Annotated in this window: 103 protein-coding genes (1 of these 103 cut by a window edge); 57 read left to right on the top strand and 46 right to left on the bottom strand. The window is 69.2% G+C overall.

Annotated elements, in window-relative coordinates; genetic code table 11:
- Positions 1–1,066: the 3' portion of a DNA polymerase domain-containing protein gene (locus ACIBL3_RS09265; protein ID WP_396352763.1), read on the top strand. Its footprint begins 23 nt before the window's first position; the window shows 1,066 of its 1,089 coding nt (coding positions 24–1,089); its start codon lies off the left edge, out of view; the stop codon is at positions 1,064–1,066.
- Positions 1,067–1,148: 82 nt separating this feature from the next.
- Here ACIBL3_RS09265 and ACIBL3_RS09270 read toward each other — a convergent pair whose 3' ends face one another.
- The 3 genes from ACIBL3_RS09270 to ACIBL3_RS09280 all read right to left on the bottom strand — a co-directional run bounded on the left by ACIBL3_RS09270 (position 1,149) and on the right by ACIBL3_RS09280 (position 4,573).
- Positions 1,149–1,904 carry an SDR family oxidoreductase gene (locus ACIBL3_RS09270; RefSeq protein WP_396352764.1) on the bottom strand — a complete coding sequence of 252 codons (756 nt, stop codon included), beginning with the start codon at positions 1,902–1,904 and terminating at the stop codon, positions 1,149–1,151.
- A gap of 76 nt (positions 1,905–1,980) precedes the next feature.
- Positions 1,981–3,711: a glycoside hydrolase family 15 protein gene (locus ACIBL3_RS09275; protein WP_396352871.1), complete on the bottom strand. Its 1,731-nt coding sequence runs from the start codon at positions 3,709–3,711 to the stop codon at positions 1,981–1,983.
- A 19-nt stretch (positions 3,712–3,730) separates the two neighbouring features.
- Entirely contained in the window at positions 3,731–4,573 is an 843-nt protein-coding gene (locus ACIBL3_RS09280) for an SURF1 family protein (RefSeq protein ID WP_396352765.1), read from the bottom strand.
- A 69-nt stretch (positions 4,574–4,642) separates the two neighbouring features.
- Between ACIBL3_RS09280 and moaA the strand changes: the two genes are divergently transcribed.
- The gene (gene moaA, locus ACIBL3_RS09285) at positions 4,643–5,662 is read left to right on the top strand and encodes a GTP 3',8-cyclase MoaA (RefSeq protein ID WP_396352766.1); all 1,020 of its coding nucleotides are present in this window, start codon (positions 4,643–4,645) and stop codon (positions 5,660–5,662) included.
- Between the two features lie 54 nt (positions 5,663–5,716).
- Here the strand turns inward: moaA and ACIBL3_RS09290 are convergent, their stop codons facing one another.
- Both ACIBL3_RS09290 and ACIBL3_RS09295 read right to left on the bottom strand, forming a co-directional pair.
- On the bottom strand, positions 5,717–5,920 hold the full coding sequence (locus ACIBL3_RS09290; protein ID WP_396352767.1) for a hypothetical protein: 204 nt from the start codon (positions 5,918–5,920) through the stop codon (positions 5,717–5,719).
- Between the two features lie 190 nt (positions 5,921–6,110).
- The gene (locus tag ACIBL3_RS09295) at positions 6,111–6,470 is read right to left on the bottom strand and encodes a DUF3099 domain-containing protein (RefSeq protein WP_396352768.1); all 360 of its coding nucleotides are present in this window, start codon (positions 6,468–6,470) and stop codon (positions 6,111–6,113) included.
- Between the two features lie 74 nt (positions 6,471–6,544).
- Here ACIBL3_RS09295 and ACIBL3_RS09300 point away from each other — a divergent pair, with 74 nt between their 5' ends.
- The 5 genes from ACIBL3_RS09300 to ACIBL3_RS09320 all read left to right on the top strand — a co-directional run bounded on the left by ACIBL3_RS09300 (position 6,545) and on the right by ACIBL3_RS09320 (position 11,000).
- Positions 6,545–6,757, top strand: a complete 213-nt coding sequence (locus ACIBL3_RS09300) for a dodecin (protein ID WP_360538310.1) — start codon at positions 6,545–6,547, stop codon at positions 6,755–6,757.
- 153 nt (positions 6,758–6,910) lie between these two features.
- Entirely contained in the window at positions 6,911–7,615 is a 705-nt protein-coding gene (gene fabG, locus ACIBL3_RS09305) for a 3-oxoacyl-[acyl-carrier-protein] reductase (RefSeq protein WP_396352769.1), read from the top strand.
- A 28-nt stretch (positions 7,616–7,643) separates the two neighbouring features.
- Positions 7,644–8,414, top strand: coding sequence for an enoyl-ACP reductase FabI (gene fabI / locus ACIBL3_RS09310; RefSeq protein ID WP_396352770.1), 771 nt, complete (start codon positions 7,644–7,646; stop codon positions 8,412–8,414).
- 3 nt (positions 8,415–8,417) lie between these two features.
- Positions 8,418–10,103, top strand: a complete 1,686-nt coding sequence (locus tag ACIBL3_RS09315) for a Mur ligase family protein (protein WP_396352771.1) — start codon at positions 8,418–8,420, stop codon at positions 10,101–10,103.
- Between the two features lie 39 nt (positions 10,104–10,142).
- Positions 10,143–11,000 (top strand): hypothetical protein, encoded by an 858-nt coding sequence (locus ACIBL3_RS09320; RefSeq protein ID WP_396352772.1) that lies wholly within the window; start codon positions 10,143–10,145, stop codon positions 10,998–11,000.
- A gap of 4 nt (positions 11,001–11,004) precedes the next feature.
- Here ACIBL3_RS09320 and ACIBL3_RS09325 read toward each other — a convergent pair whose 3' ends face one another.
- The 9 genes from ACIBL3_RS09325 to ACIBL3_RS09365 all read right to left on the bottom strand — a co-directional run bounded on the left by ACIBL3_RS09325 (position 11,005) and on the right by ACIBL3_RS09365 (position 21,964).
- Positions 11,005–11,817 carry a hypothetical protein gene (locus ACIBL3_RS09325; RefSeq protein WP_396352773.1) on the bottom strand — a complete coding sequence of 271 codons (813 nt, stop codon included), beginning with the start codon at positions 11,815–11,817 and terminating at the stop codon, positions 11,005–11,007.
- A complete protein-coding gene (locus tag ACIBL3_RS09330; RefSeq protein WP_396352774.1) occupies positions 11,814–12,338 on the bottom strand; it encodes a SigE family RNA polymerase sigma factor in 525 nt (174 codons plus the stop codon). Before ACIBL3_RS09330 ends, ACIBL3_RS09325 begins: the two co-directional genes overlap by 4 nt.
- 54 nt (positions 12,339–12,392) lie before the next feature.
- Positions 12,393–13,562, bottom strand: coding sequence for a Dyp-type peroxidase (locus ACIBL3_RS09335; RefSeq protein WP_396352775.1), 1,170 nt, complete (start codon positions 13,560–13,562; stop codon positions 12,393–12,395).
- A 107-nt stretch (positions 13,563–13,669) separates the two neighbouring features.
- Complete coding sequence (gene cphA, locus ACIBL3_RS09340) at positions 13,670–16,456, bottom strand: cyanophycin synthetase (protein ID WP_396352776.1); 2,787 nt, start codon at positions 16,454–16,456, stop codon at positions 13,670–13,672.
- Entirely contained in the window at positions 16,453–17,526 is a 1,074-nt protein-coding gene (locus tag ACIBL3_RS09345) for a cyanophycinase (RefSeq protein WP_396352777.1), read from the bottom strand. Before ACIBL3_RS09345 ends, cphA begins: the two co-directional genes overlap by 4 nt.
- Before the next feature lie 42 nt (positions 17,527–17,568).
- Positions 17,569–18,954, bottom strand: a complete 1,386-nt coding sequence (locus ACIBL3_RS09350; protein ID WP_396352778.1) for a glycoside hydrolase family 16 protein — start codon at positions 18,952–18,954, stop codon at positions 17,569–17,571.
- A gap of 74 nt (positions 18,955–19,028) precedes the next feature.
- The gene (locus ACIBL3_RS09355; RefSeq protein ID WP_396352779.1) at positions 19,029–19,922 is read right to left on the bottom strand and encodes a GNAT family N-acetyltransferase; all 894 of its coding nucleotides are present in this window, start codon (positions 19,920–19,922) and stop codon (positions 19,029–19,031) included.
- 36 nt (positions 19,923–19,958) lie between these two features.
- Positions 19,959–21,176: a phosphoserine phosphatase SerB gene (gene serB, locus ACIBL3_RS09360; RefSeq protein WP_396352780.1), complete on the bottom strand. Its 1,218-nt coding sequence runs from the start codon at positions 21,174–21,176 to the stop codon at positions 19,959–19,961.
- Positions 21,177–21,229: 53 nt separating this feature from the next.
- Positions 21,230–21,964 carry a hypothetical protein gene (locus tag ACIBL3_RS09365; RefSeq protein ID WP_396352781.1) on the bottom strand — a complete coding sequence of 245 codons (735 nt, stop codon included), beginning with the start codon at positions 21,962–21,964 and terminating at the stop codon, positions 21,230–21,232.
- A gap of 87 nt (positions 21,965–22,051) precedes the next feature.
- Here ACIBL3_RS09365 and ACIBL3_RS09370 point away from each other — a divergent pair, with 87 nt between their 5' ends.
- From ACIBL3_RS09370 to ACIBL3_RS09385, 4 genes are all read left to right on the top strand, one after another.
- The gene (locus tag ACIBL3_RS09370; protein WP_396352782.1) at positions 22,052–22,834 is read left to right on the top strand and encodes an ABC transporter ATP-binding protein; all 783 of its coding nucleotides are present in this window, start codon (positions 22,052–22,054) and stop codon (positions 22,832–22,834) included.
- A gap of 223 nt (positions 22,835–23,057) precedes the next feature.
- Positions 23,058–23,585, top strand: coding sequence for an NfeD family protein (locus ACIBL3_RS09375; RefSeq protein WP_396352783.1), 528 nt, complete (start codon positions 23,058–23,060; stop codon positions 23,583–23,585).
- A 168-nt stretch (positions 23,586–23,753) separates the two neighbouring features.
- Positions 23,754–24,917, top strand: coding sequence for an SPFH domain-containing protein (locus ACIBL3_RS09380; RefSeq protein ID WP_396352784.1), 1,164 nt, complete (start codon positions 23,754–23,756; stop codon positions 24,915–24,917).
- A gap of 128 nt (positions 24,918–25,045) precedes the next feature.
- Positions 25,046–25,792 (top strand): sulfite exporter TauE/SafE family protein, encoded by a 747-nt coding sequence (locus tag ACIBL3_RS09385; protein ID WP_396352785.1) that lies wholly within the window; start codon positions 25,046–25,048, stop codon positions 25,790–25,792.
- Here ACIBL3_RS09385 and ACIBL3_RS09390 read toward each other — a convergent pair.
- A complete protein-coding gene (locus ACIBL3_RS09390; protein WP_396352786.1) occupies positions 25,776–26,426 on the bottom strand; it encodes a TetR/AcrR family transcriptional regulator in 651 nt (216 codons plus the stop codon). The two genes, ACIBL3_RS09385 and ACIBL3_RS09390, sit on opposite strands and share 17 nt — an antisense overlap.
- A 50-nt stretch (positions 26,427–26,476) precedes the next feature.
- Here ACIBL3_RS09390 and ACIBL3_RS09395 point away from each other — a divergent pair, with 50 nt between their 5' ends.
- Both ACIBL3_RS09395 and ACIBL3_RS09400 read left to right on the top strand, forming a co-directional pair.
- Positions 26,477–27,430 (top strand): zinc-binding alcohol dehydrogenase family protein, encoded by a 954-nt coding sequence (locus ACIBL3_RS09395; protein ID WP_396352787.1) that lies wholly within the window; start codon positions 26,477–26,479, stop codon positions 27,428–27,430.
- A 19-nt stretch (positions 27,431–27,449) separates the two neighbouring features.
- Positions 27,450–27,881, top strand: coding sequence for an organic hydroperoxide resistance protein (locus ACIBL3_RS09400; protein WP_396352788.1), 432 nt, complete (start codon positions 27,450–27,452; stop codon positions 27,879–27,881).
- Between the two features lie 2 nt (positions 27,882–27,883).
- Here the strand turns inward: ACIBL3_RS09400 and ACIBL3_RS09405 are convergent, their stop codons facing one another.
- Complete coding sequence (locus tag ACIBL3_RS09405) at positions 27,884–28,708, bottom strand: helix-turn-helix domain-containing protein (protein ID WP_396352872.1); 825 nt, start codon at positions 28,706–28,708, stop codon at positions 27,884–27,886.
- Positions 28,709–28,873: 165 nt separating this feature from the next.
- Between ACIBL3_RS09405 and ACIBL3_RS09410 the strand changes: the two genes are divergently transcribed.
- Together ACIBL3_RS09410 and ACIBL3_RS09415 are read left to right on the top strand one after the other, a co-directional pair.
- Positions 28,874–29,173, top strand: a complete 300-nt coding sequence (locus ACIBL3_RS09410; protein ID WP_396352789.1) for a GNAT family N-acetyltransferase — start codon at positions 28,874–28,876, stop codon at positions 29,171–29,173.
- Positions 29,170–29,706: a YbaK/EbsC family protein gene (locus ACIBL3_RS09415; protein WP_396352790.1), complete on the top strand. Its 537-nt coding sequence runs from the start codon at positions 29,170–29,172 to the stop codon at positions 29,704–29,706. Before ACIBL3_RS09410 ends, ACIBL3_RS09415 begins: the two co-directional genes overlap by 4 nt.
- Before the next feature lie 21 nt (positions 29,707–29,727).
- Here the strand turns inward: ACIBL3_RS09415 and ACIBL3_RS09420 are convergent, their stop codons facing one another.
- Positions 29,728–30,702, bottom strand: a complete 975-nt coding sequence (locus tag ACIBL3_RS09420; RefSeq protein ID WP_396352791.1) for an alpha/beta hydrolase — start codon at positions 30,700–30,702, stop codon at positions 29,728–29,730.
- A gap of 109 nt (positions 30,703–30,811) precedes the next feature.
- Here ACIBL3_RS09420 and ACIBL3_RS09425 point away from each other — a divergent pair, with 109 nt between their 5' ends.
- The 8 genes from ACIBL3_RS09425 (at position 30,812) to ACIBL3_RS09460 (ending at position 38,364) form a co-directional block, all read left to right on the top strand.
- A complete protein-coding gene (locus ACIBL3_RS09425; RefSeq protein ID WP_396352792.1) occupies positions 30,812–31,813 on the top strand; it encodes a PucR family transcriptional regulator in 1,002 nt (333 codons plus the stop codon).
- 5 nt (positions 31,814–31,818) lie between these two features.
- Positions 31,819–33,279, top strand: a complete 1,461-nt coding sequence (locus tag ACIBL3_RS09430) for a cobyric acid synthase (RefSeq protein WP_396352793.1) — start codon at positions 31,819–31,821, stop codon at positions 33,277–33,279.
- A gap of 23 nt (positions 33,280–33,302) precedes the next feature.
- A complete protein-coding gene (locus ACIBL3_RS09435) occupies positions 33,303–33,860 on the top strand; it encodes a DinB family protein (RefSeq protein ID WP_396352794.1) in 558 nt (185 codons plus the stop codon).
- A 31-nt stretch (positions 33,861–33,891) separates the two neighbouring features.
- Positions 33,892–34,800, top strand: coding sequence for an RNA polymerase sigma-70 factor (locus tag ACIBL3_RS09440; RefSeq protein WP_396352795.1), 909 nt, complete (start codon positions 33,892–33,894; stop codon positions 34,798–34,800).
- 135 nt (positions 34,801–34,935) lie between these two features.
- Positions 34,936–35,658, top strand: coding sequence for an SDR family oxidoreductase (locus tag ACIBL3_RS09445; protein WP_396352796.1), 723 nt, complete (start codon positions 34,936–34,938; stop codon positions 35,656–35,658).
- 8 nt (positions 35,659–35,666) lie between these two features.
- Positions 35,667–36,053, top strand: a complete 387-nt coding sequence (locus ACIBL3_RS09450; protein ID WP_396352797.1) for a hypothetical protein — start codon at positions 35,667–35,669, stop codon at positions 36,051–36,053.
- A 34-nt stretch (positions 36,054–36,087) separates the two neighbouring features.
- Positions 36,088–37,209, top strand: coding sequence for a CaiB/BaiF CoA transferase family protein (locus ACIBL3_RS09455; protein ID WP_396352798.1), 1,122 nt, complete (start codon positions 36,088–36,090; stop codon positions 37,207–37,209).
- 12 nt (positions 37,210–37,221) lie between these two features.
- Positions 37,222–38,364: an acyl-CoA dehydrogenase family protein gene (locus tag ACIBL3_RS09460; RefSeq protein WP_396352799.1), complete on the top strand. Its 1,143-nt coding sequence runs from the start codon at positions 37,222–37,224 to the stop codon at positions 38,362–38,364.
- Positions 38,365–38,615: 251 nt separating this feature from the next.
- On the opposite strand, the gene ACIBL3_RS09465 is transcribed toward ACIBL3_RS09460, so the two are convergent.
- Positions 38,616–39,293 (bottom strand): GAF and ANTAR domain-containing protein, encoded by a 678-nt coding sequence (locus ACIBL3_RS09465; protein WP_396352873.1) that lies wholly within the window; start codon positions 39,291–39,293, stop codon positions 38,616–38,618.
- A 73-nt stretch (positions 39,294–39,366) separates the two neighbouring features.
- Positions 39,367–39,501, bottom strand: coding sequence for a hypothetical protein (locus tag ACIBL3_RS09470; RefSeq protein WP_396352800.1), 135 nt, complete (start codon positions 39,499–39,501; stop codon positions 39,367–39,369).
- Between the two features lie 185 nt (positions 39,502–39,686).
- Between ACIBL3_RS09470 and ACIBL3_RS09475 the strand changes: the two genes are divergently transcribed.
- The 4 genes from ACIBL3_RS09475 (at position 39,687) to ACIBL3_RS09490 (ending at position 41,614) form a co-directional block, all read left to right on the top strand.
- The gene (locus tag ACIBL3_RS09475) at positions 39,687–40,283 is read left to right on the top strand and encodes a sulfite oxidase-like oxidoreductase (RefSeq protein WP_396352801.1); all 597 of its coding nucleotides are present in this window, start codon (positions 39,687–39,689) and stop codon (positions 40,281–40,283) included.
- Positions 40,253–41,002, top strand: coding sequence for a ferredoxin reductase (locus tag ACIBL3_RS09480; RefSeq protein ID WP_396352802.1), 750 nt, complete (start codon positions 40,253–40,255; stop codon positions 41,000–41,002). The genes ACIBL3_RS09475 and ACIBL3_RS09480 overlap by 31 nt, the downstream gene beginning before the upstream one ends.
- A gap of 79 nt (positions 41,003–41,081) precedes the next feature.
- On the top strand, positions 41,082–41,348 hold the full coding sequence (locus ACIBL3_RS09485) for a DUF6510 family protein (RefSeq protein ID WP_396352803.1): 267 nt from the start codon (positions 41,082–41,084) through the stop codon (positions 41,346–41,348).
- Positions 41,345–41,614, top strand: coding sequence for an acylphosphatase (locus ACIBL3_RS09490; protein WP_396352804.1), 270 nt, complete (start codon positions 41,345–41,347; stop codon positions 41,612–41,614). The genes ACIBL3_RS09485 and ACIBL3_RS09490 overlap by 4 nt, the downstream gene beginning before the upstream one ends.
- Here the strand turns inward: ACIBL3_RS09490 and ACIBL3_RS09495 are convergent.
- Complete coding sequence (locus tag ACIBL3_RS09495) at positions 41,604–42,599, bottom strand: ArsR/SmtB family transcription factor (RefSeq protein WP_396352805.1); 996 nt, start codon at positions 42,597–42,599, stop codon at positions 41,604–41,606. The two genes, ACIBL3_RS09490 and ACIBL3_RS09495, sit on opposite strands and share 11 nt — an antisense overlap.
- An 85-nt stretch (positions 42,600–42,684) precedes the next feature.
- Complete coding sequence (locus ACIBL3_RS09500) at positions 42,685–43,425, bottom strand: MerR family transcriptional regulator (RefSeq protein WP_396352806.1); 741 nt, start codon at positions 43,423–43,425, stop codon at positions 42,685–42,687.
- Between the two features lie 62 nt (positions 43,426–43,487).
- Between ACIBL3_RS09500 and ACIBL3_RS09505 the strand changes: the two genes are divergently transcribed.
- From ACIBL3_RS09505 to ACIBL3_RS09535, 7 genes are all read left to right on the top strand, one after another.
- On the top strand, positions 43,488–44,708 hold the full coding sequence (locus ACIBL3_RS09505; protein ID WP_396352807.1) for an acetyl-CoA C-acetyltransferase: 1,221 nt from the start codon (positions 43,488–43,490) through the stop codon (positions 44,706–44,708).
- Positions 44,705–46,855, top strand: coding sequence for a 3-hydroxyacyl-CoA dehydrogenase NAD-binding domain-containing protein (locus tag ACIBL3_RS09510; protein ID WP_396352808.1), 2,151 nt, complete (start codon positions 44,705–44,707; stop codon positions 46,853–46,855). Before ACIBL3_RS09505 ends, ACIBL3_RS09510 begins: the two co-directional genes overlap by 4 nt.
- A gap of 270 nt (positions 46,856–47,125) precedes the next feature.
- A complete protein-coding gene (locus tag ACIBL3_RS09515) occupies positions 47,126–48,412 on the top strand; it encodes an ABC transporter substrate-binding protein (RefSeq protein ID WP_396352809.1) in 1,287 nt (428 codons plus the stop codon).
- Complete coding sequence (locus ACIBL3_RS09520; RefSeq protein WP_396352810.1) at positions 48,409–49,368, top strand: carbohydrate ABC transporter permease; 960 nt, start codon at positions 48,409–48,411, stop codon at positions 49,366–49,368. Before ACIBL3_RS09515 ends, ACIBL3_RS09520 begins: the two co-directional genes overlap by 4 nt.
- Positions 49,368–50,252, top strand: a complete 885-nt coding sequence (locus tag ACIBL3_RS09525; protein ID WP_396352811.1) for a carbohydrate ABC transporter permease — start codon at positions 49,368–49,370, stop codon at positions 50,250–50,252. Before ACIBL3_RS09520 ends, ACIBL3_RS09525 begins: the two co-directional genes overlap by 1 nt.
- Positions 50,253–50,443: 191 nt before the next feature.
- The gene (locus ACIBL3_RS09530; protein WP_396352812.1) at positions 50,444–50,734 is read left to right on the top strand and encodes a DUF1269 domain-containing protein; all 291 of its coding nucleotides are present in this window, start codon (positions 50,444–50,446) and stop codon (positions 50,732–50,734) included.
- Between the two features lie 80 nt (positions 50,735–50,814).
- Positions 50,815–51,555: a carbohydrate-binding protein gene (locus tag ACIBL3_RS09535; RefSeq protein WP_396352813.1), complete on the top strand. Its 741-nt coding sequence runs from the start codon at positions 50,815–50,817 to the stop codon at positions 51,553–51,555.
- Between the two features lie 23 nt (positions 51,556–51,578).
- On the opposite strand, the gene ACIBL3_RS09540 is transcribed toward ACIBL3_RS09535, so the two are convergent.
- The 6 genes from ACIBL3_RS09540 to ACIBL3_RS09565 form a co-directional block, all read right to left on the bottom strand.
- Entirely contained in the window at positions 51,579–52,208 is a 630-nt protein-coding gene (locus ACIBL3_RS09540; RefSeq protein ID WP_396352814.1) for a class I SAM-dependent methyltransferase, read from the bottom strand.
- A gap of 46 nt (positions 52,209–52,254) precedes the next feature.
- The gene (locus ACIBL3_RS09545; RefSeq protein ID WP_396352815.1) at positions 52,255–52,689 is read right to left on the bottom strand and encodes a YybH family protein; all 435 of its coding nucleotides are present in this window, start codon (positions 52,687–52,689) and stop codon (positions 52,255–52,257) included.
- Positions 52,690–52,724: 35 nt separating this feature from the next.
- A complete protein-coding gene (locus tag ACIBL3_RS09550) occupies positions 52,725–53,576 on the bottom strand; it encodes an ABC transporter permease (RefSeq protein WP_396352816.1) in 852 nt (283 codons plus the stop codon).
- Entirely contained in the window at positions 53,573–54,385 is an 813-nt protein-coding gene (locus ACIBL3_RS09555; RefSeq protein WP_396352817.1) for an ABC transporter permease, read from the bottom strand. Before ACIBL3_RS09555 ends, ACIBL3_RS09550 begins: the two co-directional genes overlap by 4 nt.
- Positions 54,382–55,398, bottom strand: coding sequence for an ATP-binding cassette domain-containing protein (locus ACIBL3_RS09560; protein WP_396352818.1), 1,017 nt, complete (start codon positions 55,396–55,398; stop codon positions 54,382–54,384). Before ACIBL3_RS09560 ends, ACIBL3_RS09555 begins: the two co-directional genes overlap by 4 nt.
- Before the next feature lie 124 nt (positions 55,399–55,522).
- Positions 55,523–56,053, bottom strand: coding sequence for a YbhB/YbcL family Raf kinase inhibitor-like protein (locus ACIBL3_RS09565; RefSeq protein ID WP_396352819.1), 531 nt, complete (start codon positions 56,051–56,053; stop codon positions 55,523–55,525).
- A gap of 127 nt (positions 56,054–56,180) precedes the next feature.
- Here ACIBL3_RS09565 and cobT point away from each other — a divergent pair, with 127 nt between their 5' ends.
- Genes cobT through ACIBL3_RS09590 form a run of 5 tightly spaced genes read left to right on the top strand, consistent with a single transcriptional unit; the run spans position 56,181 to position 60,344 of the window.
- Complete coding sequence (gene cobT / locus ACIBL3_RS09570) at positions 56,181–57,221, top strand: nicotinate-nucleotide--dimethylbenzimidazole phosphoribosyltransferase (protein WP_396352820.1); 1,041 nt, start codon at positions 56,181–56,183, stop codon at positions 57,219–57,221.
- Positions 57,218–58,429 (top strand): uroporphyrinogen-III C-methyltransferase, encoded by a 1,212-nt coding sequence (gene cobA / locus ACIBL3_RS09575; RefSeq protein WP_396352821.1) that lies wholly within the window; start codon positions 57,218–57,220, stop codon positions 58,427–58,429. The genes cobT and cobA overlap by 4 nt, the downstream gene beginning before the upstream one ends.
- Entirely contained in the window at positions 58,426–59,235 is an 810-nt protein-coding gene (locus ACIBL3_RS09580; RefSeq protein WP_396352822.1) for a TrmH family RNA methyltransferase, read from the top strand. The genes cobA and ACIBL3_RS09580 overlap by 4 nt, the downstream gene beginning before the upstream one ends.
- Before the next feature lie 8 nt (positions 59,236–59,243).
- Positions 59,244–59,780: a GNAT family N-acetyltransferase gene (locus ACIBL3_RS09585; protein WP_396352823.1), complete on the top strand. Its 537-nt coding sequence runs from the start codon at positions 59,244–59,246 to the stop codon at positions 59,778–59,780.
- A 12-nt stretch (positions 59,781–59,792) separates the two neighbouring features.
- Positions 59,793–60,344: a hypothetical protein gene (locus tag ACIBL3_RS09590; RefSeq protein WP_396352824.1), complete on the top strand. Its 552-nt coding sequence runs from the start codon at positions 59,793–59,795 to the stop codon at positions 60,342–60,344.
- Position 60,345: 1 nt separating this feature from the next.
- Here the strand turns inward: ACIBL3_RS09590 and def are convergent, their stop codons facing one another.
- Positions 60,346–60,951 (bottom strand): peptide deformylase, encoded by a 606-nt coding sequence (gene def / locus ACIBL3_RS09595; RefSeq protein ID WP_396352825.1) that lies wholly within the window; start codon positions 60,949–60,951, stop codon positions 60,346–60,348.
- Between the two features lie 66 nt (positions 60,952–61,017).
- On the bottom strand, positions 61,018–61,833 hold the full coding sequence (locus ACIBL3_RS09600) for an LLM class F420-dependent oxidoreductase (RefSeq protein WP_396352826.1): 816 nt from the start codon (positions 61,831–61,833) through the stop codon (positions 61,018–61,020).
- Here ACIBL3_RS09600 and ACIBL3_RS09605 point away from each other — a divergent pair.
- The gene (locus tag ACIBL3_RS09605; protein ID WP_396352827.1) at positions 61,832–63,328 is read left to right on the top strand and encodes an AAA family ATPase; all 1,497 of its coding nucleotides are present in this window, start codon (positions 61,832–61,834) and stop codon (positions 63,326–63,328) included. The two genes, ACIBL3_RS09600 and ACIBL3_RS09605, sit on opposite strands and share 2 nt — an antisense overlap.
- Positions 63,329–63,567: 239 nt before the next feature.
- On the top strand, positions 63,568–64,551 hold the full coding sequence (locus ACIBL3_RS09610) for an SMP-30/gluconolactonase/LRE family protein (protein WP_396352828.1): 984 nt from the start codon (positions 63,568–63,570) through the stop codon (positions 64,549–64,551).
- A gap of 391 nt (positions 64,552–64,942) precedes the next feature.
- Here the strand turns inward: ACIBL3_RS09610 and ACIBL3_RS09615 are convergent, their stop codons facing one another.
- A complete protein-coding gene (locus tag ACIBL3_RS09615; protein WP_396352829.1) occupies positions 64,943–65,365 on the bottom strand; it encodes a winged helix-turn-helix transcriptional regulator in 423 nt (140 codons plus the stop codon).
- A gap of 87 nt (positions 65,366–65,452) precedes the next feature.
- Here ACIBL3_RS09615 and ACIBL3_RS09620 point away from each other — a divergent pair, with 87 nt between their 5' ends.
- On the top strand, positions 65,453–66,268 hold the full coding sequence (locus ACIBL3_RS09620) for an NAD(P)H-binding protein (RefSeq protein ID WP_396352830.1): 816 nt from the start codon (positions 65,453–65,455) through the stop codon (positions 66,266–66,268).
- A 47-nt stretch (positions 66,269–66,315) separates the two neighbouring features.
- Here ACIBL3_RS09620 and ACIBL3_RS09625 read toward each other — a convergent pair whose 3' ends face one another.
- Both ACIBL3_RS09625 and ACIBL3_RS09630 read right to left on the bottom strand, forming a co-directional pair.
- Positions 66,316–67,350 (bottom strand): glycosyltransferase, encoded by a 1,035-nt coding sequence (locus tag ACIBL3_RS09625; protein ID WP_396352831.1) that lies wholly within the window; start codon positions 67,348–67,350, stop codon positions 66,316–66,318.
- Between the two features lie 127 nt (positions 67,351–67,477).
- Positions 67,478–69,250, bottom strand: a complete 1,773-nt coding sequence (locus ACIBL3_RS09630; RefSeq protein ID WP_396352832.1) for a BCCT family transporter — start codon at positions 69,248–69,250, stop codon at positions 67,478–67,480.
- 131 nt (positions 69,251–69,381) lie between these two features.
- Between ACIBL3_RS09630 and ACIBL3_RS09635 the strand changes: the two genes are divergently transcribed.
- The gene (locus ACIBL3_RS09635; protein WP_396352833.1) at positions 69,382–70,257 is read left to right on the top strand and encodes an LLM class flavin-dependent oxidoreductase; all 876 of its coding nucleotides are present in this window, start codon (positions 69,382–69,384) and stop codon (positions 70,255–70,257) included.
- On the opposite strand, the gene ACIBL3_RS09640 is transcribed toward ACIBL3_RS09635, so the two are convergent.
- Positions 70,217–70,705, bottom strand: a complete 489-nt coding sequence (locus ACIBL3_RS09640) for a DUF6328 family protein (RefSeq protein WP_396352834.1) — start codon at positions 70,703–70,705, stop codon at positions 70,217–70,219. The genes ACIBL3_RS09635 and ACIBL3_RS09640 overlap by 41 nt on opposite strands.
- A 98-nt stretch (positions 70,706–70,803) precedes the next feature.
- The gene (locus ACIBL3_RS09645; protein WP_360533635.1) at positions 70,804–71,007 is read right to left on the bottom strand and encodes a cold-shock protein; all 204 of its coding nucleotides are present in this window, start codon (positions 71,005–71,007) and stop codon (positions 70,804–70,806) included.
- Positions 71,008–71,442: 435 nt separating this feature from the next.
- Between ACIBL3_RS09645 and ACIBL3_RS09650 the strand changes: the two genes are divergently transcribed.
- Complete coding sequence (locus ACIBL3_RS09650; RefSeq protein WP_396352835.1) at positions 71,443–71,718, top strand: protealysin inhibitor emfourin; 276 nt, start codon at positions 71,443–71,445, stop codon at positions 71,716–71,718.
- Here ACIBL3_RS09650 and ACIBL3_RS09655 read toward each other — a convergent pair.
- The 3 genes from ACIBL3_RS09655 to ACIBL3_RS09665 are packed head-to-tail and all read right to left on the bottom strand — an operon-like array spanning position 71,715 to position 75,297.
- A complete protein-coding gene (locus ACIBL3_RS09655; protein WP_396352836.1) occupies positions 71,715–73,301 on the bottom strand; it encodes a beta-N-acetylhexosaminidase in 1,587 nt (528 codons plus the stop codon). The genes ACIBL3_RS09650 and ACIBL3_RS09655 overlap by 4 nt on opposite strands.
- 51 nt (positions 73,302–73,352) lie before the next feature.
- Complete coding sequence (locus tag ACIBL3_RS09660) at positions 73,353–74,117, bottom strand: fructosamine kinase family protein (protein WP_396352837.1); 765 nt, start codon at positions 74,115–74,117, stop codon at positions 73,353–73,355.
- Positions 74,086–75,297 carry an MFS transporter gene (locus ACIBL3_RS09665; protein WP_396352838.1) on the bottom strand — a complete coding sequence of 404 codons (1,212 nt, stop codon included), beginning with the start codon at positions 75,295–75,297 and terminating at the stop codon, positions 74,086–74,088. Before ACIBL3_RS09665 ends, ACIBL3_RS09660 begins: the two co-directional genes overlap by 32 nt.
- 51 nt (positions 75,298–75,348) lie before the next feature.
- On the opposite strand from ACIBL3_RS09665, the gene ACIBL3_RS09670 reads away from it, so the two are divergent.
- The 8 genes from ACIBL3_RS09670 to ACIBL3_RS09705 all read left to right on the top strand — a co-directional run bounded on the left by ACIBL3_RS09670 (position 75,349) and on the right by ACIBL3_RS09705 (position 82,905).
- Positions 75,349–75,981, top strand: a complete 633-nt coding sequence (locus ACIBL3_RS09670) for a CGNR zinc finger domain-containing protein (RefSeq protein WP_396352839.1) — start codon at positions 75,349–75,351, stop codon at positions 75,979–75,981.
- 178 nt (positions 75,982–76,159) lie between these two features.
- Positions 76,160–76,576, top strand: a complete 417-nt coding sequence (locus tag ACIBL3_RS09675) for a VOC family protein (protein ID WP_396352840.1) — start codon at positions 76,160–76,162, stop codon at positions 76,574–76,576.
- 93 nt (positions 76,577–76,669) lie between these two features.
- Entirely contained in the window at positions 76,670–76,819 is a 150-nt protein-coding gene (locus tag ACIBL3_RS09680; protein ID WP_396352841.1) for a helix-turn-helix domain-containing protein, read from the top strand.
- Positions 76,820–76,875: 56 nt separating this feature from the next.
- Positions 76,876–77,592 (top strand): ABC transporter ATP-binding protein, encoded by a 717-nt coding sequence (locus ACIBL3_RS09685; protein ID WP_396352842.1) that lies wholly within the window; start codon positions 76,876–76,878, stop codon positions 77,590–77,592.
- A complete protein-coding gene (locus tag ACIBL3_RS09690) occupies positions 77,589–78,311 on the top strand; it encodes an ABC transporter permease (protein ID WP_396352843.1) in 723 nt (240 codons plus the stop codon). Before ACIBL3_RS09685 ends, ACIBL3_RS09690 begins: the two co-directional genes overlap by 4 nt.
- On the top strand, positions 78,308–79,453 hold the full coding sequence (locus ACIBL3_RS09695) for a sensor histidine kinase (RefSeq protein ID WP_396352844.1): 1,146 nt from the start codon (positions 78,308–78,310) through the stop codon (positions 79,451–79,453). Before ACIBL3_RS09690 ends, ACIBL3_RS09695 begins: the two co-directional genes overlap by 4 nt.
- Positions 79,453–80,073, top strand: coding sequence for a response regulator (locus tag ACIBL3_RS09700; protein ID WP_396352845.1), 621 nt, complete (start codon positions 79,453–79,455; stop codon positions 80,071–80,073). The genes ACIBL3_RS09695 and ACIBL3_RS09700 overlap by 1 nt, the downstream gene beginning before the upstream one ends.
- Before the next feature lie 51 nt (positions 80,074–80,124).
- On the top strand, positions 80,125–82,905 hold the full coding sequence (locus ACIBL3_RS09705; protein ID WP_396352846.1) for a BTAD domain-containing putative transcriptional regulator: 2,781 nt from the start codon (positions 80,125–80,127) through the stop codon (positions 82,903–82,905).
- Here the strand turns inward: ACIBL3_RS09705 and ACIBL3_RS09710 are convergent.
- From ACIBL3_RS09710 to ACIBL3_RS09720, 3 genes are all read right to left on the bottom strand, one after another.
- On the bottom strand, positions 82,881–84,059 hold the full coding sequence (locus ACIBL3_RS09710; protein WP_396352847.1) for a PQQ-binding-like beta-propeller repeat protein: 1,179 nt from the start codon (positions 84,057–84,059) through the stop codon (positions 82,881–82,883). The two genes, ACIBL3_RS09705 and ACIBL3_RS09710, sit on opposite strands and share 25 nt — an antisense overlap.
- Positions 84,060–84,221: 162 nt before the next feature.
- Positions 84,222–88,268 carry an ATP-dependent RNA helicase HrpA gene (gene hrpA / locus ACIBL3_RS09715; protein WP_396352848.1) on the bottom strand — a complete coding sequence of 1,349 codons (4,047 nt, stop codon included), beginning with the start codon at positions 88,266–88,268 and terminating at the stop codon, positions 84,222–84,224.
- A 150-nt stretch (positions 88,269–88,418) separates the two neighbouring features.
- Complete coding sequence (locus ACIBL3_RS09720; RefSeq protein WP_396352849.1) at positions 88,419–88,820, bottom strand: universal stress protein; 402 nt, start codon at positions 88,818–88,820, stop codon at positions 88,419–88,421.
- Positions 88,821–89,027: 207 nt separating this feature from the next.
- On the opposite strand from ACIBL3_RS09720, the gene ACIBL3_RS09725 reads away from it, so the two are divergent.
- The 3 genes from ACIBL3_RS09725 to ACIBL3_RS09735 are packed head-to-tail and all read left to right on the top strand — an operon-like array spanning position 89,028 to position 91,799.
- Complete coding sequence (locus ACIBL3_RS09725; RefSeq protein ID WP_396352850.1) at positions 89,028–89,798, top strand: IclR family transcriptional regulator; 771 nt, start codon at positions 89,028–89,030, stop codon at positions 89,796–89,798.
- Entirely contained in the window at positions 89,788–91,011 is a 1,224-nt protein-coding gene (locus ACIBL3_RS09730) for a CaiB/BaiF CoA transferase family protein (protein WP_396352851.1), read from the top strand. The genes ACIBL3_RS09725 and ACIBL3_RS09730 overlap by 11 nt, the downstream gene beginning before the upstream one ends.
- Positions 91,008–91,799, top strand: coding sequence for a citryl-CoA lyase (locus ACIBL3_RS09735; protein ID WP_396352852.1), 792 nt, complete (start codon positions 91,008–91,010; stop codon positions 91,797–91,799). Before ACIBL3_RS09730 ends, ACIBL3_RS09735 begins: the two co-directional genes overlap by 4 nt.
- On the opposite strand, the gene ACIBL3_RS09740 is transcribed toward ACIBL3_RS09735, so the two are convergent.
- Positions 91,782–93,854 carry an alpha-galactosidase gene (locus tag ACIBL3_RS09740; protein WP_396352853.1) on the bottom strand — a complete coding sequence of 691 codons (2,073 nt, stop codon included), beginning with the start codon at positions 93,852–93,854 and terminating at the stop codon, positions 91,782–91,784. The two genes, ACIBL3_RS09735 and ACIBL3_RS09740, sit on opposite strands and share 18 nt — an antisense overlap.
- A gap of 129 nt (positions 93,855–93,983) precedes the next feature.
- Here ACIBL3_RS09740 and ACIBL3_RS09745 point away from each other — a divergent pair, with 129 nt between their 5' ends.
- Complete coding sequence (locus ACIBL3_RS09745) at positions 93,984–94,775, top strand: TIGR03619 family F420-dependent LLM class oxidoreductase (RefSeq protein ID WP_396352854.1); 792 nt, start codon at positions 93,984–93,986, stop codon at positions 94,773–94,775.
- Positions 94,772–95,503: an alpha/beta fold hydrolase gene (locus tag ACIBL3_RS09750; RefSeq protein WP_396352855.1), complete on the top strand. Its 732-nt coding sequence runs from the start codon at positions 94,772–94,774 to the stop codon at positions 95,501–95,503. Before ACIBL3_RS09745 ends, ACIBL3_RS09750 begins: the two co-directional genes overlap by 4 nt.
- Here ACIBL3_RS09750 and ACIBL3_RS09755 read toward each other — a convergent pair.
- The 5 genes from ACIBL3_RS09755 to ACIBL3_RS09775 form a co-directional block, all read right to left on the bottom strand.
- Complete coding sequence (locus ACIBL3_RS09755; RefSeq protein ID WP_396352856.1) at positions 95,487–97,172, bottom strand: beta-L-arabinofuranosidase domain-containing protein; 1,686 nt, start codon at positions 97,170–97,172, stop codon at positions 95,487–95,489. The two genes, ACIBL3_RS09750 and ACIBL3_RS09755, sit on opposite strands and share 17 nt — an antisense overlap.
- Positions 97,173–97,265: 93 nt before the next feature.
- Entirely contained in the window at positions 97,266–98,867 is a 1,602-nt protein-coding gene (locus tag ACIBL3_RS09760) for an AMP-binding protein (RefSeq protein ID WP_396352857.1), read from the bottom strand.
- Positions 98,864–99,766: an SDR family NAD(P)-dependent oxidoreductase gene (locus ACIBL3_RS09765; RefSeq protein ID WP_396352858.1), complete on the bottom strand. Its 903-nt coding sequence runs from the start codon at positions 99,764–99,766 to the stop codon at positions 98,864–98,866. The genes ACIBL3_RS09760 and ACIBL3_RS09765 overlap by 4 nt, the downstream gene beginning before the upstream one ends.
- 44 nt (positions 99,767–99,810) lie before the next feature.
- A complete protein-coding gene (locus ACIBL3_RS09770; protein WP_396352859.1) occupies positions 99,811–100,410 on the bottom strand; it encodes a TetR family transcriptional regulator in 600 nt (199 codons plus the stop codon).
- A gap of 28 nt (positions 100,411–100,438) precedes the next feature.
- Complete coding sequence (locus tag ACIBL3_RS09775; RefSeq protein ID WP_396352860.1) at positions 100,439–101,152, bottom strand: SDR family NAD(P)-dependent oxidoreductase; 714 nt, start codon at positions 101,150–101,152, stop codon at positions 100,439–100,441.
- Positions 101,153–101,750: the final 598 nt, after the last annotated feature.

Consider the following 101,750-nt stretch of genomic DNA (forward strand, 5'->3'; position numbering starts at 1 on the left):
GCTCCCCGTGGGGGACCGGGAAGTCCGCGTCTCCAGTCCGGAGCGGGTCGTCTACGAAGCGACCGAGTGGGCCCCGGAGGTCACCAAGCTCCAGGTCTGTGAGTACTTCGCCGGCGTCGGTGCCGCGTTCATGCACGCGTCGGGCGACCGTCCGGTCGCGTTGGAGCGCTGGCCCGGCGGCTGGCGCGAGGGGATGACGCTGTCCGTCGATGCGACCGGCCGGCAGACCGGCGACGGCTTCTACTCCAAGCGCCTGCCGAAGGGCGCCCCGGACTGGCTCGAGACCTGCCGGGTGCTGACGCCGAACGACCGCCCGATCGACGAGCTGTGCCTGACCGAGATCGGGGCCGCGGTGTGGGCGGCCCAGATGGGCACCTTGACCTTCCACCCGTGGGCCGTGCGCAAGAGCGACCTCGACCATCCGGACGAGCTCCGGATCGACCTTGATCCGCAGCCGGAGGCGACCTTCGCCGACGCCCGGCGGGTCGCCGGCGTCGCCCGTGAGTTGCTCGACGAGCTGGGGCTTCGCGGGTATCCGAAGACCAGCGGCAACCGGGGGATCCACATCTACGTGCGAATCCGGCCGGAGTGGTCGTTCGACGAGGTCCGGCACGCGGCGATCGGCCTCGGGCGGGAGCTGGAGCGCCGCGACGACACCGTCACCACCGCCTGGTGGAAGGAGGAGCGCAGCGACGCCGCGGTCTTCCTCGACTTCAACCAGAACCTGCGCGACCGCACGGTCGCCGGCGCGTGGTCGCTGCGGCCGCGGCCCGGTGCGCCGGTCAGTACGCCGATGACGTGGGAGCGGCTGGCCGAGGTCGACGATCCGCGGGCGTTCAACCTGCACACCGTCCCGGAGTACCTCTCCGACGGTGACCCGTGGGCGGACATGGACGAGACGGCGTACTCGCTGGATCCGCTGCTGCGCCTCTGGGAGGAGCTGCCAGGCGGCGAACTGAACTTCCCGCCGGACTACCCGAAGATGCCAGGCGAGCCCCCGCGCGTCCAGCCCAGCAAAAAGGTCGCCGACCACTGGGACGCCCAAGGCAACCGCATCACCCCGTAACAGCTGGATCGGTCGTCGAGGTGTCGATCGTGGTCGGGAAACCCGCGTGGTGTCGACCGAAATCGAGGCCTCGGCGCAGACGTCAGAAGCTGCGCAGCGCGCCGCCGTCGATGGGGATGATGGTGCCGGTGAGGTAGGAGGCGGCGGGGGAGAGGACGAAGGCGGCGACGCGGCCGAACTCGTCGGGGGTGCCGTAGCGGCGCAGCGGGATGGTCTTCTCGGAGGCGCGGCGGGCGGCCTCGGGGTCGCCGCCCTTGGCGTCGAGCTCCTTGAGCCGGTCGGTGGAGATCCGGCCGGGCATCAGCCCGTTGACCCGGATCCCGTTCGGGCCGAGCTCGTCGGCGAGCGTCTTCGCGACCATCGCGAGCCCGGGGCGGAGGCCGTTCGAGATCGCCAGGCCGGGGATCGGAGACTTCACCGACGACGACAGCACGAACGCGATCGACGTGCCCTCCGAGCCGGCCCGGGCGACCGAGCGGGCGATCCGCAGGCCGCCGAGGAACACGCTGTCGAAGGCGTTGCGCCAGTCCTCTTCGTCGGTGTCCAGCGCCGTCCCCGGGCGCGGGCCGCCGACGCTGATCAGCGCGCCGTGCAACTCGCCCCACTTGGCGATCGCGGTCGCGGCGAGCCGCTCCGCGCTCTCCGGGTCGGCGTTGTCGACCGGGATGCCGACCACGTTCTCGCCGAGCTCGGCCGCGGCCCGCGCGATCGACTCCTCGTTCCGGCTGGAGATGACGAGCCGGGCGCCTTCCGCGGCCAGCGCCTTCGCCGTGGCGAAGCCGAGGCCGGCGCTGGCGCCGGTGACGATGTACGTGCGATCGCGCAGTCCGAGGTCCACGGCACCATCCTGCCTCACGGGTGCGGATCTCGCACGCCGAGGCCAGTTGGTGGCCGACGGCAAGTTCTTGCGGGCGCTAGTACGCCGACCGGCGCAGCGGACTCTCGCTGTTGTTGAGGTGCCAGGCGGTGTTCACCAGCCCGAGGTGTGAGAACGCCTGCGGGAAGTTCCCCAGCATCCGGCCGCCGACCGGGTCGTACTCCTCCGCGAGCAGGCCCACATCGTTGCGCAGGGCAACGAGACGCTCGTACAGGTCGCGCGCCTCGCCGACCCGGCCGAGCAGCGCCAGCGCGTCGGCCAGCCAGAACGAGCAGATCAGGAAGGCGCCCTCGTCACCCGGTACGCCGTCGTCGGTGTGCTCGGTGTGGTAACGGCGTACGAAGCCGTCGTACCCGAGCTCCTTCTGCACCGCGTCGACCGTCCCGGCCACCCGCGGGTCCTCCGGCGGCAGGAACCCGACCTGCGGGATCAGGAGTACGGCGGCGTCCAGCGCCTTGCTGCCATAGGCCTGGGTGAACGTGCCCCGGTCGCCGTCGAACGCCTTCTCGCAGACCTCACGGTGGATCTGGTCCGCGGTCGCCCGCCACTGCTTGACCGGACCGCTCATGCCGAACCGCTCGACCGCCCGCCCTGCCCGGTCGAACGCGACCCACGCCATCACCTTCGAGTAGGTGAAGTGCTGCCGCTCGCCGCGCACCTCCCAGATCCCTTCGTCCGGCTGGTTCCAGATGCCGCTCAGGTGCCGCATCAGGCCGCGCTGCATCGCCCAGGCGTCGTCACTCGGCCCGATCCCGGTCTCCCGGGCAAGCGCGAGCACGTCCATCACCTCGCCGAACACGTCGAGCTGCAGCTGTTCCGCGGCCGCGTTCCCGATCCGCACCGGCTGCGCTCCACCGAACCCGGGCAGCCAGTCGGCCTCGAACTCGGTCAGCCGGCGTTCACCGGTGACGCCGTACATGATCTGCAGGTCGGCCGGGTCGCCGGCGATCGCCCGCAGCAGCCAGTCCCGCCACTCGGCCGCCTCCTCGGTGAACCCGGACCGCAGCATCGCCGCCAGCGTCATCGTGGCGTCGCGCAGCCAGCAGAACCGGTAGTCCCAGTTGCGCTGCCCGCCGAGCGACTCCGGCAGGGAAGTGGTCGGCGCCGCGACGATGCCGCCGGACGGCGCGTACGTCAGCGCCTTGAGCGTGAGGATCGACCGGGTGACCTCCTCGTCGAACCCGTCGGCGTCGGCGGTCCGGCCGATCCACTCGGTCCAGTAGGTCTCAGTCGGCTCGAGCGAGGCGATCGCGTCCGTCGGCTTCGGCACCGGGTGGTGCGACGGGTGCCAGGTGAGCACGAACCAGGCCTGGTCGCCGGCCGACACTTCGAAGTCCGCGTACGTCGCGAAGTCGCGGCCGTACTGGTGGACGTCCGATCGCAGCGACACCGCGTCCGGCCCGGCGATCGCGACCACCTGGCCGTCGACCCGCCGTACCCAGGGCACCACGTGGCCGTAGTCGAACCGCAGACGCAGCTCGGACCGCATCGACACCGTCCCGCTGATCCCTTGCACGATCCGTACGACGTCCGGCGCAGCATCCCGCGGTGGCATGAAGTCGATCACCCGCGCCGAGCCGCTCGGCGTGCTCCACTCGGTCTCCAGCACGAGCGTGTCACCGCGGTAGTGGCGGCTGCTGGTCGCGTCGGCGTCTCGGGGTGAGAGTCGCCAGTGCCCGTTGTCGTCGGTGCCGAGCAGTGCGGCGAAGCAGGCCGGTGAGTCGAACCGCGGGAAGCACAGCCAGTCGATCGAGCCCTGCTTCGACACCAGTGCGGCGGTCTGCAGGTCACCGATCAGCGCGTAGTCCTCGATCCGCCGCTCCGGCAGGGATCTCGGGCCGGTCCTGGCCTGCCGCGTCGCCTTCGGGCGCCCCGTCGGGCGCCCCGTCGGGCGCGCCGTCGGATTCGGCTGCTGCGGAGTCACTGCGGAGCTCCTGTCGGGAGAAGTAGACCAGCCCGCCCAGGGCCAGCAGGGCGAAGAAGAACCATTGCAGCCCGTAGAAGAAGTGTGGCCCGTCGTCGATCTCCGGACCCGGGAACGCGCCGAACGCGGCGTCGTTGGCGGGCTCCTGCGTGTCGATGGTCAGGTAGCCGTCGTACAGGTTCAGGCCGAGGGCCTTGGCGAAGTCCGGTCCGTTGATCAGGCGCGCCGTACCGTTGTCCGGCGTACCGCCGGTGGTGTTCCCGCCGCGCTCGCTACGCCGCAGCCGACCGGTGATGGTGACCTCGCCGGTCGGTACGGCGGGGACGTGGCCGGGCGCGAGCTCCGCGCCTTGACGGGCCAGGAAGCCGCGGTCGACCAGGACCGCCTTGCCGTCGGGGAGCACCAGCGGGGTGACGATCTCGAACCCAGGGCGGTCGTTCACGTTGCGGTAGCGCATGACGATCTGCTTGGAAGCGTCGTACCGGCCGGTGACCACCGCAGTCCGCCAGGCGTGCTGGTCGCCGACCACACCGTCCGCCCCGACGATCCGGTCGATCGGGGCCGGGGGAGCGGCCAGGTTGGCGCGGGTGACGTCGTTGCGCGCCTTGCGCTCGTCGAGCCGGTGGAACTGCCAGCGGCCGAGCTGGACACACACTCCGGCGAGCAGCACCACCGCGAGCGCGGTGGCGATCCAGCGCACATTCATCAGACGACCCACATCTCGAACTTAAGCCATGCCCTGAAACAGTCGGTGCTCGGCACGTAGGCTGGGGGCGTGACGGCTACTGAAGAGGTGACGCAGCTGGGCCTGGCGGACAGGTTCGGCCGGGTGGCCACGGATCTGCGGGTCTCGCTGACGGACCGTTGCAACCTGCGCTGCACGTACTGCATGCCCGAGGAAGGCCTCGAGTGGCTGCCCAAGCCGGAGCTGCTGACCGACGACGAGATCGTTCGGCTCGTCTCCGTCGCCGTTCGGCTACTCGGCGTACACGAGATCCGCTTTACCGGTGGTGAGCCGCTGCTGCGTCGCGGTCTGGTCGACATCGTCGCGCGTACGACGGAGCTGCTGCCACGTCCCCAGGTGTCGCTGACCACGAACGGGATCGGCCTGTCCCGGCAGGCTCAGGCCCTCAAGGACGCCGGCCTGGACCGGGTGAACGTGAGCCTCGACACAATCCGGCCGGACACCTTCCAGCAGCTCGCCCGCCGGGACCGGCTCAAGGATGTGCTGGCCGGGCTCGAAGCAGCACAGGCGGCCGGTCTGAGGCCGGTCAAGGTCAACGCGGTGCTGATGCGCGGGGTGAACGACAAGCAGGCGCCGGAGCTGCTGGAGTTCTGCCTGGAGCACGGCTACGAGCTGCGGTTCATCGAGCAGATGCCGCTGGACGCCCAGCACGGGTGGAACCGGGCCACCATGGTGACCGCGGACGAGATCCTCGACCAGTTGGCCGAGCCGTTCGGGCTCGAGCCGACCGACGCGGCGACCCGGGGGAGTGCGCCTGCTGAATCCTTCGTCGTCCGGGGTGGGCCGCAGACCGTCGGCATCATCGCCTCGGTCACCCGCCCGTTCTGCGGCGACTGTGACCGGGTCCGGCTGACGGCCGACGGCCAGGTCCGCGACTGCCTGTTCGCCCGGACCGAATCGGACCTGCGAACGGCACTGCGTTCCGGCGCCGACGACGACGAACTGGCCGACCGCTGGCGGCGCGCGATGCGGAACAAACTCCCGGGCCACGGGATCAACGATCCGAGCTTCTTGCAGCCGACTCGTCCGATGTCCGCGATCGGCGGCTGAACCCGGTTCTATCTGGACCAATCCGGAAATGCAGTTTTTCGGGTGTCCGCCGATTCACCCGGAGAAAGGCTCGACCTCGCGCAGGAATGACCGGCGGTCGAGGAAGTCGGACAGGCTGTCCTTGTGAACGTCGCACGCCAGCCAGGTCTTGCGCCGATCCGGGGTGTGGATCTTCGGGTTGTTCCAGAGCAGCGCCCACCGCGCCGGCGCGTCGCAACCCCTGGCAGAGCAGGTGGACGGCAGGACTTCTTCGGTCATCTGAGCCATTCCTGGGGGATTGTTGCTGACCACTCAATAATCAAAAGAGTGGGGAAAATGAAGCGACGTCGGACAGCCACGGGGGGAGCCGTCCGACGCCGCATCAAGTCCCTGAATTTCATCAGTGAACTTCAGAGCACGCGGGAGATTCTGACACGGATGGTGCCAAAGTTTCCAGTCCCGGCACGGATCACTTTTCGGTGTCGATCCGGCGGCCCTGATCGGGGTCGTCGGCGGGCTTGGTGATGACGACCGGATGCGATCCGATCGCAGGGCGCTCGGGGGCCACGAAGGGGTCCGCGGCGTCCAGTGTCGTGGTCCGGTGCGCGTTCGCCAGCACCACCGCGATGTAGGGCAGGAAGACCGCCGCGACGATGAACATCCAGCGCCACGGCGACGGGGTGAGCACGGCCAGCACGAAGCAGACGATCCGGATCGACATCATCCACGCGTAGCGCGCGATCCGGCTGTCCAGATCCTCCGACCGGCCCGGCTGTGCACTCGTCACCGAAATGACGGTCTCGCCGGCCCGCTCACGGCGTCTCGACATCTATCCTCCTCACCAAGAACAACGGTACGCCGCGTCGTTCGCCCGGGCGCAGCCAGGATGGAGAGGTTCGTCTCATGACCGATCGCACCTACCGCGTGACCGAGATCGTCGGCACCTCCAGGGAAGGGGTGAAGGAGGCGATCACCAACGGCATCACCCGGGCCGGGGAGACGCTGCGGCACCTCGACTGGTTCGAGGTGACCGAGATCCGCGGCCACATCGTCGACAACCAGATCGACCACTACCAGGTCGGCATGAAGGTCGGCTTCCGCCTCGAGGACTCCTGACCCCACCGCAGCGTTCGAGGGGATATCCCGTCGGGTGATGGCTTCTCCCCTCGTACACCGACAGAGAACCCACCGTTCAGGGGGATAACCCCTCGAACGGTGGTTCCGGGGGCCGCGATAGCGTTCGTCCGACTGGCGACGTGAGGAGGGCTTGTGAGCAGGTCTGTGTTGGTGACTGGTGGCAGCCGGGGCATCGGGCTGGCGATCGCGACCGCGTTCCGGGAGGCCGGCGACCAGGTGGCCGTCACGTACAACACCAGCCCGCCGCCGGAGGGCTTCCTCGGCGTCAAGTGCGACATCACCGACCAGGAGCAGGTCGACGCGGCGTTCGACACGATCCAGGAGCAGCACGGCCCGGTCGAGGTGCTGGTGGCCAACGCCGGCATCACCCGCGACACGCTGCTGCTGCGGATGGGCGACGACGACTGGTCCTCGGTGATCGACACCAACCTCACCGGCTCGTTCCGGGTCGCCCGGCGCGCGGCCAAGGGGATGCTGCGGCTGCGCAAAGGCCGGATCGTGTTCATCTCCTCGGTGGTCGGCCTGCTCGGCTCGCCCGGCCAGGTGAACTACGCGGCCAGCAAGTCCGGCCTGATCGGCATGGCCCGTTCGATCGCCCGTGAGCTCGGCAGCCGCGGGATCACCGCGAACGTGGTCGCGCCCGGTTTCGTCGAGACCGACATGACCGCGGTGCTGCCGGAGGAGACCCAGAAGCAGTACCTGAGCCAGATCCCGCTCGGCCGGTTCGGCCTGACCGAGGAGATCGCGAGCGCGGTCCGCTGGCTCGCCTCCGCGGAGGCCGGGTACATCACCGGTGCGGTGATCCCGGTCGACGGCGGCATCGGCATGGGCAACTAGCCAACACCAACTCTAGAAAGGGACGCCGGTGGGCATCCTCGACGGCAAGCGGATCCTGGTCGCCGGAGTCACGCTGGACTCCTCGATCGGCTTCGCCACGGCCAAGGTGGCGCAGGAACAGGGCGCCACCGTGCTGATCTCGAACTTCGGCCGCGCGCTGAGCATCACCAAACGGATCGCCAAACGCCTGCCTGTCGAACCTCCTGTCCTGGAGTTGGACGTCACCGATCCCGACCACCTGTCCGCGCTGCCGGACGCCGTCCGTGAGCACGTCGACGGTCTGGACGGCGTCGTGCACTCGATCGCGTACGGGAACCCGGAGACCATCCTCGGCGGCAAGTTCCTGGACGGGCCGTGGGAGGACGTGTCCCAGGCTGTCCACGTGTCGGCGTACTCGCTGAAGGCTCTTGCGGTCACCTGCGCGCCGTTGATGAGCCGCGGCGGCAGTGTCGTCGGGCTGACCTTCGACGCCACCGTAGCCTGGCCCGGGTACGACTGGATGGGTGTGGCCAAAGCGGCGCTGGAGTCGACGAACCGGTACCTGGCCCGCGACCTCGGTGCCCAGGGCATCCGCTGCAACCTGGTCTCGGCCGGCCCGCTGAAGACGCTGGCCGCGAAGGCGATCCCGGGCTTCGAGAAGTTCGAGGAGCCGTGGGTGGACAAGGCGCCGCTGGGCTGGGATCCGGCCGACCTCGAGCCGACCGGCCGGACCATCGTTGCCCTGCTCAGCGACTTCTTCCCCGCGACCACCGGCGAGATCGTGCACGTCGACGGCGGCTACCACGCGATGGGAGCGTAGGGGTTGGCCACATCGCTGGTTGAGCTCCGCGTCCTGGACGGAGCCAACCTCTACTTCAGCCGTGCCGCCGTCAAGCTCACGCTCGACGTGTCCGCACTCGTCGACGCCCCGGCCCCGGCCGCGAAGGCGTACGCCCAGGCCATCGGGCTCGGCGCCACCCGCCCGGGCCGGATCGGCTCCGGCTTCCGGCAGCGGTTCGCGATCCGGGTCGCCGGTCACGTCGTACGGCGGATCGCTCGTGAGGCCGGGATCGGCCGGATCGGCGTCCGGGTCCGCCCGGAGTCCGACGTACGGCGTCTCGTCGTCGCCTTCCCATGGGCCCACGAAGGCCGGGCCCGCGCACTCGGCGCGGCGATCGTCGAGGTCCTGGACGCCTTCGGCACCGACGACCTGGCCGACCTGATCGGGACCGTCGGGGACCGGGTGCGCAACGAGCCGCCGGGCAACTCGCCGCCGACGCTGCGGCCGAAGGTGCCCGTAGTCGCGGTGACCGGGACGAACGGCAAGACCACCACCTCGCGGATGATCGCGCACATCGGCCGCGCCGCCGGCCTGCACGTCGGCTGGTCCAGCACCGACGGCGTGTACTTCGACGGCGAGCTGGTCAAGTACGGCGACTTCTCCGGCCCGAGCGGAGCCGGTCAGGTGCTGTCCCAGCCGGGCATCCAGCTCGCGGTCACCGAGACCGCCCGCGGCGGCATCCTGCGTCGTGGCGTCGGCGTCACCTCGAACGACGTCTCCGTCGTCACCAACGTCACCGCGGACCACCTCGGCCTCGGCGGTATCGACACCGTCGACCAGTTGGCCGAGGTGAAGGCGGTGATCACGCAGATCACCCGGCCGCGGGGCTGGTGCGTGGTGAACGGCGACGACCCGCGCACGTTCGCGATGCGGCTCGGCTCGCCGGCCAAGTGCTGGGTGTTCTCCCGCGACCCCGACTCGCCGTCGATCCGGACCGTGCTGGACGAGGGCGGCCGGGCGACCACGGTGCTCGACGGGTTCATCACCGTGCTCGATCAGGCCAGCGACCCGGAGCCGTTGCTGAAGGTCGTCGACGTACCGATGACGCTGTCGGGGTTGTCGCACTTCAACGTGGAGAACGCGCTGGCCGCGGCGTCGGCGGCGCTCGGGCTCGGGCTGCCGCGCGCCGCGGTGATCGAGGGGCTGAGCTCGTTCGCGCCGAACGAGAACAACCCCGGCCGGATGAACATGTACTCGCTGCGCGACTTCACCGTCGTGATCGACCTCGCACACAACGAGGCCGGCCTGGAGGCGCTGCTCGAGATCATGCACGGCGTCCGGCCGCCGGACGGACGGTTGCTGCTCGCTCTCGGGTCGCCGGGCGACCGGGCCGACGACATGGTGCTGGCGCTCGGGGCGATGGGCGCCCGGGCGGCGGATCGGGTGATGATCGGCCACAAGAGCGACTACCTGCGCGGTCGGCCGCCGTCGGAGCTCGACGCGGTGTTCCGCGAGGGCGCCGCATCGGTCGGCGTGGACGACGTGCCGTCGTACCCGACCGAGCTGGCGGCGGCGCAGGCGCTGGTCGCCGAGGCGAAGCCCGGGGACGTGGTCGCGGTGATGTCTCTGCAGGATCGGGCGAGTCTTGACGCCTGGTTGCGGGCCGAGGGGGCTACCGTCGACACACCGGAGATCTTGAAGAGCAAGGTCGAACGAGCCCAGCACTAGCCCTGTCCGCCCGCGGTCGGGGCGGGAACGGGGTGAGAGATGCGCTACCTGTGGTCGGTGCCGTCCGCGGTTGCCGCCTGGTTCGTGGCGGGTTTCGCCGCCACCTACCTGAAGGGACTCCCGGACGGTACGACGCTGTTCGTGCCGTCGCGGCTGGACCTGCTCATCCTGGGTGGGTACGCCGGCGGGATCGCCGCCGGACTGTTCGTCCGGCGGATCCGGCTGACCCTGCCGCTCGTCCTGGTCGTTGCCGCCGGCATGTGGTGGCTGACCGGGAACTCTTTCGCCGCCACCGAGTTCCTGCTGACCTTGCTGGTGGCAAGTGCCGTCGGCGGGCTGTTCGGTGCCCTGGGCACCCGAAGCTCGGTGGTCGCGGCGTTCGCCCTGGCGATCCCGGTCGCCTGGCTGGCGCTGCGTCCGGCGAACCAGCTGCAGGAGTGGCGCTGGCTGTGGCAGCTGAACGGTTTGCTGGTCGCAGTCGGTCTGGCGCTGCTGCTGTACGTCGCCTGCTGGCGGCGGGGCTGGCGGTCGGCGTTCTTCTGGGTCCCACTGACCGGCTTCTACCTAGTGGCTTTCGGAGTCGTCGCCGGCGTCCGCGTGATCAGCCTCGCTCCTGCCGGCCGGTCGGCCGACCTCACGGCTGACGCCGCGACGGATGCGTTCTTCCAGTCCTTCGAGCCGGTCCTGCGCGAGTACTGGCCCTGGCTGGTCCTCGCCATACTCCTCGCCATCCCGATGACTGCCCTCAAACTCCGCGCCCTGCCGCCACCCCCGCCACCACCCGACCCGTACGCCGAGCGCTCGAACGACGCCGTACTCTCCGACGACCTCGACTGGATCGACCGCGACGAACCGCGCCGCCGCTGGCTGCCCCGCCGTCCGGAAGCACTCGGCTGACGGGCTACTTGGCTGGGGTTGCCGTGACGCAGGTGGCGCCCGGGTCGGTGTCGCATGGCATGTCCGTTGCGACGCCGGTCGGGGCGGCGGCGAGCTTGCCGGTTGCGTCGAGGGGGGCCACCGCGGTGATTCTGATGTCCTTGCGCGGGATGACGAGGGCGAAGAATCGCAGCTTGTTCGTCGCGGGTGTGCCGACCGCGTCGGCTGTGTAGATCTTTGTGCCGACGTTGACCTGGACCCTGCGCGCGTCGGGGGAGACGGCGCCGAAGACGAGCGTCTGGTCGATCTTCGCGGCGTTCTTCTCCTTGGCGTACCCCTGGACGACGTGGTGACTCGCCCGCTGGCCGGGCGCCCACTCGTTGAAGCAGACGTACGGACGGCCGAAGCTGACCGCCGGGCCCTCGTCGCCGACCATGCAGCCGGACTCCGAGAAGGCGAGCATCGCCCAGCTCTCGGTGGGGATGGTGCCCTTCGCGACGTAGTAGGCGCGCGGCTTGTAGGCATTCGCGTCCGGCAGCTTGGTGAACACCTCGTCCGACCACGGCGCCGGCATCACCGCCGGCGTTGGCGTGACGACTGGGATCGACGCCCCGAAGCCCGCGACTCCGGGCTCGTTGTCTGCCGACCGGATCGTGTTCAGCACCGGCCCGGTCGCGAGTACGGCTGCTGTGGCTGCCGCAGTCGCTACCACGATCGCCGTACCGCGACGACGCCGTTGGCGGCGCTTGATGCGAAGGCGGATCGGTGCGGCAGGATCGGCGGGCTCAGGACGGTCATCGGTCAGTACGGCGAGCTTCGTGCTCAGGTCGTCGGTCATGCGATCCCCCTCGGGGCCAGGGTGGCCAGTTCGTCGGGTGTGGTGAAGGTCTGGTCGTTGCGCAGGGCATCGAGGCCGCGGCGGGTGTGCTGCTTCACGGCGCCGACCGAGCAGCCGAGCAGGTCGGCCACGGTCTGCTCGGACAGGTCCTCGGCGTACCGGAGGTAGACGGCGGCCCGTTGCCTCGGGCTCAGCCGGGCCATCGCCGCGCGGAGGGCGAGCCGTTCGTCCACCTGTGCGATCGCCGAGCCGGTCGCGGTGTCGGGTGGTGAGTCGGTGGGGCGTTCGCCGAGCCAGCGGCGGCGCCGGCTGGACAGGAAGAGCGTGGTGACGATCTTGCGCAGGTACGCCTCTGGGCTCCCGTCGCGCACCTTGTGCCAGTGGAACCACAACTTCGTGAAGGCCTCCTGCGCGAGGTCCTCCGCCTTCTGGTGATCCAGGGTCAGCGCGTACGCGAGCCGCGCCGTCGCGGTCCACCGCGCCCGCACAAAGGCATCGAAGTCACTCGAGTCATCTCTCATCGGCATCCCTTCCTCACCCCTTGAACGCCATCAGCAGCGTTGCAGGGTGACAGGTCAGCCGAGAAGGTACTGGGCCAGCCAGCCGCCGGGCTGGAAGCCGGGTGGGAGGGCGAAGACGGCGGAGCCGATGGTGGTGGTCCACTCGTTCAGGGTGTCGGCCGCGTCGAGGCGGGCGAGCAGGGGCAGGAACTGGCCGGCGACGTCGGCCTGGTAGCTGAGGAAGATCAGGCCGGACTCGCGGTTCGGACCGGTGTCCTGGACGTAGTTGAGGCCCTTGCGGAAGATCCGGCGGCCGTCGTTCTCCGAGTGGTGGGACAGGCGGGCGTGCGAGTTCTCGGCGATCACGAGCCGTCCGCCGGCGTCCCGGGCTTGCAGGTCGAGTTCGTCGTGTTCGGCTGCGCCGGTCAGGGGTGCGCCGTTCGACAGTTTCCGGCCGACCGCGCGCTCCTGCTCCGACCGGGTGAGCTCGTCCCAGGTGTCCAGGTTCATCCGGATCCGCCGTACGACGAGCGTCGTACCACCGCGGAACCAGTCGGGACCGTCAGTCGACCACACCGTGCTGTCGAACTCCGGCGTCCCGACGGCCGGGTTGCCGGTGCCGTCGACCTGGCCGAACAGGTTCCGGCCGGTGACCGGCTGACCGTCGGAGCCGGTCCCGTTCCAGAACCCGGTCTGCCGCCACACCGGGGTGGCGAACGGCTTGGCGTCGGCGACGAGCCGCCGTACGGCGTGCACCACGCTGACCGCGTCGTCCGCGCCGACCATCACCAGCAGATCGCCACCCGACCACGCGGGGTCGAGCCGATCGTGCTTCATCACCGGCAAGTCGTCCAGCCCGGCCGGCTTCTGCCCGGTCAGCTCGAACACCCGCGCCCCAAACCCGACCGTGACCGTCAACGCAACATTGGCCACCGCCAGCCCCGGCGCCGGATCCCCAGGCGCCGCCCGCCCATCAGCCAACGCCACGATGTCATTACTCCACAACCGCATCAGTCGCCCAAGCCCCGCCTTGTCCGCCCCCGGCAAAAGCTTCAGCGCCACCAACTCAGCGTTCTTAGGCGAGGGAGCGGCAATCGCGGGCTGATGCTCCCCATACGGCCCAACCACCCGAGCAACCGGCTGTGCCTCCGGCGCATCGGTGCCAACAGCAACAGCACCACCAGCTGCGGCCGCACCGACGGCGGCCGCGCCGGCGTACCCGAAGAACTGTCGTCTGGTGGTCACTTCGTCGTCGGTGTGGGGTGGTAGTGCTCTTCGCCGCCAGGGGAGAGGTGGGTGTGCGCCTTCAGCTTCACGGACAAGCAACGAGGCTTGCCTCAGGCAAGTTCCCGTCAGTCGTCGGCCGGCTCCTCGTCAGGCTGGACGAAGTCCGGGTCGCCGCCCTCGTCACCCGACCGCGCCCCTGCCTGCGCGAGGTGCGAGACCGACTCGAGCTCCGCCAGCACCGTCTGGTGCTGATCGACGCACAGTACGACGAGATCGCCCGGATTCGACCGCCCCAGCGCATGCCGGATCGCGGTCAGCTCGTCCAGCACGATGTCGACCTGACGGCAGCGGGCCCCGTTCTCCATCGCGGCCCGAACACCCGCCTCGACCAGCGCTGCCGACTCGCCGCGCTTGCGTCCACGCAGCCGGGCGTCCTCGCGGACCACGACCACGTCGAAGTGCTGCGCCGCGACCTCGCCGAGCTCACGGATGTCGTCGTCGCGCCGGTCGCCCGCGGTCGCGACCACGCCGATCCGGGACGGCCGCCCGAGCTCCGAGGACGCGCTCAGGCTCTCACCGAGCCGGTCGACGAAGTCACCCAGCATCCGCATCGCCGGCGCGTTGTGGCAGTAGTCGACGATCACGGTCCGCCCGTCCACGTCGATCTCGTTCAACCGGCCCGGCGACAGGTAGTACGACGTACTGAACGTCCGAAGCCCCTGCCGGATGTCGTGCAGCGGCGCGCCGGCGGCGAACGCGGCCGCCGCGGCCGCCATCGCGTTCTGCACGTTCATCATCGCCCGCCCGCCGAACGTTGCCGGGAGCAAGTGAGTCCAGGCCAGCTGCATCGACCGGCGGCCGTGCTTGACCACGATCATGTCGCCCAGGTCCGACCGTTCCAGAACGACCGCGCGTCCGCCCCGGCGGCAGTGGCTGTCGATGTAGTCGCGGACCTCACTGCCCGCCTCGGCCATGCTGAACCACACCACCTGGCCCGAACACTTCCGCCGCATCTTGCGCACCAGCGGGTCGTCCGCGTTCAGTACGGCGTACCCCGACCGCGGCACCGCTTCGACGAGCACCGCCTTCACGTCGGCCAGCTGCTCGAGGGTCTCCACGCCGCGCAGACCGAGGTGGTCAGGCTGGATGTTCAGCACCACCGCGATGTCGTTGCGCTCGTAGCCGAGGCCCTCGCGCAGGATCCCGCCCCGGGCCACCTCGAAGACGGCGAAGTCGACCCGCGGGTTCTGCAGCACCATCCGGGCCGACTTCGGGCCGGACGCGTCCTGCCGGATCACCAGCCGCTCGTCGATCACGATGCCGTCGGTCGAGGTCATCCCGACCTTGCGGCCGAGGCCCTTGAAGACGTGGCTGATCATCCGCGACGTGGTGGTCTTGCCGTTCGTCCCGGTCACCGCGACGATCGGGATCCGGCTGGTCGCGCCGGGCGGGAACAGCATGTCGACGACCGGCTTGGCGATGTACTGCGGCTCGCCGATCGTCGGGTTGGTGTGCATCCGGAAGCCCGGCGCCGCGTTCACCTCGCAGATCGCGCCGCCGGTCTCGCGCACCGGCTGGGTGATGTCGGGGCAGATGAAGTCGATGCCGGCGATGTCCAGCCCGATCATCCGGGCCGCCTCCTCGGCGATCTCGACGTTCTCCGGATGCGCCTCGAAGGTCCGGTCGATCGAGATCCCGCCGGTCGACATGTTCCCGGTCAGCGTCAGCTTCACCATGGCGTCTTCCGGCGGTACGTCGTCCAGCTCGTACCCCTGGTTGCGCACCAGCTCCCGGGCGGCGTTGTTGATCGTGATCCGGGTCAGGATCTTCTCGTGCCCGACACCTCGCCGCGGGTCGGCGTTGGTGATCTCGACCAGCTCGGCCACCGTGTGGACGCCGTCGCCGACCACGTGGGCCGGGACGCGCTCGGCGATCGCCTCCATCCGGCCGTTGATGATCAGGCACCGGTAGTCCTTGCCGGTGACGAAGTTTTCCACGATCACCCACCCGCGCCGGGACTGCTCGGCCGCGATCGGAAAGGCTTCGCGGACGGCGTCGGCGTTCTGCAGGTTCAGGCACACGCCGCGGCCGTGGTTGCCGTCGAGCGGCTTGCAGACCACCGGGTACCCGATCTTGTGCGCGACCGCGACCGCTTCGTCGACCGTACGGACCGACTCCGACCGTGGCACCGGCAGGCCCGCGGACGCGAGCAGTCGGGTGGTCAGGTCCTTGTCGCTCGCGATGTCGACCGAGATCGAGCCGGTCTCCGACGTCATCGTGGCCCGGATCCGCTTCGCGTGCACGCCCTGGCCGAGCTGGACCAGGCTGGCCTTGTTCAGCCGGATCCACGGGATGTCGCGGGACACCGCCTCGTCCACGATCGCCTGCGTCGACGGCCCGAACGCGGTCCGCTCGGCCTGCTTGATGAACTTCTCCAGCTCGGTGGTGAAGTCGAAGCCCGGGTCCGGCTGGACCAGATGGTTGACGAACCGTACGGCGAGCTCGCCCGCGGCCAGCCCGACCGACTCGTCGGCGTACGCGTAGGTGATGTTGTAGCGGCCCGGGACACCCTTCACCTGGCGGGTCTTCCCGCGGCGCATGTCGTGACCGGCCTCCTGCTGCAGCTGGAGGGCGACGTGCTCGGCGATGTGGCCGAGCCAGGTGCCCTCGTGCAGCCGCTCGATGAAGCCGCCCTTGCGGCCGCGCGAGCAGTGGTGCTGGTCGAGCCGGGGCAGGTCCGCGAGCAGCTGCTCGGTGAAGCCGGGGATGGTGTTCGACGGGAAGCTCTCCAGCGAGCCCAGGTCGACGACGAGATGGATGGCCGGGTCGTAGCTCCAGACGTTCGGCCCGCGGTAGACGCGGGTCTCGATGATCTTGAGGTCGGGAGCCGGGGTGCCTTGCGTGTCGGTCATGTGGATCCGTTGTCTTGGGTTGCGGGCAGGTCGGGGTGGTCGAGTTCGGCGCCGGCCGTGATCGGCTCGGTCGCCTCCGGTCTGGACTCCCCGGCCGCCGCCGGCCGTTTCGACGTACGGCGTCCGGCCCGTCGCTTGCGGTCCGCGTAGTACTTCGGTGACACCCCCTCGGCGGCGATCTCCTTGGCCAGCTTCTGCAGGTCCCGCTCGGCGGCCTGCAGTTCGGCGATCTCCTCGGCCGGCGGCTGCGGTCCGTACGACAGCAGCACCCGCGCCTGCAGGTCGAACGTGGCCGTCGCGGGCAACACATGCAGTACGACGCCCGACGCCAGGATCGGCTCGGATCGCTTGGCATAGTGGGCGTTGGACGTGATCCGGCTGCCGTCGAAGATCGTCACCGCGCCACGGCCGACGACCTCCAGGTGAGAGCCGCGGACCACGGCCGCGGTGTCCTCGTCGACGCCGATGCCGAGCAGCCCGGGGGACTGGGCGACCAGCGACAGCAGCCGGCCGTACCGGTTCCGCTGGGCGAAGTGCTGGTCGACGATCGCGCCCTGGACCAGGCCGAGGCCGCCGGACAGCTGGCTCATCCGCTGCCGCGGGGTGGCGCCGGCCCGGCCGAACGCGATCATGTGCTCGGCCAGGATGCTCGCGCCGGCCGACGTACCGCCGACGGCCGCACCGCGGGCGTGGGCGGCGGTGACCGCGCGGCCGAACGCCGTACCGGTGACGACCCCGGCGAGCTTGAGCTGGTTGCCGCCGGTCATGAACACGCCGGTGGCGTCGTGCAGCGGTTCGATGAAGGCCGGGTCGTCGGCGTCCTCGCGGGTCTCCGGGCGGACCCCGACGACACTCTCGGCGCCGAGTGCGGCGAACAGCGCGTGGTAGACGTCGACGACATCCGGGCCGAGTGCCGACGCGGTCGGCACGACCACGATCCGGGCCTTCGACCCACCGGCGGCCTCGACGAACTCCTGCAGCACCGTGCGCTTCTTCAGCTTGTCCTCGGCGCCGCCGATGGCGAACAGGGCCCCCGGCCCGCTGCTCACCCCACCCTGCTGTTCAGACATAGCCGAAGGATAGGTGCTGACCCCCTCCGGAGCCGTATCCGGTCAGCGGCCGAAGGTCAGCCAGTTGAGGTTGACGTAGTCGGCGGGTTGGCCGCTGGTGAAGGTGATGTAGACGTCGTGAACGCCGGTCACACCGGAGATGTTGGCCGGGACCGTCCGCCAGGACTGCCACCCGCCGGTGTTGGCGATCGCGAAGCTGCCGATCGGTGGATTGGAACGACTGTCCAGACGGACTTCGACCAGTCCGCTGACTCCACCCGCTGCACCCGACGCGACTCGCGCGACGAACTGGGTCGCGGCGGTGCTGCCGAAGTCGAGTCCTCGGTAGAGCGCCCAGTCCCCGTTGCTGATCTGCATCAGGTTCTGGCCACCACCGGTGTCGGTCGTCGCCTCCACGCCCATGCCGGACTGCTGGCTGTTCGACTCCGCCTGAATCGTGCTGTAGGCGCTGCCACCACTCGGCGGCGGCGTGGTCGGGGGAGTCGTGCCGCCACCGCGCGACCACACCGCGACGTAGTCCACGACCATCGGGTGCCCCGGAACGGTCTCGGGTCGCGGCGTCGGTCCGTTGAGCGCATCCGGGAAAGCACCGCCGATGGCGACGTTCAGCAGGATGAAGTAGCCGGCGTGCGACGTCATGTTCGTCCACGTGTCCGCGGGCAGCTGGCCTTGACTGACCGCGTGGAACTGCTGTCCGTCGACGTACCAACGCAGCTGGTTCGGCGAGCTGCTGGTGTCCCACTCGAAGCGGTAGGTGTGGAATCCGGACTGGCAGGTCGAGCCCGGGCACGCGCGGCTGGCGCCGAGGCCGCTGGTCTCGTTGCACGGGCCGCCGGGGTTCACGCCGCAGTGCAGCACACCCCAGACCGAGTTGATCCCGTTGACGTTCTCCATGATGTCGAACTCGCCGATCCCCGGCCAGTTCCAGTAGTTCCCCCGGTACGGCGCTCCGAGCGCCCAGAACGCCGGCCAGTAGCCGAGTGCCGCGGTGCCGGTGACATTCGGCATCTGGATCCGGCTCTCGATCGCGAGCACGCCGCCGGCGGGTGGCTTGAAGTTGCTGCGCTGGGTCTCGATCCGGGCCGACGTCCAGTTGCCGGCCGCGTCCCGGCGCGGCGTGATCCGCAGGTTGCCGGCGCCGTCCAAGGCCAGGTTGTTGGTGCTGTTCGTGTAGTTCTGGATCTCGCCGGTGCCCCAGTTGCCGGGGCCGCCCGGGTAGCCGTGGCCGGTGTCGATGATCCAGTTGGCGCCCGACGGCAGGGTGCCGCTGGGACCGTCGAAGTCGTCGCTCCAGACGGTCGTCCAGCCGGACGCGGGCGGCGGCACGCTGGCGTCAGCGGAGCCTACAGCGCCGGTGACTGCGCCGGTTACTGCGCCGGCGACGAGTAGTGGGGTGAGCAATGCGGCGATCAAGGGGCGGGAACGCATAGCGACCTCCAGGGTTGGTGAGGTCAATGTGAGCGCTCTCATGGCAACGTGTCAACAGCTCGTCACGGTCCGGATCAGAGCCGGCGGCGGTAGACCGTCGTACTGCGGCGCACGCGCATGCCGAGGTTTTCGTACATGGCGAGCGCGCCGGTCCCCGAGTGCGTCCAGAGGATGCAGTCCCCCCGCCCGAGCCGGCCGAACTCGGCGCAGGTGGCGTCCAGCATGGCCCGGGCGATGCCCTTGCGGCGCTGGTCCGCGCGTACGGCGACCTGCTCGACGTACCCCTCGTTGGTCTCCGGTAGATCGAGCGCGACGATGGCGCCGACGAGCTCGGCACCGGCGTACGCCAGCGTCGAGGCGTTCGGCAGGAAGGTCTCCCGCTCCACGGTCAGCCGGGCCCACTCGTCGTACGACTTCCGCCTCGGCTGGAACTCGGAGAACGCGGCGTCGATCAGCTCATGCACCGCGTGGGACTGCGCCTCGTCGTAGGCGTGGACTGTGATGCCGTCCGGAGCCTGACGCGAGGCTGCGGTCGCGATCGGCCGCTCCAGCAGCCAATTGGTCGCGAGCACCTCGTAGCCGCGCGACCGCATCAGGTCGTTCCCCGCCTTGTCCGCGTCGTCGACCGTCTGCGCCATCCACTCGCTGCCCACCTCGCGCGACCGTGCCTCCGTCCACTCGACCAGCGTCGTACCGATGCCCAGTCCCCGGTACGACGGGTGCACGTCGACCTGACCGCGTTTGCCCAGATGCAGCCAAGCCCACGCGGCGAGGTCGCCGTTGGCGGCATGGACGACGAGTGTGTCGCGTTCAACGTCGAGCTCGGGCCGCTCGAAATCGGCGGCGACCGCGTCCGGGACCACCTCGGCGCGGCCGTGCCACTGGATCTCGCCGGTCGCGATCAGCCGGTAGATCGCCTCGGCGTCGCCGATCGTCGCGGGTCGGCTCGTGAACCCCGGTGGGAACATGACCCGATCATCGCGCAGTCCGCGCGGGAAGTCCGCTCAGGCCGGATGATCCGCGTCCGCGGCTTCCACTTCCTCGCGGCTGATGCCGAGCAGGTACAGGATCGTGTCCAGGTAGGGCACGCTCAGGTGCGTGTCGGCCGCCGCGCGGACGACCGGCTTGGCGTTGAACGCGACGCCGAGCCCGGCGGCAGCGAGCATGTCGAGGTCGTTGGCGCCGTCACCGATCGCGACCGTCTGGGACAGCGGCGTACCGGACTTCGCGGCGAACCGGCGCAGCGCGACGGCCTTCCCGGCGCGGTCGACGACGTCGCCGATCACCCGGCCGGTGAGTTTGCCGTCGACGATCTCCAGCTGGTTGGCCGCCGCGTAGTCGATGCCGAGGTCGGCGGCCAGCTTGTCGGTGATCTGGCTGAACCCGCCGCTGACGATCGCGAACTGGTACCCGAGCCGCTTCAGCGTCCGGACCAGCGTCCGTGCCCCGGGAGCCAGCTGGATCGCGTCGTACACCTCGTCCAGCGCGGACACCGGCAGGCCTTCCAGCGCCGCGACCCGATGGTGCAGGGACTCGGCGAACTCGAGCTCGCCGCGCATCGCCCGCTCGGTGACCGCGGCGACCTCGTCCAGCCGGCCCGCGTGCCCGGCGAGCATCTCGATGACCTCGCCCTGGATCAGCGTCGAGTCGACGTCCATCACGATCAGCCGCTTGGCCCGCCGGTACAACCCGCCGGCCTGGACGGCGACGTCGAGCTTCTGCCGGACCCCTTCCATCGCCAGCACAGTGCGCAGCGCCTCCGGATCGGCGCCGGAGACGGCGATCTCCATCGCGGTCACCGGGTAGCGCGCCATCCGGCTGATCCGGTCGATGTTCGCGCCGGTGTCGGCGATCCGGCCGGCGATCGCGGCCAGTCCGGCCGCGGTCAGCGGATGACCGATCACGGTCACCTGGCTGCGGCCTTCGCGCCGCGGCTCGTTGTCGCCGATGCCCTTCTTGACCGAGATGTCGACGTCGAGGATCGGCTCGAGCGCCTTCAGCTCTTCCTTGAGGGTCTTGTGATCGCGGGGTGCGGACACCAGCACACCGAGCACCAGCCGGCCGCGCAGCACGACCTGCTCGGCGTCGATCACCTCGACGCCGCGGGTGGCGAGCGTCGAGAGCACAGCGGAGGTCAGGCCCGGGCGGTCCGTGCCGGTCAAGGTGACCAGCAACGTCGGGCGGTCGGGCGGTGGCGTCTCGAGCTCAGCCTGTCCTGTCATCGCACCACGAACGCTACCCACATCAGCTGTCCGGCGGCCGTCCGGTCCATATCTCAGTCGTGAACGGGAGGGGCGCACGCGGCGACCAACGCGCGGCGGGCGGCGGCCGCGAGGTCCGTCAGCGCGCGGCGGCGTGCGTCAGCCTCGGCGCCGGTGACCGCGGCGCCGTCGTCCTCGAGAGCCGCGTCGGCGATGGCCAGGCAGCGGCGGGCAGTCGCCGCGGTCTTCACCGCGCGCGGCTGGTACCCGGGTGCGAGGTCGTCGTTGCGTCCGCTGCCGATCTTGCGGATGTCGATCAGCGCGTCGGCGATCTCCGGCTTCCACCGCGCCACGTCCAGCGCGGCCAGTGACTCGGCCGCGTCGATCAACGCCATCCGCAACCCGCGATCGGCCTCGCCGAAGTCGGCTGCCGGCGGGCTCGTCGCCGCCATCACGGTCCACTGCACGGCCGGACCGACGTACGCCGGAACCAGTCCGATCTCGGCGCCGGAGAGTACGACCGCCTCACCCGACTCCAGCGCGGCCTCGTTGAAAGCCGGGGGCCCGGCCAGTCCGATCGGATCGCCGGGAACCGGCAACGCGAGGTGCGCCTGAGTGGCTCCGGCAGCGCGCAGCAGGTTCAGCGCCACCGGCAACGTTGCAGGCGGGGGATGCGCGGCCAGGCCCGCGACGTGGTGCCCGACGTCGTCGCCGAGGATCTTCTGGGCGGCCGTGTCGGGGTCGCAGGCACCGGTCAGCATCGCGTTGGTCCAGACGGTGAACCGAACCGAGGCGGAGGTCGTCAGCACGCCCGCCAGTCTTGCACCACGCGGTCCGCCGGACGACATCAGCGGGCCGGGAGCGAGCGCGGGGGAGCGACCCCGTAGGTTTTGGGCATGACTGCAGTGGTGGAGCTGGCCGGTGTGTCGATAGTTCGTGGTGGGGCGCTGCTGCTCGACGGGATCGACTGGACCGTCGACGAGGCCGACCGGTGGGTGGTGATCGGCCCGAACGGCGCCGGCAAGACGACGCTGCTGCAGATCCTCGCCGCCCAGATCCACCCGACCGCCGGCGTCGCCGGTCTGCTCGGCGAGGTTCTCGGTACGGTCGACGTGTTCGAGCTCCGGCCGCGGATCGGACTGACCAGTGCCGCATTGGCCGACCGCGTGCCGCGTGGAGAGCGGGTGTCGGACGTCGTGGTCTCCGCGTCGTACGCCGTACTCGGTCGCTGGCGGGAGGAGTACGACGAGCTGGACCACCAGCGGGCCAAGGAGTTGCTGACCGAGCTCGGTATCGGCCACCTCGGCGACCGGACCTTCGGGACATTGTCCGAGGGCGAACGCAAGCGGGTTCAGATCGCCCGGGCGCTGATGACGGACCCCGAGCTGATGCTGATGGACGAGCCCGCGGCCGGCCTCGACCTCACCGGTCGCGAGCAGCTGGTGCGCTCGCTCAGCTCGATCGCGACCGCGGTCGGCGCACCGGCGATGGTCCTCGTCACCCACCACGTCGAGGAGATCCCGCCCGGCTTCACTCACGCCCTGCTGCTCAAGCAGGGCCGCATCGTCGCCGCCGGCCCGATGGACGAGGCCCTCACCTCCGAAACCATCAGCGAGACCTTCGACCTGGCCCTGTCCCTCAAACAAGAGGACAGCCGCTACACCGCCCGCGCCCTCTGACCGGCTCCCGACTTTGATGGGTTGACCCACCAGGTGGTGGGTTTGCCACCCTTGTTCCGGGTGGCAAACCCCCAACCTCGCTGGCGTGCCAGCGAAAAGCGGCAGGGGAGCGGGATGCGGCGCGCCAGCGAAGTGCCGCGGGCGGGATGGGGCGGGGGAGCGGGACGGAGGCGGCGCGCGTCCAACGACCGCTTGGTGCCCTCGAGGTGGATAGGCTTGGCAGATGATGGATTGGCTGCGGGACAACATCTGGGCGGCGTGGCTGACTGTTGCCGCCGTCCTCGGTCTGGCCGAGCTGGCGTCGCTCGACTTCACCTTGCTGATGCTGGCCGCCGGTGCGCTGACCGCCGCCGGCGTGAGCGCGGTGTTCCCGGGACTGTTGTGGCTGCAGATCGTGGTCGGGTTGATCACCGCGGCCGCGATGCTGGTCGCGATCCGTCCGCTGCTGGCCCGCAAGTTCCACCACGGCACCGAGCTGAAGACCGGCTCCGCGCACGTCATCGGCCGTACCGGCACGGTGGTCAAGGAGATCCACCCCGACGGCGGCGGCTCGATCCGGATCGGCGGCGACCTGTGGACGGCCCGCCCGTTCGACGAGATCTCCACCATCGCCCCCGGGACCCGGGTCGAGATCATGTCGATCGACGGCGCCACCGCCGTCGTGTACCCGGTCGGGGACTCGCTGCACCAGCTCCCGAATCCGCAGCCCACGCACCAGGATCCCAAGCCCACCGATCCGCCGCAGAGCTGAGCCGCGCCGTCCCGGTTGAGTGACCGGGAAGGCGAAGTACTGTCGACATCGAGGACGGCAGAACTAGCTGCGCGATCAGGCAGCCGACGCGCCGGGAACCGGTACGCCGGGTGGACCGTCGATAGGAAAGACTGTCCGTCCTGAGGGTTCTGTCGAGTGGAGGGTCTAGTGACCGCGTTCCTCGTAGTGCTGGCAGTGGTCGCCTTGCTGGTGATCGTCACACTGATCAAGTCCGTCCGGGTGGTGCAGCAGCAGACCGTCGGGATCGTCGAGCGGTTCGGCAAGTTCAAGACCGGGTTGCAGCCCGGCCTGAACCTGTTGACGCCGTTCGTCGACAAGGTCCGGTACACCATCGACATGCGCGAGCAGGTCGTCGCGTTCCCGCCCCAGGGCGTGATCACCGAGGACAACCTGATGGTGTCGATCGACTCGGTCATCTACTTCCAGGTGAACGACCCGGTCCGGGCGACGTACGAGATCTCCAACTACATCCAGGCGATCGAGCAGCTGACGATGACGACGCTGCGCAACATCATCGGTGGCATGGACCTGGAGCAGACGCTGACGTCTCGTGAGGAGATCAACGAGAAGCTCCGGTACGTGCTGGACGAGGCGACCGGCAAGTGGGGGATCCGGGTCAACCGGGTCGAGCTGCGCTCGATCGACCCGCCGCCGTCGATCCAGGACTCGATGGAGAAGCAGATGCGCGCGGACCGCGACAAGCGCGCCGCGATCCTGACCGCCGAGGGTATGCGGCAGTCCGCCGTTCTGTCGGCCGAGGGCCAGAAGCAGTCCGCGATCCTCACCGCCCAAGGTGACAAGGAGTCCCGGATCCTGCGGGCGCAGGCCGAGCGGGAGGCCCGGATCCTGAAGGCCCAGGGTGAGGCGCAGGCCATCACCACGGTGTTCAACGCGATCCACGCCGGCAAGCCGGACCAGGGTCTGCTCGCCTACCAGTACCTGCAGATGCTCCCGTCGATCGCTCAGGGCGACGCGAACAAGCTGTGGATCGTGCCGAGCGAGATCGGTGACGCGCTCAAGGGTCTCGGCAGCGCGGTCGGCCAGGTGGCCGGCATCCCGCAGAAGGCCGAAGGGTCGTGGGAGGCGCCGTCGCTGGCCAACGGTGAGGTCCCGGCGATCGACACCGGCGCCGAAGTGGTCAGTACGCCGGACGCCGCTGTGGCCGAGGCCGACCACGCCGTCGCGGAGGCGATCGCCGCCGCGCAGAACGCAGCCGTCAGCTCCCGGAGTCAGCAGCAGGTCCCGCCGTCGGTCGGCCAGACCCCGGAGCCCCCGGCTCCGCCGTCGGCCGAGCCGCCGCTGGAGCGCTGAGACAGCAGCACCCAAAGCCCTCCCGGGTCGCCCGGGAGGGCTTCGTGCTGTCCGGGCAGCTGGAACGATCGCTCAACGGATGGACCGATGAGCGGGCGAGCCTGTCAGGTGCGTAGAGTCTGGCAGCGATGACATGGTTCGAGGCGCTGTTCGTCCTGGTGGCGGGGATGGGCGCGGGCACGATCAACGCCGTGGTGGGGTCGGGCACGCTGCTCACCTTCCCCGCATTGCTTGCTGTCGGCATCCCGCCGGTAGTGGCGAACGTGAGCAACAGCGTCGGTCTCGCTCCCGGTACGGCGGCCGGCGCGATCGGGTACCGGCGTGAGCTGGAGGGCCAGCGCGGCCGGATGATCCGGCTGATCCCGGCCTCCTTGACCGGCGGCATCGTCGGCGCGGTGTTGCTGCTGACCTTGCCCGACTCGGCTTTCGACGCCGTCGTACCGGTGCTGATCCTGCTCGGCTGTGTGCTCGTGGCCTTTCAGCCCTGGCTGTCACGATGGATCAGCGTCCCGTCGCACCATCACCGGGGCGCTTGGTGGGTGATCCCCGCGGTGTTCGCGACCGGTGTCTACGGCGGGTACTTCGGCGCCGCGCAAGGCGTGCTGCTGATGGCGATCCTCGGCCTTGGGCTGGACTCGAACCTGCAACGGATGAACGGCCTCAAGAACGTGCTGGCGACCTTCGTGAACTCGGTCGCCGCGATCCTGTTCATCATCGTCGCCGACGTCGACTGGCTGGCCGCCGCGCTGATCGCCGTCGGCTCCACCATCGGTGGTTTCCTCGGCGCCCGCTACGGCCGCAAGCTCCCGCCGGCCGCCCTGCGCGCGCTGATCGTCTGCATCGGCATCGTCGCCATCGTCACGATGGTGTTCTGATCCGTAACCCTTCCAGCAACAAGTCCAGACCGTAGTCGAACTGCTCGTCACCACCCGTCGTCCGGGCCAGCTCAGGAGCGAGTTCGACCACCGACGGGAACTCGCGGGCGGACAGTGACTCCATCGTCATCCGCAACCGCCGCCAGGCTTCCGGGTCGCGGCGTTCGGCGGCCATCTGGATCTCCCAGGACGTTGCCCCGAGCACGTAGGTGAACAACGTGGTGTGCGTCCGCGCCGCCGTCTCCGGGTCGAATCCCGCGCTCCGCAGGACGCCGAGCAACCCTTCGGCGACCCGGGCCGTCTCGTGACCGCTCAGCGGCCGGCCGGATAGTAGTTGCGCAAGGCAAGGATGCTGCAACATCAGCAACCGCAGGCTCCGGCAGACGAACCGCACCTGGTCCGGCCAGTCCACCTCCTCCGGTACGGCGGGCAGCAAGCCCATCAGGTGGTCGCGGACAGCGTCGTACAGATCGTTCTTGTTGCGGAAGTACGTGTAGAGCGCCATCGGCCCGACCCCGAGCTCCGCGGCCACTCCGCGCAGGCTGAACCCGTCGGTGCCCTTGGACTCCATCAGCTCCAGGGCGGTCCGGACGATCAGCTCGGAACTGAGCGTGTTCCGCGGTGTCCTGGCCATGTGACGCAGCTCCCTTCGACATCCATAACGTACAGTGTATAGTACGGCGTATGCGAGCGATAGAGATCACCGAGTTCGGCGGACCCGAGGTGCTCAAGGTCAGCGACGTGGCGGAGCCGGTCGCCGGCGACGGGCAGGTCCTGATCACGGTCGACCGAGCCGGCATCAACTACGCGGACACCCACCAGGTCGAGAACTCCTACCTGTCCAAGACCGTGCTGCCGCTGATCCCGGGTGGCGAGGTCGTCGGCACGACCGGCGACGGTCGCCGGGTGGTCGCGCTGGTCGGGTCCGGCGGCTATGCGGAGCAGGCTGTCGCGCACGCGCCGTACGCGTGGGATGTTCCGGAGGGTGTCACCGATGGTCAGGCGCTCGCCCTGGTGCTGCAGGGGACCACGGCCTGGCACCTGCTGAAGACGTCGACGCATCTGCAGCCGGGGGAGTCCGTGCTGGTGCACGCCGGTGCCGGTGGTGTCGGGTCCCTCGCCGTACAGCTTGCGAAGCTGTGGGGCGCCGGTCGGGTGATCGCGACCGCGTCCAGCGAGGAGAAGCGCAAGCAGGTGCTGGAGCTTGGCGCGGACGCCGCGATCGACGGTGAGCCGGAAGGGCTGAAGGACCGCATCCTCGAGGCGAACGGCGGCAAGCCGGTCGACATCGTGCTGGAGATGGTCGGCGGACCGACGTTCGACGAGTCCTTCGCGGCACTCGCGCGGTTCGGCCGGCTGGTCACCTTCGGCGCCGCCTCCCGCCAAGCCGCGCAGCCGATCGACGCGAGCCGGTTGATGAAGGGCTCGAAGACGATCGCAGGCTTCTGGCTGGCGGACTGCTTCCGGGAGCCGGCGCTGCTCGGCGATCCGCTGGCCGAGCTGTTCGACCTGACCGCGAGCGGCAAGCTCCGCCCGATCGTCGGCGGCGAGTACGCGTTGTCCGACGCCGCCACTGCTCACGAAGACCTGCGAGCCCGCCGTACCGTCGGCAAGCTCGTGCTCGACCCCACCCGCTGAAACCCCAGGAGACACCGATATGACGATCGCAGTAGAGAAGGTTCTGTACACCGCGAAGGCCGCCGCCAACGGCGGCCGCGATGGGAAGGTGGCGACCAACGACGGCAAGCTGGACGTCGTCGTCGCGCCGCCGGTCGAGATGGGTGGCAACGGCAAGGGCACCAACCCGGAGCAGCTGTTCGCGGCCGGCTACGCAGCCTGCTTCCACAGCGCGCTCAAGCTGGTGGCCCGCAAGGCACGCCAGGACGCGGACGGCTCGACCGTCACCGCGGAGGTCGGCATCGGCCCGATCAACGGCGGCGCCGGCTACGGACTGGAGGTCGCGCTGGAGGTGAGCCTGCCGGGAGTTGAGCGCGTCGTCGCCGAGGAGCTGGTCGCGAAGGCCCACGAGGTCTGCCCGTACTCCAACGCCACCCGCGGCAACATCAAGGTCGACCTCGAGGTGGCCTGAGGTCAGTCCATCCGGGCCAAGGCGTCCTTGAGGAGGCTCTCGGTCTGGGAGACGGGTGCGGCCGCGATCGTGAGGGCTTCCATGATCGCGACGTACTCGTCGACCTCTTCGAGCTTGTCCAGGTAGAGCGCGCTGGCCGCGTGCTCGATGTAGACGATGTCCGGCAGGTCGCCCTCGGGGAAGCGCAGGATGCTGAACGCGCCGCCCGCGCCCGGGTAGCCGAGGCTGCTGAACGGCATGATCTGCAGGGTGATGTTCGGCTGCTGCGCCCACTTCATCAGGTGCTCGATCTGGGCCCGCATGATGTCCTCGCCGCCGACCGGGCGGCGCAGCACCGACTCGTCGATGACCACCCAGAGCCGGGCCGGATTGGCCCGGTTGAGGACCTGCTGCCGGGTCACCCGCAGCGCGACCCGCTGCTCGATCTCGTCGCCCGGCAGGTACGCCTTGCCCATCTGTACGACGGCCCGCGCGTACTCCTCGGTCTGCAGCAGCCCCGGGACGAACATCACCTCGTAGGTCCGGATCAGCGTCGCCGCGACCTCCAGGCCGACGTAGTTGGTGAACCAGGTCGGCATCACGTCGCCGTACCGGGACCACCAGCCGGGGTTGTTGGCGGCCCGGGCCAGCTCCATCAGCCGGAAGCGTTCTTCCTCGTCCTGCATGCCGTAGAGCTCGAGCAGGTCGCTGACGTCACGTTCCTTGAACCCGACCCGGCCGAGCTCCATCCGGCTGACCTTGGACTCGGAGGCGCGGATCTGCCAGCCGGCGTCGGCGCGACTGATCCCGGCCTGCTCCCGCATCCGCCGCAGCTGTCCGCCCAGCATGATCCGGAGAGCGGTCGGTCCACCCTCGCCACCCGCCACCGTCACTTGGTCACCCAACCCAGGACTCCACGCACCCATTTCAGCCCGCGATGCTACCGCCTGTCCACGGCAACAGGCCGCAACCCGTCCACAGACTTCCGTCGAGCACCTCTTACAGTGGCCAGCATGGACAACGAGATCAGCGTGGTGGACGCCAAGGAGCGCAGCCGGTATGAGGCAGTCGACTCCGCGGGGAACCTGATGGGATTCGTCGACTACAAGCTGTACCCCGAGGTCATCACCTTCCTGCATGCTGAGACGATTCCCGAGTTCCGCGGTCGCGGCGTGGCCGGCCGGATCGCCGTCAAGTCGCTGGAGGACGCCCGGGACGCCGGTCTGCGGGTGAAGCCCGCCTGCCCGTTCTACCAGGAGTTCCTCGCCGAGCATCCCGAGTACGAGGACCTGACGAAGCGGAAGTCCGAGTGACCGGGCCGGTGCTGGGCAAGCTCGACTGGCGGCCCGCCGCCGAGGTGCCGGAGTTGCTGGCCGAGCCGGTCCGGGACGCGCTCGGGTCGATCGACGGGTACGCGGCGGCGATCGACGCCGGCCTCGCGGACACGGCCGCCTTCTGCGCGGAGTACGACGTACCGATGGCCGCGTCGGCGAACTGCGTGATCGTGCACGGCAAGCGCGCCGGTGAGTCGACGTACGCCGCGGTGATGGTGCTCGCCACCCACCGCGCCGACGTGAACGGCGTGATCCGCAAGCACCTCGGGGTCCGGAAGATCTCGTTCGCCGCCCAGGACGACGCGGTCGGCTCGACCAGGATGGAGTACGGCGGCATCACGCCGATCGGACTGCCCGCGGACTGGCCGGTCCTGGTCGACGAGGCCGTCGTGAACGCCGGACCGGTCGTGATCGGCAGCGGCGTCCGCGCGTCCAAGCTGCTCGTCGACGGCGCCGACCTGGCCAAACTCCCCGCCGCCGAGGTGCTGCCACTCGCATCTCCCGCTGACTGACCGTCAGCGGGCCGCCCTCCGTCAGCCGAGCGCCCGGCGCAGGGCGGCCAGTTTGTCGGCCTCCATCCGCCGGGTGACGGCCGCGCCGCGGACCATCGACGAGCCGTGGAACGTGCCCGGGTAGTGGTGCAGTTCGGTGCTGACACCGGCCGCGAGCAGGCGCTGTGCGTAGATCAGGCCTTCGTCGCGGAGCGGGTCGAACTCGCAGGTCGACACGAACGCGGGCGGCAGCCCGGCGAGATCCTCGGCCCGCGCCGGAGCGGCGTACTGCAGGCCCAACTTCTCGGGATCACCGGACAAGTAGTACTTCCAGCTCAGTACGGCGGCCGGACGGTTCCACAGCGGGGTGTCGACGAAGGTCGTCATCGACTCGGTGTCGAGCCGGTCGTCGAGTTCGGGGATGTCGAGCAACTGGAAGCACAGCGCCGGCCCTTGGCGGTCCCGGGCGAGCAGCGCGACAGCGGCCGCCAGACCGCCACCGGCGCTCTCACCGCCAACGGCGATCCGGTCCCGATCGACGCCCAGCTCGTCGGCGTTCGCAGCAAGCCATTCGAGGGCGGCGTAGCAGTCCTCGAGCCCAGCCGGGAACGGGTGCTCCGGAGCGAGTCGGTAGTCCGGGGCAACGACTACCGCGCCGCAGGTCGCGGCGACGTCGACCGGCGCCTGCTCGAACGTGTCGAGGTCGCCGAGGACGAATCCGCCACCATGAATCTGGACGTACCCCGGCCGCAGCGAGTCGCTCGCCTCGGTGGGCGCGTAGATCCGGGCCTTGATGTCGGGTGCGCCGTCGCGACCCGGGATCGACACCTCGCGGATGCCGATGCCGTCCGGGACCTCGACCGGTGGCAGGTGGCTGATCAACTCGTCGGCCTGATCGCGACTGGCCACGATGTCGGCCAGGTCGATCTCGGGCAGCATCGCGAGCCAGGGCTGGAGCTCGGGGTCGAACGGGTAGTCGGTCATCGCGGTCTCCTTGCTCGAGGGTGAGTCGAGCATGCGGGTCCACCATGACACGCCACAGCCGCCGGATGGCGGTAGTCCGGACCCGGGATTCCGCCGTCTGGCGGAGGACTGCTTTCGTCGTCCGGGCCGGTAGCCTCGATTCATGAAGGGCCTGTTGCTGCGGCTGTCCGCGCTGGACGCGGATGCGGAGAGCGCCGTGCGTGTGATCGGGTTCTTCGACGCCCTGATGACCGGCAAGGCCGACCTGACCACGCTGCTGAAGAGTACGGCGGCACTCGCCGAGAGCCCGGTCGGGATCGAGGCCGCCGGTCGTGGCCTGGTGCTCCGGGCGGACCCGTCCGGCGCCGTCGACATCGCCGGACCGCCGGCTGCCGCGCAGGTCCGCGAGTACGGCGACGCGGTGTTCTGGCTGGCCCGGGACGGAGCCGCGCTGTCCCTCGACGAGATCGTGCTGGAGCGCTTCGCGTTGGCCGGCTCGGTGCTGCTCGACCGGACCGTGAGTGGTCTACCCGCGGTCGGTGATCCGGCCCTGGTCGAGCTGGTGGTCTCGGCCTCCGCAGGGATCGCGGAACGGTCTCGTGCCCTGCATCTGCTCGGCGTTGCGCCTACTGCGTCACTACGCGTCGCGGTGTCCACCGGTCCGCCCGCGATGCGTACGCTCTCGGCGGTTGTCGGCGACCGCGTGGTCACCTTGTGGCCGGGCGACGTACCGGTCGAGGCAGCGAGCGGAGTGCGGACCGGCGTCGGGCCGGCGCTGCCTGCGATTCGCGCAGCGGAGTCCTGGCGGGACGCGTGCACCGCGCTGCGGCTCGCCTCACCGGAGGAGCCGGTCGTCATGACTGACGATCTGGGCGGCCTGCTCGTCCTGGCCGAGCGACTGCGTCCCGAGGACATCGCAGCCTCGCCGGACGTGGCTGCACTCGACCGGATCGCGGCTGAGCCCGGCGGAGACGATCTGCTCGCGATCCTCCGTGCGTACTGCTTCACCGACTCGGTCCGGAAGGCGGCCGCGCTGGTGTACCGGCACCACAGCACGGTGGCCTACCGCCTCGAGCATGCGGAGAGCGTGTTGGGCTTCGAGCTGGGCAATCCGAACGGTCGCTTCCGCCTGTACCTGGCCCTGGTGATGCGCGCACTAAGGTAGGCCGGGTGGGTTCGCTGCTGATTGCCGGTACGACGTCCGACGCGGGCAAGACGACCGTGGTGACCGGGCTGTGCCGCTGGCTGGCGCGTCAGGGTGTCCGGGTGGCGCCGTACAAGGCACAGAACATGTCGAACAACTCGATGGTGTGTGCGGACGGCGCGGAGATCGGCCGGGCGCAGTGGATCCAGGCCGTTGCCGCCGGCGCCGAGCCGGAGGCCGCGATGAACCCGGTCCTGCTCAAGCCGGGCAGCGATCGCCGCAGCCATGTCGTCCTGATGGGGGAGCCGTGGGGTGAGCTGAGCGCGCGCGGCTTCCTGACCGAGCGGGCTGAGCTGGCGAAGGCGGCGTTCGCGGCGTACGACGATCTGGCGTCCAGGTACGACGTGGTGATCAGCGAGGGCGCGGGCAGCCCGACGGAGATCAACCTGCGGCAGTCCGACTACGTGAACATGGGACTCGCGCAGCACATCAAGGCGCCGGTCGTCGTGGTCGGCGACATCGACCGCGGGGGTGTGTTCGCGTCGATGTTCGGGACGGTCGCCCTGCTCGACGCCGCGGATCAGGCGCTGCTCAGCGGGTTCCTGGTGAACAAGTTCCGCGGGGACGTGTCGCTGCTGCAGCCGGGGATCGACATGCTCACGTCCGCGACCGGCCGGCCGACGTACGGCGTACTCCCGTGGTTGCCCGAGCTGTGGCTGGACTCGGAGGACGCGCTCGACATCCCGGTACGGCGGAGCGCGCCGGCCGACCTGCTCACGGTCGCGGTGGTCCGGTTCCCGCGGATCAGCAACTTCACCGACCTGGACGCGCTCGCGGTCGAGCCGACGAACAGCGTGTTCTTCACGACCAGCCCGGCCGAGATCCGGGACGCCGACCTGGTCGTGCTGCCGGGGTCGCGGGCGACCGTGGCGGATCTGCGCTGGCTGCGTGAGCACGGGCTGGCCGACGCAGTGGCGACCCGGGTCGCGGCTGGTCGACCGGTGCTCGGGATCTGTGGCGGGTATCAGCTGCTGGGTGGTGCGATCTCGGATCCGCACGGCGTCGAGGGCGGCGGGGAGCACACCGGCCTCGGGCTGTTGCCGGTGGCAACTGCGTTCGCGGCCGACAAAGTGCTGGCCCGGCCGGCGGCGACGGCGTACGAGATCCACCACGGCGTGGTGACGGTCACCGGGGAGGCAGAGGCGTTTCCGGGCGGGTGCAGGGTCGGGAACACCTGGGGCACGATCTGGCACGGGCTGCTCGACGACGATGCGGCCCGGCACGCGTTCCTGACCGAGGTCGCCGGGCTGACCGGCAAGCCGGCGCCGGACGGGACGATCTCGTTCGCCGCGCTGCGCGAGGCCCGGCTCGACCGGCTGGCCGACGCGATCGACTCCTACGTCGACACGGCTGCGCTGATGAAGCTGATCGAGCACGGACCGAGCGCCGTACCCTTCGTCCCGCCGGGTGCGCCGGAAACTGTCTGAGGCCTCGGTTAGCGTGCTCAGTCATGAAGGCTGAGCTGCAGAAGTACCTCCAGGCCACCCGTGCACTGATGCTCGCGAAGCTCGACGGTTTGAGCGAGTACGATCGCCGCCGCCCGCTGGTGCCGTCCGGGACGAACCTCCTCGGCCTGGTCAAGCACCTCACCGGGATCGAGTACGTCTACCTCGGTACGAGCGTCGGTCGCCCACCGGAGAAGCCGCTGCCCTGGGAGGAGGACGGCTCGGTCTGGGAAGGCGCGGACATGTGGGCGCTGCCGTCCGAGAGCACTGAGTACCTCACCGATCTCTACCGGACTGCCTGCGCGCACAGCGATCGCAGCATCGCCGACCTCTCACTCGACACCCCGGCGGAGGTCCCACACTGGGCGGAGGGGAAGCGCAGCACGACGTTCGGCGCCCTGCTGGTCCGGGTCGTTGACGAGACCGCCCACCACGCCGGCCACGCCGACATCGTCCGCGAGCTGATCGACGGCCAGGGCGGCGCCGACGCCGACATGATGGACCAAGCCGCCTGGACCGACTTCTACACCAAGATCCAACGCGCCGCGGAGACCTTCCGCTGACGCTTGAATTCGATGCGGAAGACTAGGCGTCGTGGATGACTTCGAGCGCCTGCGGGGACGGTTGTTCGGGATCGCCTACCGGATGATGGGTACGGCGGCGGACGCCGAGGAGATCGTCCAGGAGGCGTGGCTGCGCTGGCAGGGCGTCGATCAGGACGCGGTGAAGGACCCCGACGCCTACCTGGCGAAGATCGTCACCAACCTGTCGATCAAGCAGCTCACCTCGGCCCGGGTACGACGCGAGACGTACGTGGGGGAGTGGTTGCCCGAGCCGGTGCTCACCGGCGGGCGTTTCGAGGAGCTCGGTCCGCTGGACGTGGTCGCCGAGCGCGACTCGGTGTCGATGGCGTTGCTGGTCGTGCTCGAACGCCTCACTCCGGCCGAGCGGGCGGCGTACGTGCTGCGGGAAGCCTTCGCCTACAGCTATCGCGAGGTAGCCGAGCTGATCGGCACCTCGGAGGCCAATGCCCGGCAGTTGGTCTCCCGGGCGTCGAAGCGGGTGGCCGCCGAGCCGCGGCGCGAGCGCCGGGTCGACCGGTCCGAGTGGCACCGGCTGGTCGAACGGTTCATCGCGGCCGCCCAGCAGGGCGAGATCGAGGAGCTGGAGGCGCTGCTCGCCGAGGACGTGGTGTCGCGGGCCGACGGCGGCGGCAAGGTCTTCGCCGCGCGGAACGCGCTCACCGGCCGGGAGCGGGTCGCGCGCTACCTGGTCGGCGCCCTGCAGAAGTACGGCGAGGGGCTCGAGGTCCAGTTCGCTGAGGCCAACGGGCAGCCCACCTTCCTGGCCGTCAGCCCCCGCGGCGTCGAGGCGGTGTGCTTCGTCACGTTCGGCGACGACGACGGTGTGACCGACCTCCGGTTCGTGATGAATCCGGACAAACTCACCTTCGCGGCCGCGCAACTGTCACGAATCGGAGGGCTATCAGATCTTCATTGGTGACCGAAAGGACACCACAATGACTCTACTGATGCCACGCCTCCGGCGCGGCGGGCCATGGGGCTGGAACTCCCGGCCTTCCCTCGTCCCTCCAGTCGCTTCGCTCCCTCCGCTCCTCAGTCCAGGCCGGGAGACCCCATGACCAGCCTCCTCGTCACCGGCGGCACCGGCAACCTCGGCCGGCCCACCGTCGAACACCTGCGCGCGGCCGGCCACACGGTCCGGGTGCTCAGCCGCCGGACCGGACCAGGCCTGGTCACCGGCGACCTGACCACCGGCAACGGCCTCCGCGCGGCCGCCGACGGCGTCGACCTGATCGTCCACCTCGCGACAGCGCAGGGGAAGAAGGACATCCAGCAGACCCGCAACCTGCTCGACGCCGCGCCGGCGTCGATGCACGTGCTGTACATGTCGATCGCCGGCATCGACCGGATCCCGCTGGCCTACTACCAGCACAAGCTCGAGGCCGAGCGGCTGATCGAGTCCCGGGCGTCGTACACGATCCTGCGGGCCACCCAGTTCCACAACCTGCTCGACCGGGTCTTCAGCATGAAGACGGGGCCCATCTTCGCCCCGGCTGCCGCGCTGCAGCCGATCGCCGTCTCCGACGTCGCCACCCGCCTGACCGAGCTGGTCGGCGAGCCGGTGATCGGCCGGGCGGCGGACATCGGTGGGCCGGAGGTCCGGCCGGTGCCGGAGCTCGCCCGCGCCTGGAAGGCCGCGCGCGGATCGCGGCGGCCGGTGCTGCCGGTTCGCGTCCCGGGCAAGATGTTCCGGGCCTTCGTGGACGGTTACGCGAACGTCGACGGCCCGCCGTACGGCACGATCACCTTCGACGACTACCTCGGCGGCAAGCAGTGAACCTGTACGTGCGGTCGGTTCTGGTCGTCTTCGCGGCGTTCGAACTCGTGCTGGGCGTGTGGATGACGTTCTTCCCGGCCAGCTTCTACGAGATGCCGACGGTGGACTGGACGCCGCCGTACAGCGAGCATTTGTTCCGCGACCTCGGTGGCATGAAGCTCGGGATGGCCATCGTGCTCGGCGCGGCCGCGTTCAGCTTCGACCGGCTGCTGACCAAGGTGGCGCTGGTGGCCTACCTGGCGTTCTCCACGACACACCTCGTGTTCCACCTCGGGCATCTCGTGGGCGATTCGCCCGGCTGGTCGGCCGTGCTGGTCGCCATCACCACGCTCAGTGTGCTGTTGCCGTTGAGCGCCCTGATCAGCGCCCTGACCGGCACACGCAGGTTGACTTGACGACTGTGACAGTGACGCTGTCACAATAGCGGGCATGGGTCCACTCGAAGGGGTCAAGGTCGTCGAGCTGGCCGGCATCGGCCCCGGGCCGTTCGCCTGCATGATGCTGGCCGAGCTCGGCGCCGACGTGCTGCGGATCGACCGGCCCGGCGGCGGCCTGTCCTTCGGCCCGCCCGAGCTCGACCTGGTCAACCGCGGTCGCCGCAGCGTGGCCCTGGACCTCAAGAACCCGGCGGCGATCGACGTCGTACGGCGCCTCGTCGCGCAAGCCGACGTACTCGTCGAAGGGTTCCGGCCCGGTGTCGCGGAGCGGCTCGGGCTCGGCCCCGACGACCTGTTGGCGATCAACCCGAAGCTTGTCTACGGGCGGATGACCGGTTGGGGGCAGGACGGACCGCTCGCGCAGACCGCCGGGCACGACATCGACTACATCGCGCTGTCGGGTGCGCTGCACCTGATCGGTCGCGCGGGCGGCCCACCGCAGGTGCCCGCCAACGTGCTCGGCGACTTCGCCGGCGGCTCGCTGTACCTGGTCGTCGGCGTGCTGGCGGCGCTGCACGAGGCGCAGCGGAGCGGTCGTGGGCAGATTGTCGACGCGTCGATTGTCGACGGTTCCGCGCACCTGACCACGATGATGCTCGGCGCGCTGGCCGCCGGGAGTTGGCGGCAGGAGCGCGGGACGAACCTGCTCGACACCGGTGCACCGTTCTACGACGTGTACGAGACGTCGGACGGCAAGCACCTGGCCGTCGGGGCGCTCGAGCAGCCGTTCTACGACGAGCTGATCGCCAAGCTGGGCGTCGCCGTACCGGACCGCAACGACCCCGCCAACTGGCCCGAGCTCCGCAAGGTCTTGACCGAGACCTTCCTCCAGCGCACCCAGGCCGAGTGGACGGACGTGTTCGACGGCTCGGACGCCTGCGTCGCGCCGGTCCTCCCACTCGCCGGCGAGCACCCCCACCTCGTTGCCCGAGGCACCTTTGTCGAGCAGGAGGGCGTCCGTCAGGCCGCTCCGGCGCCCCGCTTCTCCCGTACGCCGACCAGCCTCGGGCGACCGCCCGCGCGAGCCGGGCACCACACCCGCGAAGCGCTGTCCGACTGGGGCATCACCGACATCGACGACCTGCTGGACTCCGGCGCCGCCGTCCAGGACTGAGAGGAACCGCCTGTGGAACGTCAGCTCTTCGACGCCGATCACGACGCCTTCCGGGAGACCGCCCGGGCCTTCTGCGACAAGGAGATCGTGCCGCACCACGACGCCTGGGAAGAGGCCGGCATCGTCCCGCGCGAGGTCTGGGCCGCGGCCGGCCACGCGGGCCTGCTCGGCTTCATGATGCCGGAGGAGTACGGCGGAGGCGGCGCCCGCGATTTCCGTTTCAACGCCGTGGTGATCGAGGAACTGACCAGGGCCCGGGCGAGTGGGGTCGGTTTCGCGATCCACACCGACATCAATTCGGCGTACCTGCTGGACTATGCCACCGACGAGCAGAAGGCGCGCTGGCTGCCCGGGTTCTGCTCCGGTGAGACCATCACCGCGATCGCGATGACCGAGCCCGGCGCCGGGAGCGACCTGCAGGGCATCCAGACGACGGCGCGACGGGATGGTGCTCATTATGTGCTGAACGGGCAGAAGACGTTCATCTCCAACGGCATCCTCGCCGACCTCGTCATCGTGGTGGCGAAGACCGACCCGGCGGCCGGCGCCCAGGGCATCTCGCTGCTGGTCGTCGAGCGCGGGATGCCCGGGTTCGACCGCGGCCGCAACCTGGACAAGATCGGGCTCAAGGCGCAGGACACCGCGGAGTTGTTCTTCGACAACGTCCGGGTTCCGGTCGAGAACCTGCTCGGCGAGGAGGGCAAGGGGTTCGTCTACCTGATGGAGAAGCTTCCTCAGGAGCGGCTGGCGATCGCGGTCGTCGCGGCCGCGGCGTGCGAGAACCTGCTGGCGCGCACGCTGGAGTACGTGAAGGAGCGCAAGGCGTTCGGCCGTCCGATCGGCTCGTTCCAGAACAGCCGGTTCGTCCTCGCCGAGCTGGCCACCGAGACGCAGATCGCCCGCGTTTTCGTCGACCGCTGCATCCAGGAACTGAACGCCGGCACCCTGACCGTCGCCGAAGCCGCGATGGCGAAGTGGTGGACCACCGAGCTGCAGAAGAAGGTCGCCGACCGCTGCCTGCAGCTGTACGGCGGCTACGGCTTCATGACCGAGTACCCGATCGCCAAGGCCTACCTCGACACCCGCATCCAGACCATCTACGGCGGGACCACCGAAATCATGAAGGAGATCATCGGCCGCACCATGGGCATCTGAGGGGGCATCTGAGGGGGCATCCAAACGCAGCTGAACCCGCCGCGATGCCCGGATGCTGGCGCAGAGCGGCGGGTTTCTGCGCCTGGTCCGTCAGTCGTGCGCCGGGCGTCCGCACGTTGATCACCGAAAGCCGCGCGACCCCTCCGACGTGCGGCACCGTCGGCCGCCGGGGTCTGGGGCACGCCTGAACAGGCTCGCTCAGCGTAACCCCGGGGCCGATCGAGCGCCAGATCTGTCGCACTGCGTAAGCGTCAGGCAGTGGGCGCGTCCGGGGTGGTGAACGAGATGCGGCCGTCGAGGACGTCCTCGGCGACCTCGGTGAGGCGGCGATTGTTCGTCCGCGCGTAGCTGCGCAGCGCCGCGAACGCCGCGTCGATCCCGACGCCGAGGCTGTGGGTCAGGTACCCCTTCGCCTGCTCGATCAGGATCCGGCTGTTCAAGGCCGTCTGCAGCTGCTCCGTGATGAACTCCTGACGGGCCATGGCGCGCTGGTGCACGATGCCGATGGTGGCCGCGTCGGCAAGCGCCTGCCCGAGCGCGATGGTGTCGTCACTCAGCGGACCGGCGACCTCGCTCATCAGGTTCACCGCGCCCAAGGTCGAGTCACGCAGCCGCATCGGCACCGCCTGGACCGCGAGGAACCCCGCCTCGAGAGCAGCCGGGGTGAACCGGGGCCACAGGCCCGCGGAATCGCGCAGATCAGGCTCCTGGATCAGACGCCCGGTGGTGTAGGCGTCCAGGCAGGGCCCTTCGAGGTTCTGCAACTGGGTGAGCTCGACCAGCCGAGCCTGTTCGGTTGATGCTGCGACGAGATTGAGCGTGCCGTGGTGGTCGACGAGCAGGATGCCGCACGCCGAGACCCCCAGCAGTTCGCTGCACCGGAACGCGAGGCGGTCCAGGAACTCGATGATGTCGAAGTCGTCGACCAGGGTGCGACGGGTCCCCGCAACCCTCGGACATCATCGTCGCCCTGACGCTGTCCGGTACCCGCCTTCGGCGCTGCTATTCCTCGACCGGTGGTTCCTCGGCCGGCAACGGCTCCGGCTCGTTCTCCGCCGGTGGCCGTGCCTCATTCGCCTGGGTGCGCGTCAGCGCCTCGGTGACGCCGATCGGGCGCAGTGCGTACCATTCGCTCACTCAGTCGCTCCCTTCGACAGCCGCGCTACCGCGACGCTGCCTTGGTCCGGGGCAAACCACAGTCCTGAATTTTAGTCCGGTGGACGCGCCGGCGGGACGACTCGCCGCGATGGATGTCCGCCGCGGGGATGGACTTGCGGCGGCATCGTGGTTGACTGCCCTCTAGGTGAAGAGGGGAGGTCGTCATGGGGATCGTTTCGCCGGGATTCGCCGGGCGCCGACGGGGTGGAACCCAGGTTCCGCCGGGGCAGTACCTGACCGAAGACTTTCCGGTGCTGTCGGCCGGTCCGACGCCGCATATCCTGACCGAGCACTGGGAGTTCACGGTCAGCACGGAGTCGGGGGAGACGTACCGGTGGGACTGGGCCGGGCTGCTCCGGATGCCGGCCGAGGAGATCACGAAGGACATCCACTGCGTGACCCGGTGGTCGAAGCTCGAGACGGCCTGGAAGGGCGTCTCGCTCGACGCCCTGCTGGCCGACGTCGAGACCGCGGCCGACTTCGCGCTCGCGCACAGCTACGGCGGCTACACCACCAACCTGCCGCTGGAGGACCTGCTGGACGGCCAGGCCTGGATCGCCTACGAGTACGACGGTGACCCGCTGGCCCCGGAGCACGGCGGACCGGCCCGGTTGCTCGTGCCCCACCTGTACTTCTGGAAGAGCGCCAAGTGGATCCGCGGCCTGGTCCTGTCCGACACCGAGGACCTCGGTTTCTGGGAGACCGCCGGCTACCACGAGTACGGAGATCCATGGAAAGAACAGCGATACGCCGGCGATTGACCTGGCAGGCTGCCACGGTCGCAGAGGTACGGCGGGAGACCGAGACGGCTCGCACGCTCGTCCTCGACGTACCGGACTGGCCGGGCCACTTGGCCGGGCAGCACCTCGACGTCCGGCTGACCGCACCGGACGGGTACCGGGCGTCCCGGTCGTACTCGATCGCGTCCGCGTGGGCGGGTGACACGATCGAGTTGACCGTCGAAGAGGTGCCCGACGGCGAAGTCTCGCCGTACCTGGTCGAGGTGGTGAAGCCTGGTGACCAGGTGGAGATCCGTGGACCGGTCGGCGGCTGGTTCGTGTGGAAGCCGGAGCAGGAAGGTCCGGTGCAGCTGATCGGCGGAGGATCCGGGATCGTCCCACTGATGGCGATCCTGCGCGCCCACGCTGCCGCGGCGAGTACGACGCCGGTCCGCCTGATCTACTCGGTACGGCGTCCCGCCTCGGTGATCTACGTGGACGACCTGAAGCGCCATGCCGCGTCGGAGCACGTGCACGTGAGTCTCGTCTACACGCGGGAGGCGCCGGAAGGCGAGCCCCGGGTCGGGCGGATCGACGCCCAGGTGATCGAGCGGCTCGCGTTCACCCCGACCGAGAACCCGACAACCTACGTCTGCGGGCCGACCCCGTTCGTTGAGACGGCGGCAGACCTGCTGGTCGCCGCCGGGCACGACCCGGCCCGAGTGCGAACCGAACGTTTCGGACCGACTGGAGGCTCGTAGTGAAGGAGCGAAGCGAGTTCACCATCAAGCACAGTCCGCTCGGTGCCTCATTGGCGCCCGCAGCGAAGCGAGGACGACAATGAGTGAAGCCACCCATCTTGACGGGAACGCGGCGGCAGGCGCCATGAGTCAGCTCTTCGCCGTCGACATCACCGCCGCGATCGCGCGCTGCGCAGGCTGCGGCCACACCGGTGTGTTCGCCAACACCCGCCTGTACGTCGACGCGCCCGGACTGGTCGCCCGTTGCACCGGCTGCGACGGCGTGCTGCTGCGCGTCGTGACCACCCCGACCGACACCTACCTGGATTTCCGAGGTCTCACGTACCTCAAGGTGCCGAACGAGTGATCTGCCGTCGGGTCGTCGTCCACGGACGCGTCCAAGGCGTGTTCTTCCGCGACTCCTGCCGCCGCGAAGCCCGGTCGGCGGGTGTCGCCGGATGGGTCCGCAACCGCCCGGACGGCACCGTCGAGGCGCTCTTCGAGGGCCCCGAGGAGGCAGTCGAGCGGATGGTCGACTGGGCTGCGCACGGACCGCCGTACGCCGCCGTCGATCACGTCGACGTGGTCGAGGAGCCGCCCAGCGGCCGGACGAGCTTCGACATCACCTTCTGAGAAGGGATCCGTTCAGCAGGGCCTGGCCCAGTGGCGTGATCACGTGCCGTGCGAACCTGCCGTGACGGGTGGTCGTGATGATCCCCGTTTCCCGCAGCACTGCGGTGTGATGCGTCACCGCGCCCGGTGTCACGCCGAGCGCGTTCGCGAGTTCGCCGGAGGTCGCGCCGTCCGCGATCCGCCAGAGCAGCTCGGCGCGCGTCGTGCCCAGCAGAGAGCTCAGTCGTCGATCGGCATGATCGACGGAGCACCAACCCTCGACCGGATGATCGATCGGGTACACGACGACCGGCGGTAGCTCCTTGTCGGACAGGGCGACCGGCTTGCCCCAGCAGAAGTACGACGGGATGAACGTCACGCCACGACCACCGAGCCGGATGTCGACCGCACACGGATATGGCAGGTGCAGCACATTGGCGTCCCAGCGCACTTCCGGCCCGAAGGACCTGAACAGCCCCTCGACTCCCGCCGCCCCGATCGCGCGCAGCCGAGTGGCCCGGTCCGCCGCGACCGCACGCTCGATGTGGGCGAGGTGCGGGCCGACCACCGTGCGGTAGTAGCCGGTGAGCATCGAGCCGAGCGACCTCATCGCCTGGTGCTCGGTCGCCGCGATCCGGCCCATCCACGGTGGCACCGGCCGGTCGCCGTACCGGCAGACCTTCGTCAGCTCGGCGGTCACCCTGGGCCGTGGCGTCGACAGGACAGCGTCCAGCCCGGACTCGAAACCGTCGCGCGACTCGGCCGGCGTGAGGAAGTCCGGGAAGTAGCGCTGCCGTGGCGCGATCGACGTCAGCAGATGGACCGCCCGCCGCTGCCGGCGATCGGCGAGCCGTCGACGAGTGGCGCGCAGCCAGCCGTCGTACACCAGTGCGCCGTGCCTGGTCTGGAGCCGCTGCAGGCTCAGCACGGTTTCCCACAGCGGATCGATCCCCGGCGCAAGCCGGACGCGAACGAGATCACCCGCCGAGAAGTGCACACGCAACATCCCGAACCCCCGAGTGCCGATGTCCCTCCGTGATAACACGCCACAGGGCCACACCGGCCGGATACTGCAATCAGGCTTGAACTATTTATCGCCGGGGCGGCTTGGTGCCCGTCCGTCTGATGGTGTCTCGCTGGGTTTCGCCGACGGCTCGTTCGTAGGCGAGGACGAGGCCCTGGATGGTGACGGGCTTGAAGCGTTCGACGAGCTGCTGGATGTGCTCGGGTGGGCCGCCGGAGTCGCGGTAGTGCGGCCAGACCTTGGTGCGGAAGACCTCGGTCAGTTCCTCGGCGATCGCGCGGCCGTGCTCGGTGAAGATCCGGCCGGCTGCGAGCACCGCCTCGACCGGCAGGTCCAGGTCGAGAAGCTCGACGCCGAGACTCAGGTGCGCGGTCGCGACCTGGAACACGTCCTCGTCCGGCGTCGGCTCGACCACGCCGAGCGCGACCAGCATCTCGATGTCGTCGTCGGAGAGCTCACGGCCGGTACGCCGTACCAGCGTCGCCCGGTCGAGCGTCTCTGGCAGGTCGCGCATCCACGGGGTCAGCAGCGTCCGGTGCAGCGCGATGTCCTGCGGCGTCGCGTTGGCCGGGATCCGGTCCAGGTAGCCCTCGATCGCCGACAGCGTGAACCCGTGCGCCTGCAGCTCCCGCACCAGGTCGAGCCGCGCGATGTGCTCCGGCCCGTAGTACCCGACCCGCCCACGCCGGGTCGGCGGCGGGATCAGCCCGCGCCCGGCGTAGAACCGCAACGTCCGTACCGTCATTCCGACCCGCGTCGACAGCTCGTCGACGGTCAGGGTCGCTTCGTCCCCCGCGACTTCCGACATGGCGGAGATCATAACGACCCCTACTTGACCATCGTGACACCACAACTGTCACAATCGGGACCATGACCAGTCAAGCGTTCCTGTACGACGCGATCCGCACCCCACGGGGCAAGGGCAAACCGACCGGCGCGCTGTACGAGGTCAAGCCGGTCCAGCTGATCACCGGCCTGCTGCACGAGCTGCGGAACCGGCATCCGGACCTCGACCCGGTCGCCGTCGACGACGTCGTTCTGGGCGTCGTGACGCCGATCGGCGACCAGGGCATGGACATCGCGCGTACGGCGGTCCTCGCAGCCGGCTACCCGGAGACGACCGGCGGCGTCCAGCTCAACCGCTTCTGCGCCTCGGGCCTGGAAGCGGTCAACCAAGCGGCCCAGCGGGTCCGCTCCGGCTGGGAGGACTTCATCCTGGCCGGCGGGGTCGAGTCGATGTCACGGGTGCCGATGGCCTCCGACGGCGGCGCCTGGGCGATGGACCCCGAGACCGCGCTGCAGACGAACTTCATCCCGCAGGGCATCAGCGCGGACCTGATCGCGACCCTGGACGGCTTCTCCCGCACCGACGTCGACGCGTACGCCGCCGAGTCGCACGCGCGGGCCGCCAAAGCCTGGGCCAACGGCTACTTCGCCCGCTCGGTGGTCCCGGTGAACGACCGCAACGGCCTGCAGATCCTCGACCACGACCAACTCGTCCGCCCTGGTACGACGGTCGAGACCTTGGCCGGCCTGCCGCCGTCGTTCGCGGCGATCGGCGAACACGGCGGGTTCGACGCGGTCGCGCTGGAGAAGTACCTGACGGTGGAGCGGATCGAGCACGTCCACCACGCGGGCAACTCGTCCGGCATCGTGGACGGCGCCGCCCTGGTTGCCATCGGCAACGAGAAGGCCGGCGAGGCGCTCGGCCAGGCACCGCGCGGCCGGGTGGTGGCGACCGGAGTCAGCGGGGCCGACCCGACCATCATGCTCACCGGCCCGGCGCCGGCCGCCCGGAAGGCGCTGGCCAAGGCGGGTCTCGAGGTGAGCGACATCGACCTGTTCGAGATGAACGAGGCGTTCGCGGCCGCCGTACTGCACTTCATGAACGACCTCGGCGTACCGCACGAGAAGGTGAACGTGAACGGCGGCGCGATCGCGCTCGGCCACCCGCTCGGCGCCACCGGCGCGATGCTGATCGGAACCCTGCTGGACGAGCTCGAGCGGCGTGAGCTCCGCTACGGCCTGGCCACCCTGTGCGTCGGCGGCGGCATGGGCGTCGCAACCATCATCGAGAGGCTGGCGGCATGATCTCCTGGAACAACGACGAAGGTGTCGTCACGCTGACGATCGACGACCCGTCGGCCTCGGCGAACACGATGAACGAGGCCTACGTCGCGGCGATGGGGGAGACCGTCGACCGGCTGCGGGATGAGAAGGACACGCTCAAGGGTGTCGTGATCACCAGCGCCAAGTCGACCTTCTTCGCCGGCGGCAACCTGCAGCTGCTGTCGCGGATCCAGCCCTCGCAGGCGGCCGAGGTGTTCGAGACCATCGAGGAGGTCAAGCGGCAGCTCCGGTTGCTCGAGACCCTCGGCGTCCCGGTCGTTGCCGCGATCAACGGCAGCGCGCTCGGCGGCGGGCTGGAGATCGCGCTCGCCTGCCACCACCGCATCGTTGCCGACGACAACCGGATCGAGCTCGGCGTTCCCGAGGTCACGCTCGGGTTGCTGCCGGGCGGAGGTGGCGTGACCCGGACGGTTCGGATGCTCGGCCTGCAGGATGCGCTGATGAAGGTCCTGCTCCAGGGGCAGCGGATGAAGCCCGCGCATGCTCTGAAGGTCGGCATCGTGGATGAGGTCGTCCCGGCCGACGACTTGCTCGAGGCGGCCTACCGGTGGATCGCGTCGTACAAGCGTGAGTTGCAGGGGGACGCCAAGCAGCCCTGGGACCGTGACGGCTACAAGATCCCTGGTGGTACGCCGGCCTCGCCGAAGCTGGCCGCGTTCCTGCCGGCCTTCCCGGCGAACCTGCGCAAGCAGCTGAAGGGCGCGCCGTACCCGGCGCCGCGGGCGATCATGAGCGCCGCGGTCGAGGGCAGCCAGGTCGACTTCGCCACCGCCTCGCGGATCGAGTCCCGGTACTTCGTGTCGCTGGCGACCGGGCAGATCGCGAAGAACATGATCCAGGCGTTCTTCTTCGACCTGCAGGCGATCAACGCCGGCGCTTCGCGACCGGACGGCGTACCGAAGTACTCGACTCGCAAGGTCGGCGTGCTCGGCGCGGGCATGATGGGCGCCGGGATCGCGTACGTGTGCGCGAAGGCCGGGATCGAGGTGGTCCTGAAGGACATTTCGCTCGAGGCCGCGGCTCGTGGGAAGGAGTACTCCGAGAAGCTGCTCGCCAAGCAGGTGCAGAAGGGCCGGAAGACGGCCGGCGAGGTGGAGGCGTTCCTGAGCCTGATCACGCCGACCGCGGAACCGAACGACCTGGCCGGCTGCGACCTGGTGATCGAGGCCGTGTTCGAGAGCGAGGAGCTCAAGCAGAAGGTCTTCGCCGAGATCGCCGGCGTGGTCGAGCCGGACGCGTTGCTGTGCTCGAACACGTCGACGCTGCCGATCACCTCGCTGGCCGGCGGGATCGACCGGCCCGACGACTTCATCGGCATGCACTTCTTCTCGCCGGTCGACCGGATGCCGCTGGTCGAGCTGATCGTCGGGGAGAAGACCTCGGACCGGGCCATCGCGAAGGCGTACGACGTGGTCCGGCAGATCAAGAAGACGCCGATCGTGGTCAACGACAGCCGCGGCTTCTTCACCTCGCGGGTGTTCGGCACGCTGGTGATGGAGGGCGCCTCGATGGTTGCCGAAGGCGTGGACCCGGTGACGATCGAGCGGGCCGCGACCCAGATGGGCTTCCCGGCGCCGCCGCTGGCGATGCTGGACGAGGTCACGCTGACGCTGCCGCAGAAGATCCGGGACGCGGCGCTCGCGGCCGGGGACAGCGCCGGCGCCTTCGACGACCACCCGGGGATGGCCGTGACGGACCGGCTGGTCAACGAGTTCGACCGGCGCGGGAAGGCGGCCGGCGCCGGGTTCTACGACTACCCGGCCGATGGGCCGAAGCGGTTGTGGCGGGGTCTGTGGGAGCACTTCGATCGCGCGGCGGACGCCGTACCGCTGGTCGACCTGCAGGAGCGGATGACGTTCGCGATGTCGCTGGAGACGGTCAAGTGCCTGGACGAGGGAGTACTACGCTCCGTCGCCGACGCCAACATCGGCTCGATCTTCGGCATCGGGTTCCCGCCGCTGCATGGCGGCGCGCTGCAGTACATCAACGCCTATGGCCTGCCGGCCTTCGTCGAGCGGGCGCGCGAGCTGGCGGCGACGTACGGCGAACGCTTTCAGCCGCCGGCGCTGCTGATCCGCAAGGCCGAGGCGGGCGAGACCTTCAGCTGATCTCAACAAACTCGAACAAAGAAGAGCGCGTCCGGTCTTGCGCCGGGCGCGCTTTTGAGCGATGGTGCTGCCACTTCTCCAACGATTCACCTGACCACAGAGCAGGACCGTCGGTGCTGGGTTTCGTGCTCGAACCGTCATCTGCCGAACTCTGTTGCGATGGTCGGCGGAGTTGTAGCGTGTGCGAAATCGGAGATGCTTAACGGAGTTAAGTAACTCGGACCGTCGGCGCCGTACCCCTGCGGCGCCGCTTTCGGGAAGGTGGAACTCATGCCTGCTCATGTTCCGAACGCCGGCCTGACCCGGCGGGACCTGCTGAAGCGGACCGGCGGCCTGGCCGCGCTGGCCGCGTTTACCGCCGCGTGCGGGAGCAATACCGGCAGGCCGTCCGGCGGCGGGGGAGACGGCGGCGGCGCCAAGGTCACCCTGTCGCAGTGGTACCACCAGTACGGCGAGACCGGCACCAAGGAAGCGGCGCTGAAGTACGCCAAGGCGTACACCGACGCGAACGTCGCCGTGCAGTGGACCCCGGGTGACTACGGCAGCAAGCTGTCGTCCGGGCTGCTGTCCAACAAGGGCCCGGACGTGTTCGAGAGCCAGCTGAACATCGGCATGGTGAAGAGCAACCAGGTGGTGGCGCTGGACGACATCATCGCCGACGTCAAGGACGACTTCCAGCCGGGCGACCTGGCCACCAACACCGTGGACGGCAAGGTCTACGGCATCCGGATGATTGTCGACCCCCAGGTCATCTACTACCGCAGGAGCCTACTGGACAAGGCCGGAATCAAGCCGCCGGAGACCGTCGACGATCTGATCGCCGCGGCCAAGGAGCTCACCACCAACAAGATGAAGGGCATCTTCGTCGGCAACGACGGCGGTCTCGCGATGGGCGGGCCGGCGCTCTGGTCGTCCGGTGGCGACCGGCTGACCGAGGACCACAAGCCCGGGTTCACCGACGCCCGCGCGGCCCAGGCCTTCGGGAAGCTGCACCAGCTGTACGCCGACAAGAGTGTGCTGCTCGGTGCGCCGACGGACTGGTGGGACCCGGGAGCAATCAACCAGGGCCTGGTCGCGATGCAGTGGATCGGCATGTGGGCGGTGCCGGGGATGCAGAAGGTGCTCGGCGACGACCTCGGGGTGATCCCGTTCCCGAAGCTCGACGCCCAGGGCCAGCCGGCCGTGTACTCCGGCGGCTGGACGCAGTTCGTCTCGGCCAAGAGCCCGAACATCGACGCCGCGAAGAAGTACGTCAAGTGGCTGTGGCTCGACAAGGAGGACTTCCAGGAGGACTGGTCGCTGAACTACGGCTTCCACATCCCGCCGCGCAAGAGCCTCGCCGCCAAGGCGTCCAAGCTGCAGAGCGGCGTCGCCGCCGACACGGTCAAGCTCACCCAGGACTACGGCCACACCGACGACCCGGCCTGGACGCCGAAGATGAACACGGCGTTCAACGACATGCTCACCAACATCATCCGGAAGGGAGCCGACCCCGCCGCCGAGATCGCGAAAGCCGAGAAGACCGTCAACACCGAGCTGACGCGGCTGTTCGGATGACCAGTACCGTTCCCGCGAAGACCGCGCGCCCCGCTGCCACTGGTGAGCAGCGGGGCCGGCGGCGGAAACAGGGCATCGCGGGGAACACCCGCTGGTTCTGGGTCTTCGTCGGGCCGTTCTTCCTCGGCCTGCTGGTCTTCTCGTACCTGCCGATCGTCTGGAGCCTGGTCCTCAGCTTCTTCGAGGCCTACAACACGGTCACGCCGTCGAAGTTCGTCGGGCTGCAGAACTACGTCGACATGCTCACCGACCGGGCCTTCCTGTCCGCCCTGGGCACGTTCACGGTCTTCGCGCTGTTCATCGTGCCGCTGACGTTCGTGCTGTCGCTGGCGCTGGCGTTACTGGTCAACCAGGTGAAGGTGGCCCGGGCGTTCTTCCGGTCGGTGTTCTTCCTGCCGACCGCGTGCTCGTACGTGGTGGCCTCGCTGATCTGGCGGCTGTCGATCTTCAACGGGGTCCGGTTCGGGCTCGCGAACACCGTGCTCGGCTGGTTCGGCATCGACAACATCGCCTGGCTGTCCACGGTCGACCCGCCGTGGTACTGGATCCCGCTGATCACCGTGCGGCTGTGGCTGCAGCTCGGGTTCTACATGATCCTGTTCATCGCCGGGTTGCAGCGGATCTCGCCGACGCTGTACGAGGCGGCGTACGTCGACGGTGCCCGGCCCGGATGGCAGGTGTTCCGCTACATCACGTTGCCGCAGCTGCGGACGACCTCGGTCGCCGTACTGATCCTGAACCTGATCGCGGCGTACCAGGCGTTCGACGAGTTCTACAACCTGGTCGGCAACGTGAACTTCGCCCGGCCTCCGCTGGTCTACCTGTACGGCATCTCGCTCGGGTCCATCCAGGACCTCGGGCACGGCTCGGCCGGCGCGCTGATCCTGGCGGTGATCATCATGCTCGTCACGCTGCTGCAGAACAGGATCTTCGGATTCGGGAAGGCGAGTGACTGATGGCCGTCTCCGAGCGTACGACGGGAACACCCCAGCCGATCGGCTTCAGCCGCAGCGCGGCCGGCCGGGCCGGGCTGGCCCTGCGCTGGGTGGCGCTGGTCGTGGCGGTGGTGCTGTTCCTCCTTCCCTTCTACCTGATCCTGCGCAACGCGCTGGCCACCGAGGCCGACATCACCGCGCCGGACTGGACGCTGTTCCCACGTGAACTGCAGTGGGGCAACATCAGCGAGCTGTTCAACGACACCGAAGTACCGATGGCACGGTCGCTGTACAACTCCGCCGTCGTCGGCATCGTCGGCACGGCCGGACAGTTGCTGCTGGCATCGATGGCCGGCTACGGCCTGGCCCGGATCCCGTACCGGCACGCCGACAAGGTGTTCTACGCGATCGTCGCCACCCTGATGATCCCGGCCGCGGTCACGTTCATCCCTTCGTTCATCGTGGTCTCGTCCCTCGGGTGGGTCAGTTCGCTGCGCGGGCTGATCATCCCGACGCTGTTCAGCGGGTTCGCCGCGTTCCTGTTCCGGCAGTACTTCCTGAACTTCCCACGGGAGCTGGAGGAGGCGGCGCGGGTGGACGGGGCCGGGCATTTCGGGGTCTTCTGGCGGATCGTCGTACCGAACTCCCTGCCGTTCTTCGCCGCCCTGGCCGCGATCACCTTCATCGGCAACTGGAACTCGTTCCTCTGGCCCCTGGTGATCGGCCAGGACTCCTCCTCCTGGACCGTCCAGGTCGCCATGTCCACCTTCGTCACCGCCCAAACCATCAACATCCACGAACTCTTCATGGCCGCGGCCGTCTCCATCCTGCCGCTGGTCCTGATCTTCCTCTTCCTCCAGCGCTACCTGATCCAAGGCGTAACCCAATCCGGCCTCAAAGACTGAACCGGACCCGTCGAGACCCCGGCGGGGAGTCCACCAGGCTCCCCGCCGGCCGCCCATCGAACACCGCCACGCGGCGGCTGCTTGTTGGCCGGCTCCGCCGACGCCGTCACTCAGATCACGCGCCGGTGCGGTCGGCGCGAAGCAGCTCCGTGAAGGGTGGAACGCAGGCAAGAGCTCGGCATGTTCTGGGGATGCTGTTCGGGATGATCTTCCTTACGCCGTTCGCCGGCGCTGCCATCGGGGCGGCGTCAGGTGCGATCGGTGGATCGCTGGTCGACGTGGGGATCAGCGACGACTTCATCAAGTCGGTCCGCGACCAGGTGACACCCGGTACGTCGGCCCTGTTCCTGCTCTCGAGCGACGCAGTCCAGGACAAGATCCGCGCAGCTTTCGCCGCAACCGGCCTCCAGATGCCACAACTCATCCAGTCAAACCTCACGAACGACCAGGAAGCCGCCCTCCGCGAAATGTTCGCCGACTAGCGGCAGGGCCGGTCCGGGGACCGCGCGCAGGAACTGGTGGCTCGGCACAAGGTGTTTCGGGTGGCAGCCCACTGGAAGGTGTGCAAGCCCTCGACAGCGGCCACGAGCTTTCGGCGGGACATGCAGGCGAACTTCGCCAAGCGCAGCACAACCATGCTCCGGTACTGCGTGAGGTGCCTGACGTCGTCGCTGATCAGTATGCGAACACTGACGTGCAACTGGCGGCGTCGGATAGGGACGGGGATCGGCTCGCGTACTACGCCGTCGACCTGCCGAGCGGCGTCAGCGTCGATGCGCGCAGTGGGCTGGTTAGCATCCGCCCGACTGTTGCTGGCTTGCTGAATTTGAGGTTCCGGGTGACTGACGGCGCGGCGCATGACGAGGTGTCGATCCGGGTGACTGTCCGCCCGCGGGGCACGCCGGTGGGGGAGAGGACGGAGGCGGAGTCGTACGTCGCTCAGCATGGGTGGACCGAGGGCGGCGCCAACTTCATCGAGAGCAACCCGGCGGCGAGCGGCGGCAAGAACGTCGGCTGGACGGCGGCCGGTAATTGGCTGCAGTACCGCCTGGACATCACGAACGCCGGCACCTACGGCCTCGAACTCCGCGTCGCCAACGGCACTGGCGCGGTAGCCCCCGACGCAATCTCCATCCGTGACAACTCCGGCGCCGTGCTCGCCAAACTCTCCATCCCCGACACCGGCGGCTGGTCCACCTACCAATCCATCCACACCCAACTAACGCTCCCCGCAGGAGACCAACTCCTCACCATCTACTGCGAATCCGGCGGCTTCAACCTCGACTACCTCCGCCTGACCTAGCACCCGTACGACGGGGCGGGGACTTACCCCGTGCGGCGGATGGTCGCGAGCCAGGCTGGTGCTTCGGTGCTGTTGGGAAGGTTGGCGCGGATCTCGGTCGGGCTGACTTCGACGATGGTCCAGCCGGTGGTGAATGGGGACTCGAGGTCTGCCCGGATGAGCGGGTGTGGGCCGCTGCCGGGTCCGGCGTCGCGGAAGCACAGGATGTAGAGGCTGCCGCCGGACTCGATCACCGCGGCCAGGCTCGCGACGTACGCCCGCCGCTCGTCGGCATCGAAGGTATGGAAGAGACCGCAATCGAGCACTGTCTGGAAGCGCCGTCCCAGACGTTCGAGCTGAAGCGCATCGGCGTAGGTGAATTCGGCCTTGAGCCCACGTGCGGCTGCCTTCTCGCGGGCGAGTGCTAGGGCGGTCTCGGCGACGTCGACGCCCAGCACGGGCAGCCCGAGCGAGGCCACGTGGAGCGCGTTCTCCCCGCTCCCGCAGCCGGCGTCGAGCACCGTGCCTGTGAAACGCGCGGCTGCCCGTACGACGGCCGGCTGCGGACCGCCGAAGTCCCAAGCCGGCGGCCCGTCCTGGTATGACGCATCCCAGGGCCGCCCCGCCATCCGCTCATGACTGGTCGGCTGCCGGCCTTCATCGGCTGAGACCATCGCGATCGCCTCCCGCAGCCGATCCTGCCACGGCGGCGGGCGAGCGTCAGGGCGTCGCGTCGACGATCGCGGTCCAGTCGTTTGGGTCGTGGGGGATGGAGATGTGTTCGTGGGTGATTTGCCAGTGGTTGGCGGTGCGGCGTAGGCAGACGGTGGAGTGGACCCAGACGGCGAGTTCTAGGCCGTTTCTGCGGGTGCCGCTGTCCAGGTGGAGCATGTGGGCGAACGCCACATCCCCGCTCACCGCCACGCGCTGGTCCTGGGTTTCCAGGCCGATCGGGCCGTCGTATTCGTCGAACCAGCGTACGAAGTTCCGCCGTACCTCGTCCGCTCCGATGAACTGCAGCGGTGCGATCACGTCGTAGTACACGATGTCGTCGGCGTACAGCGACATCAGCCCGTCGATGTCCTTCGCCCGGCAGGCCTCCACCCGCCGCTCCAGCAACTCGTCGATTGCCACGTCATAGCTCGTCTGTGTCATACGGGTACGACGAAGCAGCCGGCCGGACTGTGAGGCTAGCTGGACGCGCTCGCGTACGAACGAATCCCGTGCCGCCAGAACAGACGCACCAGTACGACGGCCACGAGAGCCAGCCCGACTCCGCCCGCCACCGGCCCCCACCCGATCCCGCCGGCCAGCGCCTGCACCGGGAACGTCGTGGCGAACGCCACCGGGAACGCGAACGTGAGGAACGCGCGCACCGCTGTCGGAAAGAACACGAGCGGATAGCGACCGGCCTCGACCAGGTTGACGAAGATGAATCCGATCGCTCTCACCGACTGAAGCCAGAACGCGAGGAACGACATCGCACTCCACACGCAGACGAGCAGCACCAATCCGGCCGCCGCGAGCACCAGGGCCTGCAGGATCTCCACCGCGCTCGGCCCGGCGTCGGCCTGCACCAGGCCGACCACCAGCACCACGATGCCGCTGGCAACATTGCTCAGCTCCGCGACGTTGATCCACCGCAGCGTGAGGTAGAACTGGCTCGACACCGGCCGCAACAGCACTCCGTCGAGTTCGCCCTCGGTGATGTACGACGTCATCCGGTTCAGGTTCGGGGCGACGAAGGTGGCCAGCAGACCGGTCGCGATCTGATACATCCCGACCAGCGCGATCACCTCGGCCCGCGACCAGCCGCGCACATCGTCGGTGTACCCGAACAGCAACAGGATCGGCACAGTGCCGAGCCCGAGCTGGACCAGCCCGACCAGCAACGTGGTCAGGAAATGCGCCCGGTAGTGCGTCTCCCGGACGATCGCCTGGGCGAAGAACCGTCGCCACATCCGGAGGTGCCGCCGCTGGACCTGCAGCCAGTTGCGGTCCAGCGGTCGCCGTTCGTCGGCGTGCGTACGCAGGTCGCTCATGCGCCGACCGCCGAGTACGCGCGGATTCCGACCGACCAGACGAGTCGGGCGAGTACGCCGAACACGACGACGTACCCGAACTGAATCGCCAAGCCCACCAGGAGATCCGTCCCGGACAGCGACCCCGCGACGATCTCCACCGGGAACGAGACCGTGAACCGGAACGGCTGGTGGTCGACGAACCCACGCGACCACTCCGGCATCAGCGCCAGCGGTACGACGGCGCCCGACAGCACGCCCGCGATGATGAGCCGGGCCTGCGCGAGCGCGGTCACGTCGTCCATCCAGAACGCGAGCGACGCGATCAGGATGTCGATCGTGAACACCAGGATCGCCCCGAGCACCAGGCTGACCGCGAACAACGCCCAGCGGCCCGGGCCGGCCGGGATGCTCATCGAGTCGCGGAAGATCCACCACAGCACGCCGATCATCGGGACCAGCGCGATCACCTTCAGGAACTTCTCCGACAGGTTGTTCGCGACGAACCCGATCAGCAACGACGCCGGCCGCACCATCCAGCTGGACAGCTTGCCGAGCCGGATGTCGTCGGCGAGGAAGCCGGTCATCCACGACGAGGTCGCCATCGTCACGAAGCTGAGCAGCACGAAGTACGTCGTGAGGTAGCTTTCGTCGACCGGGAGCTGAGCCCCGGTGGCGATCGCCGTACGCCAGATCAGCAACGAGATGATCGGCACACAGATGTTGGCCGCCATGAAGATGATCCAGGCGCCCCGGTAGACGGACTGCTGCGCGATCTCGGCCGCGGTCATCCGGCGCAGCACCCGCAGATTGCGGACCAGCGCGCTCACGAAGGGTCCGCCAGCGTGCTGCGGCGCAGGAACAGGTCGCGCATGATCTCCTCGATGTCGGCGTCCGCGACGTCGAGGTCGACGAGCGGGCCGATCCGCGTGAGCTGCTCCATGACCTGCCCGGCGCGCTCGCGATCCACCTCGAGCTTGACCCGCAGGCCGGAGCTTTCGACCGCGGTGACGCCGTCCAGCGTCGTCAGCGGGCCGGTGTCGACCTCGGTCGCGTACGTCGCCTGGACGAGCTTGCGGGGTCGCGCCGTACGGACGAGATCGTCGAGGCCACCGTCGTACTGCAGGCGCCCGTGGTCGATGATCATCACCCGCGAGCAGAGCGCCTCGATGTCGTCCATGTCGTGGCTGGTGACGAGGATCGTCGTACCGCGGACCCGGTTCAGGTCCTCCAGGAACGTGCGGACCCGCGCCTTGGCGACCACGTCGAGCCCGATCGTCGGCTCGTCCAGGAACAGGATCTCCGGCCCGTGCACGAGCGCAGCCAGCAATTCGAGCTTCATCCGTTCACCGAGGGACGTCTTGCGGACCTGCACGTTCAGCAGGTCCTGCACCTCGAGCAACTCGGCGAGCTCGGCAACGTTCTGCTCGAACTCGGCCTTCGGCAGCCCGTACATGTCCTTGTGCAGCAGCAGACTCTCCATGGCCGGCACGTCCCACCACAGCATCGTCTTCTGCCCCATGACGAGCGCGATCCGCCGCAGGTAGTCGTATTTGCGGTCCGACGGCGTACACCCGAGCACCTGCAACTCACCGGACGTCGTGTACAGCAACCCCGACAACATCTTCAGCGTCGTCGTCTTCCCCGCCCCGTTGGGCCCGAGCAGCCCGACAACCTCACCCCGCCCGACACTGAACGACACCGCATCGACCGCGAGCCGAGTCTCGTACTTCCGCCGTACCAGACTCTTGAGAGCCCCACCCAGCCCCGCCCCCTGCTGGTGAAACGTGTACGTCTTCGTGAGATCGCGGGCAGCGATCACCGGCAACTCATCAGAAACCACCACCAAGACGCTAAACGCGCCAGGAAACCGCTGTCCACTCCATTACGGCCCGACGTTGGAGGGTTTCCGGCACATAGAGAGCAAAACCCTCCACGGTCCGCCGCAAAACCCTCCACGGAGACGGCTACTCGGCTACCTGGTACGTCGGGGTGATGAGGGCTCGGGCGAGGGTGTGGAAGGCGAGGTTGAAGCTGACGACGGCGGGGGTTGCGTCGGCGTCGACGTCCAGGGCTTCTACGTCGATGGCGTGGACGGCGAAGTAGTAGCGGTGGACCTGGTCGCCGGCGGGTGGGGCGGCGCCGCCGTAGTTCTTGGTGCCGAAGTCGTTGCGGACGTGGAAGGCGCCGTTGTCGAGGCGTTCGGTGGTGCCGGCGCCGGTGTCGAGGGAGGTGACGGTCGCGGGGAGGTTGACCAGGACCCAGTGCCAGAAGCCGGAGACGACCGGCGCGTCGGGGTCGAAGCAGGTGACGACGAAGGCCTTGGTCTCCTCGGGGAACCCGGACCAGCTCAGCTGCGGCGAGGTATTGCCGCCGGCGAAGGCGTGGTCGTCGGACAGGGGCTCGCCGTCGGCGACGTCGGTGCTGGTCACGGTGAAGGTGCCGGCCTTCGGGAGGAGTTCGTACGGGTCCGGTGCGACGGGTCGGTCGAGCGACATCTGGGAGCCTCCGGGGTCTCGCGACGTGTGGTGATTCCGACATTACTGTCCACATCACACGGATACGTCCAGGGGCACCCGCGTGGAGATGCGAAGATCGGACCAGGCGACGAGTGGAGGACGTGCGGTGGAGGAGTACCTGGCCCGGATCGGCCCGGCGGACGCGGAGGCGATGCGGGCTGCGGCCGAGCGCCAGCTCGCGTTGACGAAACCTGCCGGTTCCCTCGGCGTGCTGGAGGAGTTGTCGGTCCGCGTGGCCGGGATGACCGGCAGTTGCCCGCCCGCCGTGCCGGCGCCGGCGGTGGTGACCGTCTTCGCGGCCGACCACGGCGTTCACGCACAGGGCGTGTCCCCTTGGCCGCAGGAAGTGACCGCCGCGATGCTGGCGAACTTCGCCGCCGGCGGTGCGGCGGTGAACGCGTTCGCGGCGAACAACCGGGTCGACGTCCGCGTCGTGGACGTCGGCGTGGCGGCGGACGTGGACGAGTTGGACATCGTGCACGCCAAGGTCCGCCCCGGCACGCGCGATCTGTCCGTCGAGCCTGCCCTGACCGAAGACGAGGTGAAGGCGGCGATCGCGGTCGGCTTCGACCTCGCGGACACCCTGGTCAAGGACGGCTACCGCTGCCTGCTCACCGGCGACATGGGCATCGCGAACACGACGGCCTCGGCCGCCCTGATCGCGACCTTCACCGGTTCGACCGCCGACGTGGTCACCGGCCGCGGCACCGGGATCGACGACGCCACGCTCGCCCATAAGACCAAAGTGATCACGGGAGCTCTCGCGCGGCACGACGTACCGGCGACGGAGCCGCTCAAGGCCCTCGAGGCGTACGGCGGCCTCGAACACGCGGCCCTGGCCGGGTACATCCTTGGCGCGGCGGCCAACAAGGTGCCGGTAATCCTGGACGGGGTGATCGCGGGCGCCGCGGCCCTGGTCGCGCAGTCGATCCACCCGGCCGTGATCGACTACTGCGTCGCCGGACACCGCTCGGCCGAGCCGGGACACGCAGTAGCGCTGAAGACGCTCGGCCTGCAGCCGCTCGTCGACCTCGACCTGCGGCTGGGCGAGGGGACGGGCGCAGTGCTCGCCTACCCGATCCTCACCTGCGCCGTCCGCGCGCTGGGGGAGATGGCCACCTTCGAGTCCGCGGGGATCAGCTCGTGACGAGTCAGTACCTGTCCGGCCTGGTTCTCGAGGGACGCCGCGTGGTCGTGGTCGGTGGCGGTGGTGTCGCCCAGCGGCGGCTGCCGCGTCTGATCGAGTCCGGCGCGCAGATCGACCTGATCTCCCCGGCGATCACCCCGACCATCGAGGGCCTCCTCGCCAACCCGTCGCTCACCTGGGTCGAGCGCGGCTACGAGGACGGCGATCTCGAAGGGGCCTGGTACGTCGTTGTCGCGACAGACGACCCGGATGTCAACGACCGGGTGTCGGCCGAGGCCGAGGAGCGGCGAATCTTCTGCGTGCGGTCCGACGACCGGTCCCGCGCCACCGCGTGGACGCCCGCCTCCGGGCAGCACGACAACGTGACGATCGGCGTGCTCGGCGGCGGTGACCACCGGCGATCGGCCGCGGTCCGGGACGCGATTCTCGAGGAGTTGCGCACCGGTGCGCTGGCCGCGCGCGAGGTCGACAAGCGCCCGGGCGTGTACCTGGTCGGCGGGGGACCGGGCGACCCGGATCTGATCACGGTTCGCGGGCGCAGGTTGCTCGCCGAGGCTGATGTCGTAGTGGCCGACCGGTTGGCGCCGCAGCAGTTGCTGGACGAGCTGCATCCGGACGTGGAGCTGTTCGACGCGGCCAAGCTGCCCCGGGGGCGTGCGGCTCAGCAGGAGGAGATCAACCGGATCCTGGTCGACCGCGGTCGGCAGGGGAAGGTCGTCGTACGGCTGAAGGGCGGCGACCCGTACGTGTTCGGCCGCGGCTTCGAGGAGGCGCTGGCGTGCGCGGAGGCCGGCGTACCGTGGACGGTCGTGCCGGGGATCACCAGCTCGATCTCGGTGCCGGCAGTGTCGGGGATTCCGGTCACCCACCGCGGAGTGACGCACGAGTTCACCGTGGTGTCGGGGCACATCCCGCCCTCGCATCCGGACTCGCTGATCAACTGGGACGCGCTGGCGCAGCTGTCCGGCACGCTGGTGCTGCTGATGGCGGTCGAGAACCTGCCCGCGATCACGGAGCGGCTGATCGCCGCCGGTCGCCCGGCGGACACGCCGGCCGCGGCCATTGCCGACGGCACCCTTCCGGGCCAGCGGATGGTGACGTCCGACCTGGCCGGGATCGCCGAGACGATGAAGGAAGCCGGCGTCGGCGCACCCGCAATCGTTGTCATCGGCAACGTAGTCGAGGTCGCCGCCCAAGGCCGCGCATGAGTCCACTGGTCCCGCTGGAGGATCCGGCTGACCGGCGGTTGGCGGACTACGTGCAGTTGCGGGAGGTGAATCTGCGCCGCCTGCTCGAGGAGGAGCACGGGCTGTTCATTGCCGAGGGCGACAAAGTGATCCGCCGGGCCGCGGACGCCGGCTTCGAACCGCGCTCGTTCCTGCTCGCACCGCGCTGGCTCGACTCCCTGCAGGACGTCCTCGCCAAGTGGCCCGACACCCCCGTGTACGTCGTCTCGGAGGAGCTGGCCGAGCAGGTCACCGGCTTCCACGTGCACCGCGGCGCGCTGGCGTCGTACCGGCGGCAACCGGCCGTCCCGTTGCCCGACCTGCTCACGAGCGACGTACGCCGGATCGCGATCTTCGACGACATCGTCGATCACACGAACGTCGGCGCCGGCTTCCGGGCGGCCGCGGCGATGGGGGTCGAGCTCGTCCTGGTCACCCCGACCTGCGCGGACCCGCTGTACCGGCGGTCGATCAAGGTCTCGATGGGCACGGTCTTCCAGGTGCCCTGGACCCGGCTCACGTCCTGGCCCGGCGACCTGGACACCCTGCGCGACCGCGGGTTCGTCGCGGCGGCGTTCGCGCTCACCGACGACTCGATCAGCCTCGACGACCTGGTCGCCCGTGGCGACGAGCGGCTGGCGCTGATCTTCGGCACCGAAGGGCACGGCCTCAAGCCGCACGTGCTCGAAAGGGCAGACCTGACCGTGCGCATCCCGATGGCTGGGGGTGTTGACTCCCTGAACGTGGCATCCTCGGCCGCAGTCGCCTTCTACGCGACGCGACGTTAGGGGGAGTCATGCGTACGACGGAACGCCTGGTACTGCGCCCGTTCCGCGACGAGGACCTGGACCCGTGGGCCGCCCTGAACACGGATCCGCAGGTGATGCAGTACCTCGGGAAGCCGTTGAGCCGGGATGAGTCTGACCGGATCGCGTCGGGCGTCAACAAGCGCTACGCCTCGGACGGCACCGGGTTCCTGGCGATCGAGCGCCGTACCGACGGAGCGTTCGTCGGCGCCTGCGGGCTGCAGTTCACGCCGTGGTACCCGGAGGACTTCGAGATCGGCTGGCGGCTCGCCCGCTCGTACTGGGGACACGGGTACGCGACCGAGGCGGCGGCGTCCTGGCTGGAGTACGGGTTCACGACGATGGGGCTCCGGCGCGTCATCTCGGTCACGGACACGCCGAACGTGCGCAGCATCGGCGTGATGCGCCGACTCGGCATGAGCTTCGACCACGAGGCACAGCTGGAAGAGGACGGCGACCGGTTCGACGCCACCATCTACTCGATCACGGCCTCAGCCTGGGGCGCGAAAACGGATGGACGCGGGTGATCTGATGGGGGCATGCCGAAGGTAGTGCTCGTCACCGGGATGCAGGCCGCGGGCAAGTCGACCATCGCGCCGCTGCTGGCCGCTCGGCTCGGACCGCCCGCCGCCACACTGGACGGCGACGTGTTCTACCGGGGCGTCGTCGCCGGCGCCGACATCATGACGCCGGATCCGTCCCCCGAGGCGCTACGTCAGCTAAGACTTCGGTACGACGCCTCGGCGCTGATCGCTCAGCATTACGCCGACGCAGGGTTCGACTTCGTCTGCAGCGACGTCATCCTCGAAGCCGACGTCGAGCGGTGGTTCGCCCGGTTGCACGACGTCGATCCGTACCCCGTGATGCTGACCCCATCAGTCGAGTCCGTCGTCGAACGTGAAATCGCCCGCGGCGGCACCAACGCCTACCGCGACTGGCAAGACTCAGGCGCTCTGATCGACGCCGTCCGAGCCTTCCAGCCGTACGTCGACAACACCCCACGCCGAGGCCTCTGGCTGGACACAACCAGCCTGACTCCAGAGGAGTCGGTCGAGGCGATCCTCACGGACCTGGACAAGGCCCGCTGGTAGCTCAGGTCGCCGGGGTGCCCTCATGGTGGGTCTCGTGGTCGATCATCGGGGAGACGGGCCAGTCGGCGGGGTAGTCGGGAGCCAGCTCCTCGGCTTCGCCGAAGAGGCGCTTGCGGTACTTGCGGGAGAGGCGGTCGCCGAAGACGGTGCCCTGGGTGTGGTCGGTCTCGTGCTGCAGGCAGCGCGCCAGCAGGCCGGTGCCCTCAAACGACACCGGCTCGCCGTGCTGGTCCACGCCGGTGACCCGGGCGAAGTCGGGGCGGGCGCACTTGGTGAAGGCGCCGGGCAGCGACAGGCAGCCCTCGTCGCCCTCGTCCAGGCGACGGTCCTTGCCCTCGGGCAGCTCGATGACCGGGTTGCACACGACGCCCTGGACCCGGATGCCGTCCTCGTCCGGGCAGTCGAACACGAACACCTGCAGGTCCACGCCGACCTGGTTCGCCGCCAGCCCGACACCCTCGGCCGCGTTCATCGTGGCGACCATGTCGGCGATCAGCGTCTGGAACTCGTCCCCGAAGTCGGTCACGGGCTGGTTGACCCGGTGCATGACGTCCTCACCCCACCGGGTGATGGGCCGCACCGAACCGTTCTCAGGCAACGTAGACATGCCCGAAATCCTATCCACCCCGGCGACCACGACGGCCGGGTGGCTCGCGCCACCCGGCAGCTACTGCTACTTGGCGTTGACCTCGTCGCGCCAGGCGACCCACTCGCGGAGCAGACCCAGGTCGTAGTCCGGGCCGGACGACGAGACCGTGAACAGCCGGGTGCCGACGTCGAGCAAGGACTTGCCGAGGTCCTCAGGGGATTTGTTGCCGACCCCGGCCGAGCGCTCGATCTCGCCCGGGTCGCGGCCGATCGTCTTGCAGTGCTCGTCCAGGACGGCGTGCTTGTGCGCGATCGTCTCGGCGTCGCCGAACCCGTGCCAGATGTTCGCGTGCTGCGCGACCAGCTTCAGGGTCTTCTTCTCGCCGCCGCCGCCGATCAGCACCGGGATGTCCCGGGTCGGCTTCGGGTTGAGCTTGGCCCACCGCTTCTCGATCCGCGGCAGCGCCTCGCCGAGCGCGTCCAGCCGGCCGCCCGCCGTACCGAACTCGTAGCCGTACTCGGCGTAGTCCTTCTCGAACCAGCCCGAGCCGATGCCGAAGATCAGCCGGCCGTCGCTGATGTGGTCGACCGTGCGGGCCATGTCGGCGAGCAGGTCGGGGTTGCGGTAGGAGTTGCAGGTGACCAGCGCGCCGAACTCGATCCGCTCGGTCGCCTCGGCCCAGGCGGCCAGCATGGTCCAGCACTCGAAGTGCAGGCCCTCCGGCTCACCGGACAGCGGGTAGAAGTGGTCCCAGTTGAAGGCCACGTCGACGCCGATCTCCTCGGCCGCGGCGACGGTCCGCCGGATGTCGGCGTACTGGGCGTGCTGGGGCTGGACCTGCAGGCCGATCCGGACCGGGAAGGCGGCGTACGGACGGTCGGTGGACTCGGAATCTGTCATGGTGGAGATCCTATCCGGCTTTGCGGAGGACCCTCCGGATCAGGCCGGTATCCGAACGAGGCGGGGGTACGGCGGGATGCCGAACGGCGACCAGATCGACGAGTTCGCGCGGCTGTTCACCGGGTTCTTGGAGCGGATGCAGCAGCATCGCCGCGGGGGCGACCGGGAGAGCCTGCTGGACCGGTTGCGGGCGCATCTCGGCGCCGATCCCGAGCAGTGGCCGGTGGTCGCGTCGAGTTTCCCGTCGTACGACCTGCCGAACGTGCAGCTCGCGATCGAGGCGTGGTTCGACTCGTTCGAGGTGATCGGGCTGGCCGGGTCGAACCGCGGTCACCATTCGCTCGGTGAGGTGCTCGAGCTCGCGCAGTACGACCGGTTCGGCATCGGCGCGGTCGACTACGAGCGGCTGCCGATCGACGTGGACGAGGAGATGGACTGCGTCGCGTTCGGGTTCTACCTCGGCGTGCAGGGCGCGGACCGGTACGTCGCGCTGCTGCGGTCGGCGAATCCGCAGTACGGACGGATGCGGGTCGATCTGGAGGTGCTGGCGACCGGGAAGGCGGACAGCTTCCTCGATGCGCTGCCGGAGCTGATCCGGGAGCACAACATCTTCCGCGGGAAGGTGGTCTCGTTCGAGGGCCACGAGTTCGGGCAGGGGGTCGGGCCGTTCCGGCTGCATCCGCGGCCGGGCATCACGCGGGAGGACGTCGTACTGCCTGCTGGGGTACTGGAGCGGGTCGAGCGCGAGGTGATCGGGATCGCCGACCACCGGCAGACGCTGCTCGATGCTGGTCAGCACCTGCGGCGTGGTGTGCTGCTCTACGGTCCGCCGGGGACCGGGAAGACGCACACCGTCCGCTACCTGCTCTCGCGGTTGCCGGCGTTCACCGTCGTACTGCTGGCGGGGACGAGCATCGGCTTCATCTCGCAGGCGTGTGCCCTGGCGCGGTTGCTGCAGCCGGCGCTCGTGGTCCTGGAGGACTGCGATCTGGTGGCCGAGGCCCGCGACTACTCGCACGGGATGGAGAACCCGCTGCTCTTCCAGGTCCTCAACGAGATGGACGGCCTGGCGGAGGACGCCGACGTCGCCTTCCTCCTCACCACCAACCGCGCCGATCTCCTGGAGCCCGCGCTCATGCAACGCCCCGGCCGCGTCGACCTGGCCGTAGAGGTACCGCTGCCGGACGCCGACGGCCGCGCCCGCCTCCTGAACCTGTACGGCCCGGGCCTGGACCTCCGCCCAGCCGTCATCGACGAGGTCGTCAACCAGACCGAAGGCACCACCGCCTCCTTCATGAAGGAGCTGGTACGCCGGACCGTCCTGCTGGCAGCCGAATCCGGCACGCCCCCCGCCGCCGACCACCTCCGCGCAGCAACCGCCGAGCTCCTGTCCTCCCGCGACGCCTTGACCCGCCGCCTCCTCGGTGCCACCAACGGCGACACTCCGTCCTACACCCCACCTCCCACAGCCACCCCCGGCATCTACCCCGGCTGACCGAAGTCCAATTGGATGCGGTCATCGGCGGCATTCTGAACCCTTCCGCGACGCACCACGCCGCGAACGCCTCCGGCTCGGTAAACGCCCGAGCCACCTCCACCGCCGGTGCCTCGACAACCTGCGTAACCCTGAACATCCCAAACCTCCTGGTGTGAACCAACCTGACCGCATGACTGTGCCGCGAGGCGTTTACGGTTTCTCTCCGCTGCACCGTGCGGGAGCGCTAGGGTCGGCTCATGAAGTCGTCGATTTCGCCTGTGCGATGGACACCGCCTGCCGCGCCGCCGAAGCGGGAGCCGACCGGGATCGAGGTGCAGACGGTCGCGTTGCCGGGGGACGGGCCGGAGGACACGCTGATCGACGACGACGGCAGTGTGCTCACCGGGCTGTACGACGGCCGGATCCTGCGCGTCAGCGCGGACGGGAAGACGATCACGACCCTCGCCGACACCGGCGGTCGGCCGCTCGGGCTGGAGTGGCTGCCGGACGGGAAGGTGCTGATCTGTGACGCGAACCGTGGACTGCTGACCCTCGACAACGACGGCCGGATCGCGACGCTGCTGTCCGAGGTCGACGGCCGGCCGATGCGGTTCTGCAACAACGCGGACATCACCCCCGACGGGACGATCTACTTCACCGACTCCTCGACGCGGTTCGGCGTCGACGAGTGGATGGCGGACCTGCTCGAGCACTCGACGACCGGGAGCGTGTACCGCCTGACTCCGGACGGCGAGCTGACGCTACTGGCCACGGGCCGGGCCTTCCCGAACGGCGTGGCGCTGAGTGGTGACCGTCGTACGCTGTTCTGGGCCGAGACAGCGGCGTACGGGCTCTACAAGCTCGACCTCACCACCGACGGTGCCGCGCCGGTGCTGGTCGCGGAGATCCCGGGACTGCCGGACAACATCGCGCGCGGGTCCGACGGGCTGATCTGGGTGACGATCGGCTCACCGCGGAACGCGCTGCTGGACTTCCTGCTGCCGAAGCTGCCGGTGCTGCGGACGCTGGTCTGGAACCTTCCCGAGGCGCTGAAGCCGAAGGCGGCCGACATCATCGAGATCCAGGCGTACGACGATACCGGCACGCTGGTGCACGATCTCCGCGGCCACCACCCGAACTTCCACATGCCCACCGGAGTCCGCGAACGCGACGGCCACGTCTGGCTGGGCAGCATCGGCACCAACACCCTCGCCACCTTCCCAACCCCCGCCCGCGGCTAGTGCCTCGTCAAGCAATATCGCCGCGGAACCGAGGCGCCTCCATCGGGTCCGTCCTGCGAAGTACGGCGCCCGATGTCGGAGGATTTTCGTCACATGCGCACCAAAACCCGCCAGGGTTGGCTGCAAAACCCGCCTAGGACCAGCGCCGGGTGGCGACCCTCAGGTCTCTTCCCGCCCCCGCCTGTCAACCACCCTGGAGTGGGTCAGCCCACCGGAGGGGTGGTTGCCCAACCAGAGTCCGGTGGGCAAACCCGCACTCTGGTTGGTTGACCCACCAGAGGGCCGAGATCACCGCAGGAGCCGGGACCTGCGAAGGCGGCGGCGCGGCTGGGTGTTACGACCTCAACGTTGCTTGCCGCGCTAGGTGTTGCGGGTCAGGAGGTTTCGCTGATCAGCGGATCTCGTTGTCGGGGTGGTCGCTGTCGTAGGACTCGCGGGCGCGGGCGATGTGGGCCCGGTGTGCGAGTGACCAGTCGGCCAGTGCCTTGACGAGGTGGGTCAGGCTCGTGCCCGTCTCGGTGAGCCGGTAGTCGACCTGGGCCGGCACGGTCGGATACACGGTCCGAAGGACCAGACCGTCTCGCTCCAGCCGGCGCACCGTCAGGGTCAGCATGCGCTGGGAGATCCCGTCGATGGCGCGCTGAAGTTGCCGGAAGCGCCGCGGGCCGTTGGCGAGCTCGACGATGACGAGGACCGACCACTTGTCACCGACCCGATCGAGGACGTCGCGGATCCCGCAGTCGGGGTGGTCCTGCTGTCCGCAGGGTTCGAGTTGAGCGGGTTCAGCGGTTACCTCGGTGTGCGTCACTGACACGAAACTGCCTCCTTGTGGGCCGACCTGGGCCGGTTGAAGATCTCTCCGTAGTTACTGAAGAGAACCACGGTAGGAGACAGAACCACAATGATCATGGTGACCGGCGCGAACGGACAGCTTGCCTCTCTCACGCTCCAGGAGTTGGCTGAGCGCCACGTGCCCGCCCTGGGCGGCACTCGATCGCCCGCAACAGGGCAGCGGCGACTTGATTTCGACGACCCCGTGAGCCTCGACCTCACCAGCGTTTCTACGCTGGTCCTCGTCTCGGCGGGGTATGCCGAGGACGACCAGGTCATCACCCGTCACCAGGCAGCTCTGGACGCAGCGGTGCGCGATGGCGTGAGCCACGTGGTCTACACCAGCCTGACCGGCGACGGTGACCACCTCGGCTTCGCGCTCGCCCATCGGGCCACCGAGCAGCTGATCAAAGCCAGTGGACTTGGGTGGACGATCCTGCGCAACGGGCTCTACGCCGAACTCTTCGGGGCGCTCCTGACCTGGACCGCTGATGGCGTGGAATCGGCGTTCGGCGACGGAGCGCTCGCCGCTGTGGCGCGGGCGGACCTGGCCGCGGCCGCAGCCATCGTGGCCGGCAATCCGACCGCGCACACCGGCAAGACCTATGACCTGGTCGGCGAACCGATCACCGCCGTCGGCATCGCCGAATCCCTCGGAGTCGCACACCGGGCCGTCGGGCTCGGGGAGTACCGGGCCCAACTCCTCGCTGACGAGACGCTGTTGCCGTTTCAGCCACCGATGCTCGCCTCGATCGCGACCAGCGTCCGCCACGGGTTCCTCAGCACCACCAGCCCCGACCTCACCCAGCTACTCGGCCGACCGCTCACCGACCCGCTCACCGTCGCCACCGACACCGCGGCCGCGATGCGCCCCGACGCCGGCTGACACAGATGGTCCGCCGCAACGCGTGACTGTCATCGAAGGCCGCACGGCTAGGGAGCGGCCTGGGCTGGGGGTGTCCAAGGGTGACTGCGTTCGGCGGATTGCCCGTGCGGGCTGTCCGGCCAGGCGACCGGATGCGTTGCGGCGCCGGCGCGGCCGGGTTGCCTGCGGGCCGCAGCGACTGCTGCGACCAACGCCTCCTGAGTGAGCTTGGCGTTGTAGCGGCTGGTGACCCAGTCTCTCGCGGCGAGCCGGAGCGGGTCGTGTGCCGATACGTCGACGAGGGCCAGCGCACGATCGGCGAGTAGGTGCGGGCGGGCGTCGGGGATCTCCCAGGTACCGGGCGCTTCGAAGAGTTCCACGCCGCCGCCGGCCGGGTAACCGACGACGAGGCAGCCGGCCGACAACGCCTCGGCGACGGGCAGGCCGAAACCTTCGGAGATGCCGAGCGCGATGAACACCGACGTCTCGCCGAGGGCTTCCGCGACCTGCTCCTCGGTGAGCCCTGAGAGGGGGAGGAGGTCGACATCCTGCGCTCGCGGGTCGTTGCGCAGGATGCGCTCGATGATCGTCGACTCGAGTGGGCGACGCCGTGGCATCCAGGCGATCCGCAGTACGGCGCGATCGCCGGGGCGGAAGAGTTCGCCGTCGACGGGATTGGGGATGTGGCTGAGCGGGAGGTACGGGTGGACCCGGGCCAGGACGTCCATGCTCTCCCGGGAGACCGCCCAGACGTGCGGCGCCGGATCCCAGCCCGGGTAGTTCTCGGTGTCGCGCCACGACCAGAACGTGAGGAAATGGTTCTGGTTGAAGATGACCTTCCGGGCACCGGGCGCCGGGTCGACTCCCGGGAGCAGGTAGAGCTCGGGCACCACGAGTACGTCGTCCGCGCTGAGCTCGAGGTGGTCGCCGGACAGCATCGGCAGGGAGTTCGCGAACCACGGGATGCGGTAGTCCGGAGTCCGGCACCAGATGGCCGCGTCGATGCCGGCCTCGAGCAGGAGTTCGACGTGATGGGCGATGACTCGGACACCGCCGCCGGGTGCCTCCGGTTCCTTGACTGCGTAGATGACGCGGCTGCTCACGTGGCGGTCACCAAGGTACGCATGGCCGGGAAGCCTAACGTTTGCCAGGGGCAATCGGCCCTTCCAACGTACGAGCGCCGGCCAGGCCGTCGGAAGACGATGCTGGCCGGCGCGCGGTGCCCACAGGTCAGGGCTTTGGCGGGGGTACCTCTCCCGGCGGCTGTGGGGACTCCGGGACCTCGGTGCCGGAGGTGTCGTGGCCGTTGCCCGAGACAACCAGGGTGAAGTCGTCACCGTGGTTGCTGACGCCCTCGATGACTGCCGCTTCGACCGCCTCCGAGCCGATCGCGTGCCGCAGCATCAGCGGATCCGTACGCAGGTCCTTCGCCAGCGAGACCGCGAGCCCGACCATCACCAGCGCGAACGGCAACGCCGCCACGATGGTCAGGTTCTGCAGGCCTTGGAGTGCCTCGGACCCGCCACCACCGACCAGCAGCATCACGGCGGCCACGGCGCCGGTAAGGACACCCCAGAAGATGACGACCGGTTTCCGGGGTTCGATCGCGCCGCGTTCGGACAGCGTGCCCATCACGATGGACGCCGCGTCCGCGCCGGAGACGAAGAAGATCGCCACCAGCAGCACGACCACGATCGTCGTCACCGCGGTCAGCGGAATGTGGTCGAGCACCCCGAACAGCTGGCCCTCGGTGGTGGACTGACCGGCCACGTCGACCCCATTGCGCTGCAGGTTGATCGCCGTACCGCCGAAGATGCAGAACCAGACCAGGCTGACCAGCGACGGCACCAGCAGCACGCCGGTGACGAACTGCCGGATGGTGCGCCCGCGGCTGATCCGGGCGATGAACATGCCGACGAACGGCGTCCAGGAGATCCACCAGGCCCAGTAGAAGACGGTCCAGCCGGACAGCCACTCGGACATCGCGTCGCCGCCGCTGGCCTCGGTCCGCGCCGCCATCTCGGCCAGGTCGCGGAAGTAGTCGCCGATCGCGGTCGGGACCAGGTTGAGGATCAGCACGGTCGGGCCGGCGACGAACACGAAGAAGGCCAGCACGACGGCCAGCACCATGTTGATGTTGGACAGCCACTGGATGCCCTTCGCGACACCGGACACCGCGGACGCGACGAACGCCGCGGTCAGTACGGCGATGACGCCGACCAGCAACGCGTTACCGGTCTTGTCCAGCCAGCCCAGGATGTGCACGCCGGAGCCGATCTGGAGCGCGCCCAGGCCGAGCGAGGCGGCCGAGCCGAACAGCGTCGCGAAGATCGCGAGACCGTCGATCACCTTGCCGATCGGTCCCTCGGTCCGGCGGCCGAGCAGCGGCGCGAACGCAGAGCTGATCAGCTGCGAGCGCCCGCGCCGGAAGGTGCCGTAGGCAATGGCCATTCCGACGACGGCGTAGATCGCCCACGGGTGCAGGGTCCAGTGGAACAGCGTGGTCGCCATCGCCGTCTCGAGCGCGGCGGACGACCCGGCTTCGACAGTGCCCGGCGGCGGGCTGGTGAAGTGGGTGAGCGGTTCGCTGACGCCGTAGAACATCAGGCCGATGCCCATGCCGGCGCTGAACATCATCGCCACCCAGGACACGGTCTTGAACTCGGGCTCCTCGTCGTCGCGCCCGAGCGGGATCCTGCCGTACCGGCCGGCCGCCAGCCACAGCACGTAGACGACGAAGGCGGAAGCCAGCAGGACGAACAGCCAGCCGGTGTTGGTCTCGACCCAGGTCAGCGCCGAGGTGGACGCCGTACCGAGGCCGGATGCGTCGGCGAAGCCCCAGGCGACGAAGGCCAGGGCGATGACCGCGGTGACGCCGAAGACGACGCGGTCGAGGCCGGAGCCGCGACTTCGGCTGCCGGGCGGTGGGGGTGCTGCGATCGCGGGGTGTTGTGCATGATCGGGGTTCGTGTTCTCGGTCGGGCTGTCGACATCGATCGCCACGGGTGAATCACGCCTCGCTTCGGCGCGCCTCCGTTTCTTGTTGGTAGGGGGACTGCCTCAAGACCGTGTCGAAGTTCGTGGCAAAACGCAACAATCGTGGTTTCGGACACACCAGGTTTAGGGTTCCCTACATGCGATTCGGGATCACGATCCTGCCGGAGTACCGGTGGAGCGAGGCGGCGCCGCGGTGGCGGCGGGCCGAAGAGTTCGGGTTCGACCACGCGTGGACCTACGACCACCTGACCTGGAGCGGCCTGCAGGACGCACCGTGGTACGGGACGACGCCGACGCTGACCGCGGCGGCCCTGGTCACGTCGACGATCAAGCTGGGCACGTTCGTGACCTCGCCGAACTTCCGGCACCCGCTCGCGCTGACCCGCGACATCCTGGCGCTGGACGACGTCTCGAACGGCCGGTTCCTGTGCGGGGTCGGTTCGGGCGGCGGGATCGACACCACGATCCAGGGTGGCGCCGACCTGAGTCCGCGGCAGAAGGTGGACCGCTTCGAGGAGTTCGTCGTACTGCTGGACAAGCTGCTGACGACCGACGGCGTCGACTTCAAGGGCGAGTACTTCGAGACGCGCAACGGCCGGACATTGCCCGGGTGCGTGCAGCAGCCGCGGGTGCCGTTCATCATGGCGGCGAACGGTCCGCGGTCACTGCGACTGGCAACCAGGTACGGCGCCGGCTGGGTGACGACCGGCGTGAAGTCGCCGGACTTCGACACGTGGTTCGCGTCAGTCGTCGACCTGAGCCACCGCCTGGACGACGTACTGGAAGGTCAGCCCTTCGACCGCTACCTCGCCCTCGACTCGGCCCGCTTCTCGCTCAGCAGTGTCGACGCCTTCGAGGACGTGGTCGGCCGCGCCGCCGACCTCGGCTTCACCGACGTCATCAGCCACTGGCCCCGCGCCGAGGGCGTCTACGCCGGCTCCGTCGACGTACTCGAGAAAGTGGTGGGGGAGGTCATTCCCCGTTGGCGTTCGCGCGGACCCAGGCGGGGATGACGTACCAGAAGAGGGTGAACCAGACGAGGACGATCGCGGTGATGACGATCGCGACGCCGCGGGAGAGGACGACGTCCAACGCGAGCAGCACGCCGCCGGCCATCGCGACGACGAGGAAGACGAGACCGGCGGACGCCATGTGCCCGGCGATCGGCAGCATCCGGTCGCGCAGCTTCTGCTGGTAGACGACGCGGTGGAACGACACCGGCGCCAGGAACAGGCCGACGGCCAGCGCGGAGGCGATCAGGGTCCCGGCGTACACGTCGTGGGTGAAGGTGTCCGCATCCTGGAACTTGGCCTGGAAGGCGATGCTCAGCAGGAAGGCGAACAGGATCTGGGTGCCGGTCTGCGCCAGCCGCAGTTCCTGCAGCAGTTCGTTCCAGTGCCGGTCGAGCCGCTCGGTCCGGTGCTCACCGTCGCGGTCGTACCGAGCCTCACTGTCGGTCATGTCCGTGCCGGTACCCCTGCACGAAACGGTAAAGGGGCCGCACACCGGTCGGTGTGCGGCCCCTTCACTTCAGTTTCTCGAAGGGTGATCTGAACGGATCAGATCGGGCGGATGTTCTCCGCCTGCAGGCCCTTCTGGCCCTGGGTGATCTCGAACTCGACCCGCTGGTTCTCGTCCAGCGAACGGAAGCCCGACATCTGGATGGCCGAGTAGTGCGCGAACACGTCCGCGCCACCGTCATCCGGGGTGATGAAGCCGAAGCCCTTGTCAGCGTTGAACCACTTGACAGTACCGACAGCCATTTGTGTCTATCTCCTCGATGGCTTGTAACAATCCGCGACCCACACCTCATGGGCCACGCGTCGCCGAAAGGCCCCAGACGACAGACCGGCCATGCAGCACAGCAAAAGTCAGGGAGTCCAAAACTGCAACGCGATAACTGTAGCCGTTATCCGGCCGGGTGGTAGGGGTGACCGAGAACACGTGTCGCTAATAGTCGCCGCCCGCCACGTTCCGTGAACACCTCGAAACAGGCCCGAAACGGCCCGCCGGGACCACGAAATCCCGCGCCGACCTGCTCGTTCGCCGCCGCGACCGGCCGCCGGACCGTTCCAACGTGGGACTCTGCTCGGTACGCCGGGTGATCGACGCGCGAACCTGATCGATAATTCGGGCGTGTCGCGCGGCTCTGGACAATCGTTGCGCGGACCGCCAGGGTGAGCCCGGAGGAGGCACGGTTGATCGTCACAGTGACCCGCAGCGGAGGGTTCGCCGGCCTGATGGCACACGGTGAGCTCGACACCACGTTCCAGCCGGACGCGGCCCGGCTGGAGGCCGCCGTCCGCGCGCTGGACCAGGCCAGGCTCGGTTCCGGCATGCCCCAGCCGGACCGGTTCGTGTACCGGGTCGAGGTGCGTGACGCGCCGGGCTCGCCCGCCACGCACCTCACCGTCGCCGAGCAGGACCTCGACCAGACCACCGCCTGGCTGCTCGACCGCGTCCTGGAGCCCTAGCGCCAGGCGATCTCCGGCGCGCGGTAGAAGTTCACGCTCAGCGCGTCCCACCGCGACCCCTGGCCGGCCAGCCGGTCCTTGTACGTCGGCCAGTCGAGCGCGGACGCCGGTGACCAGCCGAGCTCGGCGATCCCCGGCAGCCGCGGGAAGGCCATGAACTCGACCTTGTCCACCTCGTCGAGCGTCTCCGACCACAGCGGCGCCTCGACACCGGCGATGGCATCCGCCGGCAGGTCCGGGATGAGCGTCGACGGGTTCCAGCTGTACGACTTCTCCACACTGACCAGACCGGCCCACGACAGCCCGTACGGGGTGTCCTTGTGGTACTTCATGTCCAGGTACGCACGGTTGGCCGGAGACAGCACCACCTTGGCCCCCTGAGCCGCGGCTTGGCGTGCGAGCCCCTGCGACCGCGCGTCGTCGGTACCCCAGTACTGAGCGATACTGCCGGCGGGCAGCGGGGTCTCAGCGATCTCCTGCCAACCCATCACCCGTTTGCCGTGCTTCGCGACCAGTGCGGACGCCTTCGGCACGAACGTGAGGTAGTCCGAGTGCGGAGTCGAGTGCGCCTCGTCCCCACCGAGGTGCAGCACGTCGCCGGGCGCCTGCCGCGACACCTCCCGGAACACGTCGTCCAGGAACGTGTACGTGATGTCCTTGCCGACGCACAGCGAGCTGAACCCGACGGCGGTGCCCGTGTAGAGCGGCGGCGCCACCCCGTCGCAGTTCAGATCCGCGTACGACGCCAGCGCCGCGTTGGTGTGGCCGGGAGTGTCGATCTCCGGGATCACGGTCAGGTACCGCTCGGCGGCGTACCGGACGATCTCGGCGAAGTCGGCCTTGGTGTAGTGGCCGCCGGGTGTGCCGCCGACCTCGAGGCTGCCGCCGTACGTCGTGAGCCGCGGCCAGGAGTCGACCTGGATGCGCCAGCCCTGGTCGTCGGACAGGTGCAGGTGGAACTTGTTCAGCTTGTACAGCGAGGCGAGGTCGAGGTAGCGCTTGACCTCGGCCACGGAGAAGAAGTGCCGGGACACGTCGAGCATCGCCCCGCGGTACGAGTACCGCGGCGAGTCGGAGATCGTGGTGCCCGCGATCTCCCACGGGCCGTTCTGCCGCGTACCGGCGTCAGCCTTGGCGGGCAGTAGCTGGCGCAGAGTCGTGACGCCGCGGAACAGACCCTCGGGCGTGGCCGCGGTGACTGCTACGCCCGAGCGGTCAGCGCGGAGTTGGTAGCCCTCAGCACCAAGCGAGCTCGAGCCGTTGGTGGACAGGGTGATCGCGCCGGCGCCCGGCTGGACGGGCAGCGGGTAGCCAGTGGACCGGCGCAGTTGCGTAGTGAGCTGGTCGGCCACTCGGTGGGCGGCCAGGCGCTCCTTGGAGCTGGTGATCACGCCGACCGTGCTCCAGGACCGCAGCGTGAACATCTGGCCGTGCAGTGCCTGCTGCGACACCGGCTTGGGGATGAGGGCAGGTGCTGGTGGCGCACTGGCGGCCGCGGGACTACTGGCAACCAGGGGAGTGGCCAGCAGGGCGACGGTGAGGAGGGCTATGAGTGGACGACGGGGGCGGGCTAGTCGCTTCATGACCGGAAGTGTTCGCTTGCTTACTCTCCGGGTCAAGATCTTGCAAGGGTCTCAGCCATATTTGTGGGCCATGGCGATCGCCTGTGGCACGTAGCTGCCACCGAACAGCACCACGTGCGTCAGCAGCGGGTGCAGCCGGTGCAGCCCGACCCGGTCCCGCCAGCCATCCGCGAGCGGACGCACCTCGCCGTACGCGCGAAGCACTCGTTCGAGCTGTGGAAGCCCGAAGAGGCCCAGCATGGCCAGGTCGGTCTCGCGGTGGCCGCCGTGTGCCGCGGGATCGATCAGGTGGACGCCGTCGGTGCACCAGACGACGTTGCCCGACCAGAGGTCACCGTGGATCCGGCTCGGCTGTTCGGACGGGTCGTCGTACGTCCCGGCCTCCAGGCGGATGCAGACCTGCTCGAACACCTGCAGTTGGTGTCCGTCGATCGTGCCCTGGTTGTACGCCGACCGCAGGTACGGCCGGAGCCGCAGGTTCGCGTAGAACTCGCCCCACGACTTCACCGGCTCCCGGGTGTGCGGGAGCCGGATCGTGCCGATGTAGCCGTCGGTGTCCCAGCCGTCCGGCGGTACGCCGAAGTGCCTGGCGCCGGCGTCGTGCGTCACAGCCAGCCGCCGGCCGAACTCGTCGGCCGCGGCACCGGTCGGTGGAGCCAGCTCGAGCCGGACCATACTCAGGTGACTGGGGGAGACGTCCAAGGGCTCCGCAACCGGCACTCCACCGCGTACGGCGAGCCAGCGCAGCCCGGCCGCCTCGACCTCGAAGAATCCCGGTGGCGCGTCATGCCGCCTCTTGACGAACTCGACAGGCATCCTCGCACTCTTGCATCAACCGGCGGCCTCGGGCCAGCACCGGCTCGTCCGCTGTCATCGCCGTCAGTGCGACGATCGCGAGCAGGCCGCCGACCAGTGCCACGCTGCGTACGCCGGTGTTGTCGAGCAGCACGCCACCGATCAGCCCGCCGGCCGCGATCCCGACGTTGAACGCCACGTTGGTCCCGGCCGACGCAAGGTCCAAGCTCCCCGGAGCCACCAGCAGTGTCCGACTGAGGATGCCGACTGCCAGCATGCTGAAGGCCATCCCGACGAGCGCGATCAGCAACACCGTCGGCGCCTGCTCGTGCCCGACCGAGTACAGGCCCAGCAGTGACGCGCCGACCAGTGCCAGCGGTAGGACGACCGCAACCCACGGGTCGCGCTCGATGAGCCGTCCGATGAGCAGCGTCCCGGCCAGGCCGCCCAGCCCGCACGCGAGCAGGATCGGAGCGAGAGCGCCCGTGCCGAAGCCGCCGACGTCCAGCAGGAACGGCGTGACGTAGGTGTTGAACGTCAGGAAGCCAGCCACTCCGACTGACGTGCTGGCCACGAGCACGCCGTACCGGCGATTGCCACGAGCAGTCCCGCGGCGAGGGGCGGTCTCCTCTGCGCTGCTGTGAGGCAGCAGGGCCAGGACAGCCAGACCGGTCGCTGCAGCGACGACGGCCATCAGTGCGAACGGCAGCCGCCAGCCGGCCTGCTCACCGAGCCAGGTGCCGAGCGGGATGCCGACGACCGGAGCGAGCGCGGAACCGATCGACAGCTTGGCGACCACCCGGCCGCGGAGCGCCGGCGGGAACAGTCCGGTCGCGATCGGGAAGATGATCGACCAGAAGAGTGCGTGCGACAGCGCAGTCAGCAGCCGCCCGACGAGCAGGACCTCGTACGTCGGTGCCGCCGCAGACACGGCCGCGCCGACGGCCATCAGGCCGAGTGTGGCGCCCAGGACGAGCCGCCGGGGGAGTCCGAGGGTGAGCCGGGCCAGCGGGATGGCGGCCAGCGCGACGAGCACGGCGTACCCGGTGACCAGCAGGCCGATCTCGGAGCGGGACCGCCCCAGGTCGGCCGCGATCACCGTGAGCAGGCCGATCGGCAGGATCTCGATCGTCACGTAGGAGAAGGTGCCGGCTCCGAGCGCGGCGAGCACGGCCTGGGTTCGGCGGGACGTGTTGACCATGACGTCACCTGTGATTCCAGTAAAGGGGGTAATAGTGGTAGCATCTCATGTATGGCTGAGGACCGCAATGACGAGCTCCGGATCGTCGGAGGGCATCCCGCCCTCGAGTTGGTGAACACGGTGACGCCGCGCGTGCCCGGTGGCGTGGAGGACGAGCGCGACTACCTTCCAGGCCCCGATGAGCTGCTGGCGTGGAGTCGCCGTACCGGGTTGCTCGCCGAGGCTGAGGCGGATGCTGTCGGCGCGGCGTGGGGCAGTGCGCCGGGTGTGGCCGAGCAGGTGCTGCATGCGACGGTCGAGATCCGCGAGGCCGTCTACACGGTGCTGAGCCGGCGTGATCAGGCCGCCGAATTCGCCGCTGCGCTTGAGCTTCTGACGCTTCGGTGGTCCGCGGCCGCGGCACGCTCGGTGCTCGTGCCAGGTGGCGCTGTCGCCGACTTGATGGTCGGTACGTCGCCGGCGTCGATGATCCCGGATCGGTTGGTCAGCGCCGCTGTCGAGCTGGTGCGGACCGTCGACCTGCGGCAGTTGCGGGCCTGTCCGGTCGACGAGGGCGGCTGCGGCTGGCTGTTCCTCGACCGCAGCCGGAACGGGTCGCGCCGCTGGTGCTCGATGGAGGACTGCGGGACCAGGGCCAAGATCCGCAAGCTCAGTGAGAAGCGCCGATCTGCTTCCACCGTCTGACGGTTTGGCAGGTACGCTCACCGTCCGCAATCGCATGACCCGTCAAGGAGGCGTGTCGAAAGATGCGAAGTGTCCGTCCGACCTGTCATCGTAGGCGGCCGGGCCTTCCGACCACGACGGGCCTGGCCGGTCCTGCCCCGGACAGGGGCGGGCAGTTGAAACAGAAGCTGGAGGACAGATGACGCAGGTGGCAGAGCAGCCGGGCAGTACTGCCGGGCGGCTCGGCTCGGTGGTGCTGGATTGCCCGGACCCACTCGAGCTCGCCCAGTTCTACTCGGCGCTGCTGGGGCTGGAGATCGACGAGAACGGTGACGACGACTGGCGGAGCCTCACCGGCCCCGGCTCGTCGCTCGGGTCCTCGACGCTGGCCTTCCGGCGCTCGGAGGAGTTCGTGCCGGCGACCTGGCCCGGCACCGACGCGCAGGATCTCCATCTCGACCTCATCGTCGAGGACCTTTCCAGCGGCCACGCCAGCGTGACCGCGCTGGGGGCCGAACCGCTCGACCCCCTGGACCCACCACCCGCCGAGAACGCCCGCGGCTGGCGTATCTACGCCGACCCCGCAGGCCACCCGTTCCGAATCTGCCTGGAGTAGGAACAACTGCCTGGATCGACAGCCCGCCCCGGCCACCTGGCCGGGGCGGGCTTGTGCTGTCTCAGGACCACTCGCCGCTGCCGGTGAACGGGGTTGCTGGCAGCAACAAACGATCCGGTCGCGGTGATCGCCGAGCGGTGTGGGTTCGCGAGCCAGTCGTACTTCAGCCGCTGTTTCGCCGCCGCACACGAGCTGTCACCGCGGGAGTTCCGGCGTCGTTCCCAGCGCGCGTTCGTGCCCTAGCCCCATCGACCGATCGGTTGATGTGGCGGAGGGGCGCCGGCCGGGATTCTCGAGGCATGACAGTGATCGAGATCGAGAACCTCCGCAAGACCTACAAGTCGAGGACTGCGGTCGACGGCATCTCGCTGACGGTGGACCGTGGCGAGATCTTCGGCATCGCCGGCACCAACGGCGCCGGCAAGACCACCCTCGTCGAGTGCGCGTCCGGGCTCCGGCACCGCGACAGCGGCGTCCTCCGGGTGCTGGGCATGGACCCGCAGACCGATCGCCGGGCGCTCCAGCAGCGGATCGGCGTACAGCTTCAGGAGTCCGCGCTGCCGGACGCGCTCAAGGTGGACGAGGCCTTCCGGCTCTACGCCTCGCTGTACGACGACCCCGTCGACTGGCGCGTGCTGATGGACGAGTGGGGACTGACCGAGCGCCGCCGGGCCCGGTTCGGGAGCCTGTCCGGGGGATGGAAGCAGCGGCTGTTCATCGCGCTGGCTCTTGTCGGCGGACCCGAGGTGGTCTTCCTCGACGAACTGACCACGGGTCTCGACCCGGCGGCCCGCCGTACGACCTGGGACTTGATCAGGAAGCTGCGGGACCGCGGGCTTACCGTCGTGTTGGTCACGCACTTCATGGACGAGGCCGAGGCGCTGTGCGACCGGGTGTCGATTGTCGACAACGGCCGGATCATCGCGACCGGCAGCCCCGCCGACCTGATCCGCCAGGCACGCACCGACTCACTCGACAGCGCCTACCTCGCGCTCACCGGAAAGGACCTGTCATGAAGGGCATCCTGAACGTCGTCGCGATCGAGCTGAAGCTGATCGTCCGCGACCCGATGTCGGCGTTCTTCGCGCTGGCGTTCCCGGTCGTCCTGCTGTGGGTCAAGATGCGCAGTGGCGACGAGCTGCCCGGCGGCATCCGCGAGATCGACGCGAACGTGCCGATGCTGACCGTCTTCGTGATCGGCCTGGCCGCCCTGGTGGTGCTGCCCGGGACCCTCGCGCAGTACCGCGAACGCCGCATCCTCAAGCGATTGCTGGCCACGCCCGCGGCTCCGGGGATGTTGCTCGGCGCGCAGTGGATCGCACACCTGCTGCTCGCCCTGCTCGGTACGGCGGTCATCGTGGCGACCGGTGCGATCGGCTTCGACCTGGCCGCGCCGGCCAACGTGGCCAAGGTCGCGCTGGCGTGGATCCTGGGCGCGACGAGTCTGGGCGCGATCGGGATGCTGATCGGCGCGCTGGTGCCCAACAGCCGGAGCGCGACGCTGGTCGGGCTGACCGTGTTCTTCCCGATGGTGTTCGTCTCCGGTGCGATGGTTCCGCGCGAGCTCACCTCCGGTGCGATGCGGACGATCGGGGACCTGACACCGATGGCGCCGGTGGTCTCGACGATCCGCGCAGCCTGGTCCGGCGGCGACCTTTCCGCCACTACGCTTGCGGTCATGGCGATCATCACCGTCCTCGCCACCGCCGCGGCGGCCAAGGTCTTCCGCGCGTGAGCGCCACCCCGATCGAGCGGTGGGAGCGGGTCCTGCCGGCGTTGCCGTACCTGTTCCTGCTGCTGCCCGCGACCTTCGCGCTGATCGACGAGTGGCGTCCGGTGATCCTGCTCCTGACCATGGCGGGCGTCGCCTGGACGGCAGCTCTCTACCGCCGGTCCGAGACGAACACCGCGATCGCACTGCTCTACCTGGCCGGCACGCTGGGTCTCCTGGCTGCGCTCGTCCATCAGGACCCGTTGTTCTCCGTCACCGGCGTCGGTCTGTTCGTCCAGGTCTTCACGCTGCTCCCAGGCTGGCAGGCGTACGTCGGTGTCGCTGCTACGTCCGCCGTACTGGTTCTGGCTCGACCGCGCGGCGATGACGGGCTGCGCGAACTGCTGGCGTCGTTCCTCGTCGCGCTGCTGATCGCCTCGGCCACCGGGATGCTTTTCAACGCGATCTCCCGGCAGAGCGAGGAGCGCCGGCAACTCATCGACCGGCTGCAGGAGTTGGCCGAGGAGAACGCCGTACTGCAGTCGCAGCTTTTGTCGAGTGCACGCGAGGCCGGTGTCCTCGCGGAGCGGCAGCGGATGGCCCGGGAGATCCACGACACCATCGCCCAAGGGCTCACCGGCATCCTCACCCAGGTGGAAGCCGCAGCAGACGAGGGCGGTTCGACCGGCCGCCTCGACACCATCCGTGGTCTCGCACGGGACAGCCTCAACGAGGCTCGCCGGTCGATTCACGCTCTGCGGCCGGCCGAGCTGCAGCAAGGCGACCTCACGGCCGCGCTCCAACGCGTCGTGGACGGTACTGGCGTGCCTGCGGCGCTGTCGATCACCGGGGATCCGAGAGCTCTCCATCCCGAGGTCGAGCACACGTTGCTGCGTGTCGCTCAGGAAGCCCTGACCAACATCGCCAAGCACGCGAACGCGACCCGGGTCGGCGTCACCCTCTCCTACATGGAGGACGTGGTCGCCCTCGACATCCGCGACGACGGAGACGGCTTCACCTCGACAAGTACGACGTCCGGCTTCGGACTGATCGGGATGCGGCAGCGGGTGACGCGGCTCGCGGGGTCGTTCGAGGTCGAGAGCACGCCTGGCGAGGGCACCGGCATCTCCGCCACCGTTCCCGCGATCCCAGCTCCGGAGGACTGATGCCGATCCGGCTGATCATCGTCGACGACCATCCGATCGTCCGCGACGGGCTGCGCGGGATGTTCGCCGCCGACGAGGCCTTCGAGGTCGTCGGTGAGGCGGGCGACGGACCCGAGGCGCTGGCGCTGGCTCGCCGGACCGAGCCCGATGTCGTCCTGCTGGATCTCCGGATGCCGAACCTGCCCGGCGCCGAGGTGATCCGGCGGCTCCGCGAACAACAGCCCGCGGTCCGAATCCTCGTGCTGACCACGTTCGGCGACGATGCCGACGTACTGCCTGCCATCGAGCAGGGCGCGACCGGGTATCTGCTGAAGGACACGCCCAGAGCCGAGCTGAGGAACGCGGTCCAGGCGGCCGCCCGAGGTGAGAGCGTGCTGTCGCCCGCGGTCGCGGAGGTGCTGACCAAGCGACCCGAGCCGCGCGCGACGCTCAGCCCGCGCGAGCTCGAGGTGCTGGGCCTGATCGCGGGCGGCGCGACGAACCGAGACGTCGCGACCCGGCTGTTCATCACCGAGGCGACGGTGAAGACCCACCTCATCCACATCTACGCCAAGCTCGAGGTGAAGGACCGCGCGGCCGCAGTCGCCACCGCGTACAAGGCCGGTCTGCTGCAGCGTTGAACCGCGAGCCGCAGTGATCCGTTGGTCAGGGTGACGACGGGAGGGGCGTGCGTGCGGTTCAAGGTGCTCGGACCGCTGGAGATTCGCGACGGCCACGGCGAGCCGGTGAGGCTGGGTTCGCCGAAGTTGCGTGCCGTCCTGGCGGTGCTGCTGGTGAGCGCCAACCGGCCCCTGACCGCGGGCCGGCTCGTCGAGACCATCTGGCCGGAACGGCCGCCGCCGACCGCGATCGGAGCGCTGCGCACGTACGTGTCGACCCTGCGCCGCGACCTGCAGCTGAGCACCGGGCCGCCGCGCCTGGTCACGGACGCGGCCGGTTATCGGATGGACGTGACCGTCGAAGACCTCGACCTGCTGGCCTTCGAGGAGCTGACCAGCCGCGGCGAGCAGGCCCTGCGCGACGGCAATCCGCTGGCCGCCACCCAGCAGCTGGCTGAAGGCCTAGCCCTCTGGCGCGGCCAGCCTCTCGAGGACATCCCTGTCGACGCTGACCCCGACGGCCGCCTGGTGGTGGCTGAGGAACGACGACTGGCCGCCAGCGAGACCCTGGTCGAAGCCCGACTCGCCCTGGGCCAGCACACCGAGCTCACCGCCGAGCTGCGCGCTCTCGTCGAGGACAACCCGCTCCGAGAACGCCTGTGGCAGCAGTGGATGCTCGCGCTCTACCGGTCCGGCCGGCAGGCCGATGCACTCGCGGCCTACCGCCGCCTCCGCGACCGGTTGGCCAGCGAGCTCGGCACCGAGCCCGGCCGCGCAGCCCGGGATCTCCACCAGCAGATGCTCGCCGCCGACCCCGCACTCGACCTGCCGGACCACATGTCGCTGGCGAGACGGACAGTGGTCCCGCGCCAACTCCCGGCCGACGTGGCTGCCTTCACTGGTCGGCGTACCGAGCTGGTCGAGCTGACCAGCCTGCTCAAGGGCGACACTGCTATCGGGGCGGTCGACGGGGTGGCGGGCATCGGCAAGTCCGCCTTGGCCGTGCACGCCGCGCATCTCGTCGCGGCGAGCTTTCCGGACGGGCAGTTGTACGCCGACCTGTCGTCGGACGGCACGCCGATCGGAGTGCTCGGCCGGTTCTTGCGCGCGCTCGACGTACCCGATGCGGGGCGGTACGACCTGGACGAAGCCGCTGGCCGGTTCCGGGCGGAGACGGCGACTCGGCGGGTGCTCGTCGTACTGGACAACGCGGCTGACGCGGCTCAGGTGCGGCCGTTGCTGCCTGCTGGGCCGGGCTGCGCCGTGCTGCTGACCAGTCGGCGGGTGCTGGCGACGCTGGACGGCGTACGGCACCTGCATCTGCGTCCGCTGGCTGCCGGTGAGTCGCTGACCCTGCTGGGACAGCTGGCCGGGCCGGACCGGATCGCGGCTGACCCAGCGGCTGCGCGGAAGCTGGTTGCGTTGTGCGGCGGGCTGCCGCTGGCGGTGCGGATCGCGGGTGCGCGACTGGCCGCACGGCCGGCGTGGCCGGTCCGCACGCTGACTGACCGGCTCGCGGATACCCGCAGCCGCCTGGATGAGCTGCGGGCGGGCGACCTCGACGTCCGGGCGTCGCTCCAGTTGAGCCATCGAATGCTGGCCGACGGATCGGCTGCGGAACGCGAGGCTGCGGCGGCGTTCGGGTTGCTGGGTTTGCCCGAGGCAGCGGACCTCAGCCCGCCGTTTGCCGGGCGTTTGTTGGGCTCAGCAGACCCAACACCTGTGCTGGAGCTCCTGGTCGATGCACAGCTGCTGGAGAGTCCAGCGCCCGGTCGCTACCGACTGCATGAGCTGCTGCGGCTGCTCGCCCGCGAGCTCGCTGGCGAGCGCGACCTCAGCGCCGTACTGACGAGAGCCATGCGGTGGCAGGTCGCCACGGTGTGGAACGGGTACGCGATGCTGCGCCCGGGCGACCCACGGCTGCGTACGGCGGGGCAGTGGGCGGAGGGTGGTACGGCGTTCCGCGACGTGCGGGCCGCGTTGGACTGGTTCGAGACGGAGCGGGCGAATCTGCTGGCGACGGTCGAGCAGGCGGCGGCGACGGACGGCGTACCGGACGACATCCCCTCGCAGTTGGCGCGAGGGCTGTTCGCGTTCTTCCACATCAGAGGTCATCGCGCGGACTGGATCCGGCTCAACCAGACTGCACTGGCGGTGGCTCGCCGTACGCAGGACTCTGATGCCGAGGGGTTCGCGCACCGGGATCTTGGCGCGGCCTACGAGCTGCAGGGGGAGTACGACCAGGCTGCGGATCACTTGCGGGCCGCACTGCGGCTGTTCAGCGAGGCCGTAGACCGCGCGTCCTGTCTGAACGGCCTCGGGACCGTCTACGACAGCCTCGGACGCTACGACCAGGCCGCCAGGTGCCTGACCGAGGCTCTGGCGCTCGCGAGTGACCCGCACAGCAAGGGCATCTACCTGAACAACCTCGGTCCGGTGCTGGGACGACTCGGCCGGTACGACGAAGCACTCCGCTGCCTGGCGGAGTCCGGCGCGATCTTCGCCGAGTTGGGCAACCGTCGTGGTCGCGCTGCTGCGTGGACGAACGTCGGCGAGGTGTATGAGGCCGCCGGCTCGCCGCGGGAGGCACTCGCCGGTTTCACACGGGGGTTGGCGATGTTCCGTGAGCTGGCCGACGAGGTGGGTCAGGCGCACTGCCTGACCCACCTCGGCATGGCCCACCGCGACCTGGGCCAAGTCGACCGCGCGCTCGGGTACCTGCGATCCGCGCTGGCGATCTGCGAACGCACCGACGACCGGCGTGGTGCTGCGCAGTGCCTACGGTTGCTCAGCGAGGCGGTGCAGCAGCCCCGACCGCACGGCAACGGTCAGCGCCTGAGCGCGAACGAGTAGACGTTCCCACCACCGTTGTCGCCGTACGTGCCGGCGTAGACCTTGCCCTGCGCGACGACCGGGCCGGAGTCGACCGCACCGGACACCCGAGCGGACCACAGCCGTTGTCCGTTCGTGGCGCGCAACGCGTAGACACTACGGTCGTCCGAGCCGACGTACACGACGCCGTTCGCCACAACCGGAGAGGACATCACCACGCCACCGGTGCGGAAGCTCCACCGGATTGCACCGGTCGCCGCATCGAGAGCGAGCACTCGCCGGTCGTTGTTCGTGCCGATGTAGACCGTCCCGTTGGCAACTGCGGGGGAGGACTGGAACGACGCGAGGATGTTCGTGCCGTACTGCGTCTTCCACCGCTGCACGCCGGTTGCCGCGTCCACGGCGTACACATTGCCGTCCCGGGAACCGAAGTACACCGTCCCGTCGACCACTGCCGGCGTGGACGAGTTGTGCCCGCCGGTCGGGAACGACCACAGCACCGCGCCGGTCGCCTGGTCCAGGGCGTACAACCGCTGGTTCAGTGAGGCGGCGAATACTTTGCCTTCAGCAACGGTTGGCGACGAGTAGAAGCCGGATCCGCGGCCCCCGTTCGGTTTCGCGTCCCAGATCCGGGCACCGGTGGCGGCGTCGAGCGCCAGTACCTGATCTTCGGTCGTGGCGGCGTACAGCACCGATCCCGCCAGTGTCGGCGACCCGTTGATGTTGCTGATCGAGGCGCCGGTCCGCCACCGGGTCGCCCCGGTCACCGCGTCGAACGCCCAGATCTCGGCCGCCGGCCGGTTGATCCCCAGGTACACCACGCCGTCCCCGATGGCCGGCGAGGTGAACGTCCAGTCGCCGGTCAGCGCGCTGTCCGGTTTGGCCCACAGCGTCTGGCCCGTCGCCGCGTCGAGCGCGTGCAGCCGGCCGTCGAGCCCGCCGACGTACAGCCGGCCGTCCGCCGTCGCAGGCGAGGACCAGACACTGCCCCCGACATTGGTCACCCACTGTTGCCGCAGTCCGCTGACGGTCGAGACCGACAGCGCGGTCTCGGCCGGATTGACCCCCTGGTGCGCAGCCCCATTGCGGAACTGCGTCCAGTCACCGACCGCCACGGCGCTCGCCGGGCCCGAAACAACCAGCGGCGTCATCAAAAGCGCAGCGAGCGCACCCATCGCTCGCACCCTCAACAATCGTCCAGTCATACCCTGACGATCCCCACCGCACATCAACGATCGATCAAGCCGCCCCCCATTGCCAGTGCAGGGCGGGCGGGAGCAACCCGAAGAAGCCTGGGCCTGTTGCTCACCCAGAGCCTCGCAGCGCTCCGCTGATGCTCAAGCAGTTGCGAGGGCCTTCCGGATGCGCTTCTCCGACACCGGGTACGGCGTACCGAGGGTTTGGGCGAAGAGGCTGATCCGGAGTTCCTCGAGCATCCAGCGGACCTCGAGGAGCTCCGGGCTCGGGTACTTCCCGGTCGGTACGGCGTTCAGCCGAGCGCGGTACTCGTCATCGAGCGTTTGGATGATCGCCATCCCCGAGCGGTCCCGCATCGCGTTGGCGCCGATCTTCTCCAGCCGCTGCTCCATCCCGCGCAGGTAGCGAACCAGATCCGGCAGCCGCTTCGCACCGGTCTCGGTGATGAACCCGGGGTGCACCAGCCCTTCCAGTTGACCGCGGACGTCGGACAGCGCCGCGATCAGAGCCGGGCTCGATGCCCGCGAGATCAGCTTGTCCACGGCCCGCGCATGCGACAGCACCTGCTCGACCTGCTTCAGGATCGTCAGGACAGTGTCAGCGAGATCCGACCGTACGGCGTCACGCAGTATCGAGAATGCGGTCAGGTTCCACGCCGGACCGTTCGCCGCTGCCATCAGTTGGTCGACCGCCGCGGAGATCGCGTCGTCCAGCAGCTCGCCGGCATTGCGGTGCGGACCCGCCATCAACGTCATCTTCTGCTGGTTTGTCAGGTTCCGTTGTACGACGTCGATCACCGAAGGCATCGTCAGCAGCAAGAGCCGGCGGGTGCCGTTCCACATCGCGGCAGCCTGGTCGCGTTCGGTCTCCTGCAGCCGGATCGCGACTGTCTTGCCTTCGTCGACCAGCGCCGGGTAGCCGGCCACCGTCAGCCCGTTGCGGTGCTCGGAGAAGCTGCGCGGCAGGTCGCCGAAGGTCCAGTCGGTCAGGCCGGACCGCTCCAGCCCGCTGACCGCCTTCGACGCCACCTTCGAGATCGCGGCCGTGGTCCTCGGCTTCAGGCGTTCCTTCAGCTTGGCCAGGTCCTTGCCCTCGGCCACTGTCTTGCCCTGGTCGTCGACCACCCGGAACGTCATCCGCAGGTGCTCGGGCACCCGGCTCCAGTCCCAGTCGGCCGGCTCGATCACCACGTCGCGGAGGTTCCGCAGCTCGCGGGCGAGTGCGTCGGTCAGCGGGCCGGACGCCTGGTCGAGCCGGGGGAGCACCTGACGGGCGTGATCCGGAGCCGGCACGATGTTCTTCCGGATTGCCTTCGGCAACGACTTGATCAGCGTGGTGACCAGCTCCTCGCGGAACCCGGGCACACTCCACTCGAACCCGTCCGCGGTGACCTGGTTCAGCACCAGCAGCGGGATGTGCACGGTCACGCCGTCCGCGTCGGTGCCCGGCTCGAACGCGTAGGTCAGGTCGAACGTCATCCCGTTCCGCGTCCAGGTCAGCGGGAACTCGTCCTCCTTGACCTCGGCGCCCTCCCGGACCACCAGCGACCGCTCGAAGTCCAGCAGGTCGGCGTCGCGCTGCCGGGCCTTCTTCCACCAGGTGTCGAAGTGCCGGCCGGTGACCACCTCACTGCCGATCCGCTCGTCGTAGAAGGCGAACAGCGTCTCGTCGTCGACCAGCAGGTCGCGTCGGCGGGTCCGCTCCTCGAGCTCCTCGACTTCCTCGATCAGCTTGCGGTTCTCGTGGAAGAACTTGTGGTGGGTGTCCCAGTCGCCTTCGACCAGCGCGTGCCGGATGAACAGCTCCCGCGACACCTCCGGGTCGACCTTGCCGTAGTTGACCTTGCGCCGGGCCACGATCGGGACGCCGTACAGCGTGACCTTCTCGTAGGCCATCACCGCGCCGGCCTTGCGTTCCCAATGCGGCTCGGAGTACGAGCGCTTGATCAGGTGCTGGGCGAGGTCCTCGGCCCACTCCGGTTCGATCTTCGCGTTCACCCGCGCCCACAGCCGGGACGTCTCGACGAGCTCGGCGGCCATGACGAACTGCGGTGGCTTCTTGAACAGGCCGGAGCCCGGGAAGATCGCGAACTTGGTGCCGCGGGCGCCGAGGTACTGGTGCTGGTTGGCCGGGTCCTTCATGCCGAGGTGCGAGAGCAGGCCGGACATCAGCGCGACGTGCACGCTCTGCGGATCGGCCGGCTCACCGCTGTTCAGGGTGACGCCGATCTGCGACGCGACCTGGCGGAGCTGAGCGAAGATGTCCTGCCACTCGCGGACCCGCAGGTAGTTCAGGTACTCGCTGCGGCACATGCGGCGGAACTGGTTGCCGGACAGCTCCTTCTGCTGTTTCTTCAGGTAGTTCCAGAGGTTCAGGTACCCGAGGAAGTCGCTGTTCGGGTCGCGGAACCGCGCGTGCGCCTGCTGCGCTTGGGCCTCGGCGTCGGTCGGGCGCTCGCGCGGGTCCTGGATCGACAGCGCGGCCGCGATCACCATCACCTCGCGGACGCAGGCGTGCTTGTCGGCCTCGACGATCATCCGCGCCAGCCGCGGGTCGAGCGGGATCTGGGCGAGCTGGCGGCCGACCGGGGTCAGGCGGCCGGCCTTCTCGATGGCGCCGAGCTCGGTCAGCAGTTGCAGGCCGTCGGTGATGCTGCGCCGGTCCGGCTCGTCGATGAACGGGAACGCGGCGATGTCGCCGAGGCCGATCGCGGTCATCTGCAGGATGACCGAGGCCAAGTTCGTGCGCAGGATCTCCGGGTCGGTGAACTCGGGCCGGCCTTCGAAGTGCTCCTCGGAGTACAGCCGGATGCAGATGCCGTCGCTGGTCCGGCCACAGCGGCCCTTTCGCTGATTCGCGCTCGCCTGCGAGACCGGTTCGATCGGCAGGTGCTGGACCTTGGTGCGATGGCTGTACCGCGAGATCCGCGCCGTACCCGGGTCGATCACGTACTTGATGCCGGGGACCGTCAGCGAGGTCTCGGCCACGTTGGTCGCGAGCACGATCCGGCGACCGGAGTGCGGCTGGAAGACCCGGTGCTGCTCGGCGTTCGAGAGCCGGGCGTAGAGCGGGAGCACCTCGACCGCGCCGGGTCGGCCGCGTTGCGCGGCGTACTTGTCGTTGAGCGCGTCCGCGGTGTCGCGGATCTCGCGCTCGCCGCTGAGGAACACCAGTACGTCGCCGGACGCCTCGTACTCGAGCTCGTCGACGGCGTCCAGGATCGCCTGGGTCTGGTCGCGCTCGATCGTGCTCGGGTCGTCCGGGTCGTTGATCGGCCGGTACCGGACCTCGACCGGGTACGTCCGGCCCGAGACCTCGACGATCGGCGCGGGGTTGCCCTCGCTGTCGGCGAAGTGTTCGGCGAACCGCTCGGGGTCGATCGTGGCCGAGGTGATGATCACCTTGAGGTCGGGGCGGCGCGGGAGCAGTTGCTTGAGGTAGCCGAGGATGAAGTCGATGTTCAGGCTGCGCTCGTGCGCCTCGTCGATGATGAGCGTGTCGTACCGGGTCAGGTCGCGGTCGCGCTGCAGCTCGTTGAGCAGGATGCCGTCGGTCATCAGCTTCACCAGCGAGCGCTCGCTCACCTTGTCGGTGAACCGGACCGCGAAACCGATCGTCTCGCCCAGCTCGGTGCCGAGCTCCTCGGCGATCCGCTCCGCGACCGTCCGCGCCGCCAGCCGCCGCGGCTGGGTGTGCCCGATCATGCCGTGGATCCCGCGGCCGAGCTCGAGACAGATCTTCGGGATCTGCGTGGTCTTCCCGGACCCGGTCTCACCCGCGATCACCACGACCTGGTGCTGCCGGATCGCGTCCGCGATGTCGTCTTTGAGCTGGCTGACCGGCAGCTCTTCCGGATACGAGATCTCCGGTACGGCGGCCCGCCGTACCTCCACCCGCCGCTCAGCCTGCTCGACCGCCCCGAGCACCCCCAGCAGCTCCTGCTCCCGCTTCCGCCCCTCCTGCGCCCGCCGAACCCGCTCCAACCGCCGCCCCAACTGCTCCCGGTCGCACGCCGTCAGCCCTTCCAACCGACTCACCACGTCGGTGAGGCTCGGGTCCGCCGCGACCGTCGTACCGGACGACGACAGCTTGCGGCCGCGGCGACGGCGGGGTCTGCGCGTGGTGGGGTCCTGGGCGGGACCGGTGGCTGGGTTTGGACTAGACGACTCGGTCCGGGCATCAGGCATAACCCGACCAGTTTATGCGGCCCGCCCCAGGAGCTCACCTGGTTTGGCGAACCGCCAGCCCATCACAATCCCGCCCGAGGCGACGCGCCAGGCGGGCGCGGGCCGGGACGCGCGGATTGTGATGGCCTGGGCGTCCGCCAGGCGGGGGCTTCAGTCGCGGGCCGGGGCTTTGACGGCGAGGACCGGGACCGGGGACTCGAGGAGGACCCGTTGGGCGGTGCTGCCGAGGATGAGTTTGCCGACGGGGCTGCGGCGGCGGAGGCCGAGGACGATGAGCGTGACGTCCTCGGCGGCGGCTGCCTTGAGGAGTTCGCCGGCGACGTCGCCGGAGGAGACGGCCTGCTGGATCGTGACCTCGACGCCGCGCTCCCGCAGTCCGGCCTCGGCGGCGGCCAGCTCTTCGGCGTTGGCGTAGCGGGCGTCGATATAGGCGTCGCCGCGGCTGGTGTTGAGCAGCAGCACGGACGCCCCGCGCAGTTTCGCCTCGGCAGCCGCGGCCGCCAACGCAGCCTCGCCCTCAGGAGTTGGCACGTAGCCGACCAGAATCTTCACGTGCCTACTCTCCCATCAGTCGTCCTCGCCGAAGGTGAGGCGGTTGTGGGCGGGTTGGGTGCCGCGGACGCGGGCGACGATCCGGGGGAGGTAGGACACGAACAGGGCGAACACGGGGGCGAGGAGTAGGTCTCCGCGACCGCAGCAGCGTTCCACCAGGAGGTACAGAAATTCCAGTCTGCGGTACGGCGGGTTATCGTCGACGGCATGAGTGAAGGCGACGGCGTTCGCAGCGTGCACCGGGCCCTGGACCTGCTCGAACGGTTCGACGACGAGCACCCGACCTGGACGCTGGCCGCGCTGACCCACGCCAGCGGCCTCCCCAAGACGACCGTGCTCCGGCTCGTCACCACCCTCGAGCAGCGCGGCCTGGTCGCGGCGATCGGGCCGGGGAAGTACGCGATCGGCCCGGGGTTCCTGCGCTGGTCGCGGCTGAGCAGCGCGAGCATGGAGATCCCACCGGCGGTCCGCGCCGCGATGGGCAAACTGGCCGCGGACACCGGCGAGACGGCCAACCTCTACATCCGCGTCGGCCGCACTCGCGTCTGCCTCGCGCAGGCGCCGGGCACGCTCAGCGTCCGGCACATGATCGCGGTCGGTTCGGCGCTGCCGCTGTGGGGTGGCGCTGCGGCCAAGGTGCTGCTGACCGATCCGCCGGTGCTCGACACCGATCCATCGGTGATCGAGGAGATCGCTGCGGAGGCGCCGCGCCCAGCCGGCTTCGCCAAGAAGCTCCGCGCCGCGGCCGTCGAGACGGCTGCCCGGGGTTTCGCGATGAGCCACGGTGAGCGCGAGCTGGGCGCGTCCGGGGTGGCGGCTCCGGTACGGCGATCCGATGGCCGCGTGGTCGCCGCGATCGCCCTCGGCGGTCCCACCACGCGGTTCAGCGACGACCGGTTGCCTGCATACGTGAACGCCGTACGGCGATGTGCCGACACCATCTCCGCCACGGGTTGGAGCGGCTTCAGTGCAACCTGATGGGCGACCTGGCGCGGATCTCCTGTCCGGAGTACGGGTCCTCGATCTGACCAATGTGCTGGCGGGACCGTTCGCCGGTTACCAGCTCGCGCTGATGGGCGCCGACGTGATCAAGATCGAGGTGCCCGGCACCGGCGACCTGGCGCGCAGCCTCGGCGGCGACCCGTCGCTGTCCGCGGCCGGCCTCGGCATCTCGTTCCTCGCCCAGAACTCGGCCAAGCGGTCGATCACGCTCGACCTGAAGAACCCGCGCGGCCGCGAGGTGTTCGAGCGGCTGGCCGCCGAGGCCGACGTACTCCTGGAGAACTTCCGGCCTGGGGTGCTCGCCCGACTCGGCTTCCCGGTCGAAGTGCTGCACACACTGAACCCGGGGCTCGTGTACTGCGCGGTGTCCGGCTTCGGCCAGACCGGGCCGATGCGACGGCGACCGGCGTACGACCAGATCATCCAGGGGCTGTCCGGGATGATGAGCGTCACCGGAGCGCCGGAGGATGCGCCGACCCGGACAGGGTTCCCGATCGCCGACACTCTCGGCGGGTACGCCGCCGCGTTCGCGATCTCGGCCGCGTTGGTCAAGCGCGCCCGCACCGGCGCGGGCAGCTACCTCGACGTGTCGATGCTGGAGACCGCGGTCGCGGCGATGGGCTGGGTGGTGTCGGACTACCTGGTCGCGGGCCGCAAACCACGTGCCATGGGCAACGAGAACGCCACGTCCGCACCGTCCGGAACCTTCCGTACGGCGTCCGGCGCGCTGAACATCGCCGCGAACAAGCAGGAGCAGTACGTCGAACTGTGCACGGTCCTCGGCCGACCCGAATTGATCGCGGACGAACGGTTCGCGACCCGTGAGGCGCGCAAGCAGCATCGGCAGGAGCTCACGGCAGAGCTGGAGAAGACGCTCGAGCAGCGGCCGGCCGCGTACTGGGACGAGCGGCTCGCGGACACCGGCGTACCGGCTGCGTCGGTTCTGACCGTCGAGGATGCGCTGGCGCTCGACCAGTTGGCCGAGCGTGGGCTGATGCACGACGTACCGATGCCGGACGGTCGGGACCAGCGGCTGCGCGTTCTGGGTAGCAGCGTGCATGTCGACGGCCGGTCGGTTGGCCCGTCGATGCGGCCGCCCGGGCTCGGCGAGCACACCGACGAGGTCCTGGCCGAAGTGGGTTACCCGCCGGAAGAGATCGCCGCCCTGCGTGACGAAGGAGCGCTATGACGGACGCCGCGGACTACTGGGCGACGAGCATCACGAACATCGAGCCCGGCGTGATCCGGCTCCGTGGCTACCCGGTCGAGGAGCTGATCGGGTCGGTCAGTTTTCCACAGCTGATCTGGTTGATGGTGCGCGGTGACCTGCCCACGCCGGGACAGGCTGCGCTGCTCGAGCAGACCCTGATCGCCGGGGTCGACCACGGACCGCAGGCACCGTCGATCGCCGTCGCGCGGATGGCGGCGTCGTGCGGTCTCGCGCTGAACAACGCGATAGCCAGCGGGGTCAACCTGCTGGGTGACGTTCACGGCGGGGCCGGGCAGCAGTGCCTCGCGCTGCTGTACGACGTCCGCGCGACGGTCGACGGGGGTGCTTCGGAAGAAGAAGCAGCCCGTGAGGTCGTTGCGTCGTACAAGGCCCGGAAGGCGTACGTCCCCGGCTTCGGGCACCGTTTCCATCCGCGGGACCCGCGCCGGGATCCGCTGATCGGCGCGCTGCAGCAGGCAGTTGCCGACGGCACCGTTGACGGGCGCCACCTGAAGGTCGCGCTCGCGCTGGAGCAGGCGCTCGACCCGATCCCGATGAACGTCGACGGCGCGACGGCGACGATCTACGCCGAGCTCGGGCTGCCTCCCGAGTTGGCTCGCGGGCTGTTCGTCGTGTCCCGGACGGTCGGGCTGCTCGCACACGCCTACGAGCAGCAGCAGGAAGGGACCCGCATCAAGGGCCCGATCCCGAAGGGGATCATCCCGACCTACACCGGCCACCCGCCGCGCTCAGTGCAGGCGCAGTAGTCGCGCGGAGTTGACCGGCAGGCAGATCTCGACACCGTCCGAGTCGACATTGATCACCTCGCCACCCCAGCGCGGGTAGAGCACCTCGACGTCGTCCACCTCAAGTGGCAGCGTCACCTTTGCCTCGCCCTCGCGCCGCCAGACCGCGAGCAGCGACCCAGCGCCGGTCCGGCGGCCGACCGCAATCCAGTCGTCCCGCCACCCCGGCAGACCCAGCGGCCAGTACGGCGTACCGGCCGTCATCGTCCCCCGGATGTCGCGATAGGTGCGCAAGGCATCGCGCACGATCGAGCGTTGCGCGGGGGAGAGGGTGTCGATCCGACCGGCCAGGTGGACCCGGAACAGCAGGCTGGTGATCAGCGAGAAGGCCAGGTCCTCGTCCGTCATCGATCCGTCGACGGACGACCAGACGCCGGCCTGCTCGGGCGTGATCGCGAGCGGCGACGCGGCCGCGATCGGCGGCATCAGCCGGAAGTTCTGCTGGTCGGTGAGCGACTGGATCGGGAACACCGCACCGGAAGCACCGTCGGTCCGGCTGCCGCCCGCCGAGCAGCCTTCGATCGTGAGGTTCGGGTACCGGTCCATCAGCTCGCGGACCCACGCGAGGTAGGCGCGGTTATGCGCCAATAGCCCAGCGCCCACGCTGCCGCCGACATCGGTGCCGGGACCGATGTCGATGTTGTAGTCCAGCTTGAGGTAGGCCAGGCCGTACGCCGACATCAGCCGGTCGACCACCTCGTCGACGTGCGCCTTCGCAGCCGGATGACGCAGATCCAGTTGATGCCGTCCCCACTCCGTCAGCCGCTGCCCGTCGCGCTGGAAGAAGGCCTCGTCCGGTAGCGACTGCGCGATCGGACTGCGCACGCCGACCACCTCCGGCTCGAGCCACAAACCTGGTCGCATCCCGGCTCGGCGAATCCGCTTGATCAGCCCGGCGAGCCCGCCGTCCGGGAACCGCTTGACCGACGGCTGCCACTCGCCGACCGCGTCCCACCAGCCGCCGCCCTCGTCGTCGTACCAGCCCGCGTCGATGCAGTAGATCTCCGCGCCCAGGTCCGCAGCAGCCTCGATCAGGGGCAGTTCACGTTCGGTGGTCGGGTCGGCCATCAGGCCGTTGAGGAAGTCGTTGTAGACAATCGGAACGTCGACATTGTCCGGATGCGGCCGGCGGATACGGCGCCGGTGCGCGGTCAACGCGTCCGCGACGGTCTGCAGGTCGTTGCCGACCGCAATCGCCGCCGGGACGGTCCGGAAGCTCTCGCCGGGCTCGAGTCGCTGCGACCACTGGTGCTCGGCGGCGGTCGGACCGGACGCGGTCAGGTAGACCGCGCCATACCGGTCGCCGAGCTCGTAGTGCCAGGCGCCGTTGTGCTCGATCTGCCAGCCGATCACGCGACCGGGCTGCTCGAGGATCCCCATCGGCAGCCGCTCGGACGTCGACCAGCTGCCGGTGCTCGTCACCGCGATCCGGTTCTTCGACCCGGTCTGGTCGTAGTCGACCATGCCGACGTCGTACAGCCCGAGCTCGCCCAGCGTCGCGCGCCGCCAGCGGAACTCACCGCTCCACGGATTCGCCGCCAGCCACAGCGCGAGCTCGTCCTCCCACTGCAGTCCCCGACCGAGACCGGACAGCGTCAGGCTCGACACGTAATCCAGTACGACGGGCTGCCTCGTCGTACTCACCTCGACCCAGCTGTGGAGCACCGGGATGCCGTCGGCGATCGCGTAGTGGACTCGGACCTCCAGCCCGCTCTCCTGATCGGCCAAGTCCAGGCGGAGGCGGTGCGCGCCGTCGTCGACGTACTCCTGCCAGGTCTGCAACCGGAGACGCTGTGCCGCGAGGCCGTCGATGTGCCGCTTGCCCGACGTACCGTGGCGTCCGGTGCCGGCGAGGGAGAGCTCGACCACCGGCAGTGCGGATTGCAGGCATTCCGCGGGATCCGGGGCGCGTTCGCCCGGAATCGTCAACGCCAGGAGGCGTGGTGGTTGGTGTTCGCCGTGGGCGATGTGCAGGCGCAGAGCGTCGTTGCCCCACTGAAAGACCGGAACACTCACGTAGCAACCGCCTCAGCACAGGGAAGTGGAAATGACGCTAACACCCCTTGTTTGCAACGAACCTGGATCACGGCTCGCCGAAAATTTCGCTTGACTCTGACATCGGTGTGAGGGGCTACTGTCGGCACCATGGTTGAGCTGCAAGTCGTGCTGCCCGATGAGTCCGCGACCATGCCGCCGGAGCGGTTGACCGAGCTCGCCGTCGCCGCGGAGGAGCTCGGCTACGGCACGGCATGGTTGCCCGACCACCTGCTGCCACCTGGCGAGTTCGGCTCGACGTACGGCGGCGTCTACGAACCGCTGGTCACGATCGGCTACCTGGCGGCGCGGACGACGCGGATCCGGCTCGGCACCTCGGTGCTGGTGCTCCCGATGCGCAGCCCGTACGTCGTCGCGAAGCAAGCGGCCACGTTGCACCGGCTGTCCGGCGAGCGCGTGATCCTCGGAATCGGCACGGGGTGGGACGAGACCGAGTTCGCGGCCGTCGGTGCGTCGTTCTCCGAGCGTGGGCGGCGGACGGACGAAGGGCTGGAGATCATCCGCGGGCTGTTCGAGGGCGAGGACCGCGGCGGCGTCTTCGAGCCGAAGCCGCGGGCGCCGCTTCCGATCATGATCGGCGGGACGACGGGTCCGGCGCTGCGCCGGGTCGCGCGGTTCGGGGACGAGTGGCAGGGGCTGAATCTCGATGGTGCGGGCTTTGCGGCTGCCGTCGCCCGGATCCGGAGTCAGGCAGTTCGGCCCGTGAAGGTCGGGACGCGACTGCATTGGCCGGGTGGACCTGTCGCGCCGATCATTGAGAGCGCGCAGGAACTGGCCGACGCGGGCGCCGAGACGCTGGCCTTCTCGCTCGGCGACCACGAAGGCGCCCTGGAACGGATGACCATGCTCGGACGGCTCCTGCCTGAGAGGCTGTGGTGGTGAGCAGACCACGGCTGCTGCTCGTCCACGGGTGGGGCGCGGATCGCCAGTCGTGGAACGAGATCACCAAGCTCGTCACGCCCTGGGCCGACGTGCTCGCCCCGGACCTTCTCGGTCACGGCTCCCGGCCGTCCGCCGGCTCCCGGACGTCGGCGGGCTCGCTGACGGTGTCGGTGCTCGTGGACGACCTCGCTGCGGGGGTGACCGAGCCGGTTGTTGCTGTCGGCCACTCGATGGGCGGGCAGTTGGTCGCGTGGCTCGCCGTACGGTATCCGGCGTTGGTCGAGCGGATCGTCGTCATCGACCCGGCGTACGGCGCGGACGACGCGGAGATGGAGCGCTGTCCCGCCGTGCTCGAAGACCTGCGGACCCGGGGCGCCGACTCCGGGGTCGAGTTCGTCGATCGGGCATTCGCGGATGCTCCTGGAAGCCCTCTGCACCTGGACGCGCGGGCACAGATGGCGGCCACGCCGGGGGAGGTGCTGGCCGAGCTGTATGAGTCGATGTACCTCGCGCCGGGCAGCATCGGGGCTCGGCCGGCCGCTCGCGCGTTCCTGCCTTCGGTCGGCAAGCCCTGCTTGAGCCTGTACTCAGGCGACTACGCGGCCGCCTTCGCGCGATCGATCCCCTGGGCGCCCGGCTCGAAGATCGAGGTCTGGCCGGGAGCGACCCACTATCTGCACCAGCAGCACCCGGAGCGGTTCGCGGACCTGCTCAGGAGCTGGCTCTGAGGTAGGCGTGGAAGGCATGCGTGGTCCCCTCGAAGAACGGGGCGAACTCGATGCCGTCGGCCTCGAAGTGCAGTGGCTTGCCCGGGACGGGGGACAGGGCGCCGAGCTCGAGGAACTCCTGGCGGTTGTCGAGGGCAACTAGGTTGATCGGCCCGTAGAAGACCGACTGCAGGCTCGGATCGTCCAGCGCAGGCTCGGTGCGGAGCTCGAACGGAAGCTCGACCCGGAGCGTGTCGCCGGAGCGCCAGTGCCGGGTGATGGACAGGTAGCGGCTGGTCATCTCCTGCTGCTCGCCGTTCACCCTCATATTGGTCCACAGCGGCACGCGAAGTTTGAGGGTGAAGTGCGCCGACCCCTCGATTGTCAGCGTTGTGCCTTGCTCGTAAGGGAAATCGGTGGTCTGGGTCAGCGTGATCCCGTTCCAGCTGACCGACGAGGCGGCGTACAGGTTGACGTTGAGCTCGTCGTCGCTGTGGAAGTAGATCGAGTCCTGGTACTTCGTCGCGCTCTCCAGCCCGGTGCCCTCGCAGCAGGTCGCGCCGTCCTTCGGGAGGTAGTTGCGGACCGATCCCGGCGTGAGGCCGATGAAGTACGTCGTCAGCGGCCGATCGGGGGAGACCGCGTCCTGCTTGGAGCCGAGGATCTGGTTGTAGAGCGTCCGCTCGTAGTAGTCGGCGTACTTCGGATTCCGAAGCAGCCCGAACAGGAGCCGGCTCAGCTTGAGCAGGTTGTGGGCGCAGCAGGTCTCGGCGTTGGTGTCGCTCAGCGTGCCGGCGATCGACCCGTCCGGACCCCAGAACTCCAGCGAGCTCGTCCCGCCGATGCTGTACATCCGACCCGGCACGACCTGGTCCCAGAAGTTCACCGCCGCGGTCAGGTACCGCTCCTCACCGGTGACCTCGAACATCCGGACCAGCCCGGTGACGATCGGGATGTGCTGATTGGCGTGCACCCCGTCGAGGACGTCCTCGCCCGCCGCGCAGGCGTCGATCAGTACGTCGAAGTCGAGCAGCCGGCCGAACTCCACCCAGTCCGGATCGCGTGTCACGGCGTACAGATCACAGACCGTTTCCGCGAGCCCGCCGTACTCACCGCTGCCGTGCAACGACCACATCCGCTGCCGCACGTCGTACGGCAGCCGCCGGAGGCGCTCGAACATCCAGCGGCACAGTCCTTCGGCGAGCTCGAGCGCCCGGAGCTCACCAATGCAGAGATACGTGTCGAGCAGGCCTTTGAGGAGCTTGTGAGCGGTGTAGTACGGCGCCCAGACAACGGTGTAGTCAGCCTCCGTCATGGTCTCGAGCGTGACGAATTGCTTCTCCGGATATGCCGCCAGATACCCACTCGGCTCCTGGCATTCGGCCAGCCCGTCGACGAGATACCGCAGCTTGTTGATGTAGACCTGATCGCCGGTGCTCGCAGCGGCCTGCGCCAGCGCGGACAGGAAATGCCCGGTGTAGTGACCGCGGAGATTCCCCTGCGCTTCGCCTGCGGTGTCCTCCCAGCCTCCGGGCCTCGGTACGTCGGGCGTCGGCAGGCCGGCGTTCTCCCGGAAGGCGCGGAGCAGGCGATCGGGGTCGTACGACCTCAGGTGCACGAGCATCAGCCCGGCTTTGGTGGCGAGGAGCCCCGGACCGAGCTTCACCTCATCGAGAGAGAAGGACTGCAACGACGGACTCCTCAGGTAGGCAAACGCTCGCCCATTCAGTGTGGGAGGCCGATCGGAGTGCGCCAATGCCGGTGCCGGCAGCGAAATTTTCTGTCACGGGGGAGTGAGCTTGCTCCGCAGCACCTTGCCGGTCGCGTTGCGCGGGAACTCGTCGAGGACGACGATCTGCCGCGGCGTCTTGTAGCGCGCCAGGTTGGCTTTGACGTGGTCGAGGAGTTCGTCCTCGGTCACCGGTTCGCGTAGGACGACGTACCCGACCAGCCGCTGGCCGAACTCCTCGTCCGGCACGCCGGCCACCGCCGCCTCGGCGACCGCGGGATGACTCGCGAGGCAGTTCTCGACCTCGACCGGGTACACGTTCTCGCCGCCGGACACGATCATGTCGTCCTCGCGGCCGTCGACGAACAGCCGCCCGGAGCGGTCCAGGTGGCCGAGATCGCCGGTGCTCATCCGGCCGTCCACCACCGTCTTCGACGAGCCGTCGGAGTACCCGCCGAACACCAGGCCGCCGCCGGCGAAGATCCGCCCGGTCTGGCCGATCGGCACCGGCCGGTCGTTGTCGTCGAGGATCCGGACCGTGCTGCCGAGACACGGGCGGCCGACCGTGCCGGGTGCCGCGATCAGGTCGGCGGACGTCGCGATCGTGGCGATGCCGACCTCACTCGACCCGTACGCGTCACACAGCACCGGGCCGAACTGCGCGATGAACCGCTCGGCCAGCGGCGCGCCGAGCGTCGACGCACCGGAGATCACCGCGCGCAGCGACCGCAGATCGTGCCGCGCGAGCTCAGCCGGGCCCAGGTCGAGCATGCGCCGGAGCATCACGGGTACGGCGACGATCGAGCCGGCGCGGGTCTGTTCGACCAGGGTCAGCGCGGCGCGTGCGTCGTACTTGCGGGTGAGGACCAGGGACGATCCGAGGAAGAGCGCGAGCATCGAGGTGAGCAGGCCGAGGCCGTGGAACAGCGGCGGGCAGATCAGCATCGGTTCGCCCGACCGCAGACCGAACCGGTTGAGCGCGCTCGCAGTCAGTCCGGCGAGACCGAGCGCGGTCGGCGCTCGTGGGGCTGCCTTCGGCGTGCCCGTCGTACCCGAGGTCAGGATCGTGATGTGACCTGGCGACTCGGGTTTGGGGGCCTCGGCGGCCTGCGACTCGGCGAGGTCGTTGTCGCTGAGGATCGTGGGGACCTGGGTCCGCGGGCTGAACTCGGCGTCGTGGATCAGCAGGTCCGGCTGATGCCGCTCCAGGACTGCGGTGAGTTGCGGGGGAGCGAACTCGGTGTTGACGAACAGCACGTCGGCGCCGATCCGCGACGCAGACAGGGTCGCCTCCAGGAAGCCGCGGTGATTGCGGCACAGGACGGCGACCTTGCTGCCGGCAACGATTCCGTGGTCGGCGTGCAGGGCGGCGGCGATCCGTTCGCAGCGGCGGTCGAGCTCGGCGTACGTCGTACTGCCGTCGTCGTCGATCACCGCGAGCCGGTCCGGGAACCTGATCGCGGCGATCGCGCCGAGCGCGGCCATCGACTGCCCCCAGTGTCGCAGCGCCCGCTCGATCCCGACCAGGTGCGAGGGGCGGGCCGGGCGCCAGACGCCGGACTTCAGTACGGCGACGGACATGCCGCCGACCTCGGCCGCTGCCTGCACCAGCCAGTCCGGCGGTCGGATCGGGGCGATCGGGCGGGGTGTTCTCACTCGTGAGCTCCCGGTGGTTGCCGGCGTTTCGGTCCGCCTCCGCTGAGGCGGAAGTACTGTTCCAATAGCCGGTCGGTGGGGATCCGAAACAGGTTGCCGACCAACTCGGCCGGCCGGACGAAGGGCGGCGTGATGTTGTGCGTCCGCTCGGCGATCGCCGTACACACCTGATCGGCGGCCTGCTCCGGCGTCAGCCCTGGCATCTTGTTCAGCAGCTCCGTCGGCTCGCTCATCCGCGTGTGCACAAGACCCATGTAGACCGTCGACACCGTGACTTTGTCGCTGCGAATCTCCTGCGCGACGCACCGCAGCCAGACGTCGAACGCGCTCTTCGACGCCAGGTACGCCGACCAACGCGCCATGGGCGGCGTCCGTACGCCGGCGGTCGAAACGTTGACGATGTGACCGGATCTGCGCTCCCGCATCGAAGGCAGCAGCTCGAGGACCAGCTTGGCCGGGCCGAGGTAGTTGATCGCGTTCGTCCGCTCGATGTCGTGGAACCGCTGGTACGAGTCCGCGATCGCCCGCCGGATCGACCGGCCCGCGTTGCTCACCAGCACATCCACGTGCCCGTGCTCCGCCAGCACGTTGCGCGCGAGACCTTCGACGGCTGCGGGATCAGCCAGGTTGACGGCGTACGCGCTGGCCTCGCCACCGGCCGCTCGGATGTCCGCGGCGACTTCTTCCAGGCGGTCCGCCGTACGTGCCACCAGCAGGACCTTCGCGCCCGCCTGCCCGAGCCGGCGCGCTGTCGCCTCGCCGATCCCGTACGACGCGCCCGTCACCAGCACGACCTGCCCGCCGACAGCTGCCGTCAGTGCTTCGTCCGTGACCCGGCGCCGGCCCTGCGCCAGGGCAACCAGCAACCCCCACCCGACGGCCCGCTTCCCACTCACCATGCCCTGACATTACCCGCAGGTAGCCATCCTTGGGCAGCCTGTAACTACCCGCGTGCCTCGACAAGGCTGCGTACGGCGGCCTCGAGTGCGGCCCGGTGTTGTCGCAGCCGCTCCGCGGAGAGCGCGTCCTCGCCGCCGGCGGCCTGTAGGGCGGGCGGGGCGCTGAGCCAGCTCTCGGTGATGCGCAGGACGAAGGCGAACAGGTCCGCGGCCGAGATGTCGGTGCGGATGCGGCCGGCGTCTTGTGCCTTCTCGACGGCTTCGATCCGTGCTGCGAAGGCCTGGCGCTCCGAATCGGAGGGCTCGGTCTGCTCGAAGCTGCGCCAGGCGGCGATCCTTCGCGAGTCGGGGTTCGCGAGGACGAAGTCGAAGCGGGCGACGGCGAACGCGCACAGGTCGCCGTCGTCCATCGGCGCGGCCGCGAGGACGGCCTTGGTCTGCTCTTCCACGACCGCCTCGAACAGTTGGTTCTTGTCGCCGAAGTAGACGTAGAGCAGGCGCTTGTTGGCGCCGGCACGTTCGGCGATCCGGTCGATCCGTGCGCCGGCCAGTCCGTGATCGGCGAACTCCTCGGTGGCCGCCTTGAGAAGCAGCGCCTTGGTCGCCGCCGCGTTGCGCGGACGTGGGGTGCGCGCTTCGGACATGCTCGTCACCTTACTTCTGGTCCCGGCTTCACCAGTCCATCGGGCCGTTGGCGTCGAAGAACCCGCCGGTCGGGCCGTCCTGGCCGATCCGGGCCAGCCGAACGATGCTCGCGGCACCTTCTTCGACGGTCTGCGTTCCGGTGTTGTGGTTCAGGTCGGTCGCCGTGAAGCCCGGGTCCGCGGCGTTGATGCGGATGCCGGGGAAGGCCTTGGCGTACTGCACCGTGATCATGTTGACCGCCGCCTTCGACGCCGGGTACGCGATTCCCGGGTAGAAGCGCGCGGGGGAGTCCGGGTCAGCCAGAGCCCGCGTCACCCCGAGCCCGCTGCTCACATTGACGATGACCGGCGCCGCCGACCGCTGCAGCAGCGGAAGAAACGCGTGCGTCACCCTGACGATCCCGAACACATTCGTCTCGAACGCCGTACGCACACTGTCCGCCGTCACCTCAGCCGCCGGCACGAACCCGCCGTCCGCCGTCCGCTCCTCGATCCCCGCATTGTTGACCAGCACATCCAGCCCACCCCCAGCCTCAACCACCTTCACCGCCGCCGCCACCGACTCCTCATCAGTCACATCAACCTGCACAAACCGAGCCCCCAACCGCCGAGCAGCCGCTTCCCCCCGCCCCACATCCCGAGCCCCCACATACACGCTGTCCCCAGCCCCCACCAACTGCCGAGCCACCTCAAACCCCAACCCCTTGTTCCCCCCAGTAACCAACGCCGTAGCCATAACCATCTCCCAAGTAACTAACCAGATACATACAAGCTAGCGACCCCTCTTCGCGAAGTCAACAACTAGTTACAAACCCCGCGCGGGTCCCGGCGATCGCCTCGCAGCCGCACCCCGGACGCCTGTCTCGCCCCAGCCACAAGCCGGGCGATCGCGGACCAACGCGGGGGCTTGAACGAGCGATTCCTTCTCCAAGCCCCCGCGTTCCCGCAACCGACCCCAAGAACCGGCCGCCAAACCACCCCGCCGACCAACCAACCCGCCCAACCAACCACGGCGGGCACCCGGAGCCGGTCAGCCGACCGCGGCGGGCCCCCGAACTGGTGCGCCGACCGCGGCGGGCAACCCACGCCGGTCAGCAGGCGTCGGCGGGCAACCCACGCCGGTCAGCAGACCGCGGCGGCCAGCCGGGGAGCCGAGCGAAGCGACGGCGCACGGGGGTGCGGGTGGCGGAGCCCCCGCCCGCGGCAAGCGCAGCGCAGCCGCACAACACGACGAAGGCGAGGCGCTCCGCGCATTCCGCGGACACACCTCGCCTCTCGCCTTCGTGGACGATACTGGGATCGAACCAGTGACCTCTTCCGTGTCAGGGAAGCGCGCTACC

The organism is Kribbella sp. NPDC050124 (assembly GCF_044460355.1).
Lineage (GTDB): Bacteria > Actinomycetota > Actinomycetes > Propionibacteriales > Kribbellaceae > Kribbella.

Coding starts and splice junctions, on each gene's coding strand:
- ACIBL3_RS09280 (WP_396352765.1), bottom strand. CDS start 4,573: ATGAATGTGCGCTGGATCGCCACCGCGCTCGCGGTGGTGCTGCTCGCC.
- ACIBL3_RS09290 (WP_396352767.1), bottom strand. CDS start 5,920: ATGACCGAAGAAGTCCTGCCGTCCACCTGCTCTGCCAGGGGTTGCGAC.
- ACIBL3_RS09295 (WP_396352768.1), bottom strand. CDS start 6,470: ATGTCGAGACGCCGTGAGCGGGCCGGCGAGACCGTCATTTCGGTGACG.
- ACIBL3_RS09300 (WP_360538310.1), top strand. CDS start 6,545: ATGACCGATCGCACCTACCGCGTGACCGAGATCGTCGGCACCTCCAGG.
- ACIBL3_RS09320 (WP_396352772.1), top strand. CDS start 10,143: ATGCGCTACCTGTGGTCGGTGCCGTCCGCGGTTGCCGCCTGGTTCGTG.
- ACIBL3_RS09325 (WP_396352773.1), bottom strand. CDS start 11,817: ATGACCGACGACCTGAGCACGAAGCTCGCCGTACTGACCGATGACCGT.
- ACIBL3_RS09330 (WP_396352774.1), bottom strand. CDS start 12,338: ATGAGAGATGACTCGAGTGACTTCGATGCCTTTGTGCGGGCGCGGTGG.
- cphA (WP_396352776.1), bottom strand. CDS start 16,456: ATGACCGACACGCAAGGCACCCCGGCTCCCGACCTCAAGATCATCGAG.
- ACIBL3_RS09345 (WP_396352777.1), bottom strand. CDS start 17,526: ATGTCTGAACAGCAGGGTGGGGTGAGCAGCGGGCCGGGGGCCCTGTTC.
- ACIBL3_RS09350 (WP_396352778.1), bottom strand. CDS start 18,954: ATGCGTTCCCGCCCCTTGATCGCCGCATTGCTCACCCCACTACTCGTC.
- ACIBL3_RS09355 (WP_396352779.1), bottom strand. CDS start 19,922: ATGTTCCCACCGGGGTTCACGAGCCGACCCGCGACGATCGGCGACGCC.
- serB (WP_396352780.1), bottom strand. CDS start 21,176: ATGACAGGACAGGCTGAGCTCGAGACGCCACCGCCCGACCGCCCGACG.
- ACIBL3_RS09370 (WP_396352782.1), top strand. CDS start 22,052: ATGACTGCAGTGGTGGAGCTGGCCGGTGTGTCGATAGTTCGTGGTGGG.
- ACIBL3_RS09375 (WP_396352783.1), top strand. CDS start 23,058: ATGATGGATTGGCTGCGGGACAACATCTGGGCGGCGTGGCTGACTGTT.
- ACIBL3_RS09385 (WP_396352785.1), top strand. CDS start 25,046: ATGACATGGTTCGAGGCGCTGTTCGTCCTGGTGGCGGGGATGGGCGCG.
- ACIBL3_RS09390 (WP_396352786.1), bottom strand. CDS start 26,426: ATGGCCAGGACACCGCGGAACACGCTCAGTTCCGAGCTGATCGTCCGG.
- ACIBL3_RS09395 (WP_396352787.1), top strand. CDS start 26,477: ATGCGAGCGATAGAGATCACCGAGTTCGGCGGACCCGAGGTGCTCAAG.
- ACIBL3_RS09400 (WP_396352788.1), top strand. CDS start 27,450: ATGACGATCGCAGTAGAGAAGGTTCTGTACACCGCGAAGGCCGCCGCC.
- ACIBL3_RS09405 (WP_396352872.1), bottom strand. CDS start 28,708: ATGCTGGGCGGACAGCTGCGGCGGATGCGGGAGCAGGCCGGGATCAGT.
- ACIBL3_RS09410 (WP_396352789.1), top strand. CDS start 28,874: ATGGACAACGAGATCAGCGTGGTGGACGCCAAGGAGCGCAGCCGGTAT.
- ACIBL3_RS09420 (WP_396352791.1), bottom strand. CDS start 30,702: ATGCTCGACTCACCCTCGAGCAAGGAGACCGCGATGACCGACTACCCG.
- ACIBL3_RS09425 (WP_396352792.1), top strand. CDS start 30,812: ATGAAGGGCCTGTTGCTGCGGCTGTCCGCGCTGGACGCGGATGCGGAG.
- ACIBL3_RS09435 (WP_396352794.1), top strand. CDS start 33,303: ATGAAGGCTGAGCTGCAGAAGTACCTCCAGGCCACCCGTGCACTGATG.
- ACIBL3_RS09445 (WP_396352796.1), top strand. CDS start 34,936: ATGACCAGCCTCCTCGTCACCGGCGGCACCGGCAACCTCGGCCGGCCC.
- ACIBL3_RS09455 (WP_396352798.1), top strand. CDS start 36,088: ATGGGTCCACTCGAAGGGGTCAAGGTCGTCGAGCTGGCCGGCATCGGC.
- ACIBL3_RS09475 (WP_396352801.1), top strand. CDS start 39,687: ATGGGGATCGTTTCGCCGGGATTCGCCGGGCGCCGACGGGGTGGAACC.
- ACIBL3_RS09480 (WP_396352802.1), top strand. CDS start 40,253: ATGGAAAGAACAGCGATACGCCGGCGATTGACCTGGCAGGCTGCCACG.
- ACIBL3_RS09485 (WP_396352803.1), top strand. CDS start 41,082: ATGAGTGAAGCCACCCATCTTGACGGGAACGCGGCGGCAGGCGCCATG.
- ACIBL3_RS09495 (WP_396352805.1), bottom strand. CDS start 42,599: ATGTTGCGTGTGCACTTCTCGGCGGGTGATCTCGTTCGCGTCCGGCTT.
- ACIBL3_RS09500 (WP_396352806.1), bottom strand. CDS start 43,425: ATGTCGGAAGTCGCGGGGGACGAAGCGACCCTGACCGTCGACGAGCTG.
- ACIBL3_RS09505 (WP_396352807.1), top strand. CDS start 43,488: ATGACCAGTCAAGCGTTCCTGTACGACGCGATCCGCACCCCACGGGGC.
- ACIBL3_RS09510 (WP_396352808.1), top strand. CDS start 44,705: ATGATCTCCTGGAACAACGACGAAGGTGTCGTCACGCTGACGATCGAC.
- ACIBL3_RS09515 (WP_396352809.1), top strand. CDS start 47,126: ATGCCTGCTCATGTTCCGAACGCCGGCCTGACCCGGCGGGACCTGCTG.
- ACIBL3_RS09520 (WP_396352810.1), top strand. CDS start 48,409: ATGACCAGTACCGTTCCCGCGAAGACCGCGCGCCCCGCTGCCACTGGT.
- ACIBL3_RS09525 (WP_396352811.1), top strand. CDS start 49,368: ATGGCCGTCTCCGAGCGTACGACGGGAACACCCCAGCCGATCGGCTTC.
- ACIBL3_RS09530 (WP_396352812.1), top strand. CDS start 50,444: ATGCTGTTCGGGATGATCTTCCTTACGCCGTTCGCCGGCGCTGCCATC.
- ACIBL3_RS09540 (WP_396352814.1), bottom strand. CDS start 52,208: ATGGTCTCAGCCGATGAAGGCCGGCAGCCGACCAGTCATGAGCGGATG.
- ACIBL3_RS09545 (WP_396352815.1), bottom strand. CDS start 52,689: ATGACACAGACGAGCTATGACGTGGCAATCGACGAGTTGCTGGAGCGG.
- ACIBL3_RS09550 (WP_396352816.1), bottom strand. CDS start 53,576: ATGAGCGACCTGCGTACGCACGCCGACGAACGGCGACCGCTGGACCGC.
- ACIBL3_RS09565 (WP_396352819.1), bottom strand. CDS start 56,053: ATGTCGCTCGACCGACCCGTCGCACCGGACCCGTACGAACTCCTCCCG.
- ACIBL3_RS09580 (WP_396352822.1), top strand. CDS start 58,426: ATGAGTCCACTGGTCCCGCTGGAGGATCCGGCTGACCGGCGGTTGGCG.
- ACIBL3_RS09585 (WP_396352823.1), top strand. CDS start 59,244: ATGCGTACGACGGAACGCCTGGTACTGCGCCCGTTCCGCGACGAGGAC.
- ACIBL3_RS09590 (WP_396352824.1), top strand. CDS start 59,793: ATGCCGAAGGTAGTGCTCGTCACCGGGATGCAGGCCGCGGGCAAGTCG.
- def (WP_396352825.1), bottom strand. CDS start 60,951: ATGTCTACGTTGCCTGAGAACGGTTCGGTGCGGCCCATCACCCGGTGG.
- ACIBL3_RS09605 (WP_396352827.1), top strand. CDS start 61,832: ATGGTGGAGATCCTATCCGGCTTTGCGGAGGACCCTCCGGATCAGGCC.
- ACIBL3_RS09600 (WP_396352826.1), bottom strand. CDS start 61,833: ATGACAGATTCCGAGTCCACCGACCGTCCGTACGCCGCCTTCCCGGTC.
- ACIBL3_RS09610 (WP_396352828.1), top strand. CDS start 63,568: ATGAAGTCGTCGATTTCGCCTGTGCGATGGACACCGCCTGCCGCGCCG.
- ACIBL3_RS09620 (WP_396352830.1), top strand. CDS start 65,453: ATGATCATGGTGACCGGCGCGAACGGACAGCTTGCCTCTCTCACGCTC.
- ACIBL3_RS09635 (WP_396352833.1), top strand. CDS start 69,382: ATGCGATTCGGGATCACGATCCTGCCGGAGTACCGGTGGAGCGAGGCG.
- ACIBL3_RS09640 (WP_396352834.1), bottom strand. CDS start 70,705: ATGACCGACAGTGAGGCTCGGTACGACCGCGACGGTGAGCACCGGACC.
- ACIBL3_RS09645 (WP_360533635.1), bottom strand. CDS start 71,007: ATGGCTGTCGGTACTGTCAAGTGGTTCAACGCTGACAAGGGCTTCGGC.
- ACIBL3_RS09655 (WP_396352836.1), bottom strand. CDS start 73,301: ATGAAGCGACTAGCCCGCCCCCGTCGTCCACTCATAGCCCTCCTCACC.
- ACIBL3_RS09660 (WP_396352837.1), bottom strand. CDS start 74,117: ATGCCTGTCGAGTTCGTCAAGAGGCGGCATGACGCGCCACCGGGATTC.
- ACIBL3_RS09665 (WP_396352838.1), bottom strand. CDS start 75,297: ATGGTCAACACGTCCCGCCGAACCCAGGCCGTGCTCGCCGCGCTCGGA.
- ACIBL3_RS09670 (WP_396352839.1), top strand. CDS start 75,349: ATGGCTGAGGACCGCAATGACGAGCTCCGGATCGTCGGAGGGCATCCC.
- ACIBL3_RS09675 (WP_396352840.1), top strand. CDS start 76,160: ATGACGCAGGTGGCAGAGCAGCCGGGCAGTACTGCCGGGCGGCTCGGC.
- ACIBL3_RS09685 (WP_396352842.1), top strand. CDS start 76,876: ATGACAGTGATCGAGATCGAGAACCTCCGCAAGACCTACAAGTCGAGG.
- ACIBL3_RS09690 (WP_396352843.1), top strand. CDS start 77,589: ATGAAGGGCATCCTGAACGTCGTCGCGATCGAGCTGAAGCTGATCGTC.
- ACIBL3_RS09700 (WP_396352845.1), top strand. CDS start 79,453: ATGCCGATCCGGCTGATCATCGTCGACGACCATCCGATCGTCCGCGAC.
- ACIBL3_RS09710 (WP_396352847.1), bottom strand. CDS start 84,059: ATGGGTGCGCTCGCTGCGCTTTTGATGACGCCGCTGGTTGTTTCGGGC.
- hrpA (WP_396352848.1), bottom strand. CDS start 88,268: ATGCCTGATGCCCGGACCGAGTCGTCTAGTCCAAACCCAGCCACCGGT.
- ACIBL3_RS09725 (WP_396352850.1), top strand. CDS start 89,028: ATGAGTGAAGGCGACGGCGTTCGCAGCGTGCACCGGGCCCTGGACCTG.
- ACIBL3_RS09735 (WP_396352852.1), top strand. CDS start 91,008: ATGACGGACGCCGCGGACTACTGGGCGACGAGCATCACGAACATCGAG.
- ACIBL3_RS09745 (WP_396352854.1), top strand. CDS start 93,984: ATGGTTGAGCTGCAAGTCGTGCTGCCCGATGAGTCCGCGACCATGCCG.
- ACIBL3_RS09765 (WP_396352858.1), bottom strand. CDS start 99,766: ATGGTGAGTGGGAAGCGGGCCGTCGGGTGGGGGTTGCTGGTTGCCCTG.
- ACIBL3_RS09770 (WP_396352859.1), bottom strand. CDS start 100,410: ATGTCCGAAGCGCGCACCCCACGTCCGCGCAACGCGGCGGCGACCAAG.
- ACIBL3_RS09775 (WP_396352860.1), bottom strand. CDS start 101,152: ATGGTTATGGCTACGGCGTTGGTTACTGGGGGGAACAAGGGGTTGGGG.